Annotated in this window: 102 protein-coding genes; 33 read left to right on the top strand and 69 right to left on the bottom strand. The window is 68.2% G+C overall.

The features are described from left to right. Nucleotide 1 precedes the first annotated feature (1 nt). The 3 genes from G6035_RS04855 to G6035_RS04845 are packed head-to-tail and all read left to right on the top strand — an operon-like array spanning nt 2 to nt 2,164. A complete protein-coding gene (locus G6035_RS04855) occupies nt 2–841 on the top strand; it encodes a trans-aconitate 2-methyltransferase (RefSeq protein WP_176615941.1) in 840 nt (279 codons plus the stop codon). A 43-nt stretch (nt 842–884) separates the two neighbouring features. Then, on the top strand, nt 885–1,406 hold the full coding sequence (locus G6035_RS04850; RefSeq protein ID WP_176615940.1) for a YbaK/EbsC family protein: 522 nt from the start codon (nt 885–887) through the stop codon (nt 1,404–1,406). A gap of 35 nt (nt 1,407–1,441) precedes the next feature. Next, nucleotides 1,442–2,164 (top strand): ATP-binding cassette domain-containing protein, encoded by a 723-nt coding sequence (locus G6035_RS04845; RefSeq protein ID WP_176615939.1) that lies wholly within the window; start codon nt 1,442–1,444, stop codon nt 2,162–2,164. On the opposite strand, the gene G6035_RS04840 is transcribed toward G6035_RS04845, so the two are convergent. Further along, on the bottom strand, nt 2,161–2,655 hold the full coding sequence (locus G6035_RS04840; protein ID WP_176615938.1) for a VOC family protein: 495 nt from the start codon (nt 2,653–2,655) through the stop codon (nt 2,161–2,163). The two genes, G6035_RS04845 and G6035_RS04840, sit on opposite strands and share 4 nt — an antisense overlap. Before the next feature lie 145 nt (nt 2,656–2,800). Here G6035_RS04840 and G6035_RS04835 point away from each other — a divergent pair, with 145 nt between their 5' ends. Together G6035_RS04835 and G6035_RS04830 are read left to right on the top strand one after the other, a co-directional pair. After that, a complete protein-coding gene (locus tag G6035_RS04835) occupies nt 2,801–3,193 on the top strand; it encodes a DUF3054 domain-containing protein (protein WP_256883488.1) in 393 nt (130 codons plus the stop codon). Between the two features lie 73 nt (nt 3,194–3,266). Next, nucleotides 3,267–3,548, top strand: coding sequence for an Lrp/AsnC ligand binding domain-containing protein (locus tag G6035_RS04830; protein ID WP_176615937.1), 282 nt, complete (start codon nt 3,267–3,269; stop codon nt 3,546–3,548). 55 nt (nt 3,549–3,603) lie between these two features. Here G6035_RS04830 and trpD read toward each other — a convergent pair whose 3' ends face one another. Then, on the bottom strand, nt 3,604–4,668 hold the full coding sequence (gene trpD / locus G6035_RS04825; protein WP_371130845.1) for an anthranilate phosphoribosyltransferase: 1,065 nt from the start codon (nt 4,666–4,668) through the stop codon (nt 3,604–3,606). A gap of 186 nt (nt 4,669–4,854) precedes the next feature. Here trpD and G6035_RS04820 point away from each other — a divergent pair, with 186 nt between their 5' ends. From G6035_RS04820 to G6035_RS04805, 4 genes are all read left to right on the top strand, one after another. Next, entirely contained in the window at nt 4,855–5,493 is a 639-nt protein-coding gene (locus tag G6035_RS04820; RefSeq protein WP_256883486.1) for a heme-copper oxidase subunit III, read from the top strand. 90 nt (nt 5,494–5,583) lie between these two features. After that, nucleotides 5,584–6,372: a cytochrome c gene (locus G6035_RS04815; RefSeq protein WP_176615936.1), complete on the top strand. Its 789-nt coding sequence runs from the start codon at nt 5,584–5,586 to the stop codon at nt 6,370–6,372. 96 nt (nt 6,373–6,468) lie between these two features. Then, nucleotides 6,469–7,497: a ubiquinol-cytochrome c reductase iron-sulfur subunit gene (locus G6035_RS04810; protein WP_176615935.1), complete on the top strand. Its 1,029-nt coding sequence runs from the start codon at nt 6,469–6,471 to the stop codon at nt 7,495–7,497. Between the two features lie 2 nt (nt 7,498–7,499). Further along, nucleotides 7,500–9,176: a cytochrome bc complex cytochrome b subunit gene (locus G6035_RS04805; protein ID WP_176615934.1), complete on the top strand. Its 1,677-nt coding sequence runs from the start codon at nt 7,500–7,502 to the stop codon at nt 9,174–9,176. A gap of 147 nt (nt 9,177–9,323) precedes the next feature. Here G6035_RS04805 and G6035_RS04800 read toward each other — a convergent pair whose 3' ends face one another. Continuing rightward, entirely contained in the window at nt 9,324–10,103 is a 780-nt protein-coding gene (locus tag G6035_RS04800; protein WP_176615933.1) for a GntR family transcriptional regulator, read from the bottom strand. 80 nt (nt 10,104–10,183) lie between these two features. Between G6035_RS04800 and G6035_RS04795 the strand changes: the two genes are divergently transcribed. Then, nucleotides 10,184–10,486 (top strand): HPr family phosphocarrier protein, encoded by a 303-nt coding sequence (locus tag G6035_RS04795; RefSeq protein ID WP_176615932.1) that lies wholly within the window; start codon nt 10,184–10,186, stop codon nt 10,484–10,486. A 177-nt stretch (nt 10,487–10,663) separates the two neighbouring features. Here the strand turns inward: G6035_RS04795 and G6035_RS04790 are convergent, their stop codons facing one another. From G6035_RS04790 to G6035_RS04770, 5 genes are all read right to left on the bottom strand, one after another. Further along, on the bottom strand, nt 10,664–11,065 hold the full coding sequence (locus G6035_RS04790) for a cytochrome c oxidase subunit 4 (RefSeq protein WP_176615931.1): 402 nt from the start codon (nt 11,063–11,065) through the stop codon (nt 10,664–10,666). Then, the gene (gene ctaD / locus G6035_RS04785; RefSeq protein WP_371130853.1) at nt 11,062–12,717 is read right to left on the bottom strand and encodes a cytochrome c oxidase subunit I; all 1,656 of its coding nucleotides are present in this window, start codon (nt 12,715–12,717) and stop codon (nt 11,062–11,064) included. The genes G6035_RS04790 and ctaD overlap by 4 nt, the downstream gene beginning before the upstream one ends. Before the next feature lie 65 nt (nt 12,718–12,782). Then, nucleotides 12,783–13,652, bottom strand: coding sequence for a cytochrome c oxidase subunit II (gene coxB, locus G6035_RS04780; RefSeq protein ID WP_176615929.1), 870 nt, complete (start codon nt 13,650–13,652; stop codon nt 12,783–12,785). 182 nt (nt 13,653–13,834) lie between these two features. After that, a complete protein-coding gene (locus G6035_RS04775) occupies nt 13,835–14,218 on the bottom strand; it encodes an iron-sulfur cluster assembly accessory protein (protein WP_176615928.1) in 384 nt (127 codons plus the stop codon). A gap of 122 nt (nt 14,219–14,340) precedes the next feature. Beyond that, nucleotides 14,341–15,765 carry a dipeptidase gene (locus G6035_RS04770; protein WP_176615927.1) on the bottom strand — a complete coding sequence of 475 codons (1,425 nt, stop codon included), beginning with the start codon at nt 15,763–15,765 and terminating at the stop codon, nt 14,341–14,343. Between the two features lie 72 nt (nt 15,766–15,837). Between G6035_RS04770 and G6035_RS04765 the strand changes: the two genes are divergently transcribed. Together G6035_RS04765 and G6035_RS04760 are read left to right on the top strand one after the other, a co-directional pair. Next, nucleotides 15,838–16,440 carry a DUF3043 domain-containing protein gene (locus G6035_RS04765; RefSeq protein WP_256883483.1) on the top strand — a complete coding sequence of 201 codons (603 nt, stop codon included), beginning with the start codon at nt 15,838–15,840 and terminating at the stop codon, nt 16,438–16,440. Between the two features lie 140 nt (nt 16,441–16,580). Beyond that, nucleotides 16,581–17,585, top strand: coding sequence for an aldo/keto reductase family protein (locus G6035_RS04760; RefSeq protein ID WP_176615925.1), 1,005 nt, complete (start codon nt 16,581–16,583; stop codon nt 17,583–17,585). A 147-nt stretch (nt 17,586–17,732) separates the two neighbouring features. Here G6035_RS04760 and G6035_RS04755 read toward each other — a convergent pair whose 3' ends face one another. Then, complete coding sequence (locus G6035_RS04755) at nt 17,733–18,800, bottom strand: quinone-dependent dihydroorotate dehydrogenase (protein WP_176615924.1); 1,068 nt, start codon at nt 18,798–18,800, stop codon at nt 17,733–17,735. A gap of 86 nt (nt 18,801–18,886) precedes the next feature. On the opposite strand from G6035_RS04755, the gene G6035_RS04750 reads away from it, so the two are divergent. Beyond that, nucleotides 18,887–20,560 carry an FAD-binding dehydrogenase gene (locus G6035_RS04750; RefSeq protein ID WP_176615923.1) on the top strand — a complete coding sequence of 558 codons (1,674 nt, stop codon included), beginning with the start codon at nt 18,887–18,889 and terminating at the stop codon, nt 20,558–20,560. Then, a complete protein-coding gene (locus tag G6035_RS04745; RefSeq protein WP_371130844.1) occupies nt 20,557–21,573 on the top strand; it encodes an alpha/beta hydrolase in 1,017 nt (338 codons plus the stop codon). The genes G6035_RS04750 and G6035_RS04745 overlap by 4 nt, the downstream gene beginning before the upstream one ends. Nucleotides 21,574–21,597: 24 nt before the next feature. Here G6035_RS04745 and G6035_RS04740 read toward each other — a convergent pair whose 3' ends face one another. The 3 genes from G6035_RS04740 to leuA all read right to left on the bottom strand — a co-directional run bounded on the left by G6035_RS04740 (nt 21,598) and on the right by leuA (nt 24,996). Beyond that, nucleotides 21,598–22,419 carry an isoprenyl transferase gene (locus tag G6035_RS04740; protein ID WP_176615922.1) on the bottom strand — a complete coding sequence of 274 codons (822 nt, stop codon included), beginning with the start codon at nt 22,417–22,419 and terminating at the stop codon, nt 21,598–21,600. Next, a complete protein-coding gene (gene recO / locus G6035_RS04735) occupies nt 22,420–23,172 on the bottom strand; it encodes a DNA repair protein RecO (protein ID WP_176615921.1) in 753 nt (250 codons plus the stop codon). A gap of 84 nt (nt 23,173–23,256) precedes the next feature. After that, entirely contained in the window at nt 23,257–24,996 is a 1,740-nt protein-coding gene (gene leuA / locus G6035_RS04730) for a 2-isopropylmalate synthase (protein ID WP_176615920.1), read from the bottom strand. 279 nt (nt 24,997–25,275) lie between these two features. On the opposite strand from leuA, the gene G6035_RS04725 reads away from it, so the two are divergent. Then, nucleotides 25,276–27,234 (top strand): M13 family metallopeptidase, encoded by a 1,959-nt coding sequence (locus G6035_RS04725; RefSeq protein ID WP_371130843.1) that lies wholly within the window; start codon nt 25,276–25,278, stop codon nt 27,232–27,234. Between the two features lie 177 nt (nt 27,235–27,411). Here the strand turns inward: G6035_RS04725 and G6035_RS04720 are convergent, their stop codons facing one another. The 5 genes from G6035_RS04720 to G6035_RS04700 all read right to left on the bottom strand — a co-directional run bounded on the left by G6035_RS04720 (nt 27,412) and on the right by G6035_RS04700 (nt 33,064). Beyond that, the gene (locus tag G6035_RS04720) at nt 27,412–29,013 is read right to left on the bottom strand and encodes an LCP family protein (RefSeq protein WP_176615919.1); all 1,602 of its coding nucleotides are present in this window, start codon (nt 29,011–29,013) and stop codon (nt 27,412–27,414) included. Nucleotides 29,014–29,120: 107 nt separating this feature from the next. After that, nucleotides 29,121–30,086 carry a GTPase Era gene (gene era / locus G6035_RS04715; RefSeq protein ID WP_176615918.1) on the bottom strand — a complete coding sequence of 322 codons (966 nt, stop codon included), beginning with the start codon at nt 30,084–30,086 and terminating at the stop codon, nt 29,121–29,123. After that, nucleotides 30,079–31,452, bottom strand: coding sequence for a hemolysin family protein (locus G6035_RS04710; protein ID WP_176615917.1), 1,374 nt, complete (start codon nt 31,450–31,452; stop codon nt 30,079–30,081). The genes era and G6035_RS04710 overlap by 8 nt, the downstream gene beginning before the upstream one ends. Further along, nucleotides 31,449–31,922: an rRNA maturation RNase YbeY gene (gene ybeY, locus G6035_RS04705; RefSeq protein ID WP_176615916.1), complete on the bottom strand. Its 474-nt coding sequence runs from the start codon at nt 31,920–31,922 to the stop codon at nt 31,449–31,451. Before ybeY ends, G6035_RS04710 begins: the two co-directional genes overlap by 4 nt. Then, the gene (locus G6035_RS04700) at nt 31,919–33,064 is read right to left on the bottom strand and encodes a PhoH family protein (protein WP_176615915.1); all 1,146 of its coding nucleotides are present in this window, start codon (nt 33,062–33,064) and stop codon (nt 31,919–31,921) included. Before G6035_RS04700 ends, ybeY begins: the two co-directional genes overlap by 4 nt. Before the next feature lie 365 nt (nt 33,065–33,429). Here G6035_RS04700 and G6035_RS04695 point away from each other — a divergent pair, with 365 nt between their 5' ends. Further along, nucleotides 33,430–34,440, top strand: coding sequence for a GerMN domain-containing protein (locus tag G6035_RS04695; RefSeq protein WP_176615914.1), 1,011 nt, complete (start codon nt 33,430–33,432; stop codon nt 34,438–34,440). Nucleotides 34,441–34,473: 33 nt separating this feature from the next. Here G6035_RS04695 and G6035_RS04690 read toward each other — a convergent pair whose 3' ends face one another. From G6035_RS04690 to hrcA, 3 genes are read right to left on the bottom strand one after another with little or no spacing between them, the layout of a single operon-like run. Then, nucleotides 34,474–35,244: a 16S rRNA (uracil(1498)-N(3))-methyltransferase gene (locus G6035_RS04690; RefSeq protein WP_176615913.1), complete on the bottom strand. Its 771-nt coding sequence runs from the start codon at nt 35,242–35,244 to the stop codon at nt 34,474–34,476. 6 nt (nt 35,245–35,250) lie between these two features. Next, nucleotides 35,251–36,390, bottom strand: a complete 1,140-nt coding sequence (gene dnaJ, locus G6035_RS04685; RefSeq protein ID WP_176615912.1) for a molecular chaperone DnaJ — start codon at nt 36,388–36,390, stop codon at nt 35,251–35,253. A 52-nt stretch (nt 36,391–36,442) separates the two neighbouring features. Next, on the bottom strand, nt 36,443–37,456 hold the full coding sequence (hrcA, locus tag G6035_RS04680) for a heat-inducible transcriptional repressor HrcA (RefSeq protein ID WP_176615911.1): 1,014 nt from the start codon (nt 37,454–37,456) through the stop codon (nt 36,443–36,445). Nucleotides 37,457–37,638: 182 nt separating this feature from the next. Between hrcA and G6035_RS04675 the strand changes: the two genes are divergently transcribed. Together G6035_RS04675 and G6035_RS04670 are read left to right on the top strand one after the other, a co-directional pair. Further along, nucleotides 37,639–38,490 (top strand): DUF3097 domain-containing protein, encoded by an 852-nt coding sequence (locus G6035_RS04675; protein ID WP_176616001.1) that lies wholly within the window; start codon nt 37,639–37,641, stop codon nt 38,488–38,490. A 60-nt stretch (nt 38,491–38,550) separates the two neighbouring features. After that, entirely contained in the window at nt 38,551–38,943 is a 393-nt protein-coding gene (locus G6035_RS04670) for a DUF4870 domain-containing protein (RefSeq protein ID WP_371130842.1), read from the top strand. A gap of 33 nt (nt 38,944–38,976) precedes the next feature. On the opposite strand, the gene hemW is transcribed toward G6035_RS04670, so the two are convergent. Further along, complete coding sequence (hemW, locus tag G6035_RS04665) at nt 38,977–40,206, bottom strand: radical SAM family heme chaperone HemW (RefSeq protein ID WP_176615910.1); 1,230 nt, start codon at nt 40,204–40,206, stop codon at nt 38,977–38,979. Beyond that, a complete protein-coding gene (gene lepA, locus G6035_RS04660; RefSeq protein ID WP_176615909.1) occupies nt 40,203–42,059 on the bottom strand; it encodes a translation elongation factor 4 in 1,857 nt (618 codons plus the stop codon). The genes hemW and lepA overlap by 4 nt, the downstream gene beginning before the upstream one ends. Before the next feature lie 208 nt (nt 42,060–42,267). Between lepA and G6035_RS04655 the strand changes: the two genes are divergently transcribed. After that, nucleotides 42,268–42,834 carry a type II toxin-antitoxin system PemK/MazF family toxin gene (locus G6035_RS04655; RefSeq protein ID WP_176615908.1) on the top strand — a complete coding sequence of 189 codons (567 nt, stop codon included), beginning with the start codon at nt 42,268–42,270 and terminating at the stop codon, nt 42,832–42,834. Nucleotides 42,835–43,009: 175 nt separating this feature from the next. After that, nucleotides 43,010–43,270, top strand: a complete 261-nt coding sequence (gene rpsT, locus G6035_RS04650) for a 30S ribosomal protein S20 (RefSeq protein ID WP_176615907.1) — start codon at nt 43,010–43,012, stop codon at nt 43,268–43,270. A 114-nt stretch (nt 43,271–43,384) separates the two neighbouring features. Here the strand turns inward: rpsT and holA are convergent, their stop codons facing one another. The 8 genes from holA to G6035_RS04610 all read right to left on the bottom strand — a co-directional run bounded on the left by holA (nt 43,385) and on the right by G6035_RS04610 (nt 55,522). Continuing rightward, nucleotides 43,385–44,380, bottom strand: a complete 996-nt coding sequence (holA, locus tag G6035_RS04645) for a DNA polymerase III subunit delta (protein WP_176615906.1) — start codon at nt 44,378–44,380, stop codon at nt 43,385–43,387. Between the two features lie 70 nt (nt 44,381–44,450). Beyond that, on the bottom strand, nt 44,451–46,526 hold the full coding sequence (locus tag G6035_RS04640) for a ComEC/Rec2 family competence protein (protein WP_176615905.1): 2,076 nt from the start codon (nt 46,524–46,526) through the stop codon (nt 44,451–44,453). Next, the gene (locus G6035_RS04635; RefSeq protein WP_176615904.1) at nt 46,523–47,368 is read right to left on the bottom strand and encodes a ComEA family DNA-binding protein; all 846 of its coding nucleotides are present in this window, start codon (nt 47,366–47,368) and stop codon (nt 46,523–46,525) included. The genes G6035_RS04640 and G6035_RS04635 overlap by 4 nt, the downstream gene beginning before the upstream one ends. 60 nt (nt 47,369–47,428) lie before the next feature. After that, entirely contained in the window at nt 47,429–48,412 is a 984-nt protein-coding gene (locus tag G6035_RS04630) for a DegV family protein (protein WP_176615903.1), read from the bottom strand. Nucleotides 48,413–48,485: 73 nt separating this feature from the next. Next, a complete protein-coding gene (gene leuS / locus G6035_RS04625; RefSeq protein ID WP_371130852.1) occupies nt 48,486–50,990 on the bottom strand; it encodes a leucine--tRNA ligase in 2,505 nt (834 codons plus the stop codon). A gap of 333 nt (nt 50,991–51,323) precedes the next feature. Continuing rightward, nucleotides 51,324–52,838: a glycerol kinase GlpK gene (glpK, locus tag G6035_RS04620; RefSeq protein ID WP_176615901.1), complete on the bottom strand. Its 1,515-nt coding sequence runs from the start codon at nt 52,836–52,838 to the stop codon at nt 51,324–51,326. A gap of 94 nt (nt 52,839–52,932) precedes the next feature. Beyond that, nucleotides 52,933–53,673 (bottom strand): MIP/aquaporin family protein, encoded by a 741-nt coding sequence (locus tag G6035_RS04615; protein ID WP_176615900.1) that lies wholly within the window; start codon nt 53,671–53,673, stop codon nt 52,933–52,935. A gap of 85 nt (nt 53,674–53,758) precedes the next feature. Continuing rightward, entirely contained in the window at nt 53,759–55,522 is a 1,764-nt protein-coding gene (locus G6035_RS04610; RefSeq protein ID WP_176615999.1) for a glycerol-3-phosphate dehydrogenase/oxidase, read from the bottom strand. Between the two features lie 173 nt (nt 55,523–55,695). On the opposite strand from G6035_RS04610, the gene G6035_RS04605 reads away from it, so the two are divergent. From G6035_RS04605 to G6035_RS04590, 4 genes are all read left to right on the top strand, one after another. Next, a complete protein-coding gene (locus tag G6035_RS04605) occupies nt 55,696–56,658 on the top strand; it encodes a sugar-binding transcriptional regulator (protein WP_306295826.1) in 963 nt (320 codons plus the stop codon). Between the two features lie 57 nt (nt 56,659–56,715). Next, the gene (locus G6035_RS04600) at nt 56,716–57,549 is read left to right on the top strand and encodes an aldo/keto reductase (RefSeq protein WP_176615898.1); all 834 of its coding nucleotides are present in this window, start codon (nt 56,716–56,718) and stop codon (nt 57,547–57,549) included. 19 nt (nt 57,550–57,568) lie between these two features. Continuing rightward, a complete protein-coding gene (locus G6035_RS04595; protein ID WP_176615897.1) occupies nt 57,569–58,492 on the top strand; it encodes an alpha/beta fold hydrolase in 924 nt (307 codons plus the stop codon). Nucleotides 58,493–58,584: 92 nt separating this feature from the next. Continuing rightward, nucleotides 58,585–59,643 (top strand): glycosyltransferase family 1 protein, encoded by a 1,059-nt coding sequence (locus G6035_RS04590; RefSeq protein WP_176615998.1) that lies wholly within the window; start codon nt 58,585–58,587, stop codon nt 59,641–59,643. Nucleotides 59,644–59,729: 86 nt separating this feature from the next. Here the strand turns inward: G6035_RS04590 and G6035_RS04585 are convergent, their stop codons facing one another. The 13 genes from G6035_RS04585 to pyrR all read right to left on the bottom strand — a co-directional run bounded on the left by G6035_RS04585 (nt 59,730) and on the right by pyrR (nt 74,947). Continuing rightward, nucleotides 59,730–61,898, bottom strand: coding sequence for a primosomal protein N' (locus G6035_RS04585; protein WP_176615896.1), 2,169 nt, complete (start codon nt 61,896–61,898; stop codon nt 59,730–59,732). A 165-nt stretch (nt 61,899–62,063) separates the two neighbouring features. Next, nucleotides 62,064–63,266 (bottom strand): methionine adenosyltransferase, encoded by a 1,203-nt coding sequence (gene metK / locus G6035_RS04580; RefSeq protein WP_176615895.1) that lies wholly within the window; start codon nt 63,264–63,266, stop codon nt 62,064–62,066. A 77-nt stretch (nt 63,267–63,343) separates the two neighbouring features. Beyond that, on the bottom strand, nt 63,344–64,705 hold the full coding sequence (locus G6035_RS04575) for a phosphopantothenate--cysteine ligase family flavoprotein (protein WP_176615997.1): 1,362 nt from the start codon (nt 64,703–64,705) through the stop codon (nt 63,344–63,346). Nucleotides 64,706–64,730: 25 nt separating this feature from the next. Beyond that, the gene (rpoZ, locus tag G6035_RS04570; protein WP_176615894.1) at nt 64,731–64,988 is read right to left on the bottom strand and encodes a DNA-directed RNA polymerase subunit omega; all 258 of its coding nucleotides are present in this window, start codon (nt 64,986–64,988) and stop codon (nt 64,731–64,733) included. Nucleotides 64,989–65,023: 35 nt separating this feature from the next. Further along, nucleotides 65,024–65,644 (bottom strand): guanylate kinase, encoded by a 621-nt coding sequence (gene gmk / locus G6035_RS04565; protein WP_176615893.1) that lies wholly within the window; start codon nt 65,642–65,644, stop codon nt 65,024–65,026. Then, on the bottom strand, nt 65,641–65,961 hold the full coding sequence (mihF, locus tag G6035_RS04560) for an integration host factor, actinobacterial type (RefSeq protein WP_176615892.1): 321 nt from the start codon (nt 65,959–65,961) through the stop codon (nt 65,641–65,643). The genes gmk and mihF overlap by 4 nt, the downstream gene beginning before the upstream one ends. 114 nt (nt 65,962–66,075) lie before the next feature. Then, complete coding sequence (gene pyrF / locus G6035_RS04555; RefSeq protein ID WP_176615891.1) at nt 66,076–66,966, bottom strand: orotidine-5'-phosphate decarboxylase; 891 nt, start codon at nt 66,964–66,966, stop codon at nt 66,076–66,078. After that, nucleotides 66,959–70,261, bottom strand: a complete 3,303-nt coding sequence (gene carB, locus G6035_RS04550) for a carbamoyl-phosphate synthase large subunit (protein ID WP_176615890.1) — start codon at nt 70,259–70,261, stop codon at nt 66,959–66,961. Before carB ends, pyrF begins: the two co-directional genes overlap by 8 nt. Next, complete coding sequence (gene carA, locus G6035_RS04545) at nt 70,261–71,460, bottom strand: glutamine-hydrolyzing carbamoyl-phosphate synthase small subunit (protein ID WP_176615889.1); 1,200 nt, start codon at nt 71,458–71,460, stop codon at nt 70,261–70,263. Before carA ends, carB begins: the two co-directional genes overlap by 1 nt. Continuing rightward, the gene (locus tag G6035_RS04540) at nt 71,453–72,010 is read right to left on the bottom strand and encodes a hypothetical protein (RefSeq protein WP_256883461.1); all 558 of its coding nucleotides are present in this window, start codon (nt 72,008–72,010) and stop codon (nt 71,453–71,455) included. The genes carA and G6035_RS04540 overlap by 8 nt, the downstream gene beginning before the upstream one ends. Further along, nucleotides 72,010–73,326, bottom strand: a complete 1,317-nt coding sequence (locus G6035_RS04535) for a dihydroorotase (protein WP_176615888.1) — start codon at nt 73,324–73,326, stop codon at nt 72,010–72,012. The genes G6035_RS04540 and G6035_RS04535 overlap by 1 nt, the downstream gene beginning before the upstream one ends. Then, nucleotides 73,323–74,342, bottom strand: coding sequence for an aspartate carbamoyltransferase catalytic subunit (locus G6035_RS04530; protein ID WP_176615887.1), 1,020 nt, complete (start codon nt 74,340–74,342; stop codon nt 73,323–73,325). Before G6035_RS04530 ends, G6035_RS04535 begins: the two co-directional genes overlap by 4 nt. Next, nucleotides 74,339–74,947, bottom strand: a complete 609-nt coding sequence (pyrR, locus tag G6035_RS04525) for a bifunctional pyr operon transcriptional regulator/uracil phosphoribosyltransferase PyrR (protein ID WP_176615886.1) — start codon at nt 74,945–74,947, stop codon at nt 74,339–74,341. The genes G6035_RS04530 and pyrR overlap by 4 nt, the downstream gene beginning before the upstream one ends. Before the next feature lie 186 nt (nt 74,948–75,133). On the opposite strand from pyrR, the gene G6035_RS04520 reads away from it, so the two are divergent. After that, complete coding sequence (locus G6035_RS04520; protein ID WP_176615885.1) at nt 75,134–76,438, top strand: PrsW family intramembrane metalloprotease; 1,305 nt, start codon at nt 75,134–75,136, stop codon at nt 76,436–76,438. A gap of 106 nt (nt 76,439–76,544) precedes the next feature. Here the strand turns inward: G6035_RS04520 and nusB are convergent, their stop codons facing one another. The 14 genes from nusB to G6035_RS04450 all read right to left on the bottom strand — a co-directional run bounded on the left by nusB (nt 76,545) and on the right by G6035_RS04450 (nt 89,821). After that, complete coding sequence (gene nusB, locus G6035_RS04515; protein WP_176615884.1) at nt 76,545–76,991, bottom strand: transcription antitermination factor NusB; 447 nt, start codon at nt 76,989–76,991, stop codon at nt 76,545–76,547. Continuing rightward, complete coding sequence (gene efp, locus G6035_RS04510) at nt 76,991–77,554, bottom strand: elongation factor P (RefSeq protein WP_176615883.1); 564 nt, start codon at nt 77,552–77,554, stop codon at nt 76,991–76,993. The genes nusB and efp overlap by 1 nt, the downstream gene beginning before the upstream one ends. 93 nt (nt 77,555–77,647) lie before the next feature. Then, nucleotides 77,648–78,148 carry a tetratricopeptide repeat protein gene (locus G6035_RS04505; RefSeq protein WP_176615882.1) on the bottom strand — a complete coding sequence of 167 codons (501 nt, stop codon included), beginning with the start codon at nt 78,146–78,148 and terminating at the stop codon, nt 77,648–77,650. Then, the gene (aroB, locus tag G6035_RS04500; RefSeq protein WP_218062965.1) at nt 78,149–79,231 is read right to left on the bottom strand and encodes a 3-dehydroquinate synthase; all 1,083 of its coding nucleotides are present in this window, start codon (nt 79,229–79,231) and stop codon (nt 78,149–78,151) included. Between the two features lie 5 nt (nt 79,232–79,236). Then, nucleotides 79,237–79,815, bottom strand: a complete 579-nt coding sequence (locus tag G6035_RS04495; RefSeq protein WP_176615880.1) for a shikimate kinase — start codon at nt 79,813–79,815, stop codon at nt 79,237–79,239. Further along, the gene (aroC, locus tag G6035_RS04490; RefSeq protein WP_176615879.1) at nt 79,815–81,014 is read right to left on the bottom strand and encodes a chorismate synthase; all 1,200 of its coding nucleotides are present in this window, start codon (nt 81,012–81,014) and stop codon (nt 79,815–79,817) included. Before aroC ends, G6035_RS04495 begins: the two co-directional genes overlap by 1 nt. 29 nt (nt 81,015–81,043) lie before the next feature. After that, nucleotides 81,044–81,940, bottom strand: coding sequence for a shikimate dehydrogenase (locus G6035_RS04485; protein ID WP_176615878.1), 897 nt, complete (start codon nt 81,938–81,940; stop codon nt 81,044–81,046). Then, a complete protein-coding gene (mltG, locus tag G6035_RS04480; RefSeq protein ID WP_256127735.1) occupies nt 81,941–83,239 on the bottom strand; it encodes an endolytic transglycosylase MltG in 1,299 nt (432 codons plus the stop codon). Continuing rightward, nucleotides 83,236–83,856 (bottom strand): Holliday junction resolvase RuvX, encoded by a 621-nt coding sequence (gene ruvX, locus G6035_RS04475; protein ID WP_176615877.1) that lies wholly within the window; start codon nt 83,854–83,856, stop codon nt 83,236–83,238. The genes mltG and ruvX overlap by 4 nt, the downstream gene beginning before the upstream one ends. 6 nt (nt 83,857–83,862) lie before the next feature. Further along, a complete protein-coding gene (gene alaS, locus G6035_RS04470) occupies nt 83,863–86,541 on the bottom strand; it encodes an alanine--tRNA ligase (protein ID WP_176615876.1) in 2,679 nt (892 codons plus the stop codon). Nucleotides 86,542–86,634: 93 nt separating this feature from the next. Then, a complete protein-coding gene (locus tag G6035_RS04465; protein WP_176615875.1) occupies nt 86,635–86,871 on the bottom strand; it encodes a hypothetical protein in 237 nt (78 codons plus the stop codon). Between the two features lie 103 nt (nt 86,872–86,974). Further along, nucleotides 86,975–87,349, bottom strand: a complete 375-nt coding sequence (locus tag G6035_RS04460) for a DUF948 domain-containing protein (RefSeq protein ID WP_176615874.1) — start codon at nt 87,347–87,349, stop codon at nt 86,975–86,977. A gap of 135 nt (nt 87,350–87,484) precedes the next feature. Beyond that, nucleotides 87,485–88,111, bottom strand: coding sequence for a 30S ribosomal protein S4 (rpsD, locus tag G6035_RS04455; RefSeq protein WP_176615873.1), 627 nt, complete (start codon nt 88,109–88,111; stop codon nt 87,485–87,487). A 258-nt stretch (nt 88,112–88,369) separates the two neighbouring features. Next, a complete protein-coding gene (locus G6035_RS04450; RefSeq protein ID WP_371130841.1) occupies nt 88,370–89,821 on the bottom strand; it encodes a replication-associated recombination protein A in 1,452 nt (483 codons plus the stop codon). A 43-nt stretch (nt 89,822–89,864) separates the two neighbouring features. On the opposite strand from G6035_RS04450, the gene G6035_RS04445 reads away from it, so the two are divergent. Beyond that, nucleotides 89,865–90,512, top strand: a complete 648-nt coding sequence (locus G6035_RS04445) for an acVLRF1 family peptidyl-tRNA hydrolase (protein WP_176615872.1) — start codon at nt 89,865–89,867, stop codon at nt 90,510–90,512. Between the two features lie 28 nt (nt 90,513–90,540). Here the strand turns inward: G6035_RS04445 and G6035_RS04440 are convergent, their stop codons facing one another. Next, nucleotides 90,541–91,353: a GNAT family N-acetyltransferase gene (locus G6035_RS04440; protein WP_176615871.1), complete on the bottom strand. Its 813-nt coding sequence runs from the start codon at nt 91,351–91,353 to the stop codon at nt 90,541–90,543. A gap of 151 nt (nt 91,354–91,504) precedes the next feature. Here G6035_RS04440 and G6035_RS04435 point away from each other — a divergent pair, with 151 nt between their 5' ends. Continuing rightward, on the top strand, nt 91,505–92,806 hold the full coding sequence (locus tag G6035_RS04435; RefSeq protein ID WP_176615870.1) for a hypothetical protein: 1,302 nt from the start codon (nt 91,505–91,507) through the stop codon (nt 92,804–92,806). A 77-nt stretch (nt 92,807–92,883) separates the two neighbouring features. Here G6035_RS04435 and aspS read toward each other — a convergent pair whose 3' ends face one another. Both aspS and hisS read right to left on the bottom strand, forming a co-directional pair. Beyond that, nucleotides 92,884–94,647, bottom strand: a complete 1,764-nt coding sequence (aspS, locus tag G6035_RS04430; RefSeq protein ID WP_176615869.1) for an aspartate--tRNA ligase — start codon at nt 94,645–94,647, stop codon at nt 92,884–92,886. A gap of 58 nt (nt 94,648–94,705) precedes the next feature. Beyond that, nucleotides 94,706–96,103: a histidine--tRNA ligase gene (gene hisS / locus G6035_RS04425; RefSeq protein ID WP_176615868.1), complete on the bottom strand. Its 1,398-nt coding sequence runs from the start codon at nt 96,101–96,103 to the stop codon at nt 94,706–94,708. A 249-nt stretch (nt 96,104–96,352) separates the two neighbouring features. On the opposite strand from hisS, the gene G6035_RS04420 reads away from it, so the two are divergent. From G6035_RS04420 to G6035_RS04410, 3 genes are all read left to right on the top strand, one after another. Then, entirely contained in the window at nt 96,353–97,138 is a 786-nt protein-coding gene (locus tag G6035_RS04420; protein WP_176615867.1) for a peptidylprolyl isomerase, read from the top strand. A 122-nt stretch (nt 97,139–97,260) separates the two neighbouring features. After that, a complete protein-coding gene (locus tag G6035_RS04415; RefSeq protein WP_176615866.1) occupies nt 97,261–98,931 on the top strand; it encodes a DUF349 domain-containing protein in 1,671 nt (556 codons plus the stop codon). A 93-nt stretch (nt 98,932–99,024) separates the two neighbouring features. Continuing rightward, on the top strand, nt 99,025–99,600 hold the full coding sequence (locus G6035_RS04410) for a hypothetical protein (RefSeq protein WP_176615865.1): 576 nt from the start codon (nt 99,025–99,027) through the stop codon (nt 99,598–99,600). 22 nt (nt 99,601–99,622) lie between these two features. Here the strand turns inward: G6035_RS04410 and G6035_RS04405 are convergent, their stop codons facing one another. The 9 genes from G6035_RS04405 to pdxT form a co-directional block, all read right to left on the bottom strand. Beyond that, nucleotides 99,623–101,881 carry a bifunctional (p)ppGpp synthetase/guanosine-3',5'-bis(diphosphate) 3'-pyrophosphohydrolase gene (locus tag G6035_RS04405; protein WP_256127742.1) on the bottom strand — a complete coding sequence of 753 codons (2,259 nt, stop codon included), beginning with the start codon at nt 101,879–101,881 and terminating at the stop codon, nt 99,623–99,625. Between the two features lie 278 nt (nt 101,882–102,159). Next, a complete protein-coding gene (gene secF, locus G6035_RS04400) occupies nt 102,160–103,152 on the bottom strand; it encodes a protein translocase subunit SecF (protein WP_176615863.1) in 993 nt (330 codons plus the stop codon). Next, nucleotides 103,152–104,921 carry a protein translocase subunit SecD gene (gene secD / locus G6035_RS04395; protein WP_176615862.1) on the bottom strand — a complete coding sequence of 590 codons (1,770 nt, stop codon included), beginning with the start codon at nt 104,919–104,921 and terminating at the stop codon, nt 103,152–103,154. Before secD ends, secF begins: the two co-directional genes overlap by 1 nt. Nucleotides 104,922–105,013: 92 nt before the next feature. After that, nucleotides 105,014–105,463, bottom strand: coding sequence for a preprotein translocase subunit YajC (gene yajC / locus G6035_RS04390; RefSeq protein WP_371130840.1), 450 nt, complete (start codon nt 105,461–105,463; stop codon nt 105,014–105,016). 174 nt (nt 105,464–105,637) lie between these two features. Beyond that, complete coding sequence (gene ruvB / locus G6035_RS04385; RefSeq protein ID WP_176615993.1) at nt 105,638–106,714, bottom strand: Holliday junction branch migration DNA helicase RuvB; 1,077 nt, start codon at nt 106,712–106,714, stop codon at nt 105,638–105,640. Between the two features lie 42 nt (nt 106,715–106,756). Further along, entirely contained in the window at nt 106,757–107,410 is a 654-nt protein-coding gene (ruvA, locus tag G6035_RS04380) for a Holliday junction branch migration protein RuvA (RefSeq protein WP_176615860.1), read from the bottom strand. 60 nt (nt 107,411–107,470) lie between these two features. Continuing rightward, nucleotides 107,471–108,067 (bottom strand): crossover junction endodeoxyribonuclease RuvC, encoded by a 597-nt coding sequence (gene ruvC, locus G6035_RS04375; protein WP_176615992.1) that lies wholly within the window; start codon nt 108,065–108,067, stop codon nt 107,471–107,473. A gap of 3 nt (nt 108,068–108,070) precedes the next feature. Beyond that, nucleotides 108,071–108,826 carry a YebC/PmpR family DNA-binding transcriptional regulator gene (locus G6035_RS04370; RefSeq protein WP_176615859.1) on the bottom strand — a complete coding sequence of 252 codons (756 nt, stop codon included), beginning with the start codon at nt 108,824–108,826 and terminating at the stop codon, nt 108,071–108,073. Nucleotides 108,827–108,828: 2 nt separating this feature from the next. Then, nucleotides 108,829–109,551 carry a pyridoxal 5'-phosphate synthase glutaminase subunit PdxT gene (gene pdxT / locus G6035_RS04365; RefSeq protein ID WP_176615858.1) on the bottom strand — a complete coding sequence of 241 codons (723 nt, stop codon included), beginning with the start codon at nt 109,549–109,551 and terminating at the stop codon, nt 108,829–108,831. A 128-nt stretch (nt 109,552–109,679) separates the two neighbouring features. Between pdxT and asnB the strand changes: the two genes are divergently transcribed. From asnB to G6035_RS04350, 3 genes are all read left to right on the top strand, one after another. Continuing rightward, the gene (gene asnB, locus G6035_RS04360; RefSeq protein WP_176615857.1) at nt 109,680–112,382 is read left to right on the top strand and encodes an asparagine synthase (glutamine-hydrolyzing); all 2,703 of its coding nucleotides are present in this window, start codon (nt 109,680–109,682) and stop codon (nt 112,380–112,382) included. Nucleotides 112,383–112,470: 88 nt separating this feature from the next. Next, the gene (locus G6035_RS04355; RefSeq protein WP_176615856.1) at nt 112,471–114,489 is read left to right on the top strand and encodes a M3 family metallopeptidase; all 2,019 of its coding nucleotides are present in this window, start codon (nt 112,471–112,473) and stop codon (nt 114,487–114,489) included. 3 nt (nt 114,490–114,492) lie between these two features. Further along, on the top strand, nt 114,493–115,191 hold the full coding sequence (locus tag G6035_RS04350) for a GNAT family N-acetyltransferase (protein WP_176615855.1): 699 nt from the start codon (nt 114,493–114,495) through the stop codon (nt 115,189–115,191). Nucleotides 115,192–115,343 lie beyond the last annotated feature (152 nt).

Below are 115,343 nucleotides of genomic sequence, written 5' to 3'. Positions count from 1 at the left end.
CATGACTGATCACGCCCATCACCACCTGGCCGCCGCACACGGACACGCCCACCCCCACGAGGCCGAACTGGCGGACCTCCTTGACTTGGACGCGCAGGTCCTCGGCTCCTACCTTGACGATGCCACGCAGTGGGCTGCCGGGCTGGCGCCCGCGTCCGCCGGCATTGTGGACGTGGGCGCCGGATCCGGCGTGGGCACCCTGGCGCTGGCGCGCCGCTTCCCGCAAGCGGAGGTCGTGGCCGTGGACAGGTCGGACGCCATGCTCAGCCGCACGGTGGCGGCCGCCCGCGCTCAGGGCCTGGACGGGCGCGTGCGTGCCGTCCGGTCGGATGTCAACGAAAGCTGGCCGCCGGAACTGCACGCCGACCTGGTCTGGGCGTCGTCCTTCCTGCATGAGCTCACCGACCCGGACCGCACCATGCGGGACATCCATGCCGCGCTCAGGCCCGGCGGGCTGCTGGTGGTCATCGAAATGGACGGGCTGCCGCGCTTCCTCCCTGACGCCTTCCACGACGGCCTGGAATCCCGGCTGCACGCCGCCCTGGCCCAACGGGGCTGGAATTCCTTCCCCGACTGGCGGCCCGGGTTGGAACGGGCCGGATTCACCGCCGTCGAACAACGCCTGTTCCCCTCAGTGGGACGGCCGACGCCGGAGCTTGCCTCCCGCTATGCCCGCACCTTCCTGGGGCGGATGGGCCCGGCACTTGAAGGCATCGCACCCCCGTCGGACCTCGAGGCCCTGCAGCACCTGCTCACCGACGACGGCCCCGGTTCGCCCCTGCGCAGCCCGGACCTGGAGGTCCGCGGCAGCCGCATCGCATGGGCGGCACGCAGGCAGTAGCCGGTGCGCCAGCCGCCGGGGCCCGCACCGGTACTCTGGATGCATGGCCAAGCACGACGCCGTTTCCGCGGACATCCTCATGCCTTCAGTCCGGGACGCACTCGCAGTCCACGGCATTGCCCACGAGGTACTCCCGTGCGCCGACGAGCTGTCCGACACTGCCGTCTTCTGTGCCCACTACAACGTCGCGCTCGGGCAGGCCGCGAACACCATCGTCGTGACCTCGCGCAAGGTGGAGCCGTCCGTGCAGGCCGTGTGCGTGGTCCTGGGCACCACGCGCCTGGACGTGAACAGGAAGGTCAAGGAGCTGCTCGGGGTGAAGCGGGCGTCCTTCGCCGACGCGGAGCTGACGGTGGAATGCACCGGCATGGCCATTGGCGGCGTCACGCCTTTTGGCATCTCGGGCATGCCCATCTACGTCGACAGCGCGGTCCTGGAACAGCCCGAGGTCATCATGGGCGGCGGCAACCGCACCAGCAAGCTGCGGCTGGCCCCGGACGGGCTGACCCGACTGCCCGGCGTCGTGGTGGTCGAGGGGCTGGCGAAGGGGCCGGAGGCCGGCTGAGGCGCCAATCCCGCGCCGTCTGTGAGAATGGCCCCATGAGGTTTGCCAAGACGCCCGTGCGCCACATCGGCGAGGATCCCCACGAACCCCTGCCCCGGAACGAATGGCCGGCCACGCTGGCAGCCGTGCGCCAGCTCCTGGACGCGGGGCTGGACCTGGGCCCCGCCACGGTCCTTGTCGGGGAGAACGGCGCCGGCAAGTCAACACTTGTCGAGGCGATCGCCATGGCCTACGGGCTCAACCCGGAGGGCGGCTCCACGGGCGCGATGCACCGCAGCCGGGCCACCGAGTCCGCCCTTGCCAACAGCCTGCTGCTGGCCCGCAACCCCGGGGCCGGCAGGTACGGCTACTTCCTGCGCGCGGAAACCATGCACGGCTTCTTCAGCTACCTCGAGGACAACCCGTCCACCACCAGGGCGGACGCGCCGTTCCACCGCATGTCGCACGGGGAGTCGTTCCTGTCCCTCGCCGAGGACAGGTTCCGGGGCGGCGGCCTGTGGATCCTGGACGAGCCGGAGTCCGCCCTGTCCTTCACCGGCTGCCTGTCCCTGCTGGCCGTTCTCCGGGAGCTCTTGGCCGACGGCGGTTCCCAAATCATCCTCTCGACCCACTCGCCGCTGTTGGCGGCACTGCCGGGTGCGGACATTTACGAGGTGGGCGGCTGGGGGCTGCGCCCGGCGACCTGGGACGGGCTGGACCTGGTGCGCAACTGGCGCTCCTTCCTGGACGCCCCGCAGCGCTTCCTGCGCCACCTTTAGCCGTCGTACGCGGCCTGCAACGCGGCAATGTCCAGCTTCCCCATGCCCAGCATGGCCTGCATGGCACGTCCGGCACCGGCCGGGTCGGGTCCGTTGAGCACCGTGGGCAGCATGGTGGGAATCAGCTGCCAGGAGACCCCGAATTTGTCCTTCAGCCAGCCGCACTGGCTTTCCTGGCCGCCGTCGGCCGTCAGGGCGGCCCATTTGGCGTCGAGCTCCTCCTGCGTGTCAAAGTACAGTTCAAAGGAGATGGCCTCGTTGAACGTGAACTCCGGCCCGCCGTTCAGCCCCCGGAAGCTGCGTCCTTCCAGTTCGAACTGGACAGTCAGCGCCGTGCCTGCCCGGTAGGGGCCGCCGTCGCCCCACCGGGCCACGTCCTTGATGCTGGAGTTCTCGAAGAGGCCGACGTAAAACTCCGCCGCTTCCTCTGCCCGCCCGTCAAACCACAGGCACGTGCCGATCTGTCCCACGCCCACCACTCCCCTTGCCATTGCATGTGCTGGACACTTTAGCGGCGGCCGGGCCGGGCAACAAGGGCCCGGCCCAGGATGCCGGACACCACCGGGGCCAACCGCCCGGTGCCGCCCGGTGCCGCCCGGTGCCGGGCCGGCGCACCATTGCGGCTAAGCTGGCTGGGTGATACACGCTCCCACCCAACGCACCCCCAAGCTCCTTGCCTATTCAGCCGTCATGGACGTCCTGCTGGTCGTCGTCTTTGCCCTGTCCGGCCGCAGCTCCCACCATGAGTCGCTGTCCGTGGGCGGCGTCTTCACCACTGCCTGGCCGTTCCTGGCCGCACTGGTCCTCGGCTGGCTGCTGACCCGCAACTGGCAGCGTCCCGTCTCCCTGTGGCCGGCGGGCGTCTGCATCTGGCTGATTACGGTGGCCGGCGGCATGGCGCTGCGCATCCTCTCGGGTGCCACCGCCGAAACGCCCTTTGTCATCGTGGCCACGATCGTGCTGGGCGTGTTTCTCCTGGGCCAGCGGCTCCTGGCCCGGCTGGCACGAAGGTACGGCCCTAAGCGTTGAACCGGGCCCCAAGTGGGCTACCATCAAAGTCGAACACCCCGCCACCGTGCCCCTGACGCAAAGGACCCCTCCCGTGATCACCGCCTTCGTCCTGATCAAGACCAACGCCTCCCGCATCCCCGAGGCCGCCCAGGAAATTTCCGAACTTGCCGGCATCAGCGAGGTTTACTCGGTCACCGGCGAATGGGACCTGATCGCCATTGCCCGCGTGCAGAAGCACGAGGACCTGGCCGACGTCATCGCCGACAAACTCTCCAAGGTCGACTCCGTGATGTCCACGACAACACAGATCTCCTTCCGGGCCTATTCCCAGCATGACCTCGACGCGGCCTTCGCACTCGGCTTCGACGGCTAGCAGGCAGCCTGTGCCGGGAACGCCGCCGCGGCGGCGTTCCCGGCACTTTCTGCGTTTAAGCCTGTCCGGTGCTCAGTGCCACCCAGCGCTTGAGCACGCCGGCCGCCGCTCCCCCGTCAATCGACGCTTCGGCACGGGCCACGGCAAACCTGATCCGCTCCTCGAGCGTGCCCTTGGCATCCTGGTCGTAGGCCACGAGGCCCGCGGCCGCATTAAGTACGACGGCGTCACGCACGGGACCGCGCTCCCCGTCCAGGACACGGCGCACCACCCCGGCGTTGTAGTCGGCGTTCTTGCCACGCAGGTCATCGATGGTGGCCCGCGGGATGCCGACGTCGAGGGGGTCAAACCCGGACTCCACCACGGCGCCGTCCCGGACCTCCCACACGCGGGAGGGTCCCGTCGTCGTCAGTTCATCCAGGCCGTCGCTGCCGCGGAACACCAGGGCACGCACGCCGCGGGCCGCCAGCACGCCAGCCACCAGCGGCGCCAGCCGCGTGTCCGCGACACCGATGGCCGAGGCAGCCACGTGGGCGGGGTTGGTGAGCGGGCCGAGCAGGTTGAAGGCGGTGGGCACGCCCAGCTGGGCCCGCGCCGGGGCCGCGTGGCGCATCGAGGGGTGGAAGAGGTTCGCGAAGCAGAACGTGATGCCCACCTCCACGGCGGCCCGTTCCACCAGTTCCACCGACTGGTCCAGGCGGACGCCGAGCGACTCCAGGACGTCCGCGGACCCTGCGGCCGAGGACGACGCGCGGTTGCCATGCTTGACCACGGTGGCCCCGGCGCCGGCACAGACCATCGCCGCCATGGTCGAGATGTTGACGGTGTTGAGCCGGTCTCCCCCGGTGCCCACGATGTCCAGCGCCTCGCCGGTGATCGCCAGCGGCCGGGCATTGAACAGCATGGCCTCGACCAGGCCGTTCACTTCCTCGACGGTCTCCCCCTTGGCGTGCAACGCCACAAGGAAGCCGGCGATCTGCACGTCAGAGGCGTTTCCTGCCATGATGGTGTTCATGGCCCACTCCGTCTGCGCGGAGGAAAGATTGTTGCCCCTGATCAATGAGGCGATGAGATCCGGCCAGGTCGGGGCTGCGGCCAGGGGGCCATCTTGAGGGTTCACCCTCTCGATGTTAGACGAAACAGCGGCAGTCCATGCGATTGTGACCATTGACACCACGGCCATGCTATGCATGGCCATCTGGATTAAGCCTGGGAATCAGCCGGAATTTCGCAGGTTTGTAGAAAAAGATCGCCGATTCGGCATTTCGCATTGGGAACTCAGGCGATTTACAGACATAATGTCTATGTGACAACCGCGACCCATGCCCCCAGTATCCCGGCGCATCCGACGCTGAACCGCCCCAACATGGTTTCTGTAGGAACCGTGGTTTGGCTGTCCAGCGAGTTGATGTTCTTCGCCGGCCTTTTTGCCATGTACTTCACGCTCCGCTCCACCACCGGTGGGCTGTGGGCGGAAGAAACGGCCAAGCTGGAAGTTCCCTTCGCCCTGGTCAACACCCTCGTCCTGGTCTCAAGCTCCTTTACTTGCCAGATGGGTGTGTTCGCCGCGGAGAACCTCCAGCCCCGCCGCATCGGCAGCCGCCTCCAGTTCACCCGTTGGGGAATGACTGAATGGTTCCTGCTGACCTTCATCCTCGGTGCCATCTTCGTGGCCGGCCAGTCAACCGAATACGCGACGCTGACCTCCGAGCACATCACCCTCAGTTCAAACGCCTATGGCTCCGCCTTCTACATCACCACCGGCTTCCACGGCCTGCACGTGATCGGCGGGCTCATCGCCTTCCTCCTTATCATTGGGCGCGCCTACGCCGCGAAGAAGTTTGGACACTTCGAGGCAACCAGCGCCATCGTTACCTCGTACTACTGGCACTTCGTCGACGTTGTGTGGATCGGCCTGTTCTTGGTCATCTACATCCTGAAGTAGGCTGGCAAACAGTTTTCTTCTACACGACGCAGAATTAGCATTTGCGGCTCTCACCAGAGGCTGCTGGATATAGATCAAAGGAACCACCAAGTGAAGGCACTTTCGCAGAAGCGACGTCATCCGCTGGCAGCAATAGCGCTGCTGGTGCTGGGGCTCATGCTTACCGGCGGGCTGTACGCCGTTGTCACAACAGTGAACCAGGCCAAGGCTGACACCACCACGTTTACCGCCGGCCAGGCCCACGAGGGCGAGAAGCTGTTTGTGGCCAACTGCGCCACCTGCCACGGCCTCGGTGCCAAGGGCACGGAAAACGGCCCCTCCCTGGCAGGCGTCGGCGCTGCGGCAGTCAGCTTCCAGGTCGGCACGGGCCGCATGCCCATGCAGATGCAGGGCCCGCAGGCCCTCCAGAAGCCGGCCCAGTTCAACGCCGACCAGACCAACGAACTCGCAGCCTACGTCGCCACCCTCGGCAACGGCCCGGGCATCCCCGAAGCGCAGTACCTTGACGGCAAGGGAGACGCCACCAAGGGTGGCGAGCTGTTCCGCGTCAACTGCGCCATGTGCCACAACGCTGCAGCTGCCGGCGGCGCCCTGACCCGCGGCAAGTTTGCACCGGCCCTGGCCGGCGTGTCCAACGACCACATTTACGAAGCGATGGTCACCGGTCCGCAGAACATGCCGGTCTTCAACGACGCAAACATCACCCCGGAAGGCAAGCGGGACATCATCACGTTCCTGAACACCATCGAGCACCAGGGCTCCCCCGGTGGAGCCGCTCTCGGCTCCCTTGGCCCGGTCTCCGAAGGCCTGTTCCTGTGGACCGCCGTCCTCGGCGTGGTCATCGGCTTCACGGTCTGGCTGACGTCCAGGACTTCCTGACCGGCCTCCACAAGATTTTGGCTGCCCCAGGCAGCCGCGCGAAACATACATTACGACCCCGGGAAAGTACCGGGATAAGAGAAGGATGAGGGGATTATGGGCAACCATAGTGACGGCACGCCGGCCAGTTCGGGCGCCGTAGCTAAGGCTGGTCACGAAGAGGTGGAGAAGTTCCAGGACCCGGGACTTCCGCCACATCGTTTGCGACTGGCTGACACGGACCCCAAGGCAGCAAAGCGGGCCGAGCGCCAGGTGGCAATCCTGTTTGGGATTTCCGTCATCGGCACCCTGCTCTTCTTCTTTGCCTACTTTGGCATTCGCCTGGACCAGACACTGACCACCCTGCAACTCCAGAACATGTTCCTGGGCCTGGGCGTCGGTTTCGCCATGCTGGGCATTGGAACGGGCATCGTGCATTGGGCCAGGGCCCTCATGCCCGACCATGAAGTTTCCGAGGAACGCCACGCCCTGCGCACCGAAGACGACCGCGTCGCGGCCGTGCAAATCGTTGACGACATCATTGAAGAAACCGGCATCAAGCGCCGTCCCCTGATCCGCAACACCCTGATCGGCGCCATGGCGCTGGCACCGCTGCCGGCCATCGCCATCCTTCGCGATCTCGGCCCGCTGCCCGGCAACGACCTGCACCACACCCTGTGGAAGGCCGGCGAACGCCTGGCCCGCGACCCTGACGGCACGCCGATCAAGGCTGCCGACGTGACCAACGGTTCCGTTTTCCACGTCATCCCCGAGTCGCTGAACAACCTGACTGAGGGCAAGCTGGAAGAGAAGGCCAAGGCCGCTGTGCTGCTGGTCCGCCTGGATCCCAGCGAACTGCACCCGTCTCCCGGCCGCGAGGACTGGTCCTACAACGGCATCGTTGCCCACTCCAAGATCTGCACGCACGTCGGTTGCCCCGTGGCCCTCTACGAGCAGCAGACACACCACCTGCTGTGCCCCTGCCACCAGTCGACGTTCGACCTGACGCAGGAGTGCAAGGTGATCTTCGGCCCGGCCGTCCGCCCCTTGCCCCAGCTGCCCATCACGGTGGACAGTGAAGGCTACCTGGTCGCACAGAGCGACTTCCACGAACCTGTCGGACCGAGCTTCTGGGAGCGTGGCTAATCATGAGTTCTGCAACGCAATCACCGTACAAGGCCAAGACCTCGACGGGCCGCATCACCGACTTTGTTGACCAGCGCGTGGGGGGCTCCGGCATCCTTCGCGAGTTTGGCCGGAAGGTTTTCCCCGACCACTGGTCCTTCATGTTCGGCGAGGTGGCACTGTACACCTTCGTCATCCTGCTGCTCTCCGGCACCTTCCTGACGCTCTTCTTTGACCCGTCCATGGCGGAGACGCATTACAACGGCAGCTACGTCCCGCTCAAGGGGCTGCAGATGTCGGTGGCGTATGACTCCACCCTGAACATCTCCTTTGACGTCCGCGGCGGGCTGTTCATGCGCCAGGTGCACCACTGGTCGGCGCTGCTCTTCGTGGCCGCCGTCTCGGTGCACATGCTGCGCGTGTTCTTCACCGGCGCCTTCCGCAAGCCGCGCGAACTGAACTGGGTGGTCGGCGGCATCCTGCTGATCATGTCCATGGCTGAAGGCTTCACCGGCTACTCGCTTCCCGATGACCTGCTGTCCGGCAACGGCCTGCGCATCATCGACGGCGTGATCATGGCCATCCCGGTGGTCGGAACCTACATTTCCTTCTTCCTCTTTGGTGGCGAGTTCCCCGGAACCGTCATCATCAGCAGGCTCTACATGTTCCACATCATGCTGATCCCGGCCATCATCCTGTTGCTTGTGGCGGTACACCTGTTCATGGTGGTTGTGCACAAGCACACCCAGTACCCCGGCCCGGGACGCAGCGACCGCAATGTGGTCGGCTACCCGCTCGGACCGGTATACGCCGCCAAGGCCGGTGGATTCTTCTTCATCATCTTCGGCATCATCGCCTTCGTCGCCGCCCTGTTCACGATCAACCCGATCTGGAACTACGGTCCATACGACCCGTCCCCCATCTCCGCCGGCACCCAGCCTGACTGGTACATCGGCTGGGTCGACGGTGCCCTGCGCCTCATGCCGGGCTGGTTGTTCAACATCCCGATGGAATGGAACATCCCACTCCCCTGGGGCGTCAACACGCTGAGCCTCAACATCCTGCTGCCAGCCCTGGTGCCTGCCGGCATCGTGTTCATCCTCCTGTTCACCTACCCCTGGATCGAACGCTGGGTCACCCGCGACGACCGCGAGCACCACGTGCTGGACCGCCCGCGCAACGCGCCGACCCGTACGGCCATCGGCGTGTCAGGGTTCATCTTCTACTGCGTCATGTGGGCGGCTGCAAGCTCCGACCTGATCGCCACCCACTTCCAGGTCTCGCTGAACGACGTCACGTACTGGCTGCGTGCACTGTTCTTCGCCGGTCCCATCCTGGGCTTCATCGTGACCAAGCGTGTGGCCCTGGCGCTGCAGCGCAAGGATCGTGAGATTGCCCTGCATGGCCGCGAGACGGGCCGCATTGTGCGCCTGCCGCACGGCGAGTTCCAGGAGATGCACGCCCAGCTGGACGACTACAAGCGCTACCGGCTGGTCAGCTACGAGTCACCCGTTGCCGAGGAAGGCATCCCCAACGAAAACGGGATTGTGACCAAGACGGAAAAGCGGCGTGCAGCACTGAGCCGTTTCTTCTTCGAGGACCGGGTTGCCCCGGCAACCCCGGCGGAACTGGAAGCCGGACACGGCCACCACGAGGCCATCGAGTCCGCCGAAGAGCACAAGCCGGTGTCCCGCTACTAGGCACCAACGGCTTTCACTGCCTGACTGTCCGGAAGGGCGGCTCCCCCAGGGGAGCCGCCCTCTCGCGTTTAAGCATGGCCGGCCGCCATGGAAAACATGGCGCCGCAGGCCCGCAAGGGCCCCTGGAACGCCCCGCCGCCTCCCCCGCTAGTAGCCGCGGCGGATGCGCACCCCGGGGCGCTGCAGGGGCACCCGCAGCTTGTAGCGGTCGGCGCGGTAAAAGGAGATGGAATAGTCCACGGACGACTGCGAAACGAAGGCATGGCGCTCCATGCGCAGGACCGGAGCCCCGACGTCGACCTTCAACAGCCGCGCGATGGAAGGGGTCGCGGCATTGGCCTCAACAATGTCCTCCCCCCACTCGATCACGAGCCCGTAGCGCTCACTCAAAAGGTTGTACAGCGAAGTGGGCGGGCCCTGCTCCAGGATTCCGGGAACGCGCCAGGCAGGGATGAAGTTCTCATCGACGCTCATGGGCTCCTCATCGGCCAGCAGGAGCCGCCGGAAGCGGATGACCGGCTGGCCTTCCTCCATTTGGAGCTCACGGGCCAGACGGGCCGTGGCCGGAATCTGCTCGAAGGACAACGTCCGCGCCGCCGGACGCATGCCGCGGCGCTGCATCTCCTCGGAGTAGGAGGTCAGCTTGACCTGGACATCGAGTTTTTCGTGGGAGACGAACGTGCCCACCCCCACCACCCGGTCCAGCAGTTCCTCGTCCACCAATGCCTCGATGGCATGCCGGACAGTCATCCGCGCCACGCCGAAATGCTCGGCAAGATCCCGTTCGGAGGGCAGCTGGCTGCCCGCCTTCGCCAGGCCCGTCACATAGGCACGGAAGAGCTCCCGGAGCTGGATGTGCACGGAGACACCCGAGTCGCGTTCCAGGTGCCCTGGGACGCTTGCTGCCGGCGGTACTGGGTAACCCATGAAACTCCTTTATTGGCCATTTCCAGCCTAAAACACGACTACTCTCAATATGTAAAGCAACTACCGCCAAGGAGCGAGCAATGTACACCCGGAAAGCCACCATAGCGGCCAGTGTGGGCCTCCACGCACGGCCGGCTGCGGTCTTTGTCCGTGCCGTCAACGCAACGGGACTGCCAATCACCCTTGCCAGGGAGGGCCTGGAGCCCGTGGACGGCCGTTCGCTCCTGGAGGTCATGACGGCAGACTTCGCGTGCGGCACCGAAGTGGTGGTCTCCGTCGCCGCATCGGTGCAGGACGACGGCGCCACCCGGGCGGCCGTGGACGGACTCGCCGAGCTTCTGGCAACCGACCTCAAGGACCCCACCCTGAACCATCCGCGCTGAACAGGCCCTCCCGGGGTGCCTGGCCGCCCGCAGCATCCCGCGCCGGAACCGATCCCCGGTGTGGTTCGTGGATTAAAGTCAGGATTAAAGGCAAAGGGCCCGTCCCCCACTTTCAAGTGGGGGACGGGCCCTTTGTCGCTGTGCGGGTTCACACACCGCGGGACGTTGTTTCCCGGGCTAGTGTGCGTGGTCTCCGCGGCTGTATTCGTACACCCAGCCAACCAGTGCGATCACTGCCAGGCCGGCGCCGAAAAAGACGATCCACCAGCCCACTGCCAGGCCCATGAAACCGGACGCGGCAGCCAGCCCCAATACCAGCGGCCACCAGCTCCAGGGGCTGAAGTGGCCCTGTTCACCGGATCCCTCGTGCACTTCAGCGTCCACCCTGTCCTCAGGACGGGGACCGACGCGGTTGCCGGTGTAGTACGAATACGCACCGATCATCAGGCACATGCCAGCCAGCAGGTAAAGCGCCAGGTAGCCGACGTGTTCGTGCCAGCCGACCATGAAGCCGTACACCGTTCCGACGGGGATGAAGAAAAGACCGATAAGGATAAAGAGCCAGGATTCTACCTTCACTGGGCGTCTCCCTTCGATGACGCGGCCACGGGTGCCGGCTGGTAGTGCGGTGCCAATTCCGGGTGGTGCAGGTCAAGTGCGGGACGCTCGGAACGGATGCGCGGCAGGGACGTGAAGTTGTGGCGCGGCGGCGGGCAGGACGTGGCCCACTCCAGCGAGGCACCAAAGCCCCAGGGGTCGTCAACTTCAACCTTCTTGGCACTGCGCCAGGTGATGTACACGTTCCAGAACCATGGGATCATGGACGCGCCAAGCACGAACGAGGAGATTGTGGAGAACTGGTTCATCCAGGTGAAGCCATCCTGCGGCATGTAGTCCGCGTAGCGGCGGGGCATGCCCAGCACGCCGAGCCAGTGCTGGATCAGGAACGTTCCGTGGAAGCCGAGGAACAGCATCCAGAAGTGGATCTTGCCCAGGCGCTCGTTGAGCATCTTGCCGGTCCACTTGGGCCACCAGAAGTAGAAGCCGGCGAACATGGCGAACACCACCGTGCCGAAGACCACGTAGTGGAAGTGCGCCACCACGAAGTAGGTGTCCGAAACGTGGAAGTCCAGCGGCGGGGAGGCCAGGATGATGCCGGTCAGGCCGCCGAAGAGGAACGTGACGATGAAGCCGAGGCTCCACAGCATGGGCGTCTCAAAGGTCAGCGAACCGCGCCACATGGTGCCGATCCAGTTGAAGAACTTCACGCCGGTTGGAACGGCGATCAGCATCGTCATGAAGGAGAAGAACGGCAGCATGACCTGGCCGGTGACGTACATGTGGTGGGCCCACACCGTCACGGACAGGGCCGCAATGGAAATGGTGGCGAAGACCAGGCCCTTGTAGCCGAAGACGGGTTTCCGGCTGAAGACCGGGAAAATTTCGGACACGATGCCGAAGAACGGCAGGGCAATGATGTACACCTCGGGGTGGCCGAAGAACCAGAACAGGTGCTGCCACAGCATGGCACCGCCATTTTCCGGATCAAAGATGTGCGCCCCGAAGCGGCGGTCGGCACCCAGGGCGAACAGGGCGGCGGCCAGCGGCGGGAACGCCATGAGGACCAGGATGGCCGTGATGAGCGTGTTCCATGTGAAGATGGGCATCCGCCACATGGTCATGCCGGGGGCACGCAGGGTGATGATCGTGGTGATGAAGTTGACCGAACCAAGAATCGTGCCAAAGCCCGACAGGGCTAGGCCAAACACCCACAAGTCGCCACCGACACCGGGGCTGAACGTCGTGTTGGACAGCGGCGCGTAGGCAAACCAGCCGAAGGCGGCAGCACCCTGCGGGGTGATGAAGCCGGAGACTGCAATGGTGCTGCCAAACAGGAAGAACCAGAAGGCCAGTGCGTTCAGGCGTGGGAATGCGACGTCAGGCGCACCGATTTGCAGCGGCATGATCACATTTGCGAAGCCGGCAAAGAGCGGGGTGGCAAACATGAGCAGCATGATGGTGCCGTGCATGGTGAACAGCTGGTTGTACTGATCCTTGGTCTGCAGGATCTGCATGCCGGGCTCAAACAGCTCCGCCCGGATGATGAGCGCCATGACGCCACCAAGACAGAAGAAGATAAATGAGGCGATCAGGTACATGTAACCGATCGTCTTGTGGTCGGTGGACGTAATCCAGTTGACGACAATGCGTCCCTTGGACACGGGGACCACCCTAGGAGCAGCTGAACTGACTTCAGCTGCCGAGTACTCGAGTGTAGACACTTTCCTCTTCCCCCCTACTTCTGGTTCTGGTTCGGATTGCGGTCATACTTGCCGCCAAGATGGCCAACCTGGCCTTTGGCCTGCAGGGAGGCCATGTGGGCTTCAAACTCAGCCTCCGTAACCACCTTGACGTTGAAGAGCATCTCCGAGTGGTACTCGCCACACAGCTCCGCGCACTTGCCGTCGTACTCGCCGAGGGCGGTGGGCGTCAGTGTCATGTAGTTGGTGACGCCGGGGAGGACGTCCTTCTTGTCCAGGAACGCCGGCACCCAGAAGGAGTGGATGACGTCACGGGAGTTGAGCTGCAGTTCAACGCTCTTGTTGATCGGCAGGTACAGGGTGGGAAGTGTCGACTTGTCGAACGTCTTGCCGTCCAACTGCGCCTGGACGCCTACGTCGTAAACGGGCTCGGCAACGTTGCTGCCCTGCAGGTAGTTGAAGTCCCAGGACCATTGCTTGGCCCGGACGTCTACGGTGAGGTCCGGATGGGATACCCGTGCATTGATGGACTGCTGCTGGACGTCGGTGAAGTGGAAGAACACGAGCACCATGAAAAGCGGCACCAGCACGTAGAACACCTCCAGGGGGAGGTTGTAGCTGGTTTGGCGGGGGAAGCCGGTGGCCCCCTTGCGGCGGCGGTAGGCGATGATGCACCAGATGATCAGGCCCCACGTAATAAGGCCAATAATCAAAACCGTGATCCAGGTGTTGACCCACAGGTCAATGATCCCTGCCGTGTGGTTGGTCGTTTCACGGGTGGATGGCAACCAGCCATTCTTATTCTCTGCCGTACATCCAGACAAAGCTAACGCTCCGGCAATGGCCAGCCCGGCTATGGGGATGACTTTTGCGCGTCGGCTGCCGGTTCGGTCCTGCGAACTCACAGACGGCCCTTCCTCTTGTTACTGCGCACCGGGCAGGCTTGGGACCTGCGGTGCGAAACGGGTTTTACTACTCGATGTAGAGCTTACCGCCATGGCGCGCCAAATGCGCACCAAACCCACCGTGCGTCGGCAGCAAAAACGAAAAACCGCCGGCGGGCCCCCCATCGGGTACGAGTGCTTGGTTAGTGGAACGAGTCGCCACAGGCACAGGAGCCTCCGGCGTTCGGGTTGTCAATGGTGAAGCCCTGTTTGGAAATGGTGTCTTCAAAGTCGATGCTGGCACCATCCAGGTAAGGCACGCTCATCTTGTCGATGACCACCTCGACGCCGTCAAACTCACGGACTGCGTCGCCATCCAGGAGGCGCTCGTCAAAGTAGAGCTGGTAGATCAGTCCGGAGCAACCGCCGGGCTGCACGGCAACACGCAGGCGCAGGTCGGTGCGGCCTTCCTGTTCAAGCAGGCTGCGCACCTTTCCGGCGGCAACGTCGCTGATCTGCACGCCGTGGCTGGGCAGTTCAGCCACATCAACGGCAGTGGTGGTGTCTTCGTGGGCATTTGCGGTCATGGCATTTCCTTACGTGGGGTACAAATACATGCTACGTCGGGCCCGGCACGGGCGCTAACCATTTCAACCAAGCGCCTGCCGGTTGTGTTCCCGCGCACTGTCACGGCGGGCGGGAACGGCGGCTATCCCGCAGCGGGCCTGTTCATGGCGGCCAGCAGGAGCGCCTCGGCGGTGATGGCCTTTTCAAAGTCACCCAGGTGGAGCGATTCGTTGGCGCTGTGCGCCCGGGAATCGGGGTCCTCCACACCTGTGACCAGAATCTGTGCCGACGGGAACACCTCGTTCAGGTCTGCAATGAAGGGGATGGAGCCGCCCATGCCGCTCTCCACGGCAGGGACGCCCCAGGACTCTCCCAGCGCCCACAAGGCGGTCCGCGCGGCCGGGGCCCTGGTGTCGGTGGCGAAGGGCTGGCCGGCCTCCCCCGGGGTGAAGGTGACACGGGCACCGAACGGTGCGTGCTTGTGGACATGTGCGGCCAGCGCCGCCATGGCGGCCTGCGGGTCCTGTCCCGGTGCCAGGCGCAGGCTGACCTTCGCGCGGGCCGCCGGCAGCAGCGTGTTCGAACTCATGGCCACGGACGGGATGTCCATACCGATGATGGACAGGGCCGGCTTGTCCCAGAGGCGGGACGTGATGCTGCCGGTGCCGGCCAGGGTGGCGCCGTCCACGACGGCGGCGTCGGCCCGGAAGGCCGCCTCCGGGTAGTCCAGGACTGCGTGCTCCCCCGTGGCCAGGCCCTCGATGGCGACGGAACCGGCGTCGTCGTGGAAGGTGGCAATCAAGCGGGCCAGCAGCGTCGGCGCATCCAGGATGGGACCGCCAAACATGCCGGAGTGCACGGCGTGGTCCAGCACGCGGACCTCCACGGTGCCATCGGCCAGGCCGCGGAGGCTCGTGGTGAGGGCCGGAACGCCAACCTTCCAGTTGGCGGAGTCGGCGACGACTATGACATCGCCGGCCAGGAGCTCGCGATGGGTCTGCAGGAAGGTGCGGAACGTTGGCGAACCCGCCTCCTCCTCGCCTTCAATGAACAGGGTGACGCCGAGCCCGAAGTCGGCGCCCAGCACCTCCTGGACCGCGCGCATGGCACCGATGTGGGCCATGATCCCGGCCTTGTCGTCCGCGGCACCGCGCCCGAAGAGGCGCCCGCCCTTCTCGACGGCCGTGAACGGCTCGGTCTCCCACAACGCCGGGTCGCCGGGTGGCTGGACGTCGTGGTGGGCGTAGAGGACCACGGTCGGGTGGCCGGGACGGGCCCGCTTGCGGGCGACGACGGCGGGCCCGCCGGGCGTACCGTCGTCCTTGTTGACGCGCAGGACCTGCACGTCCTCCAGGCCCAGTCCGCGGACCAGGTCCGCCACCGCCGCCGCGCTGCGGTCCAGCGCGGCGGGGTCAAAGGCGTCCCAGGCGATGCCCGGGATGGCGACAAGGTCCTTCAGCTCGGCGACGGTGGCGGCAAAGTTGCGGCCAACGCTGGCCCGCAGCCCGTCGACGGGGACCCCGGCGCCGGGACCGGCATGGGAAGGGGAAAGGGTTTGATCAGTCATGATGGCCAGCCTACCGCCGCGGACGCAGGCACTTCGTCAAGGGGCGGCCCGCTTCCGGGGTATCCTTTACGGGTGTTTGGACGTAAGAAAGATCAAGCCCCCGACCCGCAGGCCACGCCTGCCCCCTCCGCGCCGATTGACAGGTCCCGGGACCCGCAGTCGGCCAAGGGCGTACCCACGCCTTCGCGTAAGGAACGGGAGGCCGCCCGCAAGCGGCCCCTGGTCCCGAACGACCGTGCCGCAGCCAAGGAGGCTGCCCGCGACGCCCGCCGCGAAGAGCAGGCCCGCATGCGCCGCGCCCTCGACACCGGCGAGGAACGCTTCCTGCCGATCCGCGACAAGGGACCGCAAAAGCGCTTTGCCCGCGACTTTGTCGACGCCCGCTTCAGCCTCGGTGAATACGTCATGTTCCTGGCACTGGCGATCGTCATTCTCACGGTGGTCATTCCCTCCACGAACGGTTCGCAAGTCTACATCTTCCTGCTGTTCTGGGTCATGGTGGCCGGCGTGGCCATCGACGCCTGGTTCATGTCCCGCAAGCTCAAGCGCCAGCTCGTGGCAAAGTTCAAGACGGTCGACTCCGGCGTGGTCTGGTACGGCACGATGCGCTCGCTGCAGTTCCGCCGCCTGCGCCTGCCCAAGCCCATGGTCAAGCGCGGGGAATGGCCCAGCTGACCCCTGCCCCGCCTTCGCCACTGCCAGCCAGGCACGCTACGCGCCGGACGCTTCCCCACGGAAGGGTCCGGCGTCGTGCTTTAAGCGCCGCCAGCGCCCGCTTCGCTTGGCGGGGCCCTTCGGCCGCTAGGCTGGGGTGCATGGAATACCGCTACCTGGGCCGTTCGGGCCTGAAAATCACTGAAATCACCTACGGCAACTGGCTGACCCACGGATCCCAGGTGGAGAATGACGTCGCCGCCTCCTGCGTGCGCGCGGCGCTCGACGCCGGCATCACCACCTTCGACACGGCAGACGCCTACGCGAACGGCAAGGCCGAAGAGGTGCTTGGCGCAGCGCTGGCCAACGAACGCCGCGAGTCCCTGGAAGTCTTCACCAAGGTGTACTGGCCGGTGGGGCCGAAGGGGCCCAACGACGCCGGGCTCTCCCGCAAGCACATCATGGAGGGCATCAACGGCTCGCTGCGCCGCCTGGGCATGGACTATGTGGACCTGTACCAGGCGCACCGCTTTGATCATGAGACGCCGTTGGAGGAGACCATTGCCGCCTTTGCCGACGTCGTGCGCCAGGGCAAGGCACTCTACATCGGCGTCAGCGAGTGGACGGCGGACCAGATGCGCCGCGGCCAGGCCCTGGCCCGTGAGGCAGGCTTTTCACTGGTGTCCAACCAGCCGCAGTACAACGCGCTGTGGCGCGTGATTGAGCCCGAGGTCATCCCCGCGGCCAGGGAACTGGGCATGTCCCAGGTGGTGTGGTCGCCGATGGCCCAGGGCATGCTCTCCGGCAAGTACCTCCCGGGGCAGCCCGCGCCCGCCGGTTCCCGCGCCACGGACGAGCACGGCGGCAAGTCCACGATCAGCCGTTACCTGGACGACGCCATCCTGGAGAACGTGCAGAAACTGCGTCCGGTTGCCGAGGAACTGGGACTGTCAATGGCGCAGCTGGCCATCGCCTGGGTGCTGCAGAACGACAACGTGGCCACGGCGCTCGTGGGTGCCTCACGGCCCGAACAGGTGGCGGAGAACGTGAAGGCCTCCGGCGTGAAGATCCCGGCGGAGCTCATGGCCGCCATTGATGCGGCACTGGCCCCCAGCATCATCAACGACCCCGCCCAGACGGTCAGCCCGGCCTCGCGCCCGGCCTGACGCCAAGCCTGATGCCAAAAACGGCCCGGCCCCGGAGCTGGGAATCCCTCGCTCGCGGTAGGATTTTGCCGCTCGTGCCTCGCGTGCAAAATCCATCCTCGCTCCGGGATTCCCAGCTCCGGGCCAGGCCTTCGCTTTTCGGCGCCGCTACCGCCGCAGCGCCGCGAGTTCCTTGTTGATGCGGGCCGCCCAGAACGGGCCCTCGTACAGGAATGCCGTGTAGCCCTGGACCAGCGTGGCACCGGCATCGAGGCGCTCCTGCACTTCGGTGCCGGTTTCCACCCCGCCCACCGAGACCAGGACCAGCCGGTCCCCCACGGCGGCCTTCAGCTGGCGGAGAACGTCCAAGGACCGCGCCTTCAGCGGCGCGCCGGACAGCCCGCCGGCGCCCTTTGCCTCCACCAGGGCCGCCGGGCTGGCCAGGCCATCGCGGCTGATGGTGGTGTTGGTGCAGATGATCCCGTCGAGGCCCAGGTCCAGTGCCAGCGCCGCAACCTCGGCCACGTCCGCATCGGAAAGGTCGGGGGCAATCTTGACCAGCAAGGGCACGTGCCGTCCCGCCGCGGAGTCCGCCGCCTCACGTACGCCGGACAACAACGGACGCAGCGTTTCGACGTTTTGCAGCAGGCGCAGCCCTGGCGTGTTTGGGGAACTGACATTGACCACCAGGTAGTCGGCGGACGGCGCCAGGGTGCGGGCACTGACGAGGTAGTCGGCCACCGCGTCGTCCAGCTCCACGGCCTTGGTCTTGCCAATGTTCACCCCCACCACGGGGCGCACCGCCGGATAGCTGCCGCCCAGCTCGGCCAGCGCCCTGGCGAGGCGCGGCGCCACGGCCGCGGCGCCGTCGTTGTTGAAGCCCATGCGGTTGATGACGGCCCGGTCCTCCACGAGCCGGAACAGGCGCGGCTGCGGGTTCCCGGGCTGCGGGCGGCCGGTGATGGTGCCGACCTCGATGTGGCCGAACCCGAGGTTGGCCAGGGCGTTGATGCCCTTGCCTTCCTTGTCGAAGCCGGCGGCCAGGCCGAACGGGGTGGGAAAGGTGAGCCCGAAGGCGGTGGTCTGCAGCGACGGGGGCGGGGCGAACATGCGCCGCAGCACGGCGCCTGCGCCAACGCGGTGCGCGGCCTTGATCAGCGTGAAACCGATCTTGTGCGCCCGTTCGGCGTCCATCCAGGAAAAGCAGAGCCGAAAAAAAGTGGGGTATATGCGCATGCCACCAGTTTTCCGTCTCGCGGGCGCATCTGCAAAACGTCCGGCCCTGCGCGTCATGCCGGCGCGCCAGGCGCTAGCATGGCGGGATGGAAAGCAATGGCGTTGAGTCCACGTTCCACGCCGATGTTGTGGTGGTGGGTGCCGGGCTGTCCGGGCTGGTCTGCGCGGCCGAGGCCTACAACGCCGGACGCCGGGTGCTGGTGCTGGACCAGGAACCGGAAGCGTCCCTGGGCGGGCAGGCGCACTGGGCCCTGGGCGGGCTGTTCCTGGTGGACTCACCCGAGCAGCGCCGGCTGGGCGTGAAGGACACGGCGGAACTGGCCCTGTCCGACTGGCTGGGCTCCGCCGCCTTTGACCGCCCCGAGGACCATTGGGCCCGCCAGTGGGCGCAGGCCTACGTCAACTTTGCGGCCGGGGAAAAGCGTGCCTGGCTGCACTCGCTGGGCGTGCGCTTCTTTCCGCTCGTCCAATGGGCCGAGCGCGGCGGCTACGACGCCCAGGGCCACGGCAACTCCGTCCCCCGCTTCCACGTGGTCTGGGGCACCGGGCCGGGCATCCTGGAGCCCTTCCTGGCCAAGGTGGCCGAGGGGGTCGCCGCAGGCCGCGTCCAGCTGGCCTTCCGCCACCGGGCCGTGGCGTTGACGGTCGACGCCGGGCGCGTCACCGGGGTGCGCGGCGACGTCCTGGTGCCCTCCCCCGCCGGGCGGGGCGGGGCGAGCAGCCGGGAGGTGGCGGGATCCTTCACGGCCACCGCCGGGGCCGTCGTGGCCACCAGCGGGGGCATCGGCGGCAACCACGCCATGGTGCGCCGCCAATGGCCCGGCACGGCAAGTCCCCGCCACATGCTCTCCGGCGTCCCGGCCTCGGTGGACGGCCGGTTCCAGCAGGCCGTGGCCGCGGCAGGCGGCCGCCTGGTCAATACGGACCGGATGTGGCATTACCCTGAAGGCATCCACGACCCTGACCCGGTCTGGCCCAACCACGGCGTCCGCATCCTGTCCGGACCGTCGCCGCTGTGGCTCGACGCAACCGGCCGGAGGCTTCCCGTCCCCTTGTTTCCCGGCTTTGACACCCTGGGCACGCTCCGTCACCTGGGCACGACCGGTTGGGACCATTCCTGGTTTGTGCTGAACAAGACCATCCTCGGCAAGGAGTTTGCGCTGTCCGGTTCAGCGGACAACCCGGACCTGACCGGCCGGGACGTCAAACTGCTGGCCAAGCGGGCCCTCCCCGGTGCCGCCGGGCCGGTGCAACGGTTCCTTGACGCAGGGATCGACTTCCTCCAGGCAACAACCGCCCAGGAGTTGGCGGCGGGGATGAACGGCCTCATCGGTGAGGACCTGGTTGACCCGCAGGGCCTTTACGAAACGCTGGCGGCACGGGACCGGCAGGTCACCAGCGGCCTGGGCAAGGACTCCCAGCTCAATGCCATCCGGGAGGCACGCCGCTTCGCCACGGACCGGCTCATGCGTGTGGTGCCGCCGCATCCGCTGCTGGCCCCCGAACACGGACCCTTGATTGCGGTGCGTCTTTCCACCCTGACCCGCAAAAGCCTGGGCGGGCTCCAGACGGACCTGGCTTCCCAGGTGCTGGACGACGACGGCCGGCCCATCGCCGGGCTCTTCGCCGCGGGCGAGGCGGCCGGGTTCGGCGGCGGCGGCCTCCACGGCTACCGGGCCCTGGAAGGGACCTTTCTGGGCGGCTGCCTGTTCTCGGGGCGGAGCGCCGGACGCGGCGCCGCGGCGGCCACGTCGTCGTGAGCGCCACTGCAGACGGCTGGATGCCGGACATCCTGGGGCCGGACTACGCCGCCCTGCCGCTGGACGTGCCACGACCCGACGGCACGCCGCGCCAGGCCACCCTGGTGCGGCACCGCCCCGTGGTACCGGCGGGTGCGGCAGCCCGGACCGCGACGCGCACTCCCCGCCCTTCCGTCCTGTACATCCACGGCTGGAGCGACTACTTTTACAACACCGGCCTGGCGGAATTCTTCACCACCCGCGGCTATGACTTCTACGCCCTGGACCTGCACAACCACGGCCGCAGCCTGGTCAGCCACGACCTGGGCGGCTACGTTGACGACCTGGCGGACTATGACGACGAGATCACGCTTGCGCACAGCACCATCCGGTCCGCAGCCGGGGTTGCCGGCGGTGCCTTCCCACTCCTGCTCATGGGCCATTCCACCGGCGGACTGGTCGCGGCCCTGTGGGCGCAGAAGTTTCCAGCGAACGTCGGGCAGCTGGTCCTGAACAGCCCGTGGCTGGAAATCCAGGGCGGGGCGGCCATCCGGCGCGCCGCCACCCCCCTGGTGCGGCCGGTGGCGGACCTGCGCCCGCTGACCCGCATGCGCGTGCCGGAACGGACGTTTTACTGGCGCGGCATCAGCGACGAAGCGTACGGCGACTGGCCCGTGGACAGGACGCTGCGCCCGCCCCAGGCCTTCCCCGTCCGGGCCGGCTGGATGCGGGCCATCCTCGCTGCCCAGCGGAGGGTTGCCGCCGGGTTGGGCCTGCCCATGCCCGTGCTGGTGATGCTCTCCTCGCGCAGCATGCTCGGTCCGGTGTGGAACGGGGCCATGCTGCGTGCCGACGTGGTGCTGGATGTCCGTGCGCTCGCCCTGCGCGCCGTATCGCTTGGCACCAGCGTCAGCGTCGAACGGGTCGACGGCGCGCTGCATGAAGTGTTTCTCTCCGGCGGGGAGGTGCGCCGGGACGCCTACCACCGGTTGGACCGCTGGCTGCGCGGCTACGGGCCGCCTGGACACGCATAGCACAAGCGTGCCATAACCGCCGTGCTAGGCCTTCGCCGCGGCATCCACGGCGCCGCCGTACCGCCGGTCGCGCCGGGCATACTCGTCCACTGCGGCCCAGAGGGTGCGTCGGTCGACGTCCGGCCACAAGGTGTCCATGAAGACAAATTCGGCATAGGCGCTCTGCCACAGCAGGAAGTTGGAGAGCCTCTGCTCGCCGCTGGAACGCAGGAAAAGGTCCACGTCCGGCATGTCCGGCACGTAGAGGTACTTGTGGATGCTGCGTTCCGTGATGGACTTCGGGCTGACCTTTCCGGCGGCGACATCCGCGGCAAGGGCAGCCACCGCGTCGGCGATCTCCGCGCGCCCGCCGTAATTAACACACATGGTCAACGTAATGGTGCTGTTGTGCCTGGTACGTTCCTCGGCCACCTGCAGTTCCTTGATGACCGAGCCCCAGAGCCGGGGCTTGCGGCCGGCCCAGCGGATCCGCACGCCCCATTCGTCCAGCTGGTCCCGCTGGCGCCTTAATACGTCCTTGTTAAAACCCATCAGGAAGCGGACCTCTTCCGGGGACCGTTTCCAGTTTTCCGTCGAGAAGGCGTACACGCTGACGTATTTGATGCCCATTTCAATGGCCCCGGCCATGACGTCCAGCAGTGCAGGTTCGCCGGCCTTGTGCCCTTCGATTCTCGGCAGCCCGCGCAGGTTGGCCCAGCGGCCGTTGCCGTCCATGACAATGGCCACATGGCGGGGAATGAGCGCTGCCGGGATGTCCGGCATGACGGCGCCGGAGGGGTGCGGCCAGGGTGCCTTCACGGCAGGGCTTCCGTTGCCGTTCCTGCCGGGTTGTCCTGCCCTGGGCATCTACACACGCTCCACAAGTTTAAGGGAGCGCACGGTGCGCTCCAGGTGCCACTGGACATAGGCGGCGACCAGGCCGGCTGCCTCGCGGCGGTGAATGATTGCTGAGGCGTCCGCCCCGGCCCAGTCGCCGCTGAGCAGGCTCGCGAGCAGCGACATGGTCTGCGGTGCCGGCGCCGGTGAGCCCGGCGGCCGGCAATCGGGGCACACGGCCCCGCCCAGCGACGCGTTGAATGAACCGTGGGGGCCGGGCTCCCCGCACCGGGCGCAGTCACCGAAGCTCGGCGCCCAGCCGGCAATCGACACGGCCCGCAGCAGGTAGGAATCCAGGATCAGTTCCGGTGCATGGGCGCCACGGCTCAGTGCGGCCAGGGCCCCCACCAACAGCAGGTAGTGTGCGCTGGAGGTTTCACCGTCGACGTCGGTGAGCCGCTCCGCCGTTTCCGCCATGGCGGCGGCCACCACATAGCGGTCATAGTTGGCTGCGATGGCGTCCCCGTAGCTGGCCTTCGCCACGGCCTGGGTGACGATGTCCAAAGTGCGGCCCTTGACCAGCTGGAGGTCGGCCACCATGAACGGTTCCAGCCGCGCCCCGAACTTGCTGCTGGTGCGGCGCACCCCGCGTGCCACGGCGCGCAGCTGGCCGTGCCGGTGGGTCAGCAGGGTGATGATCCTGTCTGCCTCGCCCAGTTTGTGGGTGCGCAGGATCACGGCGTCATCCCGGTAGGTGCGCGTGGCGAACGATTGATTGGACACCCCTACATTCTTCCACCTGCCGGGGCGCCTGCCGCCCTCCCACGCCCGGCGCCTGCACAAGGCGCCGGGCGTCGTCAGCCGTCCCTACGCGTTGGCGTCGCGCACGGCCCGGTTGACGGCGGAGATGACGGCCTTCAGGGACGAGGTGGAGGTGTTGGCGTCAACGCCGACACCCCACAGCACGCGCTCCCCCACGGCACATTCGACGAATGCCGCCGCGCGGGCGTCGCCGCCCTCGCTGAGGGCGTGCTCCGAGTAGTCGAGGACGCGCACGTCCACGCCGTCCTCCCCGAGGATGGCCAGCAGGGCGGCGATGGGACCGTTGCCGGTGCCGGTGCGCTGGCTCTTCGTCCCGTCGATCATCATGTTGGCAACCAGCGTCATTTCGCCGTCGTCGTCGGTGGAAGTGGTGAAGGGCCCGATGCGGTACCGGCCCCAGGCGTCATCGGAGACCTCGGCGGGCAGGTACTCGTCGGTGAAGATGCTCCACAGCTCGCTGCCGCTGACCTCGCCGCCCACCGTGTCGGTGCGCTTTTGGATGACACCGGAGAATTCGATTTGGGCGCGCCGCGGCAGGTCGAGGTTGTGTTCGTTTTTCAGCAGGTACGCCACGCCGCCCTTGCCGGACTGCGAGTTGACCCGGATCACGGCCTCGTAGCTGCGGCCCAGGTCCTTGGGGTCCACCGGCAGGTAGGGCACGGCCCAGGTGTGGTCGGAGACGGGACTGCCGGCCGCGGCGGCGTCCGCCTCGAGTGCCTCCAGGCCCTTCTTGATCGCGTCCTGGTGCGAACCGGAGAAGGCCGTGAACACCAGGTCGCCGCCGTAAGGGGTCCGTTCGGCCACCGGCAGCTGGTTGCAGTATTCAACCGTCCGCCGGACCTCGTCAATGTTGGAGAAGTCGATCATGGGGTCGATTCCCTGGGTGAACATGTTCAGCCCCAGGGTGACCAGGTCCACGTTGCCGGTGCGCTCACCGTTGCCGAACAGGCAGCCCTCGATCCGGTCCGCGCCGGCCATGTAGCCCAGCTCCGCGGCGGCAACGCCGGTGCCACGGTCGTTGTGGGGGTGCAGGGAGAGGATGATGCCCTCCCGCGGGTGCAGGTTCCGGCTCATCCACTCGATGGTGTCTGCATAGACGTTGGGGGTGGCCATTTCCACGGTGGCGGGCAGGTTGATGATCACCTGGCGGTCTTCGGAGGCCTCAAAGATGTCGGCGATCGCGTTGCACACCCGCAGTGCGTACTCCGGTTCCGTGCCGGTGAAGGACTCCGGGGAATATTCGTAGGTGATGTGGGTGTCCGCCAGGGATTCCTCGTACTTTTTGCACAGCCGGGCGCCCTGCAGCGCGATGTCCAAGATGCCGTCCTCGTCCTGGTTGAAGACCACCCGGCGCTGGAGCACCGAGGTGGAATTGTAGAGGTGCACAATGGCCTGCCTGGCGCCGGCCAGCGCCGCGTAGGTCCGCTCGATCAGGTGTTCGCGCGCCTGTGTCAGGACCTGGATGGTGACGTCATCAGGGATGTGGCCGCCTTCAATGAGCTGGCGCACAAAGTCGTAGTCGGTCTGGGAGGCCGAGGGGAAGCCAACCTCAATTTCCTTGTAGCCCATTTTGACGAGCAACTGGAACATCTTCATTTTCCGGCCCGGGCTCATGGGGTCGATGAGTGCCTGGTTGCCGTCCCGCAGGTCCACAGCGCACCAACGCGGGGCCTTCGTGATGACCTTGTCCGGCCAGGTGCGGTCCGGCAGGCTCACCGAAATCTGGTCCTGGAACGGCACGTAGCGGTGGACAGGCATGCCGGAGGTTTTTTGTGCGTTTCGCATGGGAGGTGACCTTAATCTTGTTCAACTTTTGGAGGCTGGGCCGGGCACCACAAACACCGCAGCGAGGGCGGCCACTGCCAAGTTGATCAGGTCAACGTGGTTTGGGCCTCGCCGCGGCAGCTAAGAAGGAGCATTCCAGTGCGCACATTTTTAGGTTAGCACGCCAGTAGGATGATGGTGAAAGGGCCCACCAATTGTGCATTTGGGGCCAGTAACGTGCCATCCGCGCGGCCCGCCCGGGCGGGAATCGCACCCACCATTCCAAGGGGAGAGATTACTGTGACACATTCCGGCGTCAACCAGGACGACATGGACCTCGGCATCCGGCCGCAGGACGACCTGTATGCCCATGTCAACGGCAAGTGGCTGGCTGCCGAGGTCATTCCGGCGGACCGCGCCCTCAGCGGCACCTTCAACGCCCTGCACGACGAGTCCGAGGCCGCTGTCCGGGCCATCATTGAACGGGCCGCCGCGGCGCAGCCGGGCGCCACGGCCGGGGGCAACGAGGCCAGGATCGGCGACCTCTACTCGGACTTCATGGACGAGGAGGCCGTGGAGGCGGCGGGGGCCGCACCGCTCGCCCCCAGGCTCAAGGCGGTGGACGGCGCAGATTCGATTGCCGCCGTCGTGACCTTGATGGGTGAGCTGGACCGCCGGGGCGGGGACGGCCTGTTCGGCGCCTACGTCAACAACGACGCCGGCAATCCCGAGCGCTCGCTGCTCCACCTGTTCCAGTCGGGGCTGGGCCTGCCGGACGAGTCCTATTACCGCGACGAAAAGTTTGCCGACGTCCGCACCGCCTACGTGGCGCACGTCCAGGCCATGCTGGCCCTTGCCGGAATCGCCGAGCCCGCAGCCAAGGCCACACGGGTCATGGCGCTGGAGACCGAGATTGCCGCCACGCACTGGGACAAGGTGACGCTGCGGGACCCCCAGAAAACATATAACCTCATGGACAAGCGCGACGCCCTGGAGTTGCTGCCGGCCCTGGAACTGTGGCTCGAGGCCCTCGGCGTCACGGCCGCCCAAAGCGCCGAACTCGTCGTTGCCACGCCGGAATTTTTCCGCGGCCAGGCCCCGCTCCTGGTCGAGGATCGGCTCGAGGACTGGAAGGCATGGCTGGCGATGCGCACGATCGCCGGGGCAGCCCCTTATTTGTCGAAGGCCTTTGTGGATGAAAACTTTGCCTTCCACGGCACCACCCTGACCGGGACGCCCGCCATCCGGGACCGCTGGAAGCGCGGGGTGGCCCTGGTCGAGGGGGCCCTGGGCGAGGCGGTGGGCCAGCTGTATGTGGCCGAACACTTCCCCGAAGCCCACAAGGCGCGCATGGAGGTGCTGGTGGCAAACCTCATCGAGGCCTACCGCCAAAGCATCTCCGCACTGGGCTGGATGAGCCGGGAGACAATCGAAAAGGCACTTGCGAAGTTGGACGCGTTCGTGCCCAAGATCGGCTACCCGTCCAAGTGGCGCGACTACTCCACCCTGAAGATTGTGCCGGGAGACCTGATCGGCAACATCGAGCGGAGCAATGCCTTTGAGCTGGCCCGCCAGCTGGCCAAGATCGGGGCGCCGGTTGACCGCGAGGAGTGGTTCATGACGCCCCAGACCGTGAACGCCTACTACAACCCCACCATGAACGAGGTGGTGTTCCCGGCCGCCATCCTGCAGCCGCCGTTCTTTGACGCGGACGCCGACGATGCCGCCAACTACGGCGGCATCGGTGCGGTGATCGGGCACGAGATCGGCCACGGCTTCGACGACCAGGGTTCCCAGTTCGACGGCACCGGCGCCTTGCGGAACTGGTGGACCGACACGGACCGCAGCGCCTTCGAGGCACTGACGGCGAAACTCGTCAAGCAGTACAACGCGCTCTCGCCGTCGGCCGCCCCGGACCGTCACGTCAACGGCGAGCTGACCCTCGGCGAGAACATCGGCGACCTGGGCGGGCTCGCCATCGGCTACAAGGCCTACCACCTCAGCCTTGACGGGGCGGTGCCGCCCGGCATTGACGGGCTCAGCGCCGCCCAACGGTTCTTCTTCTCCTGGGCCGGGTGCTGGCGCACGAAGATCCGCCCCGAGGAGGCGGTGCGCCGCCTCGCCGTCGACCCCCACTCCCCCGCCGAGTGGCGGTGCAACGCCGTGGTGCGCAACCTCGACGCCTTCCACGAAGCCTTCGCCACGTCCGCCGGCGACGGACTGTGGCTGGAGCCCGAAGAGCGCGTCAGCATCTGGTAGCAGCCGCCGGCGGTGGCGGCAATCCCTGCCACAGCCAACGCCGACGGGGTGGCCGGGACGGCGTTTCCGTAGGCCGCGTAAAGGAGACGCCAAAGGCCGCCCGCGGCCGACGCGTCGGATAGCAGCCGAGGGAAAGCCGTCCCTGCCACAGCCAACGCCACCGCCAGGGCGCCTGCGCTACTTGGTGTAGTAGAGCGGGTTGACCGTCAGGCAGCCGCCGCTTTGATCTGCGGTGCTGGCGACAATGTCCTTCGGGACCACGATCCTGCCAAAGTCCGTCCCACTGGTCCAGTCGGTTCCGATGACCAGCTGCACGCCGGAAATGGAGGGGTCGGACTGCACTGCGGTGGCAGGAATGTGGAACAGCTTGGCAACATCGGCGGCCACGTCGGACATGTCGGGTCCGTAGAGGACCTTGGTCTCGTTCTCGGGCGCGACGTCCCCCGCGGACCAGGAATTCGTGAATCCGCTGGAAGCAAGGCTGGCCAGCACTTCCGTGGCCCGTCCGACGATCGCTGAGGCGTTGGCCACGCTGATGGGCTGCAACGCCTTGTCGTAGGCCGCCTTCGTGGGCGTCTGCGTGGTAGTGGTGGGCGCAGCACCGGCCGTCCCCGCCGCGGCCGGCGTCGACGGTTTGGCGGAGGGGGCGGCGGAACTCGGGGTGGCCTTCGCCGGCGCCCGGGTCAGTGCGGTGTCATGCCGCAGGGCGGCGAAGAACTGCCCGGCGGCTGGCTCCTTGAGCTGCACCCGGTTGGGGTCCGAGACGTAAGGCTCGTTGGGCACGGTGACGAACGACACGTTGGCGAGATTGATCTTGGAGAGCCTCGTGGCGATCCCCACCATGGCAGGGATGTTGGCCAGTCCCTCGTCGATGGTCAGGTTCTTGGTGACGACGTCTGCCAGCTGGTACAGCTTGGGCAGGTTGGTCAGGGTGCCTTCCTCCTTGACCTTGCGCACCATGGAACCGAGGAAGTACTGCTGGGCCTTGATCCGGGCCAGGTCGCTGGAGTCGCCGAAGGCGTGGCGCGTGCGCAGGAAGGCCAGGGCCTGTTCGCCCTTGACCAGGCTCTTGCCGGCCGGCAGCTTCAGGAAGGAGCCGTTGACGTCGTACATGGCGTGGTTGACACAGACCTCAACGCCGCCCAGCGCGTTGGAGAGCTCCTTGACGGCCGTGAAGTCGGCGAGCATGAAGTGGTCAATGGTCAACCCGGTCAGCTGATTGATGGCTGCCACGGTGCAGCCGGGGCCTTCGGCCAGGGCCGCGTTCAGCTGGCCCATCGCCTGGCCCGGCACGATCTGGCCGGTTGTGGGCGACTTGCAGTCCGGAATGGGGACCATGAGGTCGCGGGGGAAGCTGGTGACCGACACCTGGGAATTGTCCGCGGAAATGTTCATCAGGAGCATGACGTCGGAGTGGCCCGGGCCGCTGGAGTCCGCGGCGGTGCCGTATTCGCTGTTCTTCCCGGCACGGGTGTCGGTGCCCAGGATCAACACCTGCAGCGAGCCGGAATCCTCCGCGGGCTTCTTGCCGCCGTTTTCCAGCCCGGCATTGAGCGGGGAGGTGGTGACGTTTTGCTGCAGCTTCATGACCAGCACGCCGGCCGTGCCCAGCACCAGCACCAGCACGCCCGAAACGCACACGGCAGCAATCTTCAGCCACAGCGGGGCCTTGTGCCGCGGCGTGAAGTGCCGGCCGATGGGTGATCCGTCGGCCACGGCCCCCCGGGGGGTCGCGCCGGCAGCCTTGGCTGCCGGTGAATTGGCGCGGCGTCTCGCCATTGATGAACCTTTCACTGCGGATGGGGAACTCGATCGAGTTTACCGGGCAAGACTGGGAACAATCGCAAAGAAGTCCCGGTGCCCTCCCGGGCCCGCGCCCGCGGCGGCTAAAAACCGAGCTTGACCAGCTGCTTCGGGTCCCGCTGCCAGTCCTTGGCGACCTTGACGTGCAGGTCAAGGTAGATCCTGGTGCCGAGCAGCGCCTCGATCCCGTGCCTCGCCGTGGTCCCCACCTCGCGCAGGCGGGCACCGCCCTTGCCGATGATGATGGCCTTTTGCGAGGGCCGTTCCACATACAGGTTCACCCGGACGTCCAGCAGCTCGTGGCCCTCGGTGCGGCCTTCACGGGGGACAATCTCCTCCACCACCACGGCCAGCGAGTGCGGGAGCTCGTCGCGCACCCCTTCCAGGGCTGCCTCGCGGACCAGCTCGGCGACCATGACGGCCTCGGGCTCATCCGTCAGCTCTCCGTCGGGGTAGAGGGCCGGGGATTCCGGCATGTAGCCGGCGAGGACCCCGGCGAGGGTTTCCACCTGGAAGTCCTCCACGGCGGAGACGGGCACGACGTCGGCGAAACCGTCCGGTCCCATGACCTCCCGTCCCAGCGCCTCGACGGCGATGAGCTGGTCGGTGACCGCCTGCCGGTCCACGGTGTCGGTCTTGGTGACGATTGCGATGACGGGCTTGCGGCCCACCTGTCCGAGCTGCTGGGCGATGTAACGGTCGCCGGGGCCGATCTTTTCATTCGCGGGCAGGCAGAAGCCGATGGCGTCGACCTCTGAGAGGGTTTCGGCCACCAGTTCGTTCAGGCGCTTGCCCAGCAGTGTGCGGGGGCGGTGCAGCCCTGGCGTGTCCACGAGCACCAGCTGGTAGGTGTCGCGGTGGACGATCCCACGAATGGTGTGGCGGGTGGTCTGTGGCTTGGCGGAGGTGATGGCGACTTTCTGGCCCACCAGCGCATTCGTCAGCGTCGATTTACCAGCGTTCGGCCGGCCGGCGAGGACCGCAAATCCGGCACGGAAGCCCTCGTTCTTGGGCGAGGGCATGGCCAGCGATCCCTTTTTCTTACTCATGGTTGCTCCTGTGGTGTTGATCGCCCGTCGTGCCATGCCCCGGGTTGCCGGGGTCGTGGGCAAGTGGCGTAGGGGGTTCGTGTCCGGCACTGCCGGTGGTGCCATTCCCGGACCCGGGGGCCAGGCTGGCAATGACGTGGCTGACGCGGTTGCGGCCCGGCTCCATGCGGTCGGCCACCAGGCGGATGCCGGAGACCACAACACTGCTGCCCGGTGCGGGAATCCGACCGAGGTGCTTGGCCAGCAGCCCGCCCACGGTGTCCACCTCGTCGTCGTCCAGTTCCTTGCCGAAGAGTTCGCCAAAATCCTCCACGCCCATGCGGGCGCGGATGCGGTAGCGGCCGTGGCCCAGCCCCTGCACGTCCGGGGACACGGAATCATATTCGTCCGAGATTTCCCCGACGATTTCCTCGATCAGGTCCTCCAGGGTCACCAGCCCGGCTGTGCCGCCGTATTCGTCCACCACAATGGCCACATGGGTGGATTCTCCCTGCAGTTCCTTCAGCAGGTCATCGACCGGCTTGGACTCGGGCACATACCGGACGTTGCGGGCCAGGCTTTCAACGGCCGGGCGGGGGTCGCCCTCGGCGAGCCGGTGCATGGTGGCCACCAGGTCCTTCAGGTACAGGATGCCCAGGATGTGGTCGGTGTCGTCCCCGATGACGGGCACCCGGGAAAAGCCGGAGGCCAGGAACACGTCCATGGCGCCTTCCAGCGTGGCGCCCTGTTCAATGCTGCGGATGTCGGTGCGCGGGACCATGACGGCCCGGACCATGGTTTCGCCGAGGTCGAACACGCTTTGGATGAGTTCGGCCTCGTTGTCCTCAATCATGTCCGAATCGCTGGCCCGGTCCACGAATTCGCGGAATTCCTCTTCCGTGACGAAGGCCTCCTCGGTGCCGGAGACGTCCTTTGTGACGGCGCCGCCGAGCTTGAGAAACCATCCGGGCATGGGGCCGAGGATGCGGTACAGCAAACGCACCAGCCACGCCGTGCGCCCCACCAGCGCAGCGGAGTACATCCGGCCCAGGCGCCGGGGGGAGGTGCCCACCAATATGAAGCTGACCCCGGCCATGATGACCGTGGCAATCAGCCCGGCAACCCATTCGTTGCGCAGCAGGTCCACCAGCAGAAGCGAGACGGCCACGGCGGCGGCCATTTCAAACCAGACACGCCAAAACCGCAACGCGTTCAGGTGCGCCATGGGGTCCTCAAGGATGCGCAGCAGCGCGGTGCCGCGGCTGTGGGCGGCCACGGCCTCGGCGTCGTGCCGGGGAAAAAAGTTCAGCGCCGACTCGACAGCGGTCAGCAGGGCCGCGATGGCGGTGAAGACCACCAGCATGGCCGGCAGGGCGACCAGGGTCACTGCATTGTCTCCCGGGGGGCCTCCCGGCCCAGGTAGCTGGCGAGCAGTTCGCGTTGCAGGCCAAACATCTCTTCCTTCTCCTCCGGCTCGGCATGGTCATAGCCCAGGAGGTGGAGGACGCCGTGGGTGGTCAACAGCAGCAGCTCCTCCTCCATGGAGTGTCCTGCCGCCACAGCCTGTTCCTGCGCCACCACCGGGCACAGCACAATGTCCCCGAGCAGGCCGGCCGGCGTCGGCTGCTCCGGCGTGCCGGGGCGCAGCTCGTCCATGGGGAATGACAGGACGTCCGTGGGACCGGGCTCGTCCATCCATTCAATGTGGAGCTTTTCCATGTTCTCCACGTCCGCCATGATGATGGACACTTCCGTTTCGGGGTGGACGTGCATCCGGGTCAGGATGTGCCGGACCAGCTTGACCAGTTCCTCTTCGCGGACGACGACGCCGGACTCGTTGTTGATTTCAATGCTCATCGCTTGTGTTGGTCCTTGGAATTGGTGTGTGCCCGGGTCCCGTGGCCGGCGGTGGCCCTGCGGGTCCCGGCGTCTTCGGTGGCGGGTTGCGGGCTGACGAGCGTGTGGTGCTCCTCGTCCCATTCGTTGTAGGCACGCACGATGGCCCCCACCAGCCGGTGGCGGACCACGTCGGTGGCATCGAGGATGGAGAAGTTGATGTCCTCGACGTCGTGCAGGATCTCTTCCACGACGCGCAGGCCGGACCGCGTGCCGGTGGGCAGGTCCACCTGGGTGATGTCGCCGGTGACGACAATCTTCGAGCCAAAGCCCAGGCGGGTGAGGAACATCTTCATTTGTTCGGGGGTGGTGTTCTGGGCCTCGTCCAGGATGATGAAGGCGTCGTTGAGCGTCCGTCCGCGCATGTAGGCCAGCGGTGCCACCTCAATCGTGCCCGCCGCCATGAGGCGCGGAATGGTTTCCGGGTCCATCATGTCGTGCAGCGCGTCGTAGAGCGGGCGCAGGTACGGGTCGATCTTGTCGTTAAGGGTGCCGGGCAGGAAGCCCAGCCGCTCCCCCGCCTCGACGGCGGGCCGGGTGAGGATGATGCGGCTGACATCCTTGCGCTGGAGGGCCTGGACCGCCTTGGCCATGGCCAGGTAGGTCTTGCCCGTGCCCGCGGGGCCGATCCCGAACACGATGGTGTTGCGGTCGATTGCATCCACGTACGTTTTCTGGTTCAGCGTCTTGGGGCGGATGGTGCGCCCGCGCGAGGACAGGATGTCCTGGGTGAGGATGTCCACGACGGAGGACTCCGGCCGGGCCTTGAGCATGGTGGCCAGCTGCTCCCAGACGCCGGCGTTCATGGTGGTGTGCCGGGCCACCATGCCGCGTGCTTCCTCCATGAGGTGCATGATGCGCGGAACCACGGCCTCGGGCCCCGAGATCGAGAGCACGTTGCCGCGGGCGAGGAAGCTGACCGCCGGGTAGAGTCCCTCGACAATCCTGAGACCCTCGTCCTCCGCACCGAGGGTGGCAACCATTTGTTCGGTGGAGGAAAACTGGACCACTTCAGTGCGTGTGCCGTCCACGGAGTGCGGGAATTGCCGCCCGGATCCAAGGTCCGGAAACTGTTCGTGTCGGCTGGCTGTTGTCTCTGGCATAAGTTCGGCCCTGCGGGCCTGTGATCTCTCCTTGGTGGAACCGGGCTGCCCCGGTTGTTTTCCCTTGCTGATAAACGTTTCTGCTCAACTTCAATCCTAGTGCACACAGGCCCTGCGGTGTGGGGATTGCCTGCAGCGGCGCAACCGGCCGCAGGGCCGGTTTGGGCACCGGATTGATATACATGGGGTCACTTTAGTGTTTCGATACGGTTTCAGTTCGCGGATTTGCCCCCAGATCCGGGCGGGCTCCGGGTTCCGTGTGCCAAGCTATTGAAGGTTCGAAGTCTGTGGGGGCACTTGGAGCACCGCATCGGCCGCATGGCGGCCTGCCACCAACCAGCCTGAAAAGCGAGCTAAGCATCGGCATGCCTGAACATCCGCGCACCCCCCGTCCGCACGCACCCGTGCCGGACCGGCCGGTGCGCCGGGTCCCGGCCGGGGCAGGCAGGCGGGCCGGGCTGGCCGCCGCCGTCGTGGCCGCGACCCTGATGGCAAGCGGCTGCGCTGCCGGAGTGCGGAACGCCAATGACACCGTGATGCCGACGACGGCCGGAACCCGGTCCACCAGCCAGGTGACCAGCGCCCCGCTGGAAACCCCTGCCGCCACCCAGACGATTCCCGTGTACTGGCTGGGGCACAGCAACAATTCCGTCTACCTGTACCGTGAATTCCTGCCCTCACCCACCACCGATGAACCGATCGTCGCCGCCCTGCAGGCGATGATGACCCGTTCCCCGAAGGACCCGGATTATTTTTCGGTCTGGAAGAAGCCGTCGCGCCTGGCCGCGTCCATCTCGGCCAAGAATGTCATTACGGTTGATGTCTCTGCCGACGCCTTTGGGCAGGCGGTGGACGCCGGCATTGCCAGGCGGTCGGTGTCCCAGCTGGTGTACACCGCCACCGCCTCCGCCGCCATGGCCGGGCTGATCAACCCCGATGCCGCCGTCCAGGTGTCCATATTGGTAGACGGGCACACCGGCTTCAACGCCTTTGGCCACGTCGTCCTCGACAAGCCGCAAACGCGCGACCCCGCCCTGGTGGCCCCGGTGTGGATCATTGACCCCGGCAACGGCGCCACCAGCCACGGGCTGCCGCTGAAGGTGGACGGGCAGGGCATTTCGCCCAGCGGTTCGCTGTCCTGGAGCCTGTCCGCGGTGACCGGCGGCAAGGCCGGGGGCGTCTACCAGTCCGGGACGGTCAGGATTCCCAAGGGGCCGGGCCAGCTCGGCGCCTTCAGCTTCACCGTGGTGCCCCCGCTGGGCACCTACCAGGTTTCGGTTTTCATCGCCGACCCGAGCGTCCCCGGGGGGCAGGTCGGCGTGGACAGCAAGGTCGTCACGCTGTCTGGGCCCACCGCCAGCCCGGCAGCAAAATAAGCCTGCCGCAGCCGGTGGTGCGGCTGCCTGCCGCTACCAGCGGCCCAGTTCTTCGCTGAGAAGCACGACGGCGGCCGGCCCGGCCGTGGACGAGCGCAGCACGTGCCGTCCCAACCTGGCGGTGCGCGCCCCTGCCGCCAGGAAGGCATCCACCTCCCGGGAGCTCATCCCGCCTTCGGGCCCCACCACCATCACGATGCTGGCACCCGTGTCCTGCCCCGCGGGCGAACCGCGCCAGGAGCGCACCACGGCGGGCAGGGTGTCCACGGCGTCCTCGTGCAGGACCAGGGCCAGTCCGGCGCCCCGGATCAGGTCCACCAGGCCCGCGGTGCCAACGAGTTCGCCGACGCCGGGGATGCGGGCCCGGCGGGCCTGCTTGGCGGCGGCTGCCACTGCACCCTGCCACTTCGCCCGGCCCTTGGCGGCCTTGTCCGCCTTCCAGCGGACGATGGAGCGCTCGGCCTGCCACGGCACCACCGTGTCCACGCCAAGCTCCGTGGCTGTTTCAATCGCCAGTTCGTCACGGTCGCCCTTGGCGAGGGCCTGGACCAGCACCAGCCCAAAGGCGGCCGCATCCTCGGCGGCCACCTGTTCGACCCGGACGTCCAGGACCCCGGCCGACGCTGCGGTGACGGTGCACACCAGGCGCAACCCGCCGCCGTCGCACACGTCCACGGGTTCGCCCGGCGTGAGCCTTTTAACCGTGGCCGCATGGCGTCCCTCGGCCCCGTCGAGGCGGAAGGCGTCACCGGGTTTCAAGGGCGCCAGCTGTTGGGGCGTGGCGTAAAAGACGGGGTTGCTCACGGCACCCTAGAGGTTGCCGAGCTTGTCGCGGAGCCTGGCAAACATGCCGCCGCTGCTGACCAGCTTCCCCTCGCTGAAGGTTTCCCCGCGCAGGGCGGCGAGCTGCTTGAGCAGTTCCTCCTGGGCGGCATCGGGCTTGGTGGGGGTTTCGACGTGGACGTGGACCTTGAGGTCGCCGCGGCCATAGCCGCGCAGGTGCGTCACGCCAAGGCTGCGCATGTTGATGACCTCACCGGCCTGGGTGCCGGGCTTGATGGTGATGGGCTGCTCGCCGTCGAACGTCTCCAGGGTCAGTTCGGTGCCGAGCGCGGCCGCCGTCATGGGCACGCTCAGGGTGGCGTGCAGGTCGTCGCCCTCACGCAGGAAGGCGGGGTCGTTGTTGACCTTCATTTCCACGTACAGGTCCCCGGACGGTCCGCCCGCGGGGCCGGCCTCGCCCTGGGCGGCCAGCTGGATGCGGGTGCCGGTGTTCACGCCGGCCGGGACCTTGATGGTCAGGGTGCGGCGGTCGCGGATGCGGCCCTCGCCCATGCACTCGTTGCAGGGGTCCTCGATGCGGGTCCCGTAGCCCTGGCACGAGTTGCAGGTGGCCAGGGTCATGACGTTGCCCAGGATGGAGCGCATGGGGCGCTGGATCTGGCCGCTGCCGTGGCAGACGTCGCAGGTGACCGGGTGCGTGCCGGGACGGCAGCAGCTGCCCTCACATGTGGGGCAGGTGATGGCGGTGTCGATTTCAAGCTTCTTGTTGACGCCAAAAACGGCTTCGCGCAGGTCGATGCGGACGGTGATGAGGGCGTCCTGGCCGCGGCGCATGCGCGGTTCCGGGCCCCGGCCCTGTCCGCCACCGCCACCGCCACCGCCACCAAAGAATGTCTCGAAGATGTCCTGGAAGGCGAAGCCCTGGCCGTCGAAGTTGCCGCCGCCGGCGCTGCTGCCGTTTTCGTTGCCGGTGGTGTCGTAGACGCGGCGTTTTTGCGGGTCGGAAAGGATCTCGTAGGCGTGCGTGACGGCCTTGAACCGCTCCTGGGCGTCCGGGGCGTCGTTGACGTCCGGGTGAAGTTTCCGCGCGAGCTTGCGGTACGCCTTCTTGATTTCCTCCGCGGTCGCGTCGCGGGAGACACCCAATGCGTCGTAGTGGTTGCTCAAAATTCTTACTCTCTCCAGTGGAACGTGTTCGTAGGGTTGCCGTGCCGGCCGGTCAGCCGGCCAAAATTCGTGACAGGTACCGGGCCACGGCCCGGACGCTGGACATGGTGTTGGGGTAATCCATCCGGGTGGGGCCCACCACCCCCAGTTTGGCGCTGGCATCGGGCCCGTAGCCGGTTGCCACCACCGACGCCTCCGACAGGGAGTCGTGCGGGTTTTCGCGGCCGATGCTCACGGCCATGCCCAGCGAGTCCTGGGCCATCTGCTCCAGGAGGCGCAGCAGCACCACCTGCTCCTCCAGCGCATCCAGGACCGGGCCAATGCTCAGCGGGAAGTCATTGTTGGACCGGGCCAGGTTGGCCGTGCCGGCCAGCACGATGCGGTCCTCCCGCGCGGCCCGGGCGAGCTGCTCCAGGCCGTGGGCCAGCTTGCGGGCCGTCTCCTGCTCGGACGCCGGAAGGGCTGTGGGCAGCAGTTCCAGTGCTGCGGGCAAGTTGGCGACCGTGCAGCCGTGCAGGATGGACAGGAACTCCTGGCGCAGCGCAGCCAGCCGGACGTCGTCCAGGGGGATGCCGACGTCGATCACCGACTGCTCCACCTTGCCCGAGGCCAGGATGAGCACCACCAACACCTGCATGGGGCCCAGGGACACAAATTCGATGTGCCGCACAGTGGCCTTGGCCGAGCGCGGATACTGCACCACGGCAACCTGGTTCGTCAGTTGCGCCAGCGCACGCACTGTGCGCTCAAGCACGTCGTCCAGGTCGGTCGACCCGTCCAGCAGGATCGCAATGGCGCGCCGTTCCGCGGCCGAGAGCGGCTTGACGGAGGAGATCTGGTCCACGAAGAGCCGGTAGCCCTTGTCTGTGGGAATGCGCCCCGAGCTGGTGTGGGGCGCAGTGATCAGCCCCTCCTCCTCCAACGCCGCCATGTCATTGCGGATGGTGGCGCTCGAGACGCCCAGGCGGTGCCGTTCCACAAGCGCCTTGGAGCCGACCGGTTCGCGGGAATGGACATAGTCTTCGACGATGGCCCGGAGGACTTCCAGCTTCCGTGGTTCACTCATGCCTTGCACCTCCTTGATTAGCACTCTACCTATTCAAGTGCCAAGTCTAATACTTTCCCGGCACGGGTTTTCGGCACGCCGCCCGGCAGGTCCCCGCACGCGGCACCGGAAGGGGCGCTAGCATGGAATTTTCCGCCACGGCCGTGCAGGCCGGGCCCGAACAGGCAAGGGGCAACCGTACAGTGCAGGCCAACAACTGGGGCTACCAGGACATCAGCGCACCGAAGGCACGCACCCTCCGCCAGGTCCCGGCCGCCCGCGGACTCGTGGTCGAGGACGTCCAGAGCGGATGGGTCGGCGCCGTGGTCCGGATCGAAAAGTCCGGCGGCATGCACATCATGGAACTGGCCGACCGGCGCGAGAAGGTCCGGGCCTTTCCCCTGGGATTCGGCTTCCTCGTTGACGGCGAACCCGTTGAGATAGTGGCCCCCGTGGCCGCCGCGGCGCCCCAAAAGGCCACCAGGACCGCCTCCGGATCGGTCAGGGTGGAAGGGCTGCGGGCGCAGGTCGCCAAGGCCAGCCGCATCTGGGTGGAAGGCAAGCACGACGCCGAACTGGTGGAAAAGGTGTGGGGCGACGACCTGCGGGTGGAGGGGATCGTCGTCGAACCCCTCCGCGGCGTTGACGACCTCACGGCGGCCGTCAAGGCGTTCGGTCCCGGGCCGGACCGCCGGCTGGGCGTGCTGGTGGACCACCTGGTGCCGCACTCCAAGGAATCGCGCATTGTGGCGGATCTCATGAAATCGCCGGCAGCGAAAAAGAACGTCCTGGTGGTGGGGCATCCGTACGTGGATGTGTGGCAGGCCATCAAGCCCGCCACGCTGGGCATCCCGGCCTGGCCCGCGATTCCGCGCACCGTGGAGTGGAAGCTGGGCATCCTGCAGGCCTTCGGCTGGCCCCACAGCACCGCCGAGGACATCGGGCTGGGCTGGCAGCGGCTGCTCTCACGCGTCAACAGCTATTCCGACCTCGAGCCTTCACTGCTGGGACGCGTGGAGGAAGTCATCGACTTCCTCACAGCACCCGTATCCTAGTAGGACGACCTGCGCAGCATCGGCCAGGCGGCGACCACATTGTTGAGAGGCAAGTTACACGTGAGCAATCCGTCGAACCCCATGACGAATCCGGCGAAACCCCCACTCACGCCCGCAGAGGACAAGCAGTGGGCGTTCCTGGCCCATTGCGGCGGCGTCCTGGGCTGCATCCCGTCCGCCCTCATCTACAAGTTCATGGCCGGCCGCGGCCCGTTCACGGCGCAGGAATCCCTGGAGGCACTGAACTTCACGCTGCCGCCCACCATCCTGGCGCTGGCGCTGAACATCATCGCCCTGGTGGTGGGGATCTTCAGCCCCTCCGTGGGGACCGTCTTCTCGATGCTCGCCCTCATCGTCTGGGTGTTCCTGACCGTCTGGTCCGTCATCGCCGCCATCCAGGTCAGCCGTGGCAACCCCTACCGCTACCCCTGGAACCTGCGCCGCATCCAGTAGCTCTCCGCCGGCCCCGCCGCCCGTTTCCGGGGGTCAGTCCAGGAGGGCCCGGGTGACGGCGTCGCCGAGGAGGCGGCCCTTCAGGGTCAGCACCAGGGTGCCGTGGAAGGCCTTGACCGGATCGATCAGGCCGCCGGCGATGAGGCCGGCCACGGCGTGCCGGCCGGACGGGTTGAGCGTGTCAATCGCCAGCCCGTCGGACAGCCGGGAGGTCAGCATGATTCGCTCCAGTTCCCGGGTGTCCGCGTCCAGGGTTTCCCGCCCGGCCGCCGGGGACTGGCCCGCCTCAAGGCGGTTGGCGTAGGCGGTGGGGTGCTTGACGTTCCACCAGCGCACGCCGCCCATGTGCGAGTGCGCGCCCGGGCCGACGCCCCACCAGTCGTCCCCGCGCCAGTACGCCAGGTTGTGCCGGCAGGCGTCCTCCGGCGTGCGGGACCAGTTGCTGACCTCGTACCAGGACAGGCCGGCTTCCCCGAACAGGGCGTCGGCGAGCTCGTACTTCAAGGCGTGGTCGTCGTCGTCAATGCCGGGCACCTGGCCGCGGCGGATCTGGGCGGCGAGCTTGGTGCCTTCCTCGACGATGAGCGAGTAGGCGGAGATGTGGTCCGGCCCGTAGCCCAGCGCGGTGCGCACCGAGGTTTCCCAGTCGGCCAGCGACTCCCCCGGTGTGCCGTAGATCAGGTCGAGGCTGACGTTCAGCCCGGCCTCGCGCGCCCACGCGACCGCCTGCGGCACCCGCTCCGGGCTGTGCGTGCGGTCCAGGACCTTCAAAACGTGCGGGACGGCGGACTGCATGCCAAAGGACACCCGGGTGAAACCGCCGTCGGCCAGTTCCTGCAGGGAGTCCCGCGTGACCGAATCCGGGTTGGCCTCCGTGGTGACCTCGGCGCCGTCTTCCAGCCCCCACTGCCCGACGGCGGCACCCAGGATGCGGGTCAGCTCGCCTGCCGGCAGCAGCGTGGGGGTGCCCCCGCCAAAGAATACGGTGTTGAGCTTGCGCGGCGGCAGGCCGGAGGCCTCCATGGCCCCGGCCGCGAACCCCACCTCGCGCACGGCCGTGGCGGCGTAGGCGTCCTGGGACGCTCCCCCGCCCAGTTCCGTGGCCGTGTAGGTGTTGAAGTCGCAATAGCCGCAGCGCACGGCGCAAAAGGGGATGTGCGCGTACAGGCTGAACTTCCGCTCCGCCGCGCCAAGGGCGGCCTGGGCGGGCAGGACGCCGTCGGCCGGGGCCGGATCGCCGAGGGGAAGTGCGCTGGGGGTCACTTCTTGGACTTGTCCTTGGGGGATTCCCCGGTGGTCAGGGCGGCGATGAAAGCTTCCTGCGGGACCTCGACCCTGCCCACCATCTTCATGCGCTTCTTGCCTTCCTTTTGTTTTTCGAGCAGCTTGCGCTTGCGGGAGATGTCGCCGCCGTAGCACTTGGCCAAAACGTCCTTGCGGATGGCGCGGATGCTTTCACGGGCGATGATCCGGGCGCCGATGGCTGCCTGGATGGGAACCTCAAACTGCTGGCGCGGAATCAGTTCCCGCAGCTTGCCCGTCATCATGACCCCGTAGGCATACGCCTTGTCGCGGTGGGTGATGGCGCTGAACGCGTCAACCTGCTCGCCCTGGAGCAGGATGTCGACCTTGACCAGGTCGGCGACCTGGTCGCCGTCTGCCTTCCAGTCCAGTGAACCGTAGCCGCGGGTCTTGGACTTGAGGATGTCGAAGAAGTCAAAGACGATTTCCGCCAGGGGCAGGCGGTAGCGGATTTCGACCCGGTCCTCGGAGAGGTAGTCCATTCCGCCGAGGATGCCGCGGCGGGTTTGGCACAGTTCCATGATGGCGCCGACAAATTCGGTGGGGGCCAGGATGGTGGCGGCCACCATGGGCTCGCGGACTTCGGCGATCTTCCCGGAGGGGTATTCGCTGGGGTTGGTCACCTTGATGACCCGCTTGTCCTCAAGGGTGACTTGATACTCCACGTTCGGGGCGGTGGAGATCAGGTCCAGGTTGTGCTCGCGCTCGAGGCGCTCACGGGTGATTTCCAGGTGCAGCAGGCCCAGGAAGCCCACGCGGAACCCGAAGCCCAGGGCGGCGGAGGTTTCCGGTTCATAAATGAGTGCCGCGTCATTGAGCATGAGCTTCTCGAGCGCATCGCGCAGCACCGGATAGTCCGTGCCGTCCATCGGGTACAGGCCGGAGAAGACCATGGGCTTGGCGTCGTGGTAGCCGGGCAAGGCCTCGGCGGCGGGCTTGACGAAGGTGGTGACGGTGTCCCCCACCTTGGACTGGCGCACGTCCTTCACGCCCGTGATCAGGTAGCCCACCTCGCCCACGCCCAGCCCCTTGGACGGCTGCGGCTCTGGCGAGCTGACGCCGATTTCCAGCAGTTCGTGCGTGGCGCGCGTGGACATCATCTGGATTTTCTCGCGCGGCGTCAGCTTGCCGTCGATGACCCGGACGTACGTCACCACGCCGCGGTAGGTGTCGTAGACGGAGTCGAAGATCATGGCGCGGGCCGGGGCCTGGGGGTCGCCCACCGGTGCCGGCAGTTCCCGGACGATCTGGTCCAGCAGCGCCTCGACGCCCATGCCGGTCTTGCCCGAGACCTGCAGCACGTCCTCGGGCCTGCCGCCAATGAGGTTGGCCAGCTCGGCGGCGTACTTTTCCGGCTGGGCGGCCGGCAGGTCGATCTTGTTCAGCACCGGGATGATGGTCAGGTTGTTTTCCATGGCCAGGTACAGGTTGGCCAGGGTCTGGGCCTCGATGCCCTGGGCGGCATCGACCAGGAGAATGGCGCCCTCACAGGCGGCGAGGGACCGTGAGACTTCATAGGTGAAGTCCACGTGCCCGGGGGTGTCAATCATGTTCAGGCAGTAGGAGGTGCCGTCCAGCTCCCAGGGGATGCGGACCGCCTGGGACTTGATCGTGATGCCGCGTTCGCGCTCAATGTCCATGCGGTCAAGGTACTGGGCCTTCATGTCACGCTGTTGGACCACTCCGGTGAGCTGGAGCATCCTGTCCGCCAGGGTCGACTTCCCGTGGTCGATGTGGGCGATGATGCAGAAGTTCCTGATGATCGCCGGATCGGTGGCGGCGGGCACCGGGGCAGTGCGGGCCATGGGTGACACTGGGGTTCCTTACTGTTGCGTGGGCACTCTTGCAAGCCGGCACGGCTGCCGGCTGGGGCGCCGGAGCGTGCTGGGCGTGTCCGCACGGCAGGCGCCGGACACTCATTAGGGTCAAGTCTCCCACGTTTGGGCCGGGGTTAGGGAACGGGCCCGCCGCCTGCAGCCCGGGTCCGTCGGGCCCGGGTTCGGGTTCGATAAGGTGGGGGCCATGCCATCAAATACCGACCGCATCCTTTGCCTCCTGCGCAGCCTAGCCGGCTCGTTCCTCAAGTCAGCCGGCACGAAGGCGCCGCCCGCACGCAGGCCCGGCGCACGGGGCACGGCCCGCCCGGACGGACGTCCGGCGTCGTCCGGGACCGCGCAGGGCCTTGCCCGCCCCTACCCGGGGGATTTCCGCGGCACGTCCCGCACCCTGTACTCCCCCAAACCCGACGGCGCCCCGGACCCAGGGGAGATCGTGTGGACCTGGGTGCCGTTCGAGGAGGACTTCAGCCAGGGCAAGGACCGGCCCGTGCTGGTGGTGGGGCGCGCCGGCAGGCACCTGCTGGCCGTCATGCTCACCAGCAAGGACCATGCCGGCGACCACCGCGGCGACAACGACTACGTTGACCTGGGCCCCGGTGCCTGGGACCGGCAGGGGCGCCCGAGCGAGGCCAAGCTGGACCGGATCCTGCAGATCAGCGAGGCGGACATCCGCCGCGAGGGAGCCGTGCTCGACGCCAGGCGCTTTGGCCAGGTGGCCGAGGGCCTGCGGACCCGGCACGGCTGGACTTAGGCGGCAGGGCACGCCGCCTTTCTGCTAGAATTTCATGCGTGTGTGTCCGTGCAGGTCGGCGGACACAACAGCCTGGCCAGACGTTCACCATAATTCGAGCATCCCCACGCCGCTGTCGACGGCCAGGCTACGCCCTCTACGACCGTATTTTCGTATCAAAAGAGAGTTATAAAACGTGGCTAATATCAAGTCCCAGAAGAAGCGCATCCTCACCAACGAGAAGGCGCGCCAGCGCAACCTCTCGGTGAAGTCCGAGCTGAAGACCGCGATCCGTGCAGTAAACACGGCCGTTGCCAAGGCTGACAAGGATGCAGCTGCGGCTGCTTTGGTGAACGCAGGCCGCAAGCTGGACAAGGCTGTCAGCAAGGGCGTCATCCACGCCAACAACGCTGCCAACCGCAAGTCGGCCATCTCCAAGAAGGTCAACGCCCTCTAGGGAAGCCGACCCGCTTCGCGACTCAGGCAAAAGGCCCCCGCCATTGTGGCGGGGGCCTTTTGTTGTCCGCGTCCACCCCCGGGCCGGCCCCGGGTTGGTCCTTGGGCCGGCGGGCTAGCGCCGCGCGCTGGTGGCAATGAGCGTCACGGCGCGTTCGACGGCGTACACCGGGTCGCGTGCCGCACCCTTCACCTGGGCGTCGGCCTCGGCCAGCGCCTGGACGGCGGCCGCCAGCCCACCGGCATTCCAGTGGCCGGCGTCGCGGCGGGCCGTGTCCACCTGCCAGGGTGCCATGCCCAGGTCACGGGCCAGCTGGGCGGAGCTGCCCCGGAGCGAATACACCTTGGCGACCTGGCGGACCTTCATGGCCAGGGCTGCCACCAGCGGCACGGGATCAACCCCGGTGGCCAGGGCGTGACGCAGGTTGGCCAGGGCTGCCGGCGCGTTTCCGGCCAGGGCGGCGTCGGCCACCCGGAAGGCCGTTGCCTCGACACGGCCGCCGTAGTACTTGTCCACCGCATCGGAGTCCACCATTCCGGTGGTGTCGGAGACGAGCTGCTGGCAGGCGGCGGCCAGTTCGGCGAGATTCGCCCCCACCGCCGCCACCAGGGCACGGACGGCCTGCGCGTCGATGCGCCGCTTGGCCAGCTGGAATTCGGAGGTGACGAATGCGGCCTTTTCCTGGTCCTTTTTCAAGGCCAGGCATTCAACGCGCGGCATGCCTGCCGCCTTGAGTGCGTCCAGCAGCTTCTTGCCGCGGGTGCCGCCGCCGTGCACCAGCATGAGCGTCACGTCCGGCGCCGGATCCTTGAGGTAGGCGAGGGCGTCGGCCAGGAAGTCGTCACTCATGGAGGCGAGCCCTGAGGCTTCAATGAGCTTGGGTTCGCTGAAGAGCGAGGGGCTGGCGACCATGGCCAGGGTGCCCGCCGTGTACGCGGCTGCGTCGAGGGTGGTGAGCTCCAGGTCCGGGTCCTGGGCGCGCAGTTTGCTGCGCAGCCCGTCCCGCGCGCGGCTGGCGATGAAGTCCTCCGGCCCGTAAATCAACACCACCGGGGCCAGCGGGACGTCCCGCCAGTCGGCGCCTGCCGACGGCCGTGCTGCGGGGCTCATGGCGCTGTTCCTATCAGTGGTGTGTGCACTGCATCCACTCTGCCACCAAGTCCTGCGTTTCCCAAGCCGCTCACGCGCCCAGCACCGCCATGGTCCAGAGCCCGGCAGCCACGGCGGCCGACACCGACAGGGTGCTGAATCCGAGCAGGAAACGCCACTGCTCCGGCAGCCCCGCGCGCAGCGCGGCGAGCCTGCCGGCCAGCTGCTGCCGTTCGACCAGCGCCGCCAAGGCGCCCAGTACCGCCGCGTCCATCAGTGCCATCAGCACCACGCCCCGGACACCCCCGGGCCAGGGCAGGCCCGCCGCGGGCAACGCGGCCATCCACCGGGCCACGGCGGCAACCCACCAGGCTCCCCAGCCCGACACCCACGCACAGAGGTCCGCGGCCAGGGGAACCAGCGGGGCTGCCACCAGGCCCAGCGTGCCCACCGTGGTCACCAGTGCCACGACCGGCGCCGCGGCCATGTTCGCCGGCACCGTGTAGATCGCCAGCCTGGGCTGCAACAATACAATCGCCGGGGCGCAGAACAACTGGGCGGCCAACGGAATGGCCACGGCCTGCGCCGCCCACGCCGGCAGCCAGGTACCCAGCCACCGGGCACAGCGCCGGCCCATCAGGTGCAGGCCGAGGGTCGCCAGCACGGACAGGATGAAGGCAAAGTCACGGGCGAGCCAGGGATCGGCCACGAGAAGCACCACAATGCTGGCCGAGAGCAGCGCACCCACCCGTCGCGGCCGGCCGCTGAGCATGGCAGCACAGCCGATTCCCCCCATCACCGCCGCCCGCAGCACGCTGGGGTCCGGCCCGACCACGGCAACGAATCCGGCCAGTCCCAGCACCGCCGCCGCCCCGGCCGCCCACCGGGGCGCATGCAACGAACGCAACCCAGCCATCAGGGCCGAGAGCACCAACGTGCAATTGGCGCCGCTGACCGCCGTCAGGTGGGTCAGGCCGACAGCCTTCATCGCCCCGGCCAGGCCGGGCGGACTGGCACTGCGGTCACCCATGACCATGCCCGGCAGCAGGCCGGCGACGTCCGGGGCCGTCCCGGCCCAGACCCGCCGGGCCGCCCGGAGCCATCCCGACCGGAACGCCAGAGCCGGGCTGCCCGCCTGCTGCGTCCGGACCTCAAGGGGTGCCGTGGAAGGGTGCAGGATGCCGGCGTCCCGTTCGGCAAGTCCGGCGGGTGGGACGGTGCCGGCCGTGCCCACGGTGGCGCCCTCCGGAACGTCCAGCCAGTCCATACCCGCCACGACGCGGATGGGCAAGGGCCCGTCCAGCCGCCGGCCATGTGCCGTGGCCTGACGGACCACGGCGGCGAACGTGACCTGCGGCGGCCCCGGCCCGGCGGCCAGCGGCCGCGGGCTTTCCATCACTTCCAGCGTGAGGGACAGCTGCCAGCCGGAGGCAACGGCAGCAGCCAGCGGGGTGTTCTGCCGGTCCTGTTGGCGCAGGGCCACAGCCAGGAGCACCACGCCGAGGCACAGCGCCGCCACTGCGACCGTGGCCGCCACACCTGGCAGGACGCTCCCCCGGGTCCGTGTACGCGACGGCCCACGGGCGTCCGTCCTTGCCGCCTCGCCCCGGGACGGCAGGCCACCGCGAACCGCCTCATCACGGCCGGGCCGGCCGGAACCGTCACGGGCGGGCCGGCCGGAACCGTCGCGGCCAGGGCCGCCGTCCTTGACACTGTCAGGGCCCGGGGCGGGCCCAGGGTTGGCGGGAAGGCCACGCAACGCCACCGCGGCCGCGGCGGCGCACAGGACCGGGCAGCAGGCGGCCGCGACGGCGGAAGACCCCCACGGTTGTCCAATGGCCACCGCGGCCCCGGCCCAGGTGGCGGCAACGGCGGGCAGGAGGCGGACGTCGGGACGCGGCCGCAGGCCCGGATCCGTGGCGGTGCCGCGCTCCGTGGCCAGGGCGTGGAGGCGGGTCTGTAGGCGGACCCGGATCGCGGCCATGCTGGCTGCCCCGCCGCGGCCAGCCCTGCTGCAGGCCCTGCTGCGGCCACTCGCGCTGGCCGGTGCCTGCGCTGATGCTGCGTCGTCGACCATGGCCCCGTCGGCGCGGGCTGGGGAAGCGCTGCGCGGGCCATCGACGGCGGCCCGCGCATAGTGCCGCCAGCGTGCGTCCGGCCGCCTCATCGTGCTGTCACCAGCGGACGGATGTTCGCCAGCAGCTTGGCGCCGATCCCGGACACCGCATCCAGCGCGTCCACCGAGGTGAAGGGGCCGTGGTCGGTGCGCCAGGCCACGATGCGCCCGGCCAGCACCGGCCCGACCCCCGGCAAGGCGTCCAATTGCGCGGCCGTGGCCGTGTTCAGGTCCACCAGGCCGCCGTGCGGCCCGCCGGAGCCGGTTCCGTACGAACCGGTGCCGGGGCCACCGGCAGTTCCGGCATCGCTGCCTCCCGGTGCGCCGCCCACTCCCCCGCCAACTGCTCCCACGCCGCCGGCCGGGCCGGCTTCGGCCCGGGTGGGAACCCGGACCTGCGTGCCGTCGACGGCGGGGGCGGCCAGGTTAAGCGCGTCCAGCACGGCCCCGGGCAACGCCCCGCCGGCCGCCTGCACTGCCTGCAGGACCCGGCTGCCGGCTGGAAGCGCGTACACGCCGGGGTGCTGGACGGCGCCGGCCACGTGCACGATGACGGCGCCTTTCCCCGGCGGTTCCGGCGGCATCGGTGTGGGGACGGATTGTTGCGCTGCGGGCGGGGAAGCCCCCGCCGCCGGGGCAGTTGCGGGAGCGGCTTCCCGGCCCAGCGGCGGAACCGCCACCCCGGCGGTGCCTGCCGCCGCCTGCCTGCCGGCCGCCGCCGATGTCCCGGCCTGTTCCAGCCAGAGCACGCCCGTGACCGCCACGGCCATCGCCAGGAGCACGACGAGTGCACGCAGGGACGTGATCCAGCGCGGACCCCTGCCTTCCGGGGTGCCGCGGCCGGTGCCGCCCGTCCCGGGCGTCCATGCAGCCTGATGGCGCTCGCCTTCCATGTCCCTACGGTAGGCACGGCAGGGGGACGGCGCACGGGCCGCCAGCCCCAATGTGGGCCCTCAGGCAGCCGGCTCCCCTTGTGGAGGAGCCACCGCGTCCGAGATGACCACCACCAGCACGCCCAGGCCCGCATGGGCGGCCAGTACGGACGGGAGGCGGGTGAGCCCCGCCGCTGCCAGTCCCGGACAGTCTGCCCTCAGCGACTCGCCCAGTGCCAGGGCCTGTTCGGAGTTCCCAAAGTGGTGCACGCTGATGCGGGCGCTGCCGGGCGGCCGGGCAGCAACCTCATCGGCCGCGAGCCGCTCCAGCCGTGCGATGGCCTTGCCAGCCGTGCGCACCTTTTCCAGGGGCACCACGGCACCGTCGACAATGCCCAGCAACGGCTTGATGTCCAGCACCGCGCCCAGCCACGAGGAGGCCAGGCTGATCCGTCCGCCCCGGCGCAGCTGTTCCAGGCTCGGGACGTAGAAAAAGACCGTGGCGTGTTCGGCGGCGGTCCGTGCTGCAGCCAGGACCTCCCCGGCCTCCGCGCCGGAAGCGGCGGCCCGCACGGCGGCCTGGACGGCCGCACCCTGGGCCATGCCGACGGTGCCGGAGTCCAGCACGTGCACGGGGATCCCGGCCTCTCCGGCTGCCAGGGCTGCCGAGTCGAATGTGCCGGAGAGCTTGGCGGAAATGTGGAGGGAGACCACTGCGTCATAGCCCGCCCCGGCGGCAGCCTGGTAGGCGCGTTGGAACTGCCCGGGCGAGGGGCGCGAGGTGCGCACCTGCCGGCCCGAGGCGAGGGCCAGGGACATCTGGGCCTCGAGTCCGGCGTCGTCGTCGGAGAAGACCTCCCCGCCGATGATGACCGGCATCGGCACCACGGTCAGGCGTCCCCCGGCCGACTGTTCCCGCACCCACTCCGGCGGCAGGGCTGCCGCCGAGTCGGTGACGACGGCGATCCGCGGCAGCGCCCCGGCTGTTTCGCCGGCGGCCGGCGGGCGGAGCCGCAGCCGGACGGCCTGGTGGCGCAGCCAGTCGCGTGCTCCGGGTTTGTCCATCCGACCGCCCCTTTCCCCTGCCGTCCCTACCTTGCCGCCGGGTGCGGCGCCCTGCCGCGGTGCACCGTCCGTGTCAGGCGGGGACGATGTTCACGAGCTTGGGCGCACGGACGATGACGGTGCGGATGCCGGCCCCGTCCAGGGCCTTGGTGACGGCCTCCGAGGCGAGGGCAAGTTCGCGCAGTTCGTCCTCGGAGATGTCCGGGGACACCTCCAGCCGGTCACGGACCTTGCCCTTGACCTGCACGACGGCCGTGACGCTTTGCCGGACGAGCAGGGCCTCCTCGACGGCGGGGAAGCCGGCGTTCGCCACGGAGGCGGGGTGGCCCAGGGCATTCCACATGTCCTCGGCCGTGTACGGGGCGAAAAGGCTCAGCAGGATTGCCACGGCCTCGGCGGCCTCGCGCACTGCGGGGTCCGCTGCGCCGGCACCCGAATCGATGACCTTGCGGGTGGCGTTGACCAGTTCCATCAGCTTCGCCACCACCACGTTGAACTTGTGGCCTTCCAGCAGGGCCTTGGCCTCGTGGATGGTGCGGTGCGTGATGGAGCGCAGTGCGGCGTCGCCGGCGGCCGGGTCCGTGCCGGGTGCAGCGGCAACATCGTTGCCCAGCCGCCAGGCGCGGGCCAGGAACTTGGCCGAGCCCGACGGCGAAACATCCGCCCAGTCGACGTCGTCCTCCGGCGGGCCGGCGAAGACCATGGTGAGGCGGACGGCGTCGACCCCGTAGCGGTCCAGCTGCTGGCCCAGGTCCACGCCGTTGCCCAGCGACTTGCTCATGGCCTTGCCGCCGTTGAGCACCTGGCCCTGGTTGAGCAGGCGGCTGAAGGGCTCGGTGGCGTCCAGCATGCCCATGTCGTGGATGACCTTGGTGAAGAAGCGCGCGTAGAGCAGGTGCAGGATGGCGTGTTCCACGCCGCCCACGTACTGGCCCACGGGCATCCAGTCGTTGACCTTGGCCGGGTCGAAGGGGCCCTCGGTGAACTGCGGTGAGGTGAAGCGCAGGAAGTACCAGGAGGAGTCGACGAAGGTGTCCATCGTGTCGGTGTCGCGCTTGGCGGCGCCGCCGCACTGCGGGCAGCTGACGTTGACCCAGTCGCTCGCGGCGGCCAGCGGGGAGGTGCCCTTCGGGGCAAGGGCCTCGCCGCGCAGGTTGTCCGGCAGGCGCACGGGCAGCTGGTCGTCCGGCACCGGGACTTCGCCGCAGTCTGCGCAGTGGATGATCGGGATGGGTGCGCCCCAGAAGCGCTGGCGGGACAGCAGCCAGTCGCGCAGGCGGAAGTTGACGAACTTCTCCCCCGTGCCCAGCTTCTCCAGGATGGCGATGGCGGCCGGGATGGCGTCGGCCTTGGAGAGCCCGTTGAGGTCGCCGGAGTTGATCAGGGTGCCTTCACCGGTGGTGGCACGGCCGGTGACGGCCGGGTCTTCCGCGCCGGTGTCCAGGACGGCGCGCACGGGCAGCCCGAAGGCCTTGGCGAAGTCCAGGTCGCGCTGGTCGTGGGCCGGGACGGCCATGATGGCGCCCGTGCCGTAGTCCGCCAGGACGTAGTCGGCCGCCCAGACGGGCAGCTTCTCGCCGGTGAGGGGGTTGACGGCGTAGCGGCCGGTGAACACGCCGGTCTTGGTGCGATCGGTGGCCTGGCGCTCAATGTCGCTGAGGGCCTTGACCTGGTCGCGGTAGTCGCTGAGCGCCTCGGCGTGCTCGGCGGTCACCAGTTCCAGGGCCAGGGGCGCGTCGGCGGCCACCACAAAGAACGTGGCCCCGTAGAGGGTGTCCGGGCGGGTGGTGAAGACGGTCAGGTCCTGCTGCGGCTTGCCGGCGCCGGCCTCCTCGATGACGAAGGTGACGTGGGCGCCTTCCGAGCGGCCGATCCAGTTGCGCTGCATGGCCAGCACGCGGTCCGGCCAGTTGCCCTGCAGCGCCTCCATGTCGTCCAGTAGGCGGTCGGCGTAGTCGGTGATCTTGAAGTACCACTGGTTCAGCGACTTCTTCGTGACAATGGTGCCGCAGCGTTCGCAGGCGCCGTTGACGACCTGTTCGTTGGCCAGCACCGTCTGGTCCTTGGGGCACCAGTTGACGGGGGAATCCTTGCGGTAGGCCAGGCCGCGCTCGTAAAAGCGCTTGAACAGCCACTGGGTCCACCGGTAGTACTCGGGGTCGGAGGTCTGCAGGCGGCGTGACCAGTCCACGGAGATGGCGTAGCGCTTGAACGACTCCGCCTGCGTGTCGATGTTGGCGTACGTCCACTCGCTGGGGTGGGCGTTGCGCTTGATGGCGGCGTTTTCCGCCGGCAGGCCGAAGGAGTCCCAGCCGATCGGGTGCAGCACGTCGAAGCCCAGCTGGCGCCAGTAGCGCGCAACGACGTCGCCCATGGCAAAGGCCTCGGCGTGGCCCATGTGGAGGTCGCCGGAGGGGTAGGGGAACATGTCCAGGACGTAGCGGCGTTCCTTCGAGCCGTCGTCAAGGGGCGTAAAGACCTTCAGTTCCTCCCAGACGGCCGGCCACTTGGCCTCCATCGCGGCGAAACTGTAGACGCCTTCTTCGCTGTTCTCTTCAGTCTGGGACTGCACGCTCACATACCCTGCCTCTATTGGTTCATTCATGTCTTCGTTGCACCCCTGCCCCCACACACACAAAAGCCCCTCGACAGACGCAAGGGGCGCACCGCAATGGACATTGCGGCTATATAAGGAGGAGGACTGTATGCACCTTATTACTTTAGCGCACACATAAAAATAAATACCAAGGCCGTTGCGGCGCGGCATTCTGCGCGGCCGGAGCCGAGAAGGGGCCAGGGTGTGGTCGGGCACCGCGGTGGACCCCTGGATGCGAGGGCCCCGACCCGAGCTTGCGAGGGTTGGGAGCATCCAGGGACGGGCGGGGCCCCTTCTCGACGCAGGCTGCGGGCGCTACTTCACGTCGGCGTCAACCCAGTCCATGGACTTGGTGACGGCCTTCTTCCACAGGCGCATCTGGCGGTCGCGCTCGGCGGCGTCCATCTGCGGTTCCCAGCGCTTGTCCTCGGACCAGTTGCTGGACAGTTCGCCCAGGTCCTTCCAGAAGCCGACGGCCAGCCCGGCCGCGTAGGCCGCGCCGAGGGCCGTGGTTTCAACGACCTTCGGGCGGATGACCGGGACGCCGAGGATGTCTGCCTGGAACTGCATGAGCGCGTCGTTGGCGACCATGCCGCCGTCGACCTTCAGTTCGCTCAGGTCGACACCGGAGTCGGCGTTGACCGCGTCAAGCACCTCGCGGGTCTGGAAGGCGGTGGCCTCCAGGGCTGCCCGGGCAATGTGGTTCTTGTTCACAAAGCGGGTCAGCCCCACGATGGCGCCGCGTGCGTCGGAGCGCCAGTACGGGGCAAACAGGCCGGAGAACGCCGGGACGATGTACACGCCGCCGTTGTCCTCCACCGCCGCGGCCAGCTCCTCCACCTCGGGTGCCGTCTTGATCATCCCGATGTTGTCGCGCAGCCACTGGATCAGGGAACCGGTGACGGCGATGGAGCCTTCCAGGGCGTAGTGCGGCTTGGCGTCGCCGAGCTTGTAGCCCACGGTGGTCAACAGCCCGTTCTTCGAGTGGACGATTTCCTCGCCCGTGTTGAAGATCAGGAAGCAGCCGGTGCCGTAGGTGTTCTTGGCCTCGCCGGTGGCGAACGCGGCCTGGCCGAACGTCGCCGCCTGCTGGTCGCCGAGGATGCCGGCCACCGGGACCTCGCGCAGCAGCTGGCTGCCGTGCACGGTGCCGTACACCTCGGAGGAGGACTTGATCTCGGGCATCATGGACTTCGGCACACCGAAGGCGGCCAGGATCCCCTCATCCCACGAGAGCGTTTCCAGGTCCATGAACATGGTGCGGGAGGCGTTGGTGACGTCGGTGATGTGCACGCCGCCGTCGGTGCCGCCGGTCAGGTTCCAGGTCACCCAGGAATCGGTGTTGCCGAACAGCAGGTCCCCGGCCTCCGCCTTTTCACGGGCGCCCTCGACGTTGTCCAGTATCCACTTGATCTTGGTGCCGGAGAAGTAGGTGGCCAGCGGCAGCCCCACCTTCGCCTTGAACCGTTCGACGCCGCCGTCAGCGGCCAGTTCATCAACGATGGGCTGGGTGCGGGTGTCCTGCCAGACGATGGCGTTGTACACCGGGACGCCGGTCGTCTTGTCCCAGACGACGGCGGTCTCGCGCTGGTTGGTGATGCCGACGCCGACGATGTCGTGCCGGGTGAGGTTGGCCTGTGCCAGGGCGGTGCCGATGACCTCGCGGGTGTTGTTCCAAATTTCCGCCGCATCGTGCTCCACCCAGCCGGCCTTGGGGAAGATCTGCTCGTGTTCAAGCTGCCCCGTGGAAACGATGTTGCCGTCGTGGTCAAACACGATGGCACGGCTGCTGGTGGTTCCCTGGTCAATGGCAATTACGTACTGGGACATCATTGTTTCCTTTGTTTGTGCAGCCTGCCAGCAAGCTGCGGCCCACTCTTCAAGTACTACATGGTCTACTTCATCAGGCAGTTAACAACAAGATTTACTTCACGACGAGCGGCAGCCACTGGGACATCAGCCCGCCCAGGGCGCCGCCGATGAGCGGTCCCACGACCGGTACCCACGAGTAGCTCCAGTCACTGGAGCCCTTGCCCTTGATGGGCAGCAGCGCATGGGCAATGCGCGGTCCCAGGTCGCGGGCGGGGTTGATGGCGTAACCGGTGGGTCCACCGAGGGACGCGCCAATGGCCACCACGAGCAGGGCCACCGGCAGCGGGCCCAGGCCCGTCACGCCGCCGCCGAAGTGCAGGATGACAAACACCAGCACAAAGGTGCCAATGATTTCCGTGACGACGTTCCAGCCGTAGCTGCGCTTCGCCGGGCCCGTGGAGAACACGCCCAGCTTGGTTGCCCCGTCGGGCTCGCCGTCGAAGTGCTGCTTGTACGCCAGCCAGCACACCACCGCGCCGATGAAGGCGCCGAGCATTTCCCCGCCAAAGTACGTCAGGGTCGAGCCGAAGCTGACCGGCACGTTGGGTGCGTAATCGGTGGCACCGCTGGAAAGGATGCCCACCGTGACGGCCGGGTTCAGGTGCGCACCGGACTTGGCGGCCACGAACACACCGGACATGACGGCCAGGCCCCAGCCCCAGTTGACCATCAGGAAGCCGCCGGCGTTGCCTTTGGTCCCCCTCAGGGCCACGTTGGCCACGACGCCGCAACCCAGCAGGGTGAGCATCATTGTTCCCATCACCTCAGACAGGAACACTATTCCAAGAGACATCTTTGACTCCTTCTATCTATTCATTTATTGGCTGACTGCGGCCGTCCTGTGACCGCAGTTCTTGAGCCCCCCTGCCCCAGGGCGGTTAGGCGATCAAGCTTTGGACCTGCACGCCGTGGAAGCGTGCGAGGATGTCTTGGGCGTGGCGGATCTCATCCTGCACGCGGTGGTGCGGCCAGCCCAGCGGCCCCGCGAGTGCCGCCGCCGTCTCGGCCAGCAGCTCGGCCGTGACTAGGCCGCGGAAGGCCAGGGAGGTCCGGCGGACCAGCACGTCGATCAGGTGCCCGATCTGTTCGTGCTCCACCATGAATTCAATTTCGCGGCGGCTGAGCTCGCGGGTGGATTCAAAGGCCTCATCCGCGCCGGCGGCCAGATAGTCCAGCACCTGCCCGGCGCGGGTTCCGTAGCGGGTGAGCAGGACGGCGGCCCGGGCCGCGTCGATGCCCCCGCCCGTGTGGGCCGCGATCCATGCCTCCACCGCGGCGTCGGTGGCAGGGAAGCCCGCGCCGCCGCCGATGGCGAGCTTCGCCGTCGAGGTTTTCCGTTCGGCGCCCAAGGCAGCGAGGACGTCGTTGGCAAGGTGTTCGGACAGTGCACGGAAGGTGGTCCATTTGCCGCCCACCAGGCTCAGCACCGGGACTGTGGCGCCGGCGATGCTGCGGTCCGCACGCTCAATGCGGTAGTCGCGGGAGACGAAGCCGGGGGCCGTCTCGTCGTGGCGCGGCAAAGGGCGGACACCGGAGAAGCTGTAGACGATCTCCCCGCGGGAGACCGTGATGGCCGGGAAGACGTGGCCGATCAGTTCGAAGAAGTAGTCAACCTCTTCCTCGGTGCACACGGCGTCCTGCTTCATGTCCGCATCGATGTCGGTGGTGCCGACCAGGACACGGTCGCCCATGGGGTAGATCAGCACGATCCGGCCGTCGGTGTGTTCGAAGAAGATTTCGCGGCCGTTGCAGGCGGCGAGCAGCTCCGGGTGGTCAAGCACAATGTGGGAGCCCTTGGTGCCGCCCATGAAGCGTGTGGCAGCACCCATGGCCTCGTTCGTGGCATCGACCCATGCGCCGGTGGTGTTGACAATGACGTCCGCGGTGAACGTGAATTCCTCGCCGGTGAGCTGGTCCGTGAGCTGGACGCCCTCGCCGGTGACGGCGGTGGCGGCCACGTAGTTGGTGGCCCGCGCCCGGTGCGGGCCGCCCGCCGGGGTGCCGGCCTTCTCGCCGTCCTGCAGCACGTCCAGGGTGAGCCGCTCCGGGTTGTGCACGGAGGCGTCGTAGTAGGTGGCCGTGTACTTGATGCCCGGGTGCAGGGCGGGCAGTTCTGCCAGCGCCTTGGTCCGGCCCTTGAACTGGTGCCGCGGGACGCTGCCGCCGTCGCGGGAGAAGGAGTCGTACATGGTCAGGCCGGCCTTGATCAGGAAGGCGCCGCGTTCCTGCGGCCTGCCCTGCTTGTGCGTGAGGAAGCGCATCGGGGCGGCCAGGATGCCGGAGAAGGTGCTGAAGATCGGGATGGTGGTCCGCAGCGGCTTGACGTAATGGGGGGCGATCTTCAGCAGGCGGTTGCGTTCCACCACGGATTCGCGCACCAGCCGGAACTCGCCATTTTCCAGGTAGCGGATGCCGCCGTGGATCATGTGCGAGGAGGCACCGGAAGCCCCCTGGCAGTAGTCCCCGCGCTCCACGAGGGCCACGTCGATGCCCTGCAGGGCCAGGTCCCGGAAGGTGCCGACGCCGTTGATTCCGCCGCCGATGATTAGGACCTGGGCGTGGGGGCGGTTCCGCAGGGCGTCCACATGGGGACGGCGGGCAGCCCCCGCGTCGGAGTCGTTCTTGGCGGCATTGCCGGGGATTCGCACGGTGGCCTCATTCGCATCCTGGATCTTTGCGCACAGGGCGCCTGTTCCCACTATTCTTGGATGAGGTGAAAAATATAATCAACCCGTTTGCACGTATGTGCAGAAAGGCCGTGGGAACCGTGACGAGCAAACGTGCAAAGCAGTCGGACACCCTCCGCGCTGCACAAATGTACTATTTGCAGGACCAGACCATGGATGCCATCGCCCGGGAGCTGCGGACGTCCCGTTCCACGGTCTCCCGGCTCCTGTCCACGGCACGGGACACGGGCCTGGTGCAGATCCAGGTCAAGACGCCCGCAGACAGGGCCCCCGAGCTGGAGCGGGCCATCCGCCAGCGCTACCAGGTGGACGTCCACGTGGTTCCGGTCTCCGACACGCTCGACGACCTGGAGGTGCTGGACCGGGTGAGCATGCAGGCGGCACGCACCATCACCACGCTGGTGGACTCCAACGCCGTCATCGGCGTGGCCTGGGGCTCCACCCTCAGCGCGGTCAGCCGGCACCTGACCCGCAAGACCACCCACGGCACCACCATCGTCCAGCTCAACGGGGCCGGGAACACCCAGACGACCGGCATCACCTACGCCTCCGAGATCATCCGCCGCTTTGGCAGCGCGTACGGGGCCAAGGTGGAGCAGTTCCCCGTCCCTGCGTTCTTCGACAATGCCCGGACCAAGAACATGATGTGGCAGGAGCGCAGCGTGCGGCGCATCCTGGAACTGCAGGAACGCATGACCACGGCCATCTTCGGCGTGGGCTCCATGAACGCCGACGTCCCCAGCCACGTCTATGCCGGCGGCTACCTGGATTCAACGGACCTGGACGAGCTGGAGGCCAGCGGCGTGGCCGGCGACGTGGCCACGGTCTTCTTCCGCGACGACGGCAGCGACGCGGGAATCGTGCTCAACGACCGCTCCAGCGGGCCCTCCCTGGACAGCCTGCGCAAGGTCCGGCGCCGGATCTGCGTGGTTTCCGGGGCGAGGAAGATCAAGGGCCTGCGGGGCGCGCTCGCCGCCGGCCTGGCCACCGACCTGATCGTGGACGAGGGCACCGCACGGGAGCTCGTCGAGGCGGACGCGCACTCCAGCGACCCGATCTTCGGTTTCCTCAACAGCCTGGACGGGCTATAGCGCCTGCCCGGCCGTGCCACACCCGCCCGGCACGGATTCCTCGGTAGAGTCGTAGTCATGCACCTGGCACCCAAAGTACCGCTCAACAACGGCGTCACCATCGACGCGCTCGGCTACGGCGTCTACAAGGTCCCGGCGGCCGACTGCGCCGACCTGGTGTCCACCGCCCTGGACATCGGCTACCGCACCGTGGACACCGCGGCCCTCTACGGCAATGAGGAGGGCGTGGGGCAGGCGGTCAAGGGCGCGGTCGCTGCGGGGACCCCGCGCGAAGACCTCTTCGTGACCTCCAAGGTGTGGAACGACCGCCACGGCTACGACTCCACCCTGGCCGCCTTTGACGAGTCCATGGGCCGCCTGGGCCTGGACTACCTGGACATGTTCCTGATCCACTGGCCCTGCCCGGAGCAGGGGAAGTACATTCCGACGTACCGGGCGTTGGAAACCCTGTACCGGGAGGGCCGCGTGCGGGCCATCGGCGTGAGCAACTTTGAACCGGAGCACCTGCACCGCCTGCTTGACACGGCCGAGGTGGTCCCGGCCGTCAACCAGGTGGAACTGCACCCGTGGCTGCAGCAGCGCGAATTGCGCGCCCTCCACGCACAGCTGGGCATTGCCACGCAGGCCTGGAGCCCGCTGGCCCGCGGGCAGCTCCTGGACGACCCGGTCCTGGCCGGCCTGGCGGCGGCGCATGGCCGGTCCACGGCACAGGTGGTGCTGCGCTGGCACGTGCAGTCCGGCCACCTGGTGATCCCCAAGGCCTCGAGCCGGGAGCGGATGTCCGCCAACCTCGATGTCTTTGGCTTCGCGCTGACGGACGCCGACATGGCCGCTGTGGCCGCCATGGACAGCGGACGCCGCTCCGGTTCCAACCCCAACAACGTCAACTAGCCGGCCGGTGAGGGAGAACGTGAAGGAAAGTACGACGCCGGGCCCCGCGCCCATCGCTGTTGACCTGTCCGCCCGTTCCGGCGCCCACACGGTGGAGGTGGCCGGGACCGCGGTGCGGTACTGGGACTACGCCCCCGTCGAGTGGACGCCCGCCACCCGCACCATCGTCATGGTGCACGGCTTCCGGGGCGACCACCACGGCCTGGAACGGGTGGTGGAGCTGCTGCCGGACCACCGGGTCATCATGCCGGACCTGCCCGGCTTTGGCGCCTCACCCGCCTTCGAACACACCGAGCACAGCGTGGACGGCTACGGGGAGTTCCTGGCCGGGTTCCTGGACGCGCTGGCACTGGGCGGGAACACCGTGCTGCTGGGCCACTCCTTTGGCTCCATCGTGGCCAGCCACTTCGTGGCGGCGCACCCGGGCCGGACGTTCCCGCTGATCCTGGTCAACCCCATTGCCGCCCCCGCCCTGGAAGGCTCCCAAGGCATCATGGCAAAACTCGCCGTGTCCTACTACTGGGCCGCTGCCAGGCTCCCCGCCCCCCTGGGCAACGCGCTGCTGCGCAACTGGGCCATCGTGCACGTGATGAGCATGGCCATGGCGAAGACGAAGGACCGCACGCTGCTGGCGTTTATCCACGGCCAGCACCACGCCTACTTCAGCGCCTTCGCCAACCGGGACATGCTGCTGGAGTCCTTCCGCGCCTCCGTGGGCGGCACGGTGCGCCAGGTTGCACAGCAGCTGGCCGTGCCGGTGCTCCTGATCGCCGGGGCCGAAGACCAGATCGCCACGCTGCCCAACCAGCACAAACTCATTGAACTCCTGCCCGACGGCGAACTGGTGGTCATCGGCGGCGTGGGCCACCTGATCCACTATGAGACCCCGCAGCCGGCCGCTGCCGCCATCAACAACTTCCTGGAAAGGCACCCCGCCCCGTGACGCCCCGCAGCACCCCGGTCCCCCCTCACGACGGAGGCACGGCCGGCAGCCAGGGAGCCGCCGGCCCCGGCACCCGCCGGCCCCGGATCGTCATGGATGCCCGCTTCACCCGGCTGGACCACCACGACGGCATCAGCCGGTACGGCGCCAGCCTCATGGCCGCCGTCGCACCGTACGCGGACGTGACCATGCTCATCCACGACGAGCGCCAGCTGGCGCTGCTGCCGCAGCTGCCCTGGGTCAAGGTGAACTCGCCGCTGTCGCCGGTGGAACTGTTTGTTGCCCGCCACGTAAACAAGCTCCGCCCCGAGCTGGTGTTCTGCCCCATGCAGACCATGGGGAGCTGGGGCCGGAAATACCCGCTGGTGCTGACACTCCACGACCTGATCTACTACGAGCACCCGGCCCCGCCGGGCTTCCTGCCGGCGCCGGTGCGCGTGCTGTGGCGCCTGTACCACAAGGCGTACTGGCCGCAGCGGCTGCTGCTGAACCGGGCGGACACGGTTGCCACCATCAGCCGGACCACGCTGGGGCTGATGGAGAAGTTCCGGCTGACGCGCAGGCCCATCCGGATTGTCGGCAACGCACCCCAGGGCGGGCGCGTCCCGCGGGACCCCGCCGTGGCACCGGAAAAGTCCCTGGCCTACATGGGCTCGTTCATGCCGTACAAGAACGTGGAGACACTCATCGCCGGAATGGCCGGGCTGCCGGACTTCACGCTGCACCTGCTCAGCCGCATCACCCCGGAACGGCGCGCGGAGCTGGAGGCACTCATCCCTGCGGGCGCCAGGGTGGTGTTCCACAACGGCGTGACGGATGCTGCGTATGACGAACTGCTGCTGCGCACCACGGCCCTGGTGACGCTTTCCAAGGCCGAGGGCTACGGCCTGCCGCTGGTCGAGGCGATGGCCCTGGGCACGCCGGTGGTCGTGGCGGACACGGACATCTTCCGCGAAGTGGGCGGCACGGCCGCGCACTACGTCCCGGCCGACTCCCCCACCGCCTTCGCCGCCGCCGTCCGCACCCTGGATGACCACGAGGCCTGGGCCGCCAGCTCCACGGCCTCCGTGGCCCGGGCGGCAACCTTCAGCTGGGACGATTCCGCCAGGGAACTGCTCGCGATCGTCGAGGAACTGCGCACACGGCGGTGATGCCCGCGTTGCACGGCATGGCGGAGCGGGCGTTCCGGGATGAAGCTTCCGCTTCGCTGAAGCCGGCGCCCAGATGTAGCAGCCGCCTAGATGACGTCGACGCCGTCGCAGCGGACCTGGACGGGCTGGCCGACGCGGCGGGCGGCATTGGACGCCTTGAGGGCACGCATGGCCGCCGTGACGGTGCCGGCGATCCCGTACGGGAAGAACAGCAGCGTGCGGTAGTCGGGGGCCTCCCCCGGAGCGGCCGGCCTGCCGGGGGACGGAGCGGGGAAGCGGGACGCCGCCAGTGGGGCGGGACCGATGACACGCACGGCCGCCGGCAGCTTGAGCGCGGCGGTGAACGCTTCCACGTCGTGCTCCGGGCCGGTCAGCGAGGCGACGCGGACGGCCGGCGGCAGGCCCAGCCCGTGGCGCAGCCCGAACTCCCGTTCGGCATAGCCGGCAGGGTCCCAGCGGACCAGGGCCGCCACCTCCACCGAGTCCTCGGCCGTCACCACCACGACGCCGCCGTCGCGGGCCGGGCGCACCAGCGCGGCCGCGTTCATCCACCGGCGCAGCGTGTCCTCCCCGGCGCGCAGCGATTCACGCCGCAGCAGGGAGTCGCCGTCCAGCAGCAGGGCCGCGGCGTAGCCGCGGGGCGCCACCGGTTCGGCGCCCACTGTCGCCACGACGATGGCCGGACGGTCGGGGATGACGGTCTTGATGTGGTCGCCGGAGGAGGAAACCACGGTGGCCGAGGGGAACGCCCGGCCCAGTTCCTCGGCCGTCCGTGAGGCGCCGACCGCCAGCGCCCGCAGGGACCGGTTGCCGCAGGTGGGGCAGTTGAAATTGTTTTCGGCGCGGCCGCACCACCGGCAGATGACCAGCACCTGCGTGGACCCGTCGGCACGGGCCTGCATGAGCGGGCCGGTGCAGGCGGTGCAGCGCGCCACTTCGCGGCAGCGCTGGCAGGCGAGGGCCGGGGCGTAGCCGGTCCGCGCCACCTGGACCAGGACGGGGCCGGCAGGCAGCGCCGCCCGGGCGGCTTCCCAGGCACGGTGCGGCAGCCGCGCCAGGGACGCCAGGGGGTCGCGTTCCTGTTCGTAGCTGTCCGAGGTGCTGATGACCCGGGCTGTGGCGGTGCGGGCCGCGGGCCGTCCGGCCACGAGGGACTGCGCCCAGCCGGTGGCCACGAGCCGCTGGGATTCGATGCTGCGGCTGTGGCCGGCCATGAGCACTGCCGTGTCTTCAATCCCCGAGCGCAGCAGGAGGACGTCGCGGCTGTGCTGGTACGGGGCGCGGCGTTCAAGGTGGAGCTCGTTGCCGTCGTCCCAGCAGCACACGAGGCCCAGATCCTGCACGGGGGCATAGGCTGCCGAGCGGGTGCCGATGACGATCTTCACCTCGCCGCTGAGCACGCGCAGGAAGTTCCCGTAGCGCAGGGTGGGGCCGTCGTCGGCAGTCAACTTCACAAAGCTGCCCGCCGGCAGCACGGCGGCAAAGGCCTGGTCAAGCAGCTCAAGGTCGCGCAGGTCCGGGACCACCACGATGGCGCCGCGGCCGGAGAGCCGGCAACAGGCCGCCGCCTCGGCCAGCTGGTGGTGCCACGACTGCGGGCCGTAGCCCTGCAGGGACTGCAGCACCCCCTTCGGCGAGGCGCCCATGGCCAGTTCCGCCAGGAACTCCCCGGCGTGGGAGTAGCCGGTGAACAGCGATGCGCCGGGAAGGGCCGGCGCCGCGGGCAGGGGGACGGCACCGCCGGCCGCAGCGGGCCCGCCCGGTCCGGCGGCGCCGCCCGCATCCGGCGCCTTGCGCAGGTAGTCCTTTTCCAGGCTGGCCACGCGGGGCGGGACGGCGACGCGCAGGACGTCGGCCACGGTGCCGCTGGAGCGCGCAGCCACCTGGCGGGCGAGTTCGAGCACCTGCGGCGCCAGGACCGGGACGGCCGAATAAACGCGGGACAGCGGCACCAGCCGCTCCGATTCCGATTCGGCGACGCGGTCCACGAGAAAGGCGTTGAGGTCCTGGCCGGAAAACTTCACCCGGACGCGCACGCCCGGGCGGGCCTGCCCGTCGAGGGTCGTGGGCACCGAATAGTCGAAGATCCGGTCAAGGTGCGGCAGCGGTGAGTCGATGGACACCCGGGCCACGGGAAGCAGCGGGGCCAGTTCCACCCCGCTGTGCGGGTCCGCCACCCGTTCACGGCCCACGAAGCCGCTGAGCAGCGAAAGCTGGACGCCCTCCTTACGGGGCTGTTCCTGTCTGCCGTCCATGGCGTCCTCCTCCCCTGCCGTGCCGGCCCCGTTGCGAACTGCCGGGCCGGTCACGAAACCTGCCACCGGGGCCGCCGCCCGGCCCCACAACCAGCCAACCACAGGGCACCGACATGCGGACGGCCCCCGGGGCCGGTTGTGGACAACGCCCGTGCGTTGGCGGCCTTAGGCGTTGAAGAAGGCCTTCAGGGCGTCCACGCGGTCCAGGTTTTCCCACGTGAAATCCGGGTCGTCCCGGCCGAAGTGGCCGTGCGCGGCGGTCTTGGCATAGATGGGGCGCTTCAAGTCCAGGTCCCGGATGATGGGGCTGGGCCGAAGGTCGAAGACGGCCTCGATGGCCTGCTCGATCCGCCGAGGGTCCACGGTCTCGGTGCCAAAGGTCTCCACGTAGATGCCCACGGGGCGTGCCACGCCGATGGCGTAGCCCACCTGCACCTCGGCACGGGCGGCGAGCCCGGCGGCCACGACGTTCTTGGCCACCCAGCGCATGGCGTACGCGGCGGAACGGTCAACCTTTGACGGGTCCTTGCCGGAAAATGCGCCGCCGCCGTGCCGTGCCATGCCACCGTAGGTGTCCACGATGATCTTGCGCCCCGTGAGGCCGGCGTCGCCCACCGGGCCGCCCACCACGAAGGGGCCGGCCGGGTTCAGGTGCATCTTCACGGCCGAGAAGTCCAGGCCGGAGGCGTCCAGGACGGGCGCGATGACGAATTCCTGCAGGTCCGCCCGCAGCCGGTCCAGGGACGTGCCTTCGGCGTGCTGGCTGGAGATGACCACGGTGTCCACGGAGACGGGGACGTCGCCGTCGTAGCCGATCGTGACCTGGGTCTTGCCGTCGGGGCGCAGGTAGGCCAGCAGGCCGGACCTGCGCACGTCGGTCAGCCGTTCGGAGAGGCGGTGGGCCAGGAAGATCGGCGTAGGCATGAAGGATGCGGTCTCGTTGCTGGCGTAGCCAAACATGAGGCCCTGGTCGCCGGCACCCTGCGCGTCGTCCTCGTCCACGGCCGTGCCTTCGCGGACCTCCAGCGAGTTGAAGACGCCCTCGAAGATGTCCTGGGACTGCTGGCCGATCGATACCGACACGCCGCAGCGGGCCCCGTCGAAGCCGTTGGCGGAGGAGTCGTAGCCGATGTCCAGGATGGTGTTGCGCACAATCGCGGGGATTTCCACATACGCATCCGTGGTCACTTCCCCGGCGACATGGACCAGGCCGGTCGTGGCCATGGTCTCCACTGCGACGCGGGAATTGGGGTCCTCGGCCAGCAGCGCGTCCAGGATGGCGTCGCTGATCTGGTCGCAGATCTTGTCCGGGTGGCCTGCGGTCACGGATTCAGAGGTAAAAAGGCGCAAGGGGTTCGCTGTTGTCACTGCTCTACTCTACTAGTTTGTTGGCGGGCGCCGGCAGGCGCGGGGCGTGGGATGGCACACGGGGGCGGGCCGCCCGGTCAAGTGGTGCCGAGGCGCTCCGCGATGACCCGTACGACGGCGTCCGCCACCTGGCGCTTGGACCCTGCGGCCTGCACGGGGCCGGCACCGTCGCGGGCCAGGATCTCCACCTGGTTCCCGTCCCGGCCAAACACCCGTTCCTGCCCCGTCTCGCCCGGGCCGACCTCGTTGACCACGAGCAGGTCGCAGCCCTTGCGGGCCAGCTTGGCCTCGGCATAGCTGCGGGCATCGTGTTCCTCGTCGCCAGTCTCTGCAGCAAAGCCGACAATGAGCTGGGACAGGTTTTGCGCGGCGCGGTGCGCCACGACCTCCACCAGGATGTCCGGATTGCGGACCAGCTTGATGACAGGGTCGGCGACGTCGTCGCGTTTTTTGATCTTGCCCGCGGAGATGGTGGCCGGGCGGAAGTCCGCCACGGCGGCCGCCATGATCACCACGTCGGCCCCTGCGGCCGCGGACAAGGTGGCCGCCCGCAGTTCCAGGGCGGTGTCCACGCTGTGCAGCTTGGCGTCCGGCGGCGGGGCCACGTCCATGTGCCCGTGGATCAGCATCACCTCGGCGCCGGCCGCGAGGGCTGATTCCGCCAGCGCGACGCCCTGCTTGCCGGAGGACTTGTTGCCAAGGAACCGGACCGGGTCCAGCGGTTCGCGGGTGCCGCCCGCCGTGATGACGACCCGCTTGCCGGCCAGCAGCCGGCTGCTGCCGTCGGCAGGTGCGGCGCCCGCGGCCGGCGCACCGGCCGCGGCATGGGAAGGCGCGGTACCGGCGGAACGATCAGTGCCGGGGGAAGGTACGGGGGCCGGGGACCCGGCGTCGTCCGCGGCGGAAGGACGGCCTCCCTCCACCAGCGCCATCGCGGCGGCGAAGATTTCCGCGGGCTCCGGCAGCCGGCCGGGGCCGCTGTCCGGGCCGGTGAGCCGGCCGGTGGCGGGCTCCAGGACATGCACGCCGCGTGAACGCAGGGTGGCCACGTTCGCGGCGGTGGCCGCATGCCGCCACATTTCGGTGTGCATCGCGGGGGCGAAGAGGACCGGGCCGCGGGCCATGAGCAGCGTGGTGGTCAGCAGGTCGTTGGCCAGGCCCGCGGCCGCCTTGGCCAGCACGTCGGCCGTGGCGGGTGCCACCACGATGAGGTCCGCCTCATGGCCGATCCTCACGTGGTTGACGCTTTCCACCGCGTCAAAGACGCTGTTGGTGGCGGGCCGGCCGCTGAGCGCCTCCCAGGTGGCCACGCCGACAAATTTCACGGACGCCTCCGTGGGGATGACCGTGACCTGGTGGCCCGCCTCGGTGAAGAGGCGCAGCAGCAGGGCGGACTTGTAGGCGGCGATGCCGCCGCCCACCCCCAGGACGATGTTCAGTGCGGCCAAGGAACGCAATCCGCCCTTATGCGGTTTCGATCGGGGTGGAGACCAGCAGGCCCTCGTCGATCTCGCGGAAGGCGATGGAGAGGGACTTCTCGTTCAGCTTGGTGTCCACCAGCGGGCCCACGTACTCAAAGAGGCCCTCGTGGAGCTGCGCGTAGTACGCGTTGATCTGGCGGGCGCGCTTGGCACCAAAGATGACCAGCCCGTACTTGGAGTCCGCGGCCTTCAGCAGCGAATCAATGGACGGGTTGATGATGCCTTCGGGCTGTGTAGTCAATTTACTTCTCCAAAATGTGTATGGGTGGTGCCGGGTCAGCCACGGTGGTTGGGGGTTAGCCCCATCAGGGTGACAAGCTCGGCTGCGGCACGGCTGACATCATCGTTGACGATGGTGAAGTCAAACTCCGGTTGGGCAGCAAGTTCCAGTTTAGCCGTTTCCAGCCGGCGGTGCTGTTCCTGCTCCGATTCCGTGCCGCGGCCCACGAGCCGGCGGACCAGTTCATCCCAGCTGGGCGGGGAAAGGAACACGAAATCGGCTTCCGGCATGGCCGCCTTGACCTGGCGTGCGCCCTGCAGGTCGATCTCCAGCAGCACGGAGCGGCCGGCGGCGACGGCCGCCTCGACGGAGCTGCGCAGGGTTCCGTAGCGGTTGGTGCCGTGGACCACGGCCCATTCCAGCAGGTCCCCGTGCGCAACGAGCTCGTCGAACTGTTCGGGGGTCTTGAAGAAGTAGTGCACGCCCTCTTCCTCACCGGGGCGGGCCTGCCGGGTGGTGGCGGAGACGGACAGCCACACCTGGGGGTAGTTGTCCCGGATGAACGTGGAGACGGTGCCTTTCCCGACGGCGGTGGGTCCGGCGAGGACCGTCACCCCGCAGCGCGGCTTGGTGCGCCGGGTGTTTTCGCCCGGAACGTGGACGGCGCCGCCGGTCACAGGCCCTGGCCCAGGTAGTCGACGAGCATGCGGCGCTGGTGGATGCCCAGGCCCCGCAGGCGGCGGGTCGGGGCTATGCCCAGCTCGCTCATGATCACAGTTGCACGTACCTTTCCAATGCCCGGGAGGGCTTCCAACAAGTCTGTCACCTTCAGCCGCCCCAGGGCCGGTTCTGCGGCGGAGGCCGCTATGACGTCCGCCACGGACACGTCCCCCGTCTTGAGGCGCCGCTTGGTGTCCGAGCGGACGGTCCGGGCTGCCGCGGCCTTTTTCAGCGCCGCGGCCCGTTCCTGGTCTGAGAGTGGCGGCAAACTCACAACGGGCTCCTTGGCGTGGCAGCGGTGCGGACAGGTTCTGCACTACGGGGTGTGAATCGAACCTATCCGCACCTGGCCGCGAAAATCAATCCACAGCCGGCGGCACCGCCGCCCCTACAGACCCTGCAGGGTTTCCTGCGCGGCCCGGCGCAGGCCGGCAACGCTGGGCCCGGCCTGCAGGATGCCGCGGCTGGAGGTGGCCAGGACGGCCGGGTAGGCGGCCCCGAAGGTGTTCTTGATGTCCGACGCCGTTGCCCCCTGGGCGCCGAGCCCCGGTGCCAGGAGGGGCCCGTGCACGGCGGCCAGGTCGATCCCCAGCTCCGACAACGCGGTCCCCACCGTGGCGCCGACCACCAGGCCCACCGATCCGAGGGCCGCCCCGGCGTAGCGCTGGTTTTCGACGGCGGCCGCCCGGGCGATGCGCCGGGCCACCGAGTCGGCACCGCCCACGTGCTGGACGGAGGCGCCTTCCGGGTTGGAGGTCAGGGCGAGGACGAACACGCCGCGTCCGTTGGCGGCGGCCAGGTCCAGTGCCGGACGCAGCGACTCAAAGCCCAGGTAGGGGCTCAGCGTCACGGAGTCCGCGGCGAGGGCCGAGCCGTCGCGCAGCCAGGCGTCGGCGTAGCCGGCCATGGTGGAGCCAATGTCCCCGCGCTTGGCGTCGGCGATGGTCAGCACGCCGGCCCGGGCGGCCGCAGCGAGCAGTTGCTCGAGCACGGCCAGCCCGGCCGAGCCGTGGCGTTCATAGAGGGCTACCTGCGGCTTGATGGCGGCCGCCACGGGTTCCACCGCTTCCAGGACGGCCAGCGAGAACGTGCGCAGGGACTGCACCGAGTCATCCAGCCCCCAGGCCGCGAGGAGCCCGGGGTGCGGGTCCACGCCCACGCACAGCGGGCCCCGGTCCGCCATGGCGGCGGCGAGCCGTGCCCCGAACGGTTCGCGGGTGCCGGCCTGCCCCGGGCGCGGGTCCCGGGAAGCCGGGCCGGCGGGGTCCGCGCTAGGCATTTTGCGCCGCCAGGCCGGCCTGGAGGACGGCCGCGTGTTCCTGCAGGCTGGTGACGCCCCACTCGTAGCTGCGCAGCGCCTCCATGGCCTGGACGGCTACGTTGAACTCCGCCACCGTGGTGATGCAGGGGCGGCCGTTGGAGACGGCCGCGGCACGGATCTCGTAGCCGTCGCCGCGCGCCTGGCCGCCGGAGGGGGTGTTGAAGACCATGTCGATCCCGCCGTCGTTGATGAGGTCCACAATGGTCGTCCCGCCGGCAGTGTCCTCGCCGATCTTGCGCACGGTGGTGGCAGGGATGCCGTTGCGGCGCAGCACATCGGCGGTGCCGCCCGTGGAGACGATCTCGTAGCCGAGGTCCACGAGGCGCTTGACGGCCATGATGATGGAGCGCTTGTCCCGGTTGGCCACCGAGACGAACACCTTGCCGGAGACGGGCAGGGCCCCGTTGGCTGCGGCCTGGCTCTTGGCGAAGGCCGTGTCAAAGTGCTTGTCGATGCCCATGACCTCGCCGGTGGAGCGCATTTCCGGGCCGAGCAGGGAGTCCACGACGTGGCCTTCGGGGGTGCGGAAGCGACTGAAGGGCATGACGGCTTCCTTCACGGCCACCGGAGCACGGTCGGGCAGGGTGCCGCCGTCGCCCACTTCGGGCAGGATGTGGTGGACGCTGCGCAGGTGCGCGATGGACACCCCGGTGCCGATGAGGGCGGCCGCCTTGGCCATCTGCACGCCGGTGGCCTTGGAGACGAACGGCACGGTGCGCGAGGCGCGCGGGTTCGCCTCGAGCACGTAGAGGACATCGGAGGCGAGGGCGAACTGGATGTTGATCAGCCCGCGCACACCCACGCCCTCGGCGATGGCGCGCGTGGCCTTGGCGACACGTGCCTGCACGTCCTTGCCCAGCGTGATGGGCGGCAGCACGCAGGCGGAGTCGCCGGAGTGGATGCCGGCCTCCTCGATGTGCTCCATGATGCCGCCCAGGTACATGTCCTTGCCGTCATAGAGGGCGTCGACGTCGATTTCGATGGCGTCCTCAAGGAACCTGTCGATCAGGACGGGGTGTGCCTCGGTGATTTCCGTGGCGTTCTTGATGTAGCGCGAGAGGTTGGCCTCGTCGTAGACGATTTCCATGCCGCGCCCGCCCAGGACGTAGGACGGGCGGACCAGCACCGGGTAGCCGATCTCGTCGGCGATCTTCTTCGCGTCGCTGAAGGAGACGGCCGTGCCGTTCTTGGGCGCGACCAGCCCGGCCTCGTCCAGGACGCGGGAGAACATGCCGCGGTGCTCGGCCAGGTCGATCGCCTCCGGGGACGTGCCCAGGATGGGCACGCCGGCGTCGGCCAGCTCCTGCGCCAGCTTCAGCGGCGTCTGGCCGCCGAGCTGGACGAAGACGCCCATGACGCCGCCGGTGCGTTCCTCGGCCGCAATGACCTCCAGCACGTCCTCGAGCGTCAGCGGCTCAAAGTACAGGCGGGTGGAGATGTCGTAGTCGGTGGAGACCGTCTCCGGGTTGCAGTTGACCATGACCGTCTCGTAGCCGGCCTTGCGCAGTGCCATGGAGGCGTGGACGCAGGAGTAGTCAAACTCGATGCCCTGGCCGATGCGGTTGGGGCCGGAGCCGAGGATGATGACGGACGGCTTGGCGTGCAGGCCGATCTCGTCCTCTTCGTCGTAGGAGGAGTAGTGGTACGGGGTGTAGGCGGCGAACTCGGCCGCACAGGTGTCCACGGTCTTGTAGACGGGGCGGATGTCCAGCGCCTGGCGGACGCCGCGCACCACGGCCTCGCTGTTGTGCGTCAAGGCGCCGATCTGTGCGTCGGAGAAGCCGTGGCGCTTGGCCAGCCGCAGCATCTCCGGCGTCAGGGCCGTGGACCGGCGGATGGAGACGGCCACCTCGTTGAGCAGGACCAGCTGGTCCAGGAACCAGGGGTCGATCCCCGTGGCTGCGTAGAGTTCCTCCACGGTGCCGCCGCCGAGCAGGGCACGCTGGACCTGCGAGAGGCGCTCCGTCGTCGGGCGCTTGGCGGCCTCGATGAGCTCCGGGACGTCCAGGGCGTTGACGGAGGAGAAGTCCAGGCTGGCGCCCCGCTGTTCCAGGGAGCGCAGCGCCTTCTGCAGGGCCTCGGTGAAGTTGCGGCCGATCGCCATGGCCTCCCCGACGCTCTTCATGGTGGTGGTCAGGGTGGGGTCCGCCGCGGGGAACTTCTCGAAGGCGAAGCGGGGCACCTTGACGACGACGTAGTCCAGCGTGGGCTCGAAGGAGGCCGGGGTCTTCCGCGTGATGTCGTTGGGGATCTCGTCCAGCGTGTAGCCCAGCGAGAGCTTCGTGGCGATCTTGGCGATGGCGAAGCCGGTGGCCTTGGACGCCAGGGCCGAGGAGCGCGAGACGCGCGGGTTCATCTCGATGACGACGACGCGCCCGGTGTCCGGCTCGATCGCGAACTGGATGTTGCAGCCGCCCGTGTCGACGCCGACTTCGCGGATGACGGCGATGGAGATGTCGCGCAGCTTCTGGTACTCGCGGTCCGTCAGCGTCATGGCCGGGGCCACGGTGATGGAATCGCCGGTGTGGACGCCCACCGGGTCAAAGTTTTCAATGGAGCAGACCACCACGACGTTGTCGTTCTTGTCCCGCATCATCTCCAGCTCGTATTCCTTCCAGCCGAGGATGCTCTCTTCAAGCAGGACCTCGGTGGTGGGGCTGTACTGCAGGCCCTGGCCCACGATGCGTTCCAGGTCTTCCGGGGTGTAGGCCAGCCCGGAGCCCAGCCCGCCCATCGTGAAGGACGGGCGGACCACCATGGGGTAGCCCAGGTCCTCGGCCGCCGTGTAGGCCTCGGCCATGGTGTGGATGATGTGGCTGCGGGCCGATTCGGCGCCGCAGCGGGCCACGACGCCCTTGAACTTTTCGCGGTCCTCGCCCAGCTCGATCGCGGCGATGTTGGCGCCGATCAGTTCCACGTCGTACTTGGCCAGCACACCGTTTTTGTCCAGGGCGATGGCCGTGTTCAGGGCCGTCTGCCCGCCCAGGGTGGGCAGGACGGCGTCGGGCCGTTCCTTGGCGATGATCTTCTCCACCACCTCGGGGGTGATGGGCTCGACGTAGGTGGCGTCGGCGAACTCGGGGTCGGTCATGATGGTGGCCGGGTTGGAGTTGACGAGGATGACCCGCAGGCCCTCCTCCTTCAACACGCGCAGCGCCTGGGTGCCGGAGTAGTCAAACTCGGCGGCCTGGCCGATGACGATCGGGCCGGAACCAATGACCAGGACGGACTTAAGATCTTCTCTCTTCGGCATTACTTGGCTTCCTCGGTCTTGGTCTTGGCGGTTTTGTTGTGGTCCATCAGCGCGATGAAACGGTCGAACAGGTAGGCGGCGTCGTGCGGGCCGGCCGCCGCCTCGGGGTGGTACTGGACCGAGAAGGCGGGGATGTCCAGGCACGACAGGCCCTCGACCACCTGGTCGTTGAGGCTGATGTGGCTGACCTGGACCCTTCCGAAGCGTTCCTCCGGGGCCTGGGTGGCGCCCTCCAGCGGGGCGTCGACGGCGAAGCCGTGGTTCTGGCTGGTGATTTCGACCTTGCCGGTGCTGCGGTCCATGACCGGCTGGTTCATGCCACGGTGGCCGTAGCGCAGCTTGTAGGTGCCAAAGCCCAGCGCGCGGCCCAGGATCTGGTTGCCGAAGCAGATGCCGAAGTAGGGCACGCCGGCTTCCAGGAAGCTGCGCACAAAGCCGACCTGGCGGTCCGCCGTGGCGGGGTCGCCGGGGCCGTTGGAGAGGAATACGCCGTCGGGCCGGTACGCCATGGCCTCCTCAAAGGTGGTGGAGGCGGGCACCACGTGGACGCGGACGCCGCGCTCGGCCAGGCGGTGCGGCGTCATGGACTTCATGCCCAGGTCCAGCGCGACGATGTTGAAAAGCGTCTCGCCCTCCCAGCCGTGGTCGGCCGGTTCGACGGCGTAGGCCTTCGGCACGGTGACCTCTTCGGCGAGCTGGAGGCCCTCCATGGACGGCTGGGCGAGGACTTCGCCGAGCAGTTCGGCCTCGGGGCGGGCGGCGGCGTCGCCGGAGAAGATGCCGGCCTTCATGGCGCCGCGCTCGCGCAGGTGCCGGGTGACGGCACGGGTGTCCACGCCCTGGATGCCCACGATCCCCTGGGCGGCAAGTTCGTCGTCGAGCGTCCCCTCGGAACGCCAGTTGGAGGGGCGGCGGGCGGCGTCGCGGACCACGTAGCCGGCAGCCCAGATGCGGGTGGACTCGTTGTCCGCGGCGTTGACGCCGGTGTTGCCGATGTGGGGGGCCGTCTGGACGATCAGCTGGCGGGCGTAGGAGGGGTCGGTCAGGGTTTCCTGGTACCCGGTCATGCCGGTGGTGAACACGGCCTCCCCGAGAGTGCTTCCCACTGCTCCATAGCTGGTGCCGCGGAACGCGCGGCCGTCTTCCAACAGCAGCAGGGCAGGTGTCGTTGCCTGTGCGGGCACGCTTGCTTCACTCATTCTCATCGTTCTTTCTTCCGTGGTCTGCGTCAGGTAATTCTGTTGCGGGCGGGTCCGGCTGCGCCGGGACCAGTGCCCGGAGGGCTGTCACGAGCGGCTTTTTCGCCGCGGCGTCGGTGGTGCGGAAGCCGGTGTCCACCAGCTTCTCCCCCAGCCGCCAGGTGATAACGACCAGGCCGTCCTTTTCGACAAATTTTCCGGCCATCCCCGCCTGTGTGGAGACTTCCGTCATGGCGTCCGCGGCGATGTACACGTCCGCGGCCCCCTTGCGGAGCAGGAGCACGCCGGTGGTGCGAAGTTCCAGGGTGGCGTTGGTGCGGATGCCCATGCCGTGCGCGGCGATCCTGTCCAGCCAGTCCCCGGCGGAGGTGGTGGTGACGTACTGGCCGGCCACACTCAAGGCGGCGGGCCCGGCGTCGTCCGGGACGGCGGGGAGCCCCGCAATGCCGGCCTGACGTCGGAGCCGGCCGCGCCAGCCCCACCACATGAGCACAAAGATGGCCAGCAGGATCGCGAACGTGATCAGCACCGGGACGGTGCGCGCGCCCACTAGTTCGCCCCGTGGAGGCAGGGGGTGTTCAGCGCGCCGTCCAGGACCGTGGGATGGCCGCGGAAGAACGTGGCCACCACGCGCCCGGGCAGTTCCAGTCCGGCAAACGGGGAGTTGCGGCCCTTGGTGGCCATGGCCTGCGGGTCCACCGTCCAGCGGGCGGCCGGGTCCACCAGGACCAGGTTCGCCGGCTCCCCCACTTCCAGCGGGCGGCCCTGGTCCGTGAGCCGGCCGATCCGTGCCGGGGTGGTGGAGGTGACGCGGGCAAAGTCCGCCCACGTCATCAGGCCGGTCTCGATCATGGTTTCCTGGACCACGGACAGCGCAGTTTCCAGCCCGGTCATGCCCATGGCGGCGGATGCCCACTCGCAGTCCTTGGCTTCGCTGGGGTGCGGGGCGTGGTCGGTGCCGACGATGTCGATGGTGCCGTCGGCCAGCGCCGCGCGCAGTGCGTGGACGTCTTCGTCGGCCCGCAGCGGCGGGTTGACCTTGTAGACGGGGTTCCAGCTGCGCACGAGTTCCTCGGTCAGCAGCAGGTGGTGTGGGGTGACTTCGGCCGTGACGTTGATGCCGCGTTCCTTGGCCCACCGGATGATCTCCACCGACCCTGCCGTGGAGACGTGGCAGACGTGCAGGCGGGAGCCGACGTGCTGGGCGAGCAGGACGTCCCGGGCGATGATGGATTCCTCGGCGACGGCGGGCCAGCCGGCCAGGCCGAGGACGGCGGAGACCTTGCCTTCGTTCATCTGGGCGCCGGCCGTCAGGCGCGGCTCCTGCGCATGCTGGGCGATGACGCCGTCGAACGCCTTGACGTATTCCAGGGCCCGGCGCATCATGACCGGGTCGCTGACGCAGATCCCGTCGTCGGAAAAGACGCGGACGCGGGCGCGCGAATCGGCCATGGCGCCCAGCTCGGCCAACTGGTCCCCGGCCAGGCCCACGGTCACGGCACCGACGGGGCGCACGTCCACCCAGCCGGATTCGCGGCCCAGCTGCCAGACCTGCTCCACCACGCCGGCCGTGTCGGCCACGGGCGAGCTGTTGGCCATGGCATGCACCGCCGTGAAGCCGCCCAGGGCCGCGGCGCGGGTGCCGGTCTCCACGGTCTCGGCGTCCTCGCGTCCGGGTTCGCGCAGGTGGGTGTGCAGGTCCACCAGGCCGGGCAGGGCAACCAGGCTGGCGGCGTCGATGACGGTGGTGCCGTCGTGGTCCAGTCCGTCGCCGATGGCGGCGATGGCCCCGTCGCGGACCAGCACGTCCGCCGTCGCGCCGCCCAGCAGGGAGGCCGAGCGGATGAGGTAGCTTGCGGGGGTCATGGCAGGTCCTTTACAAGGGGCAGGGCGGCAGATGGGGCGGGTGCCGGGGTGGACTTCAGGTCCCCTGAGAGCAGCAGGTAGAGGGCGGCCATGCGCACCGAGACGCCGTTGCGGACCTGGTCCAGCACGGTGGAGCGGGGCGAATCCGCGGCGGCGGAGGAAATCTCCAGGCCACGGTTCATGGGGCCCGGGTGCATGACGATGGTGTCCTTGAGCGCCAGCGCGTCCAGGCGGGCGAGCCGGGCGTCGTCGAAGCCCCAGCGGCGGGCGTATTCGCGGGTGGAGGGGAAGAAGGAGGCGTTCATGCGTTCGGCCTGCACGCGCAGCATCATGACCGCGTCCACGCCCTTTTCCAGGGCCGCGTCCAGGTCGTAGCTGACCTCGCAGGGCCAGTGTTCGACGCCGACCGGCAGCAGGGTGGGCGGCGCCACGAGTGTCACCCGGGCGCCGAGCGTGCGCAGCAGCCATACGTTGGAGCGGGCCACGCGCGAGTGCAGCACGTCCCCGGCAATGATCACGCGCATGCCGGCGAGATCCCCGCCCACGGAGGGCGTGCCGGCCAGCCCGGCCCAGTGGGCGCGCATGGTGAAGGCATCCAGCAGTGCCTGGGTGGGGTGGGCGTGGGTGCCGTCGCCGGCGTTGATGACGGCGGCGTCGATCCAGCCGGAGTTGGCCAGCCGGGCCGGGGCGCCCGAGGCCCAGTGCCGGATCACTACCGCGTCCGCGCTCATGGCCTCGAGGGTCTGGGCGGTGTCCTTCAGGGACTCGCCCTTGGACACCGAGGAGCCCTTGGCGCTGAAGTTGATGACGTCAGCGGACAGCCTTTTGGCGGCGGCCTCGAAGGAAATCCGGGTGCGGGTGGAGTCCTCAAAGAACAGGTTCACCACGGTGCGCCCGCGCAGGGCGGGCAGCTTCTTGACCTCGCGTTCGCCCACCGCCGACATTTCCTGGGCGGTGTCCAGGATGGCGATGGCGTGGTCCCTGCTGAGGCTTTCGGTGTCCAGCAGGTGCCTCATGCGCCGGCCTCGATGACAACTTCGTCGACAGTGCCGGGGCCGTCAATTTCGGCCAGCCGCACACGCACCTTTTCAGCGGAGGACGTGGGCAGGTTCTTGCCCACGTGGTCGGCCCGGATGGGCAGTTCGCGGTGGCCGCGGTCCACCAGGACCGCCAGGCGCACTGCCTGGGGCCGGCCGAGGTCGACGAGGGCGTCCAGGGCCGCACGGATGGTGCGCCCGGAGTACAGGACGTCGTCCACGAGCACCACCACCTTGCCGTCGATCCCGGAGGCGGGCAGTTCCGTGCGCTGCGGGGCACGGGTGGGCTGGTGGGCCAGGTCGTCGCGGAACATGGTGACATCGAGCTGTCCGGTGATGGCGGCCGGGTCGATGCTGGGATCGGTGGCGGCCAGCTTGGCGGCCAGGCGCTGCGCGAGCGGGAAGCCGCGCCGCGGAATGCCCAGGAGCAGGAGGTTTTCCGAGCCTTTGTTGGCTTCGAGGATTTCATAGGCAATGCGGGTCAGCGCACGGTCGATGTCCGCTGCGGATAGGACCATGCGGGACGGGCTGGGCGCTGCTGCGCCGGACGTGCGGTCCCCGGATGGTGCAGAGGTGCGGGTCATTTCCCTGGTGTCCCCTTTCCCCGCCTCACAGGACGGAATTAAAAGGTTGGTTAGTGCTTCCCAAGCTATCACAGCGTGCCTCCCCTCCTCCCCGGCAGCTCCCGCCGCCGGCAGGCCCGCCACGGCTCCCCGGCCGCCGCCGCGGGCCTCCGCGCGGGGCCGCCCGGCCGCTATAGGCTTAGGCGCATGACCGAACCGGGAAACTGGCGTGACCAGCAGTGGCAGCATCCGCAGGGCGGCGGGCCGGTGCAGCCGCCCGGGGGCGCCCCGGGCTCCCAGCTGTCTCCCGCCCCCGCATATTGGGCCCATCCGGCACCGCCCGCGCACCGTGCCAAGCGGCGCACGCCCACGGCGAAGGTGACCAACATCATCGTGCTGTGCCTCTTCGTGGTCGTGGCCCTGGGCACCCTGGTGGTGTTTTCCTTCTCCATCGGCACGAGCGTTTTTCTTGTCTGCGGGGCGCTGGCCCTGATCCCCCTGGCGATTTGCGTCCTGACGCTGGTGTGGATCGACCGGTGGGAGCCGGAGCCGAAGTCGGCACTGGCGTTGGGCTTCTGCTGGGGTGCAGGCATGTCCGTGGTGACCGCGCTGGTGGTGGGCGGCTGGGTGCAGCCCCTGCTGATCGCCTCCAATGCCTCCGCCGATCCCGGCATGGTCGGCGCCGTGGTGCAGGCCCCGCTGGTGGAGGAAGTCTGCAAGGGCGCCGGCGTCCTGCTGCTGTTCTTTCTGCGCCGGCGCACCTTTGACGGCCCCGTGGACGGGGTGGTCTACGCCGGCATCATCGCCGCCGGCTTCGCCTTCACCGAAAACATCCTTTACTTCGGGCAGGCCTTCAACGAAAGCGGCGGCCAGCCCGGCGGCCTTCTGGGGATCTTCGTCATGCGCGGACTGATGTCCCCGTTCGCGCACGTCATGTTCACCGGCGCCCTGGGCGCCTGTGTGGGCTATGCAGCCCGCCACGGCGGCACCGCCATGGTGCTCGTCGCATGGGTGGTGGGCCTGGTCCCCGCCATGTTGCTGCACGGCCTGTGGAACAGCCTCACGTTCATCCACGGCAACTTCTTCGTGCTGTACCTGCTGCTTCAGGTGCCCATCTTTGTCCTGTGCATCACCGGCATCATCTTCCTGCGCCGGGCCGAGGCCAGGCTGACCCGGCGCCGCCTGTCCGACTACGTCCCGTCCGGGTGGTTCAGCCAGCCCGAGGTGCCGATGCTCGCCTCCGGTGCGGGCCGGCGTCGTGCGCTGGCGTGGTCCAAGACCTTCGGCGCCGAGAAGGTCATGCGGGAGTTCATCCGGCTGGCCACCAGGCTGGCATTCACACGGCAGCGGATCCTGGTGGATGCCAAGGGCGGCGCGGGCGGCGCCGCGGCGGCACGTCTCGCCGCCGCACAGGCGCAGGAGCTGCAGCTGCTCAACGCCGTCACGGCCGCCCGCAGCGAGCTGCTGGGCCGTCACGGCGCCGCGGCCTGGCAGGCCCGCCAGCACCCCTGAGCGGGCCCTTAAAAGCAACTGGGTGCCAGTTGTTGCGGGTGATCAACTGATAAAAGTTGATGAATCCGCAACTACTGGCACCCAGTTGGGCGTGGGCCGGTGGACGCTAGGCGAGCAGGGTGGGCTTGACCTGTTGCAGGCGGCCCAGGAGCCCGTTGACGAACTGGGGAGACTCGTCCGTGGAGAGCACCTTCGCCAGCTCGACGGCCTCGCTGACCGCAACGGCGTCCGGGACGTCGTTGTTGTACAGCAGTTCCCAGGCGCCCAGGCGCAGGATGATGCGGTCGACGGCGGGCATGCGCTCCAGCGTCCAGCCCTGCGAATACGTCTGCAGGTGTTCGTCGATCTCCTCCTGCATGGCGCTGACGCCCTCGACCAGGTCAACCGTGTACGGGTTGATGATCTGGTCAGTCTTTTCACGGCGTGCGGTCAGCGCCGAAAATGCCGTGACGCCGCGCTGCTCGGACTCGAACAGGATGTCAAGGGCCCGGCGGCGGGCCTTGCTGCGCGCCGAGTTCGGCTTGCCCGAGGGGCCGTTTTGACTGCCGGCCACTACTCGTTGACTCGTCCCTGGTAGCTGCCGTCACGGGTGTCGACCTTGACCAGGGTTTCGTTTTCCACGAACAACGGCACCTGGATTTCGTAGCCGGTCTCCACGGTGGCGGGCTTGGTGCCGGCCGAGGACCGGTCCCCCTGCAGGCCGGGCTCCGTGTAGGTGATGCGCAGCTGGACTGACGGCGGCAGTTCCAGGTAGAGCGGGTTGCCCTCGTGGAGGGCGATGGTGACATGGAGGTTTTCCAGCATGAAGTTGGTCGCGTCGCCCACCACGGAGGCGGGCACGGTCAGCTGGTCGTAGTTGTGCGTGTCCATGAACACGAAGTCTTCGCCGTCCTGGTACAGGTACTCGTAGTCCGAGCGGTCGACGGTGGCTGTCTCGATCTTCAGGCCGGCGTTGAAGGTCTTGTCGACAACCTTGCCCGAGAGGACGTTGCGCATCTTGGTGCGGACGAACGCACCCCCCTTGCCGGGCTTGACGTGCTGGAACTCGATGATGTTCCAGAGTTGTCCTTCAAGTTTGAGAACAGTGCCGTTCTTGATGTCGTTGGTCGTTGCCACAGTAGCCTCTAACGTATAAGTGTTATCAAAAATCCCTTGACCATGTTACAGCATCGGGTGCCCGCGTCCCGCAGTTCCCGGTGGTCGTGCCTGCTAACCGCGCTCCTCCAGGTCCAGGGCGCGCTTGAGGGAAACGGTGGAGGAATAGATGGCCGCGGCGTCCGCCCCGGCCGCCACGCGCTGGTCCAGGGCCGCCGAGAAGCTGCGCGCCGCGGCCGGGTAGTTGCCGTTGCAGAAGAACACCTTGCCCAGCTGCTGGTTGATCCAGGCCCCCATGGACGGGTCCGCCACGGTGGGCAGCAACGCCTTGAGCACATGCTCCGCCCGGTCAAACTGCCCCCCGGCACGCAGCACCTCCGCGTCCAGGACCTGCAGCCGCAGCGATTCGGGGTCCAGCAGGCGGGCGTCGGCCGCCATCTCCGCGGCCTCGGCGTGGAGTCCGCGGGCCAGCAGCACGAAGACGTGGTCGGCCGCATCCCCGGATTCCTCCAGCGCAGCGGCGCACTGTTCCTCATCCACCACTTCCGGCAGCAGGGTGTGGGGGTTTACCGCCGTGCCCGGGAATCCCGCGAAGGGCCAGTCCTTGAGTCCCATCTAGGCTGCAATCTCCTGGTAGGCGGCGAAGAGCAGCGAAGGGTCCGGCACGTCCAGGATGCCGGGACGGCCGATCCCGTCCAGGACCACGAAGCGCAGCAGGTCCCCGCGGGTCTTCTTGTCCCGGCGCATGCCGTCCAGCAGTGCCTGCCAGCGGTCCTTCCGGTAGCTCAGGGGCAGGCCCATGAGCTCGAGGATGCTGCGGTGGCGGTCGGCGTCGGCGTCGCTGAGACGGCCCACGCTGCGGGCCAGCTCGGCGGCGAACATCATGCCGACCGAGACGGCCGCGCCGTGCCGCCACGAGTAGCGTTCGGCGTGTTCGATGGCATGGCCGAGGGTGTGGCCGTAGTTGAGGGTCTCACGCAGCCCCTGCTCCGTCAGGTCCGCGGAGACCACCTTGGCCTTGACGGCAATGGCGCGTTCGATCAGCTCGCGCAGCACGTCCGAGCGCGGGTCCTTGATGGCCTCCGGGTTGCCTTCAATCAGGTCCAGGATGACGGGATCGGCAATGAAGCCGCACTTGACCACCTCGGCCATGCCGGAGAGGAGTTCGTTCGGCGGCAGCGTGTCCAGGGTGTCCAGGTCCGCCAGCACGCCCGCCGGCGGGTGGAAGGCGCCCACCAGGTTCTTGCCTTCGGCGGTATTGATGCCCGTCTTTCCGCCCACGGCGGCATCCACCATGCCCAGCAGGGAGGTGGGCAGGTGGACCACCTTGACCCCGCGCAGCCAGGTGGCGGCGACGAATCCGCCCAGGTCGGTCACGGCGCCGCCGCCGACGGCGACGATGGCGTCCGAGCGGGTGAAGTCGTTTTGTCCCAGGACCTGCCAGCAGAAGGCGGCGACCTGGATGTGCTTGCCTTCCTCGGCGTCGGGGATCTCCGCGGTCAGTGAGGTGAACCCGGCGGCCGCGAGGTCTTCGCGCACCGCCTCGCCCGTGGCCCGCAGCGCGCGGGGGTGGACCACCAGCACCCGTTTGACCCGCTCCCCCAGCAGGCCGGGGAGCTGGGCCAGGAGGCCGCGGCCCACCACAACGTCGTAGTTGTCGGTGGGGGCGGTGCCGGTGACCTTGATGACGGTGTTCATTGCATTCACGGTGCGGTGTTCTCTTTCCTTGATTCAGCGGCCAGGAGGGCAACGAGCTGGTCGACCAGCTCCGGCACGCTTGACTTGCCGACGTCGAGCGTGAGGTCGGCCAGGCGGTCGTAGACGGGGCCGCGGGCTGCCGCCAGCCGGGACCAGGCTGCCAGGGGATCGGCCGCCAGCAGGGGCCGGCCGGTGTTGCGGATGATGCGGTCCTTCACGGTTTCGACCGTGGCCCGCAGGAAAACGACGGTGGCGCGGGCCAGCAGCTGCTGCGTGCCGGTGTCAAGCACGGCGCCCCCGCCCAGGGAGAGCACCACGGCCTTGGGTTGCTGCGTGTCCAGGACATCGGCCACGGCGCGCGCCTCCAGCTGGCGGAAGTGCCGTTCGCCGCGGGAGGCAAAAATGCGCGGGATGGCCCCGTGCCTGGCCACGATCCGCTGGTCGGTGTCGACAAAGTCAATCCCGAGCTTGCGGGCCAGTTCGGCGCCGATCACGGACTTGCCCACGGCCATGGGCCCGATCATGGCGATCGGGCGCTCCGGCCGGTACTGCGGCTCCCCGGATGGACCCGTGCCCGCTGCCATCAATTCCCCAGTGTGTCCAGGTTGGCCGGGATGGCGGCCAGGTAGCTGTCCATGTTCCGCCGGGTTTCGGCCATCGAGTCCCCGCCGAACTTCTCCACGAGTGCTTCGGCCAGTACCAGGGCCGTCATGGCCTCGGCCACGACGCCGGCGGCCGGCACGGCACACACGTCCGAACGCTGGTGGTGTGCCTTGGCGGCTTCGCCGGTGGCCACGTCTATGGTTTTCAGCGCGCGCGGCACGGTGGCGATGGGTTTCATGGCCGCCCGCACACGCAGGACGTCGCCGATGCTCATGCCGCCCTCAATGCCGCCGGCGCGGTTGGAGGTGCGCATGACCTTGCCCGTGGCATCGCGCACGATTTCGTCGTGGGCGGCGGACCCGCGGCGGGCGGCGGTGGCGAAGCCGTCCCCCACTTCCACGGCCTTGATGGCCTGGATGCCCATGAGGGCCCCGGCCAGGCGGGAGTCGAGGCGGCGGTCCCAGTGCACGTAGCTGCCCAGTCCCGGCGGCAGTCCGTAGGCGAGGACCTCGACGACGCCGCCGAGGGTCTCGCCTTCCTTGTGGGCGGCGTCGACCTCGGCCACCATGGCGGCGGAGGTGGCCGCGTCAAAGCAGCGCAGCGGGTCGGCGTCGAGGGCGGCGACGTCGTTGAAGGTGGGGACGGCGGCATCCGCCGGGGACGCCACGCCGGCAATCTGGACGGTGTGGCTGACCAGGTGGACGCCGGCGGCGGCCAGGATCTGCGCGGCCACCACGCCCAGGGCCACGCGGGTGGCCGTTTCGCGGGCGCTGGCGCGTTCCAGGACGGGGCGGGCCTCGCCGAAGCCGTACTTTTGCATGCCGGTGAAGTCCGCGTGGCCGGGCCGGGGGCGGGTCAGGGGCGCGTTGCGTGCCTGCTCGGCCAGCTCGGCGGGATCCACGGGATCGGCCGACATGACCTGTTCCCACTTGGGCCATTCGGAGTTGGCGATCTGGATCGCAACAGGCCCGCCCTGGGTCAGCCCATGGCGTACGCCGCCCAGGATGGTGACGACGTCCTGCTCAAACTTCATCCGCGCGCCGCGGCCGTAGCCGAGCCGGCGCCGGGCCAGCGCATCCCGCACCAGGGCGCTGGTGAGCTCCACCCCGGCCGGAACGCCTTCGATAATTCCCACAAGGGCCGGTCCATGTGATTCCCCGGCCGTCAACCATCGCAACATATCGTCCATCCTGCCATGTTCTGCCGGGGCTAATTGTGCGGGGGGCGCCGGCTGAGCCCAAGTGCGTCGCACATCACATCCAGCACGCCGGCGGCGCGCCGGCCTGCCACGTCCGCAAAACCGCCGGCCGCGGCGAACAGTTTGACCTGTTCCACGCCTTGGTACAAAAGCATCTCAATCCCGGGAACCACCGTTCCGCCGCACCTTTCCCAGGCAGCGGCCAGCGCACTGGGCCAGGGGTCGTAGGCAACGTCGAGCAGGCAGTGCCCGGCCGTGGCGGCCCCGGCGGCTGCGACGTCCGCGGCCAACGCGTCCGGGGCGTGGGGCGGAAGGGTGGAGATGACGACGCCGTACCCGGCGAGGGCGGCCGCCGCGCCCGAATAGGGCAACAGGGACGCCGGCACGCCCAACCTGCGGGCCACCTCCAGCGTGGCGGCCGCCTTGTCCGGGTTGCGCACGTAAATGTCGATGGCGGGGGCGCCCAGTTCCGCCAGGGCGGCGACGGCGGAGACGGCGGTCCCTCCCCCGCCAAGCACGGCAGCCCTGGGCAGCTCGGGGGCACCGGCGTGGCGCAGCGCATTGACGAGTCCGGCAACGTCCGTGTTGTCGCCCAACAGGTGGGTGCCGCCGTCGTCCGTGCGGGTGACCACCACGGTGTTGACCGAGCCCAGGGCGCGGGCGGCCGGGGTGAGCGTGTCCACGAGTTCGGCGGCCCGGTTCTTCAGCGGCATGGTCACCGAGAGGCCGTACCAGTTGCCGTCGGCGCGGACCTCTTCCAGGAAGGCCGCCAGCGCCGGGACCTCCAGGTCCACGGCGCTGTAGCGGTAGTCAAGCCCGAGTTCGGCATAGGCGCTGCGGTGCATCACCGGTGACTTGGAGTGACCGATCGGGTGCCCCAGCACGGCCCCTTGAAGCGCATGCGCCATTTACTTGCATTCCCCCGGGTTGGCGGCGCACCAGGCCGTGTACTTGGCCACGTTCTTCAGGTGTCCCGCATAGGTGGTGGAGTACAGGGTTTCGCCCGTCTTCAGGTTCACCGTGACCCAGAAGTAGTACGGGTTGCTCTCCGGGTGCGCCGCCGCCTCGATGGACGCCGCCGCGGGCGAGCCGATGGGTCCCACCGGCAGGCCCGGGCGGGCGAAGGTGTTGTACAGGTTCTTTTTGTCCGCCTTTTGGGCATCCGTGATGTTGTACGTCTTGATGCCCAGCCCGTACGCGACGGTGGCATCGGATTCCAGCCGCCCGCCTGTTTCCCCGTTGGGGTTGTTGATGCGGTTTTCGATGGCGCCGGAAATTTTGCCATAGTTGGCCTCGTTGCCCTCAAACTCCAGGATGCTGGCAATCGTCAGGTCGCGGTACTGCTGGGCCTGGTCGGTGACGCCGGCCTTGGCCAGGTTGGCCTTGGTGGCGTTGACCATTTGGGCCAGGATGTCCTTGGCGCCGAGCTTGACCGGGAAACGGTACTCCCCGGGTGCGAGATAGCCCTCCAGGTTTTTGGCCTTCGCGGGCAGGCCGAACAAGGCCGGTTCATTGGCCAGCTTTTCAAACTCGGCGACCGGGATGCCGGTACTCTTGGCCAGCACGGCCAGGGTTTCACCGATCCGCAGGTTTTGGTCCACGGCCGCATAGTGCACCTTGGCGGCGTCAATGGAGAGCAGGATCGACACGGCATCGGAGGACTTCATCTGCTTGCGCATCTTGAAGGAGCCCGGTTGCAGGGAACCGGCACCGTTGGCCGCGTCGAGGGCATCCAGGAAGGACTGTTCGCTGGCCACCACGTCCTGGGTGCGCAGCTCCTGGGCCACGTCGCGTGCGGAGGAGCCTTCGGGCACCACCACCTGCACCGTGCCGGTGCCCGGTCCGGGATAGTCCGCGGCCTGGAGCCCGCCCAGCATGGGCTTGACGGTTTGCACCACAAAGAAGACGACGACGGCGAAGAGGGCCAGGACCACGAGGAAGACGGCCGTGCGGCGCCGCCGCCGGACGCGCTTGGACACGCGGGCGCTGCGGCGGGACGGCAGGGGGTGCTCGTCAAAGAACGGGGCCGCCTCCTCCTGCTCCCAGGCCGGGTGCCCTGCCGCATGGCCGGCGGCGTAGCCGGGCTCCTGCCAGGCGCCCTCCACGGGGAGGTCGTGTTCCTCGGACCAGTGCGGCCCGGACTCCATGGCCTCCCCGTGGCTGTCGGCCAGGTGGGCTGCGTGATGGCCCCCGGTGCGCCCGCTCATTGTGCGGACCCCCCGTTGGTGTTCCCCTGCGGCCGGGTGGTCCCGACAGGTGGCACAGACATTGAATCGGAGATGGCCGAACCTTCTTTTTCCTCGGACGGATTGGCATTCCCCAAGGTGCCCGGCTGTGGTGCATGCACGAGTTCGCCAACGCTTTGGTTGCGTGCTTTCTGCATGTCCAGGGCCTGTTGGAGAATTCCAACGGCCGCTGCTTGATCCACCAGTTTACGATGATCACGGCTGCCAATGCCAGCCGCATGCAGCGCCTGGTGGGCGGTGACGGTGGTCAGGCGCTCGTCGATGAGCCTGACCGGCACGTCCAGGCCGGCCCCAGCCAGCGCCGCGGCGAGCAGCCCGGCATAGTCGCGGGCCATCCTGGCGGAGGCGGTTTCGGTGCCCTTGAGCGTCCGGGGCAGCCCCACAAACACCTCCACGGCGTGGCGGGCGGCTGCCTCCTTCACCACCACGCGGACGTCGGAGTTCTTTTTCACATCCCGCGAAAGCGTCTTCACGGGCGTGGCAAGAATGCCGTCGGGGTCGCAGGAAGCCAGGCCGACGCGGACCATGCCCACGTCGATGCCCAGCTTCACTCCGTGCAGGTGTTCCGGCTGCTCCATGCGGTCCTAGCGGTCCTTGACGGCGTTCATGACTGCGGCCAGGGCGGCCGGGATGGCCGCCACGTCCGTGCCGCCGCCCTGGGCCACGTCCGGCTTGCCGCCGCCGCCGCCGCCGAGGACCCCTGCGGCCAGTTTGACCAGCGCACCCGCCTTCACGCCGGCGTCGCGGGCGGCTTCATTCGTGGCGATCAGGATCACGGGACGGCCGTTGGCGGCCCCGGCCACGGCCACCGTGGCGGGCGCCGAGCCGAGGCGCCGGCGCAGGTCCAGGGCCAGGGCGCGGAGGTCGTCGGCGCCGGAGACCTGCCCGGCGTCGTGCGCGATCACCGTCACGCCGTTGGCATCCACGGCCGTGCCCGCCAGGTTTCCGGCGGCTGCGCTGAGCTGTTCCCTGCGCAGGCGCTCGAGCTCCTTTTCGGCGGCCTTGAGCTTGGCCAGGGTTGCGGCCACCCGTTCCTGCAGCAGGTTGGAGGGGACCTTGAGCATGTCCGTCAGCGACGAGACCAGGGCGCGCTCGGCGGCCAGGTGGCGGAAGGCGTCCATGCCGACGAAGGCTTCCACGCGGCGGTTGCCGGAGCCCACGGACTGCTCGCCGAGCAGGGTCAGGGAGCCGATGCGTGAGGTGCTGTCCACGTGGGTGCCGCCGCACAGTTCGCGCGACCACGCGCCGTCGATCTCCACGACGCGCACCTCGGAGCCGTAGTTCTCGCCGAACAGCGCGGTGGCGCCCAGTGCCTTGGCGGCGGTGAGGTCCATGACGGTGGTGTTGACCCGGTAATTGTTGCGGATGGCGATATTGGAGACTTCCTCAATCTCCGAGCGGGTCGCGGCACTGAGTCCCTCGCCCCAGGAGAAGTCGAAGCGCAGGTAGCCGGCCTTGTTGAACGAGCCGCGCTGGAGCGCTTCGGGGCCGAGGATCTGGTGCAGGGCGGCGTGCACAATGTGGGTGCCGGTGTGCGCCTGTTCGGCCGCATGGCGGCGTTCACGGTCGACGGCGGCACGCACCAGGGCGTCGGCAGGGAGTTCGCCTTCACGCACGATGGCCTTGTGGACGCTCAGGCCCTTGACCGGCTTTTGCACGTCCAGCACCTCGACGACGAAGCCGTCGCCGGTGATCAGCCCCGTGTCCGCGGCCTGCCCGCCGGCCTCGGCATAGAAGGGCGTCTCATCGAGGATGATCGACACCTCGTCGCCGGTGGCGGCGTGGGCGACGGGGGCGCCGTGGGAGAGGATGGAGCGCACGCGCCCTTCGCCCTCCAGTTCGGTGTACCCGGTGAACACCGTCTCCCCCTGGGCCAGCAGCTCGTGGAACACGGTCAGGTCCGCGTGGCCGCTCTTTTTGCTCTTGGCGTCCTTGCGGGCGCGGTCGCGCTGCTCCAGCATGAGGGTGCGGAAGCCGGCCTCGTCCACGGCCAGGCCGGCCTCGCCGGCCATTTCCAGGGTCAGGTCGATCGGGAAGCCGTAGGTGTCGTGCAGGGCAAAGGCCTCGGCGCCTGAAAGCGGCGTGTTGGCGGCCTTGGATTCCTTCACGGCCTCTTCCAGGCGGGCGGTGCCGCTGGCGATGGTGCGCAGGAACGCCCGTTCTTCGGCGTAGGCGATGCGGGCGATGCGGGCGAAGTCGTCTTCCACCAGCGGGTAGGCGCCTTTCATGGAGTCGCGGGAGACGGGCAGCAGCTCGGGCAGTACGGCCGTCTCCACGCCCAGGAGGCGCATGGCGCGCACGGCACGGCGGATCAGGCGGCGCAGCACGTAGCCGCGGCCCTCGTTGGAGGGCGTCACGCCGTCGGAAATGAGCATCAGCGCGGAGCGGATGTGGTCGGCCACCACGCGCAGGCGCACGTCGTCGGTGTGGTGCGGGTCGGCCGGGTCCTCGGTGGACGTGTACTGCTTGCCGGAGAGTGCGGCGGCCTTGTCCAGGACGGGGCGCACCTGGTCGGTCTCGTACATGTTCTCCACGCCCTGCAGGATCATGGCGAGGCGTTCCAGGCCCAGGCCGGTGTCGATGTTCTTGTTGGGCAGCTCGCCGACGACGTCAAAGTCGACCTTGGAGGTGACGTTGTCGATCTGGTACTGCATGAACACGAGGTTCCAGATCTCGATGTAGCGGGTCTCGTCGGCGATGGGGCCGCCCTCAACGCCATACTCCGCACCGCGGTCGTAGAAGATTTCCGAGCAGGGGCCGGCCGGGCCGGGCTGGCCGGTGGACCAGTAGTTGTCCTCCTTGCCGATCTTCTGGATGCGGTCGGGGGCGACGCCGACCACGTCGCGCCAGATGGACAGGGCTTCCTCATCCTCGGTGTAGACCGTAACCCACAGCCTGTCCACGGGCAGGCCGAAGCCGCCGTCGGCCAGGGGCGTGGTGAGCAGTTCCCAGGCGAACGGGATGGCCTTTTCCTTGAAGTAGTCCCCGAAGGAGAAGTTGCCGCACATTTGGAAGAAGGTGCCGTGCCGGACCGTCTTGCCGACCTCGTCGATGTCTGCGGTGCGGATGCACTTTTGCACGCTGGTGGCGCGCTTGTACGGCGGCTCCTCGCGGGCCGTCAGGTACGGGATGAACGGCACCATGCCGGCCACCGTGAACAGCAGGGACGGATCCGACGAGATCAGCGACGCCGAGGGCACGGCCGTGTGGCCCTTGCTGGTGAAGAATTCGATCCAGCGCTCTGCAATTTCGTGGGATTTCATCGTGCCTGGTGGCTCCTTCAATGGTTCTGTGGCAAAAAAGTCTGTTGTGTTGGTCTCGCCGCAGGCGCGCGGCCCGGCTGCGGGGCGGGGGCGCTAGTGGCGCGGTCCCACGGGGCGTTCGGCGTCCAGTCCGAGGGCTGCCCGGAGGTCCCCTTCGCGCTGCCCCATGTTCTGGCGCATGGCGTCGGCGAAGTCGTGGACGGCGTCGGCCGCACGGCCCACGGCACGGTTGAGGCCCTCGGGCCCGACGGCCCCCCTGGCGGCGGCGAGCTTGCGGGCGGCCACCACGCCGATGGTGATGCCGACGCCCAGCCAAAATATCTTCTTCATGCGTGCTTTCCCTTCAAAACGTACTCCCGGGTTCCGTCCCTTTCGGCTCCGCGTTGCACGGCGGTGCCGGGGGCGGCGTTTTCCGGGTGGTCCGCACCGCCCCCTAGCGGCTGCGGCGGGCCCGGACGGGCTTCTTCCGCCCGGCAAACGCCTGGCGGACGCCGTAGGAGAACGCCGCGACCTTGATCAGCGGCTGGCCCAGCGTGGCGGCAAACAGTGAGGACAGCGCGGAGATGTTGGCGGTGGCGTCGGAGATGTTGTTGGAGATCCCGTCCACCTTGCCCAGCTGCGTGTTGGTGGTGGCCACGGTGTTGGTGACCTCGTCAATGAGGGGGGTGGTGCCGTCCCCGATTTGCCGGATGGTGGTGCGGATTTCGTCAAGCACCTTGCCGAGCTTGACGATGGGCACGGCCAGCAGCGCCACCAGGATGGCAAATACCGCCGCTGCAATCAGTCCCGCAATGTCTCCACCAGTCATGGAGGGCCGCCTCATTTCCGTTGATCTGAATGTTACCCATAGGTACTGTACCTAAAAAGCAGCCCGCGGCGAGTGCCGCGGGCTGCTCCCAAGGTGTCGAACCGGACAGTGCCGGCCCTACGTTCCGCCAGAAATTTAGCGTGAGTAGAATTCGACGACCAGCTGCTCTTCACAGGTTACGGGAACCTCGACGCGCTTGGGCTTGCGAACCAGGCGGGCCTGCAGGCTCTCCAGCTTCACGTCCAAGTAGGCCGGAACGGCGGGCAGTACATCGCGGTGTGCACCGGCGGCAGCAAGCTGCAGCGGAACCATGGTCTGGCTGCGCGGGTGCACGTGGATCAGCTGACCCTCGGCAACGCGGAACGAGGGACGGTCCACGCGGGCGCCGTCAACCATGATGTGGCGGTGCACAACCAGCTGGCGTGCCTGGGCGGTGGTGCGGGCAAAGCCGGCACGCAGGACCAGGGCGTCCAAACGGGTTTCCAGGATCTCGACCAGGTTTTCACCGGTCATGCCCTTGGTGTGCTTGGCTTCCTCGAAGGCACGGGTCATCTGTGCTTCGCGGATGCCGTACTGGGCGCGCAGGCGCTGCTTTTCGCGGAGGCGGACGGCGTAGTCGCTGTCCTGCTTCTTGCGGGCGCGTCCATGCTCGCCGGGGCCGTACGGGCGGCGCTCAAGGTACTTGGCTGCCTTGGGGGTCAGAGCAATGCCGAGGGACCGCGAAAGGCGGGCCTGCCGGCGGGCACGTGTGCTGTTAGCCACTTGTGTCCTTCCAATATTTGCAACAACTGTGTGTCCTGGCCTCCATGGTGGAGAGTTGGGGCTGTTGCCGCCCTTTCGCTGCAGCACCCGGGCATGGCCATCCGCACAGGTTGGGGCGGCCGGGGGCCGCATCAAAAGTTCCTGGGGTTGGGCATGGAGCCGGGGCTTGCCAGTGCGCCATCCACTCTACCACCCGCGGCCTTGCCTGTTCGACGCAGCGGTCCCGGCCGGGCCGGAACCCTGGGCCTGGCCGGAAGCCTAGGCCTTGCCGGAACCCTGGGCCTTGCCGGGACCCTGGGCCTGGCCGCGGATGATCGCGCGCAGGCGTTGCACCCGCACCGTGAGGTCCCGTTCCAGTCCGTTTCCCGTGGGCTGGTAGTAGTCGCGTCCCACGAGGTCGTCGGGCGGGTACTGCTGTGTGGCGATGGAGTGGGGCGAATTGTGGGAGTAGATGTAGCCCTTCCCGTGGCCCAGGCCGGCGGACCCTGCGTAGTGGGCGTCGCGCAGCGGGGCCGGGACCATGGTGCCCCGCCCGGCCCGGACATCCGCGATCGCGGCGTTGATGCCGTTGTAGGCGGCGTTGGACTTGGGCGCGGTGGCCACGTGGACCACGGCCTCGGCCAGGATGATCCGGGCCTCGGGCATGCCAATGAGCGCCACGGCCTGGGCTGCGGCAACGGCCGTCTGCAACGCGGTGGGGTCGGCCATGCCCACGTCCTCGGCGGCGGAGATCATGATGCGGCGGCTGATGAAGCGCGGGTCCTCCCCTGCCTCCAGCATCCGGGCCAGGTAGTGCAGGGCGGCGTCGACGTCGGAGCCGCGCACCGACTTGATGAAGGCGCTGATGATGTCGTAGTGCTGGTCCCCGGCCCGGTCGTAGCGCACCGCCGCAGCGTCAATGGCGCGCTCGGCAATGGCGAGGTCGACTTCCACGGGGGTGCCGGCGTCCGGCAGGCCGCCCTCGGACAGTGCCACGCCGGCGGCGGCCTCCAGGGTGGTCAGGGCACGGCGGGCATCGCCGGCGGCCAGCCGGACCAGGTGGTCCAGCGCCTCGTCGGTGAGCGTGACCAGGCCGTCCAGCCCGCGGGGATCGGCCACTGCGCGCTCCACCAGGCCCTGGATGTCGGCGTTGGTCAGGGGCTTGAGGGTCAGCAGGATGGAGCGGGAGAGCAGCGGCGCCACCACGGAAAACGACGGGTTTTCGGTGGTGGCGGCGATCAGCACCACCCAGCGGTTTTCCACCCCGGGCAGCAGCGCGTCCTGCTGGGCCTTGTTGAAGCGGTGGATCTCGTCGAGGAAGAGCACCGTGGTGCGCCCGTGCAGGTCACGGTCGGTGAGCGCCTGGTCCATGACCCGGCGGACGTCCTTGACGCCGGCGGTGATGGCGGACAGTTCCACAAACTTCCTGCCCGGGCCGCGGGCAATGACATGGGCCAGCGTGGTCTTCCCCGTCCCGGGCGGGCCCCAGAGCATGACCGAGGCCGGGCCGGCCGCTCCCCCGCTGCTGCCGCCTGCTGCCAGCATTTGCAGCGGGGATCCGGCGCCGAGCAGGTGCTGCTGGCCCACCACCTCGTCGAGGGTGCGCGGGCGCATCCGCACGGCCAGGGGGCTGCGGGGCCGCGAACCGCCGGCGGGGGTCCCGCCCAGGGAGGGGGTGCCGGCGTCGTCCCCGTCATCGTCGCCGAACGCACTGTCAAAGAGGTCAGTCACCCCTTTAGCCTATCGGCCGCCCGCGGGCGGTATCGTGGCAGGCGTGAGAGAGCCGAGCCGCACCGCCTTCGTTCCCGCCAACCGCCTGTCCGGCTGGGTGGCCCGGTTCGCCGACGGCCACGGCGGCCGCGACTCGCTGGCGGACACGGACGACGGCGTCAGGCTGGGCATGCGCGACGGCGCCGAGGCGGTGTTCGCCCCGCCGTGGCCCGAGGACGGGCGCCCCGGGCGCGGGCCCGGCCTGCTGGAGCGGCTGGAATCGCTGGCGTCGCAGGAGCGGACCATGGGCCTGGTGCTGGTGCGCCGGGGCGGCTATGCCGTGGGCGTTGCGGTGGGCGGGGAGCTGCTGGAGCACAAGTGCGGCAGCAAGTACGTGCAGTCGAAGACCGCCGCGGGCGGCCAGTCACAGCACCGTTTTGCCCGGCGCCGCGCGAACCAGGCCGATTCGCTCGTGGCCAAGGCGGCCGCGGACGCTGCCCGGATTTTCCACGGACACACCTTTGAATACCTGGCCACGGGCGGCGACAAGGCGCTGGTGGAGGCCGTGCTGGCGGAGCCGGCCCTGCGGCCCTACGCGGCCCGGCCGCGGCTGGCCCCCCTCGCGGTGGGCGGGCCCAACCTGGCGGTGCTGGCCCGGGCGGCGGCCGACTTTTGTGCCGTCCGGATCCGCGTCACCGACCCGCCGGCCTAGCGCGCCCCGGGCGGACCGGCGTGCCGGGTCAGCAGGCCGAGGGTGCCCGCCGCAGCGGCGCCTGCCGGTAGTGGTAGCGGCCGGCCTCGGCGAATCCGGCCGATTCATACAGGGCCCGCGCCGCGGCATTGGCCTCGGTGGCCATGAGCCAAAAACGGGCTGCCCCGGCCTCCCGCCCGGCGCCCAGCAGCGCGTCCAGGACCGCCGAGGCAATGCCCTGCCGGCGGAACCCGGGATGGGTGGCCATGCAGTACACGCCGCCCCAGCCGTCGAGCAGGCTCAGCCGCCCGGTGCCCATGACCGTCCCCTGCCCGTCGACCGCCGACGCGTACAGGGACGGCGTGCCCTGGATGATGGACCGTGCCAGGTGGCGCTCCGCCGCGCCGCCTCTGCCGTCCACGCGCCACCACAGGTCCAGCCAATCCTCCGACGGCGTGTCCGCCAGGCTGACTGCCACACCGGGCGCCGTGCCGATGCCCGCCGCCGGGCCGGATACGGGCGCGGCGCCCGGCCCGGCCGCCGTCATGATCAGGGTCTCCGACCGGCGTGAATAGCCGTGCCGGTCCAGCAGGCGGGCCACGGCAGCATTTTCCGGCCGGTCCGTCACCTGGAAGATGACCGGCTGGCGGCGGGTGGCATACCAGGCGGTGGCTTCCCGGAACGCCGCCTCCAGGTCCGGCGGCGCGGCGGCGGGCCACACCGAATTGGCCCGCTGGGTGACGGACCCGGCGGAACGCAGGACCCAGCCGTCAAGGACCTCCCGCACGGGTGCCGGCCAGGCCCGGTCCATCAAGGCTTCCAACTCGTCCAGTGCGGCGGGCGGAGGGGCGGCGTGGGTCATGGCACCATGTTACGTGCGCTGCCCGCCGGAAATTTCCTCCCGCCCCTGCCCACCGTCCCGGAGACGAACTAGAGTTTCACCAAGCCACTGCCCTCGGATTGCGGGCAGGCGGCCATCCAGCACGGCGGAAGTCATCCAAGGGGCGGTCAGCATGGAATGGACAAAAGTGACAAGCGCGCAGGAACTGGCGGACGCGTTCGGTTCCGGGAACCTGGCGGTGGAAGTGGTCGGCAGCCTGCGCGGCATGCCGTCGTTGACGCTGCCGCCCGGCGCGTCGCTGCGCGGCGGCAGCCTGGCCTTTGGCGCCAAGGGGCTGCGGCTCACGAGCAACAACACGGTGCAGGACACCACCATCACCACGGCGCCGCATGAGGTGGCCATCCATAACGACACCACCGTCACCGCACTGGGCACCCTGTCGCTGGCCAACGTCACCACCACCGGACAGGTCTTCCTCGCAGCGGACGGGCAGGTCCGTTCAGGGCGCATCGAGGCCGACGGCGTCCACGTCACCGCGGCCGACACACGAGGGCGCTTCGACCGGCCCGCAGGGTTCGGCGTGGAGGCCCTGCAGGGCGCGTTTACCGTCTGGAACCGCCAACCGGACCCTGCCGTGCGGCTCACGGCGCGCCTGGAACGCATCTCGGCCGGCAGCGCCGGCGAGCCGGTGCACGGCGGCGGCGTGTTTGTCGGCGGCCACGGCGACACTGCGGGGAAGGCGGACGGCGGGACGGTTGACGTCGAGCTGCTGAGCACGGGCGACGTCTTTTCCAACGGCGGCATTGCCCCCGGGACGCCGGATTTGATCAGCGGCGGGGTGTTTGTCATCAGCGGCGCCAACGTCGCGGAGGTCCGCAACCTGGGCACCACCACCACCTACGGCCAAAACGACATGGTCCTGGACAATTGGGGCGTCGTCACGGCCTGGAACGCCCACGGCGCCGTGACGTCATGGGGGCCCAGCGGGATCGGCTTTGTGAACTTTGGCGCCATCGGCACCCTGACCGTCGACGGGCCGGTGGAAACATTTGGCCTGGGCGCACGCGGCTTCAACGTCTACGACGGCACCCTGCGCGAGGCCGTATTCGACTCCATCACGACCCACGGTGACGGTTCCGTGGGCGTGCAGGTCAGCCGTGAGCTGCCCCGGCTGACCATCCGGGCAAACCTGCGCACGGAGGGCGGCACGGGCGAATCACTCGTCAAGGGCGTACTGCTCCCCCTGTCGGCCATCGCCTTGAGCATCAAGCCCGGCGGGCGCATCGGCACGGTGTCAGTGGGCGGGGACGTCCGCACCGAGGGGGCTGGGGTGCCGGCCATGGAGCTGGAGGGCGGCCTCGGCTCCATCACCGTGGGCGGTTCCGTGATAGCGGCCGGTGTCCCCTCCGGCGTCGTGCACGCCGTTCCGGAACTGGCGGGCGTCGTGGCGGGCCTCACGGTTGAAGGACGGTAGGCGGGGCCGGCGTTGGAGCAAAAAATGCCGGCCCCCCGCTCGGGGGCCGGCACCTGTCGGGGCACTGTACGGGGCGCCTACTTGACCTCGGGCTTGAAGTCCACGCCGGCTTCCTTGCGTTGCTGCTCCGTGATCGGGGCGGGCGCCGCGGTCAGCGGGTCGTAGCCGCCGCCGGACTTCGGGAAGGCAATGACGTCGCGGATCGAGTCCATGCCGGCCAGCAGGGACACGGCCCGGTCCCAGCCAATGGCAATGCCGCCGTGCGGCGGCGCACCGAACTTGAATCCCTCGAGAAGGAAGCCGAACTTCGTCTGCGCCGCCTCCTTGTCCAGGCCCATGAGTTCAAACACGCGCTCCTGGACGTCGCGCTGGTGGATACGGATGGACCCGCCGCCGATCTCGTTGCCGTTGCAGACAATGTCGTAGGCGTAGGACAGCGCGCTCTCCGGATCCTTGTCAAAGGTGTCCATGAACTCGGGCTTGGGCGAGGTGAAGGCGTGGTGGACGGCCGTCCACTGGCCGCTGCCCACGGCGACGTCGCCGGAAGCCACCGCGTCCGCGGCACGCTCAAACATGGGCGCGTCCACGATCCAGACAAAGGCCCAGTCGGCGGGGTTGATCAGGCCGGTGCGGTGGCCGATCTCCACGCGGGCGGCACCGAGCAGGGCCCGCGAGGGGTTGACCTCGCCGGCGGCGAAGAAGATGCAGTCGCCGGGCTTCGCCCCGACGGCCTCGGCCAGGCCGGCACGCTCGGCGTCGGTCAGGTTCTTCGCCACGGGGCCGGCCAGTTCGCCGCCCTCCTTGTACAGGACGTAGGCCAGGCCCTTGGCGCCGCGCTGCTTGGCCCATTCCTGCCATGCGTCCAGCTGGCGGCGCGGCTGCGAGGCCCCGCCCGGCATGACCACGGCGCCAACATAAGGTGCCTTGAAGACGCCGAAGCCGGTGTCCTTGAAGAATTCGGTCAGGTCGCTCAGTTCCAGGCCGAAGCGCAGGTCCGGCTTGTCGGAGCCGTAGCGGGCCATCGCATCGCGGTAGGTCATGCGCTGGATCGGCGTCGGGATTTCCACGTCGATCAGCTGCCACAGCGCGGCAACGATCTTCTCACCCAGGGCAATGATGTCGTCCTGGTCCACAAAGCTCGCCTCAATGTCCAGCTGCGTGAACTCGGGCTGCCGGTCGGCGCGGAAGTCCTCGTCGCGGTAGCAGCGTGCGATCTGGAAGTACTTCTCAAAGCCGCCCACCTGCAACAGCTGCTTGAACAACTGCGGGGACTGCGGGAGCGCATACCAGGAACCTGGCGCCAGGCGGGCGGGGACCAGGAAGTCACGGGCGCCTTCCGGCGTCGAACGGGTCAACGTGGGCGTCTCGATTTCCACGAAACCGTGCTCGTGCAACAGGGTGCGGGCCACGCGGTTGGCTTCGGAGCGCAGCCGCAGGTTGCGTTGCATGACGGGGCGGCGCAGGTCCAGGTAGCGGTGCTTCAGGCGCGCTTCCTCGCCAACTTCCACATGCCCGTCCAGCTGGAAGGGCAGCGGCGCGGCCTCGTTGAGCACGACGACGTCATCGGCCACGACTTCGATCCCGCCCGTGGCGAGGGCCGGGTTTTCGTTTCCGTCGGGACGGCGGGAGACGGTGCCGGTGACCTTGAGCACATACTCGTTGCGCAGCGCGTGGAACACTTCCTCCTCGCGGACGACAATCTGCGACACACCTGTCTCGTCACGCAGGTCAAGGAACGCGACGCCGCCGTGGTCGCGGCGGCGGGCAACCCACCCCGCGAGGGTTACAGTCTGTCCAATGTGTTCAGCCCGCAAGGAGCCCAGGTCATGTGTGCGCAGCACAGCATTCCTTTCAATGGTGGTGGACGGCCGCGTTGCGGGGCCGCAAAAAATGGTTTGTCTAGAAGCTTACCGGTGAATCGCCAGCGCGCGCCGCTTCAGCTGCGCGGCCCTGCGCCGTGACGATTTGCGGGTGCAGGTCTTCGGCGGGGGGCATCCAGGCAGCGGGATCGGCGGCCAGCTGCTCGCCGGAGCGGATGTCCTTGACCTGGTGGGCGCCGTCGCCGTCGGTGAACCAGACGAACGGGATGCCGCGCTTGTCCGCATACTTGATCTGTTTGCCGAACTTCTCTGCCTTGGCCGCCACCTCGGTGAAGATGCCGCGGGCACGCAGGGCGGCCGCGACGTCCTGCGCCTCGGGCCAGGAGTCCTCGTCGGCCAGGGCGACCAGGACGGCGGTGGGTACGGCGCGGGATGCGGTGGCGAATTCCTGGCTGAGGATGCGTGAAACCAGGCGCGTGACGCCGATGGAAAGCCCGACGCCGGGGAACTTGCGGCTCCCCTTGTGGGCCAGTGCGTCATAGCGCCCGCCCGAGCAGATGGAGCCGAGCTGCTCGTGGCCCACCAGCACCGTCTCGTAGACGGTGCCGGTGTAGTAATCCAGGCCGCGGGCGATCGAGAGGTCCGCCACGACGGAGCCGGGTGCGCTCCGCACGGCCGCGGCAATGACCTGCTCCAATTCGTCCAGGCCCTCCTCCATGAGTTCGTCGGTGACGCCCAGTGAGCGCACCTGCGCCACGAAGGACGTGTCCTCGGTGCGGATGGACGCCAGCGCCAGGGCCTTCGCGGCTTGTTCGTCGCTGGCGCCGAGTTCGCTTTTAAGCAGCCCGGCCACGGCCTCTGCGCCGATCTTTTCCAGCTTGTCGATGCTGCGCAGCACTCCGGCGGTGTCGGCCAGGCCGATGCCCCGGTAGAAGCCCTCGGCCAGCTTGCGGTTGTTGATGCGCAGCTTGAAGGCGGGGATCGGCAGGGCGGACAGCGCCTCGGCGATGACCAGCGCAAGTTCCACATCGTAGCGGAACGGCAGGACGCCGTCGGCCACCACGTCGATGTCCGCCTGGGTGAACTCCCGGGCACGGCCCTCCTGGGGGCGCTCGCCGCGCCACACCTTCTGGATCTGGTAGCGGCGGAACGGGAAGGAGAGGTAGCCGGCGTTTTCCACCACGTACCGGGCAAACGGCACCGTCAGGTCAAAGTGCAGGGCCAGCTGGTTGGGGTCCTCCTTGGCGCTGGAGGAGGCGTTGCCGTCGTCGTCCTGGAGGCGGGAGAGCGCATACACTTCCTTGTCGATCTCGCCCTTGCGCAGCAGCTGGCCCACGGTTTCCACCGCGCGGGTCTCCACGGAGCTGAAGCCGTGCAGTTCAAAGGTGCGCCGGAGCGTGTCCAACACATGCTGCTCCACCAGCCGCTCCTGTGGCAGCCACTCGGGGAAACCTGACAGGGAAGCATTGCGTGCCATGGGTGGAACTCTCCTAACAAGGGGTGCAGGACGGCGCGTCCCCGGCAAACGTGGCAGGGGACGGTCCTGGTAACGAAGTGATTGCGCTGCGGATGCCGCCACCGTGTCCGGCCTCAGGTGCGCAGATCCATGGGTAAACTGACATCCGGCTGCCATTTTATAAGGTTTGGCCCGCCGTCCCCAACCAGCTCCGGTCCCATGCACGGCGTGCAGGCCCGGAACACGCGACGAAACCATGGAGAAGCACCGTTGGCTAACAACAAAAAGGACGGCCGGGAGGCCAGGGCACGCATGGCCCGGCTGGCTGCCAACCGGCAGATGCACCAGGACCAGCTGGCCCGCCGCAAGCGCGACAACATCATTGCCGCCGCGGCCATGGCCGTGGCCATCGCCGTCGCCGTGGTCCTTGCCCTGACGGTCTTCTCCGGCCCGAAGAACGACTCCGTTGCCACGAACACCCCCACCGCCGGCGCGTCCCCCACGGCGGCGGGGACCAACAGCCCCACCGTCCCCAAGGCGGCCACCGCGGCCGGCAAGACGTTCACCGGCACGCTGACGCTGAACGGGCAGCCGATGGGCGTGGAAATTGACGGCACCAAGGCGCCGCAGGCCGCCGCCGTCTTCAAGTCGCTCGCGGACAGCAACTTCTTCAAGGGCAAGACCTGCCACCGCCTGACGGACTCCTCCAACTTTGCGCTGCTGCAGTGCGGCTCGCTCAACGGCGACGGCGCCGGCGACCCGAACTACCAGTGGGGCCCGGTGGAAAACTCCCCCGCCAACGGCCTCTACCCGGCCGGAAGCATCGCGGTGGCCCGCGGCGCCAGCACCTACAGCAACGGCACGCAGTTCTTCATTACGTACAAGGACACCACCCTTCCCCAGACCGACGGCGGCTACACCCTCATGGGCAAGGTCACCAGCGGCCTTGACGTAGTGGAGAAGATTGCCGCCGGCGGCATCACCCCGGGCGCCTCCGGGGCCGGGGACGGTGCACCCAAGACCAAGGTGACGATAGACTCGTTTACGCTGAAGTAGTTTCAAAAGGCCACCCCGTCCAGGCGCCAGCGCGCCCCCGGGACCGCAGCACGTTCGATCCCGGCCACATCGATCAACGTTTTTTCCTGCCAGACTTCCATCGACGCGAAAGACTTTTAGCGGTGACACACAGTCAACAATCCGACGAATCAACGGCCCTGCACACTGACGCGGAGGACACCCAGGCACCAGCCAACGGGGCCTCCCCCGAAACGGCTGGCCCCACGGAGGCAGCCCCGGCGGACCCTGCAGGGACCGAGCCAACGCCCGAGGAAACCTCCGAGGCAACGCGAGGGGCGGCACCCGAACCGGCACAGGAAGAGGAGGCCGCGGCTGCGGACGTTCCCGCACCGGCCCCCGCGGCACCTGAGGCACCGGCCCCCGCGGCCGCCACACCCGCCGCGCCCTCACCTGCTGCTCCCTCCCCCGTGGCGCCCTCACCGGCGGCCTTTGCGGCCCGGCCCAAGGTTCCCGGTGCACCGGCCGCCGCGGCACCGGTGCCCGCACCGGCACCGGCACCGGCACCGGCAGCACCCGTGGACCTTGCCGAAGCGGCAAAGTTTGGCCGCGCCGAAGAGGACGGCCACGTTTTCCTGAAGCTGGACGGCGAAGAGTTCCCGGTGGGCCAGTACCCCGGTGCCAGCAAGGACGAGGCCCTGGCCTACTTTGCCCGCAAGTTCGAGGACATCACCGCCCAGATCACGCTGCTGGAACAGCGCGTCGAGGCCAAGGCCGCCACGACCGACATGAACAAGACCGTGAACCACCTGCGGTCCCAGCTGGGCGAACGCAACAGCGTGGGCGACGTCAACGCCGCGCTGGCCCGCCTGGCCACCTTGGAGGAGTCCATCAAGGCCCTCCAGGCGGCCGAGCGCGCCACCCACGAGGCCGCCCGGGGCGTGGAGCTCGCGGCCCGTGAGGCCATTGTTGCCGAGGCCGAGGCGATTGCCGCCGAGGATCCCGCCACGGTCATGTGGAAGGTCAGCAGCGCCCGCATGAACGAGCTCTTTGAGTCGTGGAAGCAGGCACAGAAAACGGGCATGCGCCTGGGCCGGGCCACCGAAGAGGGCCTGTGGAAGCGCTTCCGCAGCGCCCGCACCGTCTTTGACCGCCACCGCCGCGCCTACTTCTCCCAGCTGGACAACAACAATGCCGCGGCCAAGGCTGCCAAGGAAGCCTTGATTGCCGCCGCTGAGGAGCTCTCCACCTCCACCGAATGGGGCTACGCCGCCGGGGAATACCGCCAGCTGATGGACCAGTGGAAGGCCTCCCCGCGCGCCAGCCGAAAGGACGACGACGCCCTCTGGAACCGCTTCCGGGCCGCCCAGGACAAGTTCTTCAAGGCCCGCCAGGCCGCCAACGAGGCCATCGACGAAGCGTTTGGTGCCAACCTGGTGGTCAAGGAAGCACTCATCACCGAGGCCCAGGCCCTGCTGCCCGTCACCGACCTGGCTGCCGCCAAGAAGGCACTGCAGTCCATCCGGGACCGCTGGGAAGAGGCCGGCAAGGTGCCGCGTGCGGACATGCAGCGCGTGGAGGGTGCACTCCGCAAGGTGGAGGACGCCGTCAAGGCCGCCGACGACGACAACTGGCGCCGCAGCGACCCCGAGGCCAAGGCCCGCACCAGCAGTGCGCTGGCGCAGCTGGAGGCGACCATCGCCGGGCTGAAGGAAGAACTGGCCGCCGCGGAGAAGGCCGGCGATGCCCGCAAATCAGCGAAGGCCAAGGAGGCACTCGCAGCACGCGAGCTCTGGCTTGAGCAGGTCCGCAAGGCTGCCGAGGACTTTAGCTGAGCCAAGCGCTTCACAGGGCCCCCGGGCCGGGTTGTCCACAATCCGCCCCCGGGGGCCTTTTTGCGTCCCCGTCCCATGGTGCAGGCTGGGCACATGCCCGATTCACTTGAGCCCGACGGCATCCTGGCCCCGGATGCCCAGTTCACCCTCGCCGAGCTGTGCGCCATGGAGCTCGACGGCGTGCTGGTGCGTGTGTTCGGCAAGGCCTTCCGGTCCGCCGCGGAGCCGGAAACGCCGGCACTCCGCGCGGCCGCGCTGGCCCACCAGGTGCCGGCCTCCATGGCAGCGCGGGCGGTGCTGGGACGTGGCTCGGCCGCCTGGATCCACGGCTGCGCCCCGCCACCCGCGGCCATCTGCCTGCTCCTGGACCGCCGCCACCGCACCACCTCGCTGCCGCCGCACAGCGGATGCACCGTCCATGAAGTGCACCTGGGGACGTACGACGTCGAACAGCTTGGCGGAGCGCGCGTCACGTGCGCGCTGCGCACGGCCGTGGACGTCGCCATGCACGAACCACCGGCGGCCGCCGTACCCGTGCTGCTGGCACTGTCCGCGGCGCCGGAACTGCAGTGTCCGCTGGGGCGCATCAATGCCGCGCTGGCCACGGCGCACCACATCCCCGGCAGGCGCCGGGCCCTGGCCCTGCTCCGCCGGCTGCTGGAGCCCTGACCGCGGCCCCGGTGGGCGGGCCCTAGTTGCGGCGCTGGGAGCCGGACGTCCGGTAGACGTCAAACACGCCGTCAATGCGCCTCACGGCGTTGAGCACGTGGTGCAGGTACTTCGGATCGCCCATTTCAAACGCAAAGCGGGAGAGCGCCACCCTGTCGCGCGAGGTCTTGACGCTGGCGGCCAGGATGTTGACGTGGCTTTCGGACAGCACCCGGGTGACGTCCGAGAGCAGGCTCTTGCGGTCCAGCGCCTCCACCTGGATCTCCACCAGGAACACCCCGGACTGCGTGGGGGCCCATTCGACGTCGACGAGCTTGCCGGGATCACTGTTCTTCAGGTGCACCAGGTTGGGGCAGTCCTCCCGGTGCACGGACACGCCCGAGCCCTTCGTGACATAGCCGGCGATCGGATCCGGCGGCACGGGCGTGCAGCAACGCGCCAGCTTGACCAGCACGTCGTCCACGCCGTGCACGATCACCCCGGAATCCGAGACCCTCGACCGGGCGTTGGAGACGTGGGTGGCCACGGGCCGGGCGGCGTCCTCAATGTCGTCGTTGACGCCCAGGACGTCAATGAGGCGTTCGACGACGGACTGGGCGGAGGTGTGCCCGTCGCCCACGGCGGCGTACAGCCCGGCGATGTCCACGTACCGGAAATGCTGGGTGACGGCGGTGAGGGCGTCGTGCGTCATCATTTTTTGCAGCGGCAGGTTTTGCTTGCGCATCTGCTTGGTCAGCAGTTCCTTGCCCTTTTCGATGGACTCTTCGCGGCGTTCCTTGCTGAACCACTGCCGGATCTTGTTCCGGGCCCGTGCGCTCTTGACGAAGTTTTGCCAGTCCTGGCTGGGGCCGGCCCCCTCGGCCTTCGAGGTGAAGATCTCCACGGTGTCGCCGTGTTCCAGCTCGCTGTTGAGCGGGACGAGCTTGCCGTTCACGCGGGCACCGATGGTGCGGTGCCCGACCTCGGTGTGCACGGCATAGGCAAAGTCGACGGGCGTGGAGCCGGCGGGCAGCGCGATGACCTGGCCCTTGGGGGTGTAGACAAAGACTTCGCGGGCGTTCATCTCGTAGCGCAGGGAGTCCAGGAACTCCCCCGGGTCCGAGGTCTCCTGCTGCCAGTCAACCAGGGTGCGCAGCCAGTTCATGTCCTCCTGGCCGGAGACGGGGCTTTTGTTCCCGGTCTTGTACTTCCAGTGTGCCGCCACGCCGTATTCGGCGCGCTGGTGCATTTCATGGGTGCGGATCTGGATTTCCACCGGCTTGCCGTCAGGGCCGATCACCGTGGTGTGCAGCGACTGGTACATGTTGAATTTCGGCATGGCAATGTAATCCTTGAACCGGCCGGGCAGCGGGTTCCAGCGGGCATGGATGGTGCCCAGGGCGGCGTAGCAGTCGCGCACCGTGTCGACCAGGACGCGCACGCCCATCAGGTCGTTGATGTCGTCAAAGTCCTTGGCCCGGACCACCATCTTTTGGTACACCGAGTAGTAGTGCTTGGGACGGCCGGTGATCTCCGCCTTGATCTTGGCTCCGCGCAGGTCTTCGCTGATCTGGCGGCGGATGACGGCCAGGTGCCTTTCCCGCTGCGGCGTACGGTCCTGCACCATGCGGACCAGTTCCTCGTACACCTTGGGGTACAGCGCGGCAAACGACAGGTCCTCAAGTTCCCACTTGATGGTGTTCATGCCCAGCCGGTGGGCCAGGGGCGCAAAGATGTCCAGGGTCTCGCGTGCCTTGCGGCCGGAGGACTCGGCGGAGACGAACCGCCAGGTGCGGGCGTTATGCAGCCGGTCGGCGAGCTTGATGACCAGGACGCGGATGTCCTGCGCCATGGCGATGACCATCTTGCGCACGGTCTCCGCCTGCGCCGAGTCGCCGAACTCCACCTTGTCCAGCTTCGTGACCCCGTCCACCAGCTTGGCGATCTCGTCACTGAAGTCGTGCCGCAGTTCATCAAGCGTGTAGGCCGTGTCTTCGACGGTGTCGTGCAGCAGGGCGGCGGCCAGGGTGGGCCCGGTCATGCCAAGCTCCGCCAGGATGGTGGCAACCGCCACCGGGTGGGTGATGTAGGGGTCCCCGCTCTTGCGCTTTTGCCCCTCATGGTATTTCTCGGCCACCGTGAAGGCACGGGTGATCAGGTCGAAGTCTTCCTTGGGGTTGTTGGCCCGGACAATGCGCAGCAAGGGTTCCAGGATCGGCGAGTGGCTTTCCGTATTCCAGCCGGCCAGCCGTGCCAGGCGGGACCGGGTGCGTTCGCGCCGTCCCGGAAAGGTTGGCCGCAGCTCGGCCGCAGCGTGCCCGGTGCGCCCGCCACGCCCGCCTGCGTTGCCGTCGCCGGATCCGTCGGCCACAATTCCATGCGAGGGTGATTGATCGCTCACTACGCACTCCCTCCCTCGTCTGTCCGGCCCCGGTCCGCCCTTGACAGGCCGGCCGGCGCCGTGCGGCATTTACCTAGTGTAATCCCGGCGCAGCCCGCCGCCTGACACGCAGCGAACGGGCCGGGACCGGTGCGTGCTGCACCCGTCCCGGCCCGTTCAGGCTGCCGTCCCGGCAGGCGCTATGCCTCCGCCGTATCGGCGGCGCGCCGGGCCAGGACCTTCTTGGCCTGCTTGGCCAGTTCGGGTTCGTTTTCACGCAGCCAGGCGTACATGGGTGCGGCGACAAAGACCGTCGAGAAGGTGCTGACAATGATGCCGATGAACAAGGCCAGGGACAGGTCACGCAGCGTGCCGGCCCCCAGCAGCAGCGCACCGATGAACAGGATGGATCCCACGGGCAGCACGGCCACCATCATGGTGTTGATGGAGCGCACCAGCGTCTGGTTCACGGCAAGGTTCACCTCCTCGCTGAAGGTCCGCCTTGTCGAGGTCTTGATGTCTGCCGTGTTCTCCCGGATCTTGTCGAAGACCACCACCGTGTCATACAGCGAATAGCTGAGGATGGTCAGGAAGCCGATGATGGCCGACGGCGTCACCTCAAAGTTCGATGCCCCGTAGACGCCGGCGGTGACGATCATGACGACGAGAAGCCCCACGATGGCCGCCAGCGACATCCGCCAGGTGCGGAAATACAGGGCCATCAGGAGGGTGGCCAGCAGCACGAACACGACAAAGCCGATGATCGCCTGCCGTGAGACGTCCTGTCCCCAGGTGGGGCCCACGAAGGTGGAGGCAATCTGTTTGTCGGGCACCCCGTAGGCGCCCATGAGCGCGTTCTTGAGCTTGATGGTCTGGTCGTCGGAGAGGCGGTCCGTCTGGACCTGCATGGTCTTGCCGGCAATGTTTGTCACCACGGCCACCGTTCCGGGGACGCTCTCGGCGGCAGCCTTTTCACCGATGGCCGGGCTGGTGTTGGCCACGTCGGAGATGGTGAACTGCGAGCCGCCGCGGAACTCGATGCCAAAGTTGAAGCCGCCGTTGAGCAGCGGGACCAGGATTGACAGCAGGACCGCCACGGCAGTGATGCTGAACCAGATCTTGCGCTTGCCAACGAACGGGTAGGCCCGCTGGCCGGTGTACAGCTCATTGCCGAATGTGGCGAAACTCTTCATTACTTGCTCTCCTTGGAGTCGTCACTGGACTCGGGCTTTTTGGCCCCGGCACCCCGGCTGCCGACCATTTCCGCTTCCTTGGCGGCCAGCCGCCGTTCGGCGATGGTCTGGCGGCGTTCGGCCTCGCCGGCGGCGCGGGCGTTCTTCCCCTGCGCCCTGGCAAGCGTGTCCTCGGGCGAGCGGAACCTGCCGGCCCCCCGGTACAACGGAACGGCTCCCAGCTGGACGGGGTCCAGGCCGGAGAAGCGGTGGCCGCCTCCGAAGAACCTGGTGCGTGCCAGCAGCAGCAGCGTGGGATGGGTGAACATGAAGACCACAATGAGGTCGGCCACGGCCGTCAGGCCCAGGGTGAAGGCGAAGCCCTTCACGTTGCCGACGGAGACAAAGTACAGCACCACCGAGGCAAGGATGTTCACGGCCTTGGACGCCAGGATGGTGCGTTTGGCACGCATCCAGCCGTTGTCGACGGCGGCCACCAGCCCGCGTCCTTCACGCAGTTCGTCCCTGACCCGTTCAAAGTAGACAATGAAGGAGTCGGCGGTCTGGCCAATGGAAACGATGATGCCGGCCACGCCGGCCAGTGAAAGGCGGTAGTTTTCGCTCCAGCCCAGCAGGATGATGGCCAGGTAGGTCAGGCCGCCGGCGATGACCAGGGACAGGATGGTGACGGTGCCCAGGGCGCGGTACTGGAACAGTGAATAGATCACGACCAGGCCCAGGCCGATGAGGCCTGCCAGCAGGCCCATTTCAAGCTGCTGGAGGCCCAACGTGGCGGAAATCTGTTCGTCGGACTGGATGTCGAAGCTGATCGGCAGGGCGCCGAACTTCAACTGGTCCGCCAGGGTCTTGGCGCTGGCCTCGGTGAAGTTGCCGGTGATCGAGGACTGCCCGTCCGTGATGACGGCCTGGGAGGCAGGGGCGGAAACCACGTTGCCGTCCAGGACAATGGCGAAGCGTGCCTGGGGGTCGTTCGGGTTGGCCAGGTATTTGGCATACAGGCGCTGGGTGACGTTCTTGAACGCTTCGGCGCCCTGCGGCTTGATGAGCGTGAGGGCGACCTGCCACTGGTTGGTGGTTGCCCCCTGCGCGCCGGTCTGCAGGCCATAGGATGCGGTCTGGATCCACTTGCCCGGTATCTCCACCGGACCGAGGATGTATTTGAAACCGGTGTCCGCTTCACAGGCCACCATGGGCTTGGCCGGGTCCGCGGTGGTGTCCGGCTCGCTCAGCGGGGCAACACAGCTGGTGGCTTCATACTTTTTCATGACCGCCGCATCGATCCAGTTCGGGTCGCTGGCGTTGGCGGGCTTGGCCGTGGGCTTGGGCAGCTTGTCCGCGGGCGTGCGCTTGGCAACGGGCACGGCGCCGGCGGGCGCCTCGCTGGAAACAATGACCGGACGGAAGTTCATGTTCGCGGAGGCCTTGATGAGGTTCCGCTGTTCGGTGGTGGGCGTGCCGGGCATCTGGACCACGACGTTGCGGCCGCCCTGGGTGGAGATCTGGGATTCGGACACGCCGGAACCGTCCACACGCTGGCGGATGATGGACACGGCCTGGTTGAGCTGGTCGGCCGAGATGCTGCCGGCCCCTTCAATCTTGGGGGCCAGGATCATCTGGGTGCCGCCCTCAAGGTCCAGGCCAAGCTTGGGGGCCCAGGATGCCGCACCGGAGAGGACTCCGGCCCCCACGGCCATAATGCATACGAGAATAAGCGCCCCCAGCCACAGAAGGGTTCTGCGCGCCGTGGTCGTCGGGCCGGTTCGTGCCATCAAGGGATCCTTCTACTGGTCACGGGTTAATGAACATGGCAAAACTGCCGCAGCGCACGTTCCCGCCACAGCAGTGCCAACCCCGAAAATTCCTAGTTGTCTTTGTTGTTTTCTTGGTTCAGGCGGGCCACGGTTTCCTCAACCGTTTCCTGCGAGGTTCCCGGCTTGTCCAGGTTGAGGGTCAGGGAGGAGGCGTCGTCCGGAACGGCGGAGCCGTCCACGGAGGCATCGACGGGGTCGATGATCTTGGCGACGGTCTGGCTGTGCACATTGAGCACCACGCCAGGGGCGACCTCCAGCTGGATCTTGTTGGCTTCGGTGTCCACGGCCTTGACGTGGCCGAACAGGCCAAAGTTGGTCATGATGTCCACGCCGGGAGCCAGCTTGGACGCCTTCTCCTGGGCTGCCGCCTTGGTCTTGCGTTGTTTGCGGATCATCATGATGATGAGCAGCGCAAACAGGGCAAACAGGACGAGGTTCATCGGGTTGAATCCGCCGGCGGGAGCGGCCTGGCTGGCGGCCAAAATGCTACTGAGGGTCACTGCAAAAGGTCCATTCATAGAAAAACAGGTGGTGCCAGGGACGCAGGGGGCGTGCCGGACGTCATACCAGTCTAGGGGGTAATCCTGAGTATGGGGTGAAGGGCCGGCGCCCGGGCCCCACAATCCCCCCGGCCGGCGGCTGCCGAACCCTGCATCCAGGCCCCGGCACCGCCGTTACGCGTCAGTTTCGCCCTCGTCGAACGGCAGCATGGCGGCGGCCACGGCATTGCCCGGCATCCGCAGGCCCAGATGGTCCCAGGCGGCCGGCATGGCGATGCGCCCGCGCGGGGTCCGGCCCAGCAGGCCTTCGCGCACCAGAAAGGGTTCCGCCACGGTTTCCACGGTTTCGGATTCCTCGCCCACCGCGATGGCCAGGGTGGACAGGCCCACAGGGCCCCCGTTGAACTTGTTGACGAGGGCTTCAAGGACGGCACGGTCCAGGCGGTCAAGCCCGCGGGCGTCCACTTCGTACATGTCCAGGGCGGCGGAGGCCGTACGGGCGTCAATGGTTTCGATGCCGTGCACCAGCGCCCAGTCGCGCACGCGGCGCAGGAGCCGGTTGGCGATGCGGGGCGTGCCGCGGGAGCGCCCGGCGATTTCGGCGAACCCCGCGCTGGTCAGCTTCAGGTCGAGCATGCCCGCGGAGCGCCGGAGCACCAGTTCCAGCTCCTCCACGGAGTAGAACTCGAGGTGGCCCGTGAAACCGAAGCGGTCGCGCAGCGGCCCGGGCAGCAGCCCGGCGCGCGTGGTGGCACCCACCAGGGTGAAGGGCGGCAGTTCCAGCGGGATGGCCGTGGCGCCGGCGCCCTTGCCGACAATGATGTCCACCCGGAAATCTTCCATGGCCATGTACAGCATTTCCTCGGCGGGCCGGGACATGCGGTGGATCTCGTCGAGAAACAGCACCTCCCCGTCGGAGAGCGAGGAGAGGATGGCGGCCAGGTCCCCGGCGTGCTGGATGGCCGGTCCCGAACTGATGCGCAAGGGTGCGTTCATCTCTGCGGCGATGATCATGGCCAGTGTGGTCTTGCCCAGTCCGGGCGGGCCGGACATCAGCACGTGGTCGGCGCTGCGGCCGCGGATCTTGGACGCGGCCAGCACCAGGGCCAGCTGCTTGCGCACCCGTTCCTGCCCCACAAAGTCGTCCAGGTTTTTGGGGCGCAGCGCGGCCTCGAGTTCGCGCTCCTCGGGCTCGGCGGCCGGGGCCACCTCCCGGGATGGCCGGTTCCCGCCGCCGGAGCCGATGTTCATTTGGCCCGGGAGGAGGGCGCCGTCGTCCAGTTCGGCCACGGCCTAGCGCACCCGGCTTGGCTGGCGGGCCCCGCCCTGGCGTGCGGTGTCCTGGCCCAGCCAGCGCAGGGTGGCCCGCAGGATGGCGGGGACGTTTGCGCCTTCGGCAAGTTCCGGTTCCGCCGCCAGCGCAGCATCAATGCTCTTCAACGCATCCTTTTCGTTCCAGCCAAGGCTGGTCATGGCCGCCACGACCTGGTCCTTCCACGCCAGCGGCGCGCCTGGCGCCGGGGCTGCCGCGGCCGGCCCGCTGCCGGTGGGTTTGAGCTTGCCCTTGAGTTCGAGGACGATCCGCCCGGCCACCTTCGGCCCCACCCCGGGGACCTTGGTGAACACGGTGCCGTCGCCGGCGGCCACACCACGGCGGATGCTCTCCGGTTCCAGCACGGCCAGGATGGCCAGGGCCAGGCGCGGACCGATCCCGCTGACGCCCATGAGGATGTCGAAGACCTCGCGCTCCCCGGCATCGGCAAAGCCGTACAGGGTCATGGAGTCCTCACGGACAATCATCGAGGTGGTCAAGGTGCCCTCCTCGCCCACCGTGAGGCTGCCCAGTGTCTTGGGCGTGGCGTGCACCAGCATGCCCACCCCGTTGACGTCGATCACGGCCTGCGCCAGTGAAAGGTGGGCCACAGGTCCGCGGACAAAACTGATCATTGCCTTAGCTCCTTATGAAACGATCCTGGCGCCCATTCTATCGAACACAGCTACGAACGGCTAACGCCAGGCCGCACCGGGCTTTTCCTTGTTCTTGGTCAGTTTCGCCTTGGCCTCGGCGTCGCGCCACAACTTTTGGGCCGCCGTCGTGCCCCGGGAGCCTGTGCCGTCCCCGCCAAGGGCGCTGCCGCTGCGCCACGCGTGGGCAATCGCGAGGGCCAGGGCGTCGGCCGCGTCGGCGGGTCGCGGCGGTTCGTCCAGCCGCAGGATCCGGGCCACCATGGCGGTGACGGAGGCCTTGTCGGCGCGTCCGCTGCCGGTCACCGCGGCCTTGACCTCTGACGGCGTGTGCATGGCCACCGGGATGTTGCGGCGGGCGGCGGCCACCATGACCACGCCGGACACCTGTGCCACGCCCATCACCGTGCTGAGGTTGGTCTGGGCGAAGACCCGTTCAATGGCCAGCACCTCGGGCTTAAAAACGTCCAGCCACCGGTCGATCGCATTCGCGATGACGAGCAGCCGGGCATCGAGCGGCAATTCGTGGGAGCTGCCCACCACACCGACCCCCGCGAGGGTGGCGGTGCGGTTCGGGGCAACGTCCACCACGCCCAGACCGCAGCGGGTCAGGCCGGGGTCGACGCCCAGGACGCGCAGGTCCTAGTCCTCTTCGAGCGCGGCGAGGACTTCCTCGCTCATGTCCGCGTTGGAGTAGATGTTCTGGACGTCGTCCAGGTCCTCGAGCGCGTCGTAGAGCTTCATGAACTTCCGGGCGTGTTCGACGTCCAGTTCCACCTGCATGGACGGGACAAATCCGGCCTCATCGGTTTCGTATTCAATGCCGGCATCCGTCAGGGCCGCGCGGATCGCGGGCAGGTCCGCGGTGTCGGAGATGATCTCAAAGTTCTCGCCCTCGTCCTTGACCTCCTCGGCGCCGGCGTCGAGGACCGCCATGAGGAGGTCGTCCTCGGTGAGCCCGTTCTTGGGCAGGCCCACGATTCCCTTGCGGGTGAACATGTACGCCACGGAGCCGGGGTCGCCCATGTTGCCGCCGTTGCGGCCCACGGCGAGGCGCACCTCGGAGGCGGCACGGTTCTTGTTGTCGGTGAGGCACTCGATCAGCAGCGCGGTGCCCTGGGGGCCGTAGCCTTCGTACATGATGGTCTGGTAGTCGACGGCTTCGCCGAGCAGGCCCGCGCCGCGCTTGATGGCGCGGTCAATGTTGTCGTTGGGCACCGAGGTCTTCTTGGCCTTGGACACGGCGAGTTCCAGGGCCGGGTTGCCGGCGAGATCGGCCCCGCCCATGCGGGAGGCAACCTCGATGTTTTTGATCAGTTTCGCGAACGACTTGGCACGGCGGCTGTCAATGATGGCTTTTTTGTGCTTGGTGGTCGCCCATTTGGAGTGGCCTGACATGGTTACGCTTCTCCTCTGATCATTCGAATAAAAAGTTCGTGGATGCGGCGCTCGCCCGTCACTTCCGGATGGAAGGAGGTGGCAAGCAAGTGCTGCGACCGCACGGCGACGGCACGTTCAACGGAACCAATTCTACCGTTTTGCGGTGCCGGGTGCGCCTCGGCCGGGATTTCCACACTGGCAAGGACCTCCACGGAGGCGCCCACGCGCTCCACCCACGGGGCTCGGATGAACACGGCGTGGACCGGCTTGGCCGCCCGGCCGCCGGCTTGCCCACAGGGCTCCAGCCGGGAAAAGTCCAGCTCGGTCTCGAAGGAATCGACCTGCCGGCCGAACGCGTTGCGGCGTACCGTGATGTCCAGCCCGCCGAGGGTCTGCTGCGCGTTGCCGGCCAGGTCGGTGGCGGGGTCGGCGATTTCGTCGGCCAGCAGGATCATGCCGGCGCAGCTGCCGTACACGGGCAGGCCGGACTGGATGCGCTCGCGCAGCGGCCCGCGCAGCCCAAAAATCCGCGTCAGCTTGTCGATGGTGGTGGATTCCCCGCCGGGAAGCACCAGGCCGTCGACGGCGGCCAGCTCGGCGGGGCGGCGCACGGCCGACACGCGCGCACCGCAGGCCGCCAGGGCCCGGGCGTGTTCACGCACGTCGCCCTGCAGGGCGAGGATGCCCACCAAAGGGCGGGAGCCGCCGTCGTACGGGGAAGAATCAGGGATGGGAACAGTCACTTTTCCATCATAGATGGGCGCAATGTCACTTGTTTGCACGCCTCCCGCACCGGGGCCTGGCAGGCCCCCGGGCGCCAAGCAAGTAGCATTGGGCGAGGACTGACGTACTAAAGATGAGGTAATGCAGTATGTGCGGAATCGCCGGATACTACGGTTATGGGGAAGACGAAACCCTCCTGGGGGCAATGAACGCGTGCATGGTGCACCGCGGGCCCGACGGGGAAGGCCTCTACACACATGGCAACGTAGGACTCGCCCACCGGCGCCTCTCGATCATCGATGTGGCCCACGGCCAGGAGCCCATGTACAGCGCCGACGGGGAAACCGTCCTGGTGTACAACGGCGAGGTGTACAACTACCTGGACCTGCGCGCCGAGCTGGAGTCCCTGGGCCGCGACTTCGCCACCCAGTCGGACACCGAAGTGGTGCTGCAGTCCTACCAGGAGTGGGGCGACGCCGCCTTTGACAAGTTCAACGGCATGTTCGGCCTGGCCATCCACGACCGCAAAAACAACCGCCTGGTGCTGGCCCGCGACCACTTCGGCATCAAGCCGCTGTACTACGCCACGGCCGGCACGCCCGAGGCGCCCACGCTGCTGTTCGGCTCGGAGATCAAGCCGCTGCTGGCCGCCGGGAAGCTGGAGCAGGAAGTCAATGAGCGGATCCTTTTCCGCTACCTGCAATTCCGCATCCACGACGAGGAGGCCGAGACGTTCTTCGCCGGCATCCACAAGCTCATGCCGGGCGAAAAACTGGTCCTGGACACGGTGGACACGGAAGCCGGTCCCGCGGGGACCATCACCATCAGTCCGTACACGCGACTGAAGGAGGAACTGGCCGAGCTGGCCAAGATCGAAACCCCCTACTCGCAGGCCGTCATCGACGAATACCGCGACCGGTTCACGGAGGGCGTGCGCCTGCGCCTGCAGTCCGAAGTCCCCGTCGGCACGGCCCTGTCCGGCGGGCTGGACTCCTCCGCCGTCGTGGCCACCATCAACAAGCTCATGCAGGACAAGGCAGCTGCCACGGACTCGCTGGGCGCCACGCAGCAGACCTTCTCCGCCGTCTTCCCCAACTCGCTCAACGACGAGGAAAAGTACGCCGACGCCGTGCTGGCGCGCTGCGCAGGCAACGTCACCAGCCACAAGATCCGTCCGCAGGCCGCCGAGTTTGTGGCGGACCTGGAGGACTTTGTGCGCACCATGGAGGAGCCCATCATCTCCTCCGGCCCGTACGCCCAGTACCAGGTGATGCGCGAGGCGTCCAAGCACGTGACCGTCCTGCTCGACGGCCAGGGCGCCGACGAGATGATGGCCGGCTACATCCCCTACTACTTTGCCTACCTGCGCCAGCTGAAGAAGAACGGCCAGACCGCCAAGCTCGCCAAGGAACTGGCCTCCAGCGCGGACATCCTGTTCCGCCTGGCCCGTTTCCGCATCCAGGGCGCCCTGACGTTCAAGAAGGCCACGGGCATCACCCCGCTGCTGAACAAGAAATTCACGTCAAAGTGGAAGTCCGAGACCTTCTCCAACATCCCGGACAACCTCAAGCTGCGCCTCATCGACGACCTGTTCCACAAGTCCCTGCCGGCCGTGCTGCGCTACGAGGACAAGAACACCATGCGCTTCTCCCTGGAGGGCCGTGTGCCGTTCCTGGACAAGGAAGTGGTGAAGTTCCTGTTCAGCCTGGACGATGAATCCATCATCAAGGGCGGCTGGAACAAGCGGATCCTGCGCGACGCCACGCGCGGGCTGCTGCCGGAGATGATCAGCAACCGCCGCAACAAGATCGGCTTCACCACGCCGGAGGCCGAGTGGTTCTCGTTGATGAAGGAAAAAATCTACGAGATCTTCCTCTCCTCCTCCTTCGGCGCCCGCCCGTACTGGAACCAGGACGCCGTCATCTACGCCTTCGAGGAGTACCTCAGCGGCAAGTCCGCCGGCTCCACCATGGTGTTCTGGCGCCTGATCAACACCGAGCTTTGGCTGCGCGAGTTCTTTGACGTGCCCGAGGCCAAGGCCGGGATCGAGGGCAAGAGCGACTACATCCCCAACGCGGACAAGCAGCTGGACATCACCGTCCCCAACGGCGCCGGCACGTTCCGCCGCTACCCGCTGCGCACCGAGGTCTTTTACAAGGAAACCGACTTCGACCCGACCGTCATGCAGTACGTCAAGCGCTTCTTTGACGGCCTGCCCGCCGCCGGCGGCGACCACGGCACGGCGACGGCGGACACCCCCTGGTACCTGTTCGTCTCGGAAAAGATCGTGGCCATGACCCAGGGCCGCTCCATCCCGGTCTGGGACATCAAGGTCTCCGGCGCGGCGCGGATCTTCAGCAAGTTCGTCACCCGCAACCCGGGCGGGATCGGCCTGGCCAGCCCCTGGTCCATGCAGCTGGCCATCGACGAGGTGGGCCTGCCCCGCATCATGTACGCCTCCGCCCGCTCCGTGATCGGCAAGCTGCAGGGAAAGTCCGGCGTGTTCTACGAGGTGGTGGGCCACAACATCAACGCCATCGACGGCGCCGCCGGCTACCAGGTGGGCACCTCCACCCATTCGGTGAAGTACGCGCCGCTGGACCCCGACGGCGTGGCGGCCCGCCTCAGCGCCCTGGTCCGGGCCACGGTGCCCGCCGAATACGCCGCAAACTTTGCCGGCACGGCGGTCATGGACGCCAATGACCTCGGCGTCGTGGCCCTGGGCCACGACACGCAGCTGGAGAAGGACGTGCTGCAGGACATCTTCCGTGACAACCCGCAGGGCCAGACCACGGAAACCACGCCGATGTCCCTGGTGTTCCAGCAGCAGGGCGTGCCCGCCCAAAAGTAGCGGCACCACGGCACGGCACAACCGGCGGACGACGGCGAAACGTACCTTTCGCCGTCGTCCGCCGGTTAAACGTGAAAGAGTGGCGAACATGACTGAGGAATTTTCCGGCAACCCCTTCCGGGCCGCCAGCACGCTGCCGTACCAGCTGCCCGATTTCGCGGCCATCGCCGACAGCGACTACCTGCCGGCCTTTGAGGCCGGGTTTGCCCGGCAGCTGGCGGAGATCGAGGCGATCACGGCGAACCCGGAGCCGGCGTCGTTTGGGAACACCGTGGCGGCCATGGAACGCAGCGGGGCCGTGCTGGGCCGCGTATCCAACGTTTTCTTCAACATCGCCTCTTCCTGCGGCACGCCGGCCATCCAGGAGATCGAGCAGCAGATTGCCCCGCGCCTGGCCGCGCACACGGACGCGGTGCTGCTCAACGCCGACCTCTACCGGCGGTTCCTGGACGTGCCCACGGACGCCCTGGACGCCGAGTCCGTGCGGCTGGTGGACGAATACCGGAAGTCGTTCACCCGGGCAGGGGTGGGGCTTGACGCACCCGGGCAGGCGCGGCTGCGCGGGCTCAACGGCAGGCTGTCCTCGCTCAGCACCGAATTTTCCCAAGGGGTCATGCAGGCCGGCAACGACGCCGCCCTCCTGGTCGAGGACGCAGCGGAGCTTGACGGGCTCACCCCCGATGACCTTGCCGCGGCGGCCGCCGCGGCCCGTGCCGCCGGGCACGGCTCCGGCTACCTGCTGACTCTGGTCCTGCCCACTGCCCAGCCGGCACTGGAGGTGCTCACGAACAGGGAAACGCGGCGCCGGCTGCACCTGGCCTCCGTGGGGCGCGGCGGTGCCGGCTCCACGGTCCCCGGCCTCGCCGCCACCATCGCCGCGCTGCGGGCCGAGCGCGCTGCGCTTTTGGGATTTGCCAGCGAGGCCGAACGGGCCATCGAGCCGCAGACCGCGCCGTCGGTGGGGGCCGTCCACGCCATGCTCATTCCCCTCACCGCCGCCGCCGTGCGGAATGCACGGTCCGAGGAGGCGAAGCTGGCGGCGGCGGCCGGGCACCCGATCGAGGCCTGGGACTGGGCGTTTTATGCCGCGCAGGTGCGCCGGGACGAATACGGCGTGGATCTGGCTGCCCTGCGCCCCTGGTTCGAGCTCGAATCCGTCCTGCACAACGGCGTGTTTTACGCAGCCTCCGCCCTGTACGGGCTGTCCTTCACCGAGCGCCACGACCTGGCCGGGTACCACCCGGACGTGCGTGTCTGGGAGGTGTTCAACGCGGACGGCTCCGCACTGGGCCTGTTCCTGGGCGACTGGTTCACGCGCGGGACGAAGCGCGGCGGGGCGTGGATGAACTCCTTCGTGGAGCAGTCGGCGCTCGAGGGGACGCACGCCGTCGTGGTCAACAACCTTAACATCCCGAAGCCGCCGGAGGGTGAGCCGGCGCTGTTGACGTACGACGAGGTCGTGACGTGCTTCCACGAGTTCGGCCATGCGCTGCACGGCCTCTTCTCCAACGTCGGCTGGCCACGGTTCTCCGGGACCAACGTGCCCCGGGACTTCGTGGAGTACCCGTCCCAGGTCAACGAGATGTGGATCCTGTGGCCCGAGGTGCTGGCCAACTACGCCCTGCACCACCGCAGCGGTGAGCCGCTGCCGGAGGGCACGGCGGGGAAACTGCAGGCCGCCGCCCTGTGGGGCCAGGGCTTCGCCACGACCGAATACCTGGCAGCTGCGCTGCTGGACCTCGCCTGGCACGAACTGCCCGCCGGTGCCCCGGTGGAGGACCCGCTGGCGTTCGAGGCCGCGGCCCTGGCGGCTGCCGGCGTGGACCTGCCCGCCGTGCCGCCGCGCTACCGCACCGGCTACTTCAACCACATCTTCGCCGGCGGTTATGCGGCCGGGTACTACTCCTACCTTTGGAGCGAGGTGCTCTACGCCGACACGGAAGCCTGGTTCAAGGCCAACGGCGGACTGGCCAGGGCCAATGGGGACCATTTTCGCGAGACGCTGCTGGGCCGCGGCTTCTCGGTGGACCCCCTGGCGGCCTTCAGAGAATTTGCCGGGCGCGACGCGGACACGGCGCCGCTGCTTGCCCGGCGGGGGCTGGCGTAGGCCATGGTGACGCTCGCAGACTGTGAACGCACGCAGCACGCCTGGTTCCGGGCCCAGGCCGCCGCGACGGGCGGGCGCGCCTTTGGCACACACCGCATGGACTGGGTGTGGCTGCCCGAAACCCGGGAAATGCTGTGCCTGTTCCCCACCGAAATCACCGAAGCCGGCCTGCTGCCCGCCCTGGCCGAAGCCGAACGCCGCGGTGCCGCCGTGGTGGGCGTGTGGCTGAACGCCGCCGTGAAGCCCGGCGAGCTGGAGCGGCGGCGTTTTGGGCGCGGCTGGCAGCCGTGGTGGATGACGGTGCCGCTGGACCCGGAAAGGCAGGCGGCCGGCGGTGACGCCCCCGACGGGCGGGTGCGCCTCGATGCACCGGCTGAGGGCGTCTGTGCCCTCGACCCGCCGCAGGCCTGGCGGGCCACCGCGCACGTCGGGGACGAATGGGCCGGGCAGTCCTATGTTTTTGTGCCACCGGAACAAGGCGGCAAGCACCTGGCTGGCATCTTCGACATGTACGTGGCGCCGGAGCACCGCCGCACCGGGCTGGGCACCGCCCTGCTCGACCGCCTCTCGCAGGCCGCGGCCGACGCCGGTGCGGAGCACCTGCTGCTCAACGCCACCCCGGAGGGGCTCGAACTGTACCGGAACCGCGGCTTCCAGCTCATCGGCAAGGGCCGCACATGGTGGTACCACCTGCCGGCCTGAAGACGCTCCCGCACAACCGGGGCACTCTTGACCAACGCTCCCGCACAACCGGGGCACTACGGGCAAACGCTCCCGCGCGACCGGGACAAAGAAAGCGGCATTCCCGCAGCTCGCGTAAAGGCGAGGCGGGAATGCCGCTTCCGCGGTGTTGT

The organism is Arthrobacter sp. SDTb3-6 (genome assembly GCF_013376095.1).
In the GTDB taxonomy this organism is placed as follows: domain Bacteria; phylum Actinomycetota; class Actinomycetes; order Actinomycetales; family Micrococcaceae; genus Specibacter.
The sequence above is the reverse complement of the archived record's forward strand: the minus strand, read 5'-3'. Positions and strand labels throughout refer to the sequence as shown.

Excerpts from the sequence above, each read along its gene's own strand:
- secF (WP_176615863.1), bottom strand. The coding sequence starts at position 103,152 with ATGAAGAGTTTCGCCACATTCGGCAATGAGCTGTACACCGGCCAGCGG.
- G6035_RS04535 (WP_176615888.1), bottom strand. The coding sequence starts at position 73,326 with ATGACCCCCGCAAGCTACCTCATCCGCTCGGCCTCCCTGCTGGGCGGC.
- G6035_RS04590 (WP_176615998.1), top strand. The coding sequence starts at position 58,585 with ATGGATGCCCGCTTCACCCGGCTGGACCACCACGACGGCATCAGCCGG.
- aroB (WP_218062965.1), bottom strand. The coding sequence starts at position 79,231 with ATGAACACCGTCATCAAGGTCACCGGCACCGCCCCCACCGACAACTAC.
- G6035_RS04410 (WP_176615865.1), top strand. The coding sequence starts at position 99,025 with ATGCCCGATTCACTTGAGCCCGACGGCATCCTGGCCCCGGATGCCCAG.
- G6035_RS04635 (WP_176615904.1), bottom strand. The coding sequence starts at position 47,368 with ATGGAAGGCGAGCGCCATCAGGCTGCATGGACGCCCGGGACGGGCGGC.
- glpK (WP_176615901.1), bottom strand. The coding sequence starts at position 52,838 with ATGTCCCAGTACGTAATTGCCATTGACCAGGGAACCACCAGCAGCCGT.
- G6035_RS04805 (WP_176615934.1), top strand. The coding sequence starts at position 7,500 with ATGAGTTCTGCAACGCAATCACCGTACAAGGCCAAGACCTCGACGGGC.
- G6035_RS04600 (WP_176615898.1), top strand. The coding sequence starts at position 56,716 with ATGCACCTGGCACCCAAAGTACCGCTCAACAACGGCGTCACCATCGAC.
- G6035_RS04700 (WP_176615915.1), bottom strand. The coding sequence starts at position 33,064 with ATGCCAGAGACAACAGCCAGCCGACACGAACAGTTTCCGGACCTTGGA.
- alaS (WP_176615876.1), bottom strand. The coding sequence starts at position 86,541 with ATGAAATCCCACGAAATTGCAGAGCGCTGGATCGAATTCTTCACCAGC.
- hrcA (WP_176615911.1), bottom strand. The coding sequence starts at position 37,456 with ATGAGTGAACCACGGAAGCTGGAAGTCCTCCGGGCCATCGTCGAAGAC.
- G6035_RS04800 (WP_176615933.1), bottom strand. The coding sequence starts at position 10,103 with ATGGGTTACCCAGTACCGCCGGCAGCAAGCGTCCCAGGGCACCTGGAA.
- pyrR (WP_176615886.1), bottom strand. The coding sequence starts at position 74,947 with ATGACCCGCACCTCTGCACCATCCGGGGACCGCACGTCCGGCGCAGCA.
- leuA (WP_176615920.1), bottom strand. The coding sequence starts at position 24,996 with ATGCGAAACGCACAAAAAACCTCCGGCATGCCTGTCCACCGCTACGTG.
- ybeY (WP_176615916.1), bottom strand. The coding sequence starts at position 31,922 with ATGAGCATTGAAATCAACAACGAGTCCGGCGTCGTCGTCCGCGAAGAG.
- G6035_RS04655 (WP_176615908.1), top strand. The coding sequence starts at position 42,268 with ATGCCATCAAATACCGACCGCATCCTTTGCCTCCTGCGCAGCCTAGCC.
- asnB (WP_176615857.1), top strand. The coding sequence starts at position 109,680 with ATGTGCGGAATCGCCGGATACTACGGTTATGGGGAAGACGAAACCCTC.
- G6035_RS04750 (WP_176615923.1), top strand. The coding sequence starts at position 18,887 with ATGGAAAGCAATGGCGTTGAGTCCACGTTCCACGCCGATGTTGTGGTG.
- G6035_RS04495 (WP_176615880.1), bottom strand. The coding sequence starts at position 79,815 with ATGGCAGCGGGCACGGGTCCATCCGGGGAGCCGCAGTACCGGCCGGAG.
- G6035_RS04440 (WP_176615871.1), bottom strand. The coding sequence starts at position 91,353 with ATGACCCACGCCGCCCCTCCGCCCGCCGCACTGGACGAGTTGGAAGCC.
- ruvA (WP_176615860.1), bottom strand. The coding sequence starts at position 107,410 with ATGATCAGTTTTGTCCGCGGACCTGTGGCCCACCTTTCACTGGCGCAG.
- G6035_RS04850 (WP_176615940.1), top strand. The coding sequence starts at position 885 with ATGGCCAAGCACGACGCCGTTTCCGCGGACATCCTCATGCCTTCAGTC.
- ruvB (WP_176615993.1), bottom strand. The coding sequence starts at position 106,714 with ATGAACATCGGCTCCGGCGGCGGGAACCGGCCATCCCGGGAGGTGGCC.
- aroC (WP_176615879.1), bottom strand. The coding sequence starts at position 81,014 with ATGTTGCGATGGTTGACGGCCGGGGAATCACATGGACCGGCCCTTGTG.
- G6035_RS04695 (WP_176615914.1), top strand. The coding sequence starts at position 33,430 with ATGCCTGAACATCCGCGCACCCCCCGTCCGCACGCACCCGTGCCGGAC.
- G6035_RS04465 (WP_176615875.1), bottom strand. The coding sequence starts at position 86,871 with ATGAAGAAGATATTTTGGCTGGGCGTCGGCATCACCATCGGCGTGGTG.
- ruvX (WP_176615877.1), bottom strand. The coding sequence starts at position 83,856 with ATGGAGCAGCCGGAACACCTGCACGGAGTGAAGCTGGGCATCGACGTG.
- holA (WP_176615906.1), bottom strand. The coding sequence starts at position 44,380 with ATGAGCCCCGCAGCACGGCCGTCGGCAGGCGCCGACTGGCGGGACGTC.
- G6035_RS04640 (WP_176615905.1), bottom strand. The coding sequence starts at position 46,526 with ATGAGGCGGCCGGACGCACGCTGGCGGCACTATGCGCGGGCCGCCGTC.
- G6035_RS04355 (WP_176615856.1), top strand. The coding sequence starts at position 112,471 with ATGACTGAGGAATTTTCCGGCAACCCCTTCCGGGCCGCCAGCACGCTG.
- secD (WP_176615862.1), bottom strand. The coding sequence starts at position 104,921 with ATGGCACGAACCGGCCCGACGACCACGGCGCGCAGAACCCTTCTGTGG.
- G6035_RS04755 (WP_176615924.1), bottom strand. The coding sequence starts at position 18,800 with ATGCGCATATACCCCACTTTTTTTCGGCTCTGCTTTTCCTGGATGGAC.
- G6035_RS04585 (WP_176615896.1), bottom strand. The coding sequence starts at position 61,898 with ATGGACGGCAGACAGGAACAGCCCCGTAAGGAGGGCGTCCAGCTTTCG.
- G6035_RS04810 (WP_176615935.1), top strand. The coding sequence starts at position 6,469 with ATGGGCAACCATAGTGACGGCACGCCGGCCAGTTCGGGCGCCGTAGCT.
- pyrF (WP_176615891.1), bottom strand. The coding sequence starts at position 66,966 with ATGCCTAGCGCGGACCCCGCCGGCCCGGCTTCCCGGGACCCGCGCCCG.
- G6035_RS04605 (WP_306295826.1), top strand. The coding sequence starts at position 55,696 with ATGTACTATTTGCAGGACCAGACCATGGATGCCATCGCCCGGGAGCTG.
- G6035_RS04795 (WP_176615932.1), top strand. The coding sequence starts at position 10,184 with ATGTACACCCGGAAAGCCACCATAGCGGCCAGTGTGGGCCTCCACGCA.
- G6035_RS04460 (WP_176615874.1), bottom strand. The coding sequence starts at position 87,349 with ATGACTGGTGGAGACATTGCGGGACTGATTGCAGCGGCGGTATTTGCC.
- G6035_RS04855 (WP_176615941.1), top strand. The coding sequence starts at position 2 with ATGACTGATCACGCCCATCACCACCTGGCCGCCGCACACGGACACGCC.
- G6035_RS04505 (WP_176615882.1), bottom strand. The coding sequence starts at position 78,148 with ATGGGACTCAAGGACTGGCCCTTCGCGGGATTCCCGGGCACGGCGGTA.
- G6035_RS04760 (WP_176615925.1), top strand. The coding sequence starts at position 16,581 with ATGGAATACCGCTACCTGGGCCGTTCGGGCCTGAAAATCACTGAAATC.
- mltG (WP_256127735.1), bottom strand. The coding sequence starts at position 83,239 with ATGAGCGGGCGCACCGGGGGCCATCACGCAGCCCACCTGGCCGACAGC.
- G6035_RS04720 (WP_176615919.1), bottom strand. The coding sequence starts at position 29,013 with ATGGCGAGACGCCGCGCCAATTCACCGGCAGCCAAGGCTGCCGGCGCG.
- G6035_RS04530 (WP_176615887.1), bottom strand. The coding sequence starts at position 74,342 with ATGAGGCACCTGCTGGACACCGAAAGCCTCAGCAGGGACCACGCCATC.
- G6035_RS04350 (WP_176615855.1), top strand. The coding sequence starts at position 114,493 with ATGGTGACGCTCGCAGACTGTGAACGCACGCAGCACGCCTGGTTCCGG.
- G6035_RS04370 (WP_176615859.1), bottom strand. The coding sequence starts at position 108,826 with ATGTCAGGCCACTCCAAATGGGCGACCACCAAGCACAAAAAAGCCATC.
- G6035_RS04435 (WP_176615870.1), top strand. The coding sequence starts at position 91,505 with ATGGAATGGACAAAAGTGACAAGCGCGCAGGAACTGGCGGACGCGTTC.
- G6035_RS04630 (WP_176615903.1), bottom strand. The coding sequence starts at position 48,412 with ATGGACAAACCCGGAGCACGCGACTGGCTGCGCCACCAGGCCGTCCGG.
- G6035_RS04840 (WP_176615938.1), bottom strand. The coding sequence starts at position 2,655 with ATGGCAAGGGGAGTGGTGGGCGTGGGACAGATCGGCACGTGCCTGTGG.
- carA (WP_176615889.1), bottom strand. The coding sequence starts at position 71,460 with ATGAGTGAAGCAAGCGTGCCCGCACAGGCAACGACACCTGCCCTGCTG.
- G6035_RS04845 (WP_176615939.1), top strand. The coding sequence starts at position 1,442 with ATGAGGTTTGCCAAGACGCCCGTGCGCCACATCGGCGAGGATCCCCAC.
- carB (WP_176615890.1), bottom strand. The coding sequence starts at position 70,261 with ATGCCGAAGAGAGAAGATCTTAAGTCCGTCCTGGTCATTGGTTCCGGC.
- G6035_RS04615 (WP_176615900.1), bottom strand. The coding sequence starts at position 53,673 with ATGTCTCTTGGAATAGTGTTCCTGTCTGAGGTGATGGGAACAATGATG.
- G6035_RS04740 (WP_176615922.1), bottom strand. The coding sequence starts at position 22,419 with ATGCCCAGGGCAGGACAACCCGGCAGGAACGGCAACGGAAGCCCTGCC.
- G6035_RS04775 (WP_176615928.1), bottom strand. The coding sequence starts at position 14,218 with ATGACCGCAAATGCCCACGAAGACACCACCACTGCCGTTGATGTGGCT.
- G6035_RS04520 (WP_176615885.1), top strand. The coding sequence starts at position 75,134 with ATGACCGAACCGGGAAACTGGCGTGACCAGCAGTGGCAGCATCCGCAG.
- G6035_RS04485 (WP_176615878.1), bottom strand. The coding sequence starts at position 81,940 with ATGGCGCATGCGCTTCAAGGGGCCGTGCTGGGGCACCCGATCGGTCAC.
- era (WP_176615918.1), bottom strand. The coding sequence starts at position 30,086 with ATGAGTAAGAAAAAGGGATCGCTGGCCATGCCCTCGCCCAAGAACGAG.
- G6035_RS04770 (WP_176615927.1), bottom strand. The coding sequence starts at position 15,765 with ATGACTGATCAAACCCTTTCCCCTTCCCATGCCGGTCCCGGCGCCGGG.
- hisS (WP_176615868.1), bottom strand. The coding sequence starts at position 96,103 with ATGGCACGCAATGCTTCCCTGTCAGGTTTCCCCGAGTGGCTGCCACAG.